The organism is Pantoea sp. UBA6567 (genome assembly GCF_002434165.1).
GTDB lineage: Bacteria > Pseudomonadota > Gammaproteobacteria > Enterobacterales > Enterobacteriaceae > Pantoea > Pantoea eucrina.
This window is the reverse complement of the sequence record NZ_DJJN01000008.1, coordinates 56,479-151,108: the sequence shown is the minus strand read 5'-3', so window position 1 is coordinate 151,108 and position 94,630 is coordinate 56,479. Positions and strand designations below refer to the sequence as shown.

Sequence of the window (94,630 nt, the reverse complement as noted above, 5' to 3'; positions counted from 1 at the left end):
CGCGGATTCGCTCCTGCTCAACCCGCGCTCTCGCCGGCGTCCTGCCGGCTCGTCCTGGCCGTCACTCTGCGCCCGGCGCTGCGGATAGCGCCCCTCCTCCCCGCCTGCAAATTCTTCGTTTCTTTTTTTAAATTTGGTTTGGTGTGCGCTGAAGTTTCTTCACAAAACCTTCAGCCATAAAAAACGTAAGAAAGAAAAAAGCGCAAACCAACAGAACTAACCGCCATAAAAAACCCCAGGAAAGAGAAAAAAACCAGCAGCGGCGGGAAGCGCCATCCGGGTCCGCCGAGAGAGGGCACGGTTCCGGGATGAGCCGACAGGACGTCGGCGAAAGGGCGCGGTGAGCAGGAGCGAATGGCGGCCGGTCCCGGGGAAGCGGGCGTGAGCGAGGGAACCGCGCAGCGGCGGACGGGGCTGGCGCAGGGCCGGGGAGTGCAGAGGGCGCGGCCAGGCGTCCTCTGCCCGGTCGCCGCGTCGGGGCGGAGGCTGCTGCCGCCGCTGACGGCGAACGGAACCGGCCCCGGGGCCCCGTAGCGAACAGAACCGGCGCTTAACCGGCAAAAAACACCACTTTGCCCCGCTGAAAGGTGGCCTGCACCGGCGCAATCCGCGCCACGGCTTCAGCGGAGCAGCTGGCTGACACCAGCATCATGCTGGCTTCATCCTGCAGCGCAGGCCACTGCCGCACGCCCTGATTAGAGAGCGGCAGAATACCTCCGGTTGCGATATGCAGCGCGCGGCTTAGCCCATACTCATCAGAGCCGCGGTAAAGCTGAGCATAGAGATTGGCTTTTTCCAGCATGCTGCCGGTGCCAAAAGGGGACCAGTGATCGATCACGCTGTCAGTGCCGGTCATCACGTTGACGCCTGCCGCCTGCAGCTGCGGCAGCGGCATGGTCAGTCTGCCGATCGGAATGGTGGACGCCAGGCTAATCTGCTGCTCCGCCATGCCGGCAATCATCCGATCCAGCGCACCTCCCTCCAGCGTGGCCAGTGCAAAGCCGTGGCTCAGCGTTACGCGCCCTTTAAGCTGCGGATGACGGGCAACGGTATCAATCATGTACTGAATAGCCGCTACGCCCGCCGCGCTGATTTCGTGCAGATGGATATCCACGCCGCGCTGATAGTCGAGCGCTATCTGAAACATCGCATCAAGCGACGCTTCCATTGCGCCATCAACGCTGGTCGGATCGAGGCCGCCCACATGCGTGACGCCCGGCTGCATCGCCTCGCGCATCAGCCGATCAACCTTTGAGTGCAGCAGGCCGTGTTGCGGAAAGGCAACAATTCCGCAGCGGAAATCGGGATGCTGTGCCAGCGCCTGCTGCAGGTGCGCCAGGCTCTGCAGGCCGCTGACCGGATCGATGTTGCAGTGGCTGCGCGCTTCGGTGGTGCCTTTGCTCTGCAGCAGGGCAATCAGCGCTTCGGCACGCGCCTGTGAAGTGGGGAGCAGCTGCGGGATCAGCACCTCTTCCCGGGCGATCATATCCATAATGGTTTTGCCCTGACGCGGGCGCGGAGCCTGCCACGGGCCGCCGTAAAACGTCTTATCAAGGTGGATATGCATATCACGGGTGCGGGGCAGCAGCAGCGCGCCCTGTGCATCCCACTGCGGCAGCGCAGCGTTGCGTGGCGTGCTGGCTGGCTCAATCGCGACAAACAGCCCCTCTTTAATCGTGAGGTTGTAGCACGCGGTGCGGGTGGCGATCACCTCGCCGCCTTCGCGTTCAAACGCCTCTTCAAGACGCACGTTGCAGAGCTGATAGTGAGCAGCGTCAGGCGGGGGTAGGGCAGTCTGACAGGCTGGAAGAGCGGGTAACGGCGCGGCGCGACTCATACCGGCAGCCAGCAGGCTTCCGGCGGCGGTCAGGCGAACGCCCTGGCTGAGAAAAGAACGACGGCTGGCAGAGGTAACGGACATAAAAGGCTCCGGATCGCAGGGAAAACTCTAATCTGACAAATCTGCCGCGCCGCCGCTGCGATATTTGTCACTGCCCGGCAGTGGAAAAATCACTGCCACTGCAGATGGCAGAACTCAGCCAGCGCCTGCGCCAGCGTCTGCTGCAGCGCATCCTGCGGCAGACGGCAGAACAGCGCCAGCTCAAAATGTGTGACCGGCGGCAGACCCTCGGCGAGGCCCAGCACGCGATGGCCGGGGAGACGGCAGCTGGCGGGCAGCAGCGTCAGGCCCAGTCCGGCTTCGCTGGCGCTGGCGAGCGCCGCCAGGCTGGCACTGCTGTAGCTGATGCGCCAGCTGCGCGCCAGCTGGTCCAGCGCCTGGCACATCTCCTCCCGGTAGAGTCCCTGCTGCGGGAATACCACCAGCGGGACCGGCGAGCGGGTAAAGCAGGGATGAGCCTGGCTATCGAGCCAGAGCAGCGGCTCAGGGCGCGAGGCGAGGGGACGCTCGCCGCCGGGCTGCTTGATGAGCATGATATCCAGCTCTTCACGCAGCCATGCACGGTGCAGATCAACATACATGCCGCTCATAACATCAAGACGCAGCTGCGGGTGTGCCCGGCTGAAATCCGCCAGCAGCCCGGCGGTCGGCGCTGCAAAATCTTCCGGTACGCCAAGCCGCAGAACGCCGTCTCGCCAGGTATCGCCCATGACATCCCACGCTTCACCGTTAAGCGTAATGATGCGGCGCGCGTAGGCCAGCATCTTTTCACCCTCTTCGGTCAGCGTAACCTGATGTGACGTGCGTACCAGCAGCGCTTTGCCGAGCATCTCCTCCAGCCGGCGCACCTGCTGGCTGACGGTGGACTGAGAAAGATGAACCCGCCCGGCGGCTCGGGTAAAGCTGGCGGTTTCGCAGACGGCAACAAAGCTCAGCAGCTGCTGAGGCGTGAACATAGGCTGACGATTCATTTTTCCACTGTTCGCTATGGCATTATTTTATTTCACAATAGTAAACGCTGCTGCGATGCTGGCAACCTTTTAACACTGAGAGTGTTTATGAACAGAAATTCGCTGACGCTGGCCGCCCTGATCCTGGCCGGACTGAATATGCGTCCGCTGCTGACGTCGGTCAGCCCGCTGCTCGGTCAGCTGCGCCAGGCGATCGGCCTGTCACCGCTGGCGGCGTCGCTGCTGCCGGCGGTGCCGATGATCATGATGGGCGCGGTGGCGCTGCTGAGCGCATCGCTTTTACAGCGTATTGCGCTGCAGCGCCTGCTGCAGGCGGGATTACTGCTGCTGCTGCTGGCGCTGCTGGCGCGTGCAGCTACCGGCAGCGGCAGCGGACTGGTCGCCAGCGCGCTGGTTGCGGGCCTCGGTGCTGGCGTGGTGCAGATGGCGATGCCGGGTGTGATCCGCCAGCGTTTTGCACAGCGCAGCGCTGCCGTAACCGGGCTGTGGGCGGGGGCGCTGATGGGCGGCGGCGGGGTGGCGGCGACGCTGACGCCCTGGATCAGCGCCAGAATGGGCTGGACGCTGGCGTTAAGCAGCTGGGCTTTACCGGCGCTGCTGGCCCTGCTGCTCTGGCTGGGGATAAGGCTGCCGGCGACGGCGACGCAGCCGGCACCGGCGCTGCCCCCGCTGTGGCGCACGCCGCGCGCCTGGTCGCTGGCGCTGAGCTTTGGCCTGGTAAACGGCGGCTACGCCACCTGCGTGGCGTGGCTCCCGGACGCGTATCAGCAGGCCGGCTGGAGTGAACAGGCGGGCGGTTCACTGCTTGGCGTAATGATTTTGTGTCAGGTTATCGGTGCGCTGCTGATGCCGCTGCTGGCCCGCCACACCGACCGGCGTCCGCCGCTGATTTTCAGCCTGCTCTGTCAGCTGACCGGTATGGCTGGCCTGCTGGTTGCGCCGCAGTTCGCCCCCTGGTGCTGGGCCGCAGTGGCCGGGTTTGGCCTGGGTGCCGCGTTTCCGCTGACGATGGTGCTGGCACTTGATCACCTGCCACACCCGCAGGCGGGCGCACGCCTGGTGGCATTTATGCAGGGCGCCGGGTTTATCATTGCCGGCTGCATGCCGTTTGTTGCCGGCCAGCTGCAGGCGTTCAGCGGCAGCTTCTCCAGCGTCTGGCTGATGCAGGGTATGATTACGCTGGGCCTGATTGCGCTGAACCTGCGCTTTCATCCGCACAGCTATACCGGCGCATTTACTCACGTGTCGCGCTGATTGGTCCTACCAAAAGCGTTAAAACCTTTTTGCCTGGTCACACTGCTGCAAAATTCTCCCGCAATGCGTTGCTTTCAGTTAACAACGCATTAACTATCTGACGCCATAAGCCCGGTTTCCTGAATGCGGTCCGACCACTTTCAGCGCATCACGGGCACTGTTGCACGGTGCATGTTTTGCTGCACCGTGCCGGTTTCACTCCTCCGGAGATAATGGCATGCAGGTATGGCAGCAAAATTATGATCCGCTTAATAATCTGTGGCTTTCCAGCCTGGTCGCAGTGATACCGATTGTTTTTTTCTTTTTTGCGCTGATTAAACTCAAGCTCAAAGGCTACCAGGCGGGCACGGCGACCGTTGTGCTGGCGCTGCTGGTGGCGCTGCTGCTGTATGGCATGCCAGTGGGGCAGGCGCTGGCGTCGGCGGTGTATGGTTTTTTCTATGGCCTGTGGCCGATCGCCTGGATCATCATTGCCGCCGTGTTTGTGTATAAGATCTCGGTTAAAACCGGGCAGTTCGACATTATTCGCGCGTCGATCCTGTCGATCACGCCGGATCAGCGCCTGCAGATGCTGATCGTCGGTTTTGCCTTTGGCGCCTTCCTGGAAGGGGCGGCAGGGTTTGGTGCGCCGGTGGCCATTACCGCTGCGCTGCTGGTCGGGCTGGGCTTCAAACCGCTCTATGCGGCGGGCCTCTGTTTAATTGTCAATACGGCGCCGGTAGCGTTCGGCGCGATGGGGATTCCGATTATTGTGGCCGGGCAGGTCACCGGGCTGGACAGCTTTCAGATTGGTCAGATGGCCGGGCGACAGCTGCCGTTTCTGACGCTGATTGTGCTGTTCTGGATTATGGCGATCATGGATGGCTGGCGCGGGGTGAAAGAGACCTGGCCGGCGGTGATCGTGGCGGGAGGATCGTTTGCCATTGCTCAGTTCCTGAGCTCCAACTTCCTCGGGCCGGAGCTGCCCGATATTATCTCCTCGCTCGCCTCATTGATCTGTCTGACGCTGTTTTTACGTCGCTGGCAGCCGGTACGCATTTTCCGTTTTGAAGAGCGCGATGCAGCTGACGCCATGCCCGGAGCGCAGCGCTATACGCTGGCGCAGATTGTGCGCGCATGGATGCCGTTTCTGTTCCTTACCGCGACGGTGACGCTGTGGAGTATTCCGCCGTTCAAGGCGCTGTTTGCCAAAGGCGGCGCACTCTATGACTGGGTCTTTACCGTGCCGGTACCGCTGCTGCATGAGCTGGTGGCGCGGATGCCGCCGGTGGTGAGTCAGGCCACGCCGTACGCTGCACTGTTTAAATTCGATGTGGTTTCAGCCACCGGCACGGCGATTCTGGTTGCGGCACTGCTGTCGATCCTCTGGCTGCGGATGAAACCGCGCGCGGCGCTGCAGACGTTCGCAGAGACGCTGAAAGAGCTGGCGCTGCCGATCTACTCTATCGGCATGGTGCTGGCGTTTGCCTTTATCTCTAACTACTCCGGGCTCTCTGCTACGCTGGCGCTGGCGCTGGCGCACACCGGGCAGGCGTTTACCTTTTTCTCACCGTTTCTCGGCTGGCTGGGCGTGTTTCTGACCGGATCGGACACCTCCTCCAACGCGCTGTTTGCCGCGCTGCAGGCGACCACGGCGCAGCAGATTGGCGTCTCTGATATCCTGCTGGTAGCCGCTAATACCACCGGCGGCGTGACCGGTAAGATGATATCGCCGCAGTCGATTGCGATCGCCTGCGCGGCGGTCGGGCTGGTGGGGAAAGAGTCCGATCTGTTCCGCTTTACCGTGAAACACAGCCTGATTTTTACCTGCATGGTCGGGGTGATCACCACGCTGCAGGCCTACGTGCTGACGTGGATGATCCCGTGAGCGCGCCGCTGCGCGAACGTCTCAGCGCCTGGATCAGCGCGCAGCAGCTGACGCCCGGCATGCGGCTGCCGGGCGAGCGCCAGCTGGCGGCGCTGCTGGGCGTCTCGCGCTCCTCCCTGCGCGAGGCGATTCAGCAGCTGATTAACAGCGGCGTGCTGATCAGCAAACGCGGCGGCGGCACCTGGCTGTGCCAGCCGCCGGAGCCCTGGTCAGAACAGCGTATCGTCGAGCCGATGCGTCAGCTGCTGGCGGCCGATCCCGACTACCGCTGGGATATTCTGGAGGCGCGCCACGCCATTGAGGCCAGTACCGCCTGGCACGCCGCGCTGCGCGCAACGGAAGCGGATAAAGAAAAACTGCGCTACGCCTTTGATGCGCTGCTGCGGCTGAACGACTGCGGCGATCCCGATCTCGCCGCGCAGGCCGATCTGCGTTTTCATCTCGCGATTGCAGAGGCTTCACACAATCTGGTCTTACTGCAGACCATGCGCGGCTTTTTCGATTTGCTGCAGTCATCGGTACTGCACAGCCGTCAGCGCATGTATACCCAGCCGGTGATTTTTAACCGCCTCAATGAGCAGCATCAGGCAATGTTTGATGCGGTGATGGCAGGAGACGCCGCTGCCGCGCGTCAGGCGGCGATGGATCACCTCGGCTTTGTCCATACCACGATGAAAACGCTGCATGAAGATGAAGCGCGTCAGGCGCGCATCACCCGCCTGCCGGGCGAAACGGCAGCGACCCGTAAGGAGAACACCTGATGATTATCTCTGCTGCCAGTGACTATCGCGCCGCAGCGCAGCGCATTTTGCCTCCGTTCCTGTTTCACTATCTGGATGGGGGTGCCTATGCTGAGCATACGCTGCGGCGCAACGTGGCTGACCTTTCAGACGTCGCGCTGCGTCAGCGGGTGCTGAAAAATATGTCCGCGCTGAGTCTGGAAACCCGGCTGTTTAATGAGACGCTGGCGATGCCGGTGGCGCTGGCGCCGGTGGGGCTGTGCGGCATGTATGCGCGCCGGGGAGAGGTACAGGCGGCGCGGGCGGCGGCACAGAAGGGGATCCCCTTTACGCTCTCTACCGTCTCGCTCTGTCCTATCGAAGAGGTGGCGCCAGCCATCAACCGGCCGATGTGGTTTCAGCTCTATGTGCTGCGCGATCGCGGATTTATGCGTAACGCGCTGGAGCGCGCCAAAGCAGCCGGCTGCACCACGCTGGTGTTTACGGTCGATATGCCCACGCCGGGGGCGCGCTATCGCGATGCGCACTCCGGCATGAGCGGGCCGCACGCCGCGCTGCGCCGCTACTGGCAGGCAGCCACCCACCCGCAGTGGGCGTGGGACGTCGGGCTGCACGGCCGGCCTCACGATCTGGGCAACATTTCAGCTTATCTCGGCAAGCCCACCGGCCTGGAGGATTACATTGGCTGGCTGGCTAACAACTTCGATCCCTCTATCTCCTGGCAGGATCTGGAGTGGATCCGCGATTTCTGGGAGGGGCCGATGGTGATTAAAGGCATTCTGGATGCGGAGGATGCGCGCGATGCGGTGCGCTTTGGCGCTGACGGCATCGTGGTCTCCAACCACGGCGGACGGCAGCTCGATGGCGTGCTCTCGTCAGCGCGTGCGCTGCCGGCCATCGCCGATGCGGTTAAAGGCGATATCACCATTCTGGCAGACAGCGGCATTCGCAGCGGTCTGGATGTGGTGCGCATGCTGGCGCTCGGTGCCGATAGCGTGCTGCTGGGACGCGCCTTTATCTATGCGCTGGCGACGCACGGGCAGCGCGGCGTGGAAAATCTGCTGACGCTGATTGAAAAAGAGATGCGGGTTGCGATGACGCTGACCGGCGCAAAATCGATCGCGGATATCACCCAGGATTCGCTGGTGCAGGCTAACGCTCTGCTGAGCGAGGCGGGTTTACAGCCCGCGCGTCCGCGCGCGGTGCGCTGAGCCAGGCAAAACAGAGCGGGTTGTCTATACTCAGTGCTGTCCACTAACAGGAGGAATGACATGACCATTCACAAGAAAGGATCGGCCCATTGGGAAGGTGACATCAAAGGTAAAGGTACCGTCAGCACAGAGAGTGGCGTACTGAATCAGCAGCCGTATGGTTTTAATACGCGCTTTGAAGGCGGGAAAGGGACCAACCCGGAAGAGCTGATTGGTGCCGCACACGCTGCCTGTTTCTCCATGGCGCTGTCGCTGATGCTGGGCAATGCCGGCCATAAGCCGGAGAGCATCGACACCACCGCCGATGTCTCGCTGGACAAAAAAGGCGAAGGCTTTGCCATCACTAAAGTGGCACTGACCAGCACGGTGTCGCTGCCGGGCGTGGATAAAGATGCCTTTGACGAGATTATTCAGAAAGCGAAAGCGGGCTGCCCGGTATCGCAGCTGCTGAATGCGGAAATCACGCTGGATTACACGCTGAATAACTGATTGCGTCACGCGCAACAGTCAATGTTTTAACGATGCGCCTGCGGGCGCATCGTTGTTTCTGCACTCAGGCATACTCTGCATCATGCAGCGCTTCGCGTACATTACGCAGGCTGCTGCGCGCAATACGATACGCCTTGCGCGGATCGCCCGCCACAAACTCAAACGTGGGTGAATAGTAGAAGGGAAGCCAGCCATCGAAGCCATTTTCCCACTCCCAGCGCACCGGGCAGGGCCAGAGGATACCGTCATACAAAATGTAATAAACCCAGCGTCCGGCAGGACGGCGGGGGCGCGATTTCTTCATGGGATTCACAACGATGATAGTGTAAAACAGCTTATATTTTGAACCTTATTGCCAGCGCTTGCAATGGCGACTGGCTAAAATGTGAGCAAAGCAGTAAATCCTGGCCTCAATTCAGCGATGAACCTCGCCGCACAGCAAGACCACGTTAGGACGGACTTTGTAGATGCGATTGGCCATGGTTTCACAGGCCGTTTTTGTCGGATAAATACGCTCTGATACCGGCAACGCGTCACAGGCATCGTGCCCGCAGGCACTCACTAATAAAACAAAACCAATCAGCATAACCGGGCTCCTTTAACACCTTCGCGCTGGTACGGAATGTGTGGCTGTGTGTTCCCTTTTTTGATCCAGTATAGACAATTGCCTCACAGGTCAATGAACACCCCGAGCGGCTTTTTTATCCGAACGGTCTGCCAGCAGCGCGCTGCGCATCCAAACCCGGCACAATCCAGGCTAAACTGTGCAGCTGACCCCTATTAAACGAGTGAGAAAAGCATGTCTGATATTGCCCATCCTGCCAGCAGTCCAAAACAGGCTGCACTGCAGCTGGTTATCGAGCTGGTCCGTGCCGGAAAATTAAGCCCTCTGCATGGCGATGCGTCAAATATGATCTCCATTTATGAGCAGTTCAAGAGTCACTTTGAAGCGGATAAACATAAAGATTCTGCTATCTCCTGACAGCCTCAGCCGTCCGGCACGTTCTACTGCAGCTAACCGATGCTGCGGCGACGGCCAGACGGCTGTTTCATGCAATTATGCCCCTGCCCCTGTATAATCACTCTCCTGCACTATTTTTCTGCCAGTTAATTTATCCGGATTGAGTTTTGATATTTCTCACACTTTCTGTATCCAGATCTGAAACCGGTTGCAGAAAATCTTCTGGCTGTGTATTCGTTAATTAAACATCATTCAAAGGAAACGATCATGCCAAAGATTTTACTGTGCTGTGCCGCCGGAATGTCCACCAGCATGGTGGTGCAGAAAATGGAAAAAGCGGCAAAGGAGCAGGGTGTTGATGTTGAGATAAAAGCAGTGGGCATAGAGGAGTTTAACGAACAAATTCAGGATGTTGACTGCTGCCTGCTTGGTCCGCAAATCAAATATAAACTGGCTGATTTCGCCCCGATAGCCCAGCAGCTTAATAAGCCTATCGCCGTCATAAATAGCATGGATTACGGCATGATGAACGGCGAAAAAATATTAGCAGATTCATTAAAACTGATTCACCCCTGAAAATAACGCCCGCACTCAAATAATTCTTCCGCCTGCGCAGCTGCTGCGCAGGTTAATTCTCTTGTTGCCTGTTGCAAGGAGCTTGCCCATGAGCAGCATCAGTGAATCTTTATTTGGCGTCATTGAAAACCGCATCAGCCCATTCGCCGGACGCCTCTCCAGCCAGCGTCACGTCATCGCAATTCGCGATGGTTTCATCGCTTCTATGCCGTTTCTGATTGTCGGCTCGTTTATGCTGCTGTTTGCCCATCCGCCATTCTCTGCCGACAGTTCATGGGCCTTCGCACAGTGGTGGCTGGGTATGGTGCAGGCGCATGAAGCGCAGATCATGATGCCCTACAACATGACGATGGGTATTATGGCGCTCTACATCGCCAGCGCTATCGCCTATAACCTTGCCACCAGCTACAAAATGAACGGTTTTATGGCGGCGAGCCTGTCGCTGATGGCTTTTCTGGTGGTGGCAGCTCCCCAGAGCGATAAGATGCTGCCGGTAGGCTCGCTGGGTGGTGAAGGGATCTTCACGGCGATTCTGGTGGCGCTGTTTGCCACAGAAATGATGCATTTCCTGCAGAAACACCATATCGGCTTTAAGCTGCCCGAGCAGGTTCCGCCAAAAATCCGCCAGTCGTTTGATCTGCTGATCCCGATTGTCGCCATTTTTCTCACGCTATTTCCGCTCAGCCTGTGGGTGCAGGCGCAGTTTGGCATGCTGCTGCCACAGGCGATTATGGCCATCTTCGCGCCGGTCATCTCCGCATCTGATTCACTGCCCGCGGTACTGATTGCGGTGCTTTTGTGCCATATGCTGTGGTTTGCCGGCATTCATGGTGCGGTGATCGTCGGGGGCATTCTGCAGGCGTTCTGGCTGACCAATCTCGGGCTGAATCAGCAGGCGCTGAACGCCGGTGAGCCGGTCATGCACGTGTTTATTGAACCTTTCTGGCAGTTTTTCATTGTGATAGGCGGATCGGGTTCCACTATGGGGCTGGTGCTGCTTTATCTGCGCAGCCGTTCAGCGCACCTGCGCTCAATTGGCAAACTGAGCATTGTGCCCAGCATGTTTAACATCAACGAGCCGGTAATATTTGGCTCACCGGTGGTGATGAATCCCATCCTGTTTATTCCGTTTCTGCTTGCGCCGCTGGTTAACGCCGTGATCGCCTGGACCGCCACCAAAACTAACCTGATTAATCACGTTGTCTCACTGGCGCCGTGGACCACGCCCGCCCCGATTGGTGCCGCCTGGTCAACCGGCTGGGACTGGCGCGTGATCGTGCTGATCGCCGTGCTGGTGGCGATTGCCACGCTTATTTACTACCCGTTTTTCAAGATGTTTGAGCGCCAGCTGCTGCAACAGGAGCAGGAGCAGGCCGCAGCGGCACAACTGGCTAAGGAGTCATGATGGAAATTGATGAAACCACGGTAATGGAGCTGATCATTCAGGCGGGAGAGGCGCGCTCCTGCGCCATGCAGGCGCTGCGTGCGGCGCGTAATCAGGCGTGGAGTGAAGCGGACGCACAGCTCACGGCCGCCACGCAGGCGGCAAAAGCGGCGCATCGTATCCAGACCGAACTGATTGGTGCTGATGAGGGCTGCGGCAAAATTCCGGTCAATTTAATTATGGTACATGCCCAGGATCATCTGATGAACGCCATGCTCTGTCGCGAACTGGCGGAAGAGATCATTCAGCTGCGTCGTGAACTGGCGGCGCAACAGTAAGGAGCAGCTATGCAGCATCATAATCCCGGTGCGTTTCCGGATGGATTTCTCTGGGGCGCATCAACGTCGGCGTATCAGGTTGAGGGCGCATGGAATACGGATGGCAAAGGACCGTCAGTCATCGACCACGCGCGCTTCAGCGATAACGTCACTGACTTTACCGTCTGCAGCGATCACTATCACCGCTTTAAAGAGGATATTGCGCTGCTGGCCGAAATGGGATTGAAAACCTACCGGTTTTCGATTGCCTGGAGCCGCCTTTATCCCGACGGCGACGGCGAGCTTAATCCGGCTGGCGTGGCGTTTTACCAGCAGCTGATTGATGAAATCTGCCGGCACGGCATTGAACCGCTGGTCACGCTCTACCATTTTGATCTGCCGTGGGCGCTGCAGCAGGCGGGCGGCTGGTCAAACCGGCGCACTGTCGCAGCGTTTGAGCGCTTTGCCGTCACCTGCTTTGAACACTATGGCAAGCAGGTAAAATACTGGCTGACCATCAATGAGCAGAACATGATGATCCTCAAGGGCGAGGTCATCGGCACGCTGGCAGAGGTCACAGAAGATGTGCAGCGCAGCCTCTATCAGCAGAATCACCATATGATGCTGGCGCAGGCGCAGGCGATGATCGCCTGTCATCAGCGTCTGCCGGGTGCAAAAATCGGCCCGGCACCGAATATCTCCTGCGTTTACGCCGCCAGCTCAAGGCCGGAAGATGTGCTGGCCGCCGATAATTTTTCAGCCATTCGTAACTGGCTCTATCTCGATCTTGCGGTACACGGACGTTACAACGCGGTGGTGTGGGCCTTTTTACAGCAGCGTGGCTGGCTGCCGGAGATTGCGGCGGATGATATGGCGATCATTGCAGCGGGCAAACCCGATTTTATCGCGTTTAACTACTACGCCTCCGCTACCGTCAGCGCTGACCTGCCGGATGCGGCACGCGGTGAACTCAACAGTAAGCAGAAAGCGGATCAGCAGATGGCGGGCATCGACAGCACGGTGTATGTCGGCTGCAATAATCCGCATCTGTCGCAGAATCAGTTTGGCTGGTATATCGATCCGGTCGGCTTTCGCATCACCGCCCGTGAGATCTACGCGCGCTATGCGCTGCCGCTGATTGTCACAGAAAATGGCCTGGGCGCCTTTGATACGCTGGAGGCGGGCAACAAAGTACACGACGATTATCGTATCGCCTATCTGCGCGATCATCTGCGGCAGCTGCGGCTGGCGATTGCGGATGGCGTGGTGCTGTTTGGCTACTGCCCGTGGTCAGCGATCGATCTGGTCAGTACCCATCAGGGGATCGGTAAACGCTACGGCTTTATCTATGTAAACCGCGATGAACATGACCTGAAAGATCTGGCGCGCTATCGTAAAAAGAGCTTTTTCTGGTATCAGCAGCTTATTGCCAGCAACGGCGCTACGCTCGACGACGCGGTCAGCTACTGATCGCGCCGCGCGGGTCCGTCAGCAACCGACGCGCGTTCAATCAGCCGCCCGCTAAAGGGCGGTAACACGCTAACCGGCTTGCCTTCCAGCATGGCGACCAGCTGCGCCAGCGTGTGCTGGATCATTTCAGCAACCGGCACATGTACCGTGGTCAGCGGCGGCAGAAAAAAGGCGGCCATATTAATGTCATCGAAACCCACCAGAGAGACATCCTGCGGCAGCCGTTTTCCAGCCTCGTGCAGCGCCAGTGCCGCGCCCATCGCCATATCGTCATTACTCGCCATCAGCGCGCTGAACGCGATCTGCGACGCCAGCAGCTGCTGTGTGGCCAGCTGACCGCTGAGCGAGGTCCATGCGCCCTGGATGACCCGGCCAGGCTCAAAGGGTAGCTGATGGGCAGCCAGCGCCTGCTGATAGCCCGCCAGCCGTGCGGCAGCGGTGGGCGAGCCCGGCAGGCCAGTAATAAAGGCGATATCCTGATGCCCGCGCTGGATCAGATACCGTACGGCATCAAAGGTATTCTGCTGATGTGTGGCCCAGACGCAGTGTTCTGCATGCTGCGTCAGCTGCCGGTTTACCACCATAATCGGAATGGCGTGCTGCTCAATCAGCGCTTCCAGCGCGGCCGTATCCAGAAAGCGCGGATAGATAATGATCGCGTCACAGCGCAGATCGAGCAGAAATTCAATGGCCGCCCGTTCATCGTCGGCGCTGGTTTTACCGTCCGCCAGAATCAGCTGGCGCCCGTAGTTATTGGTCAGGGTGGCGGTCTGATAAAGCAGCTCGCTGAAATAGGGGCCATTGAACAGGGAATGGGTGACAATCAGACCAATATTCTGTGACTTCTGCGTTGCCAGACTGCGTGCCAGCAGGTTAGGACGATAGCCGGTCTCTTCGATCGCCTGAAATACTTTCTGCTGTGTCGCTTTACTGACGTAGCGCGTACCCGCCAGTACGCGCGATACGGTGGCTTTAGAGACGCCAGCCTTCCGGGCCACATCCAGCATTGTAATCATTTTTCCGTCCCATCATCCCTTCACGTGTAAGTGTGATAGTAACTGAAAATGCGCGGCGGCAGAGGAGTGCCCAGGTAAACAGTGAAGCCGATCAGGCAAAGAACCAGGCGGGCAGGATCGCAATCAGATTATTCAGCGTATGCAGGAAAATGGGCAGGGCGAGGTTATTACTGCGCAGGCGCGCATAGCAGAGCAGCAGCGAAAAGAGCGTCAGCGCTACCAGCGTTTCCCAGTGCACATATTGCGTATGCAGCGCCGCAAACAGCAGCGACGTCAGCAGCATGCAGGCGAAGCGGCTGCGGGGCGCCCAGAGCAGAAACGCCTGCAGCAGGAAGCCGCGAAACAGCACTTCTTCAAATACCGGCGCCAGCAGTACTGCCGTCAGCAGCAAAATCAGCATTGAGTTGCGCCCCTGCTGGCTCTGCTCAATCAGCCAGCCCTCCGGCTGTAAAAACTGCGTCTGAGCCACCATCAGCAGAAACAGGGCACCAATAAACAGCAGCGTCTGCAGAGGCCGCAGGGCACCCAGCGGAATATCGCTGCGCCGCTGACAATAAAAGCGGTAGAGCGGATAGATCACGGCGAACTCAAACAGGCAGAGTACCGGCACCAGCAGGCCATCATTCCGCAACGCACTATAGTTGGGAAAGAGCGTGATCAGCATCGTTACGAGGTAATAGACAACAAAGCAGCCCGCATAAAACAGGGTTAAGGTGACTTTGTCGGATTGAGTATCCATAGGCGACTCAGCGGGCAGGGGGAATGGCATAGTAGCAATGGCGCTGAGTGCTGTCGAGGTGCGCGATCTCAGATTTCAGTACCACCTGAGCTTTACAATAAAAACCAGGCACGGCGGGCAGATACCCGACGGGCGTGCCTGGCGGTCACCGGCCAGCGCGTTAACGAACGCGAACAGCCACGAACGTCATCAGAATAGCGCAGCCGATAAAAATCATGAGTTCCATAGTAAGCCTCCTCAGATGATTCTTAGAAATGATAGTTTTTTTCTGGGCAAAAGTGAGTCATTTAGTGCGATTAATCCTAAACTGGTCGCAGAAAATAGCCGTTTCCGGCGTGTAAACGGGCATTTTTTCAGCCGTTAGCGTTCGTTTAGGCGCCGCGCTTTGCTACTCTCAGAGGCGACATTGTTATCTGTTCGAAGGAGAGAGTTGTGACGCATTGTGGAAAAGTCCTGTTGCTAACCGCTGCCATGGCCTTGAGCGCCTGTCAGTCTGCCGGCAAAACCAGTACCCAGGCTGAGGCCAGCGTGGATCCGGAAACCGATCAGTGCCGCGCATCGCAGTATCAGCATTTTGTCGGCCAGCCGCTGACTGCAATCGGCAGCCAGAAATTTGCGGGTCCGGTACGCGCGATCCCCTGGAACGGTGCCGTCACCATGGACTTTAATCTGCACCGGCTCAATTTCATGGGCGATAAAGAGGGCAATATCACCCGCGTCTACTGCGGCTGACATCAGACTGACACGCGACTGTCATCGGGTTGTCATGCCCGGCGGCGAGGATACTCTGACAAACAGAGATCGCCTCGTCATCTCAGACATGCACTGTTCGTCTTGTTTCTTCCCGCTGCGGCGGGAATTTTTTTAACCGGCGAACGCGCTACTGCAACAAGAGGTAATGATGAAAAGATTTTCAGGCTTTCTGCTGTTAACGCTGCTGGCCCCGCTGGCGCATGCATCCGGCGAAGCTGCCTGGCAGGAAAATGAGCAGCAGAGCCGTCAGGCGTGCCTGCTGGCCAGTACGCTGGCGCAGGCGAAAATTGTGGGTAAGCCGGTGCAGTTTGACGACCGCACCGGTTATGACGCGCTGCTGCTGCAGGGACGCTATCCGCAAAAGCACATGAAAAACCGCACCGGACGTGAACTCTGCCTCTACCATCGTCAGAGCGGTAAAGCCGTCGTCAGCGAAGCCGATCAGCTGCAGGTCGCAAAATAAATCATCCCTCAGGCTCCCGGCTCGCTGCCCAGTAATTGTGCCAGCAGCGTCCGGTAGCTCTGCAGACGCTGCTCATCGCCCTCAAACTCCAGCTTTTCAATGACCCGCGCAATAACCGCTTTACTGGTCGCAGGCTGCCCCTCGGCCATCAGTTCCCGCATAATAGCCGCCAGCAGATCGCTCTCATGCGGCACGTGCCAGGCAGGCGTGTTGAAGTAGTCGGTAATCGCCCGACTGGCGCTGTCAGGATAGGTTCTCATGGCTGACCTCCGCAGAGACAACACGGCGTGCCGCCAGCAGGCGGCAGCAACAGAACCTGAACGGCATGCCCGCAAATGTGGCCGCGCGTCTGGTTATTTTTTAAACATAGTTGCGCGCCGTAAGCTTGTCAGCAACGTTTCGTCATATTTTTTCACATTTGCCGATCGTCCTGATGCAGCGTCAGCGTCATCTGCCAGCGCTGCTGCGTCAGCAGGAATTCCGGGCTGACGCTCGGGCTCCAGGAGTCATCGCCGCCAACTCCCATATGAAAACCATCAAGATGCAGCCAGCAGCCTGTTTCCGGTTGCAGCAGATGACGATGTGACGTATCGCGCAGCTGCTCAAGACTGTAGCGACTGAGTGAAAAGGCGAAATCACCGCTGATTTGCCAGCTGCCGCTGTCGAGCTGCCGGGTACCGCAGCGCAAGCCGTTTTCACCGGGGAAAACATAGTCGGTGGTGAGATCGGCAAGCGGCAGCTGCCAGCGGGAGAACTGCGCTGCCAGCTGGCGATCCGGATAGTTTTCGTGAGGACCCAGACCCAGCCAGCTGACCTGCTCCGGCGAGCGCGCCAGCTGGCAGCGCCAGCCGATACGCGCCGGCGGCGGTAATCCGGCGGCCTGCTCCACCGTCAGGGAAAGCGTAACCTCACCGCGGGCGCTGATAAAGTAGCGCTGGTGCGTGGTAAAGCAGACCTGCTCCTGCACGCGCCACTGATGCCAGCTTTCAATCTGTACCCCGTGCGCCAGGCTGTCGGCCTGCATCGCCAGCAGCACCGGTTCAAGCTCTTCGTAGCCGGCGCGCCGCCAGCGCTCGACCCAGGCGTTGGGATCCACGCTGGCTGCTTCACTGGTGCCGATATCGTTGTCAATCGGCGCGCGGACAAAGCAGGGCTGCAGCGGCGTCAGCAGGGTCTGCTGCTCACCCACCAGCCACGCGGTCAGCTCACCGCTGAGGCGCGAGAAGCGCCAGCGCTGCTGCGCGATCGCCACTTCAATCTCCTCCGGCTGCATAAGCAGCTGCGGCGCACTGTCGCCAATCGCCGGCAGGCGCAGCGGCAGCGCGGCAGGCAGCTGCCACTGATCCCACGCCACGCGGGCGTCAGCGTCGGACCAGGCGGTAGCGTCCGGCTGATGCACCGCAACATTCAGCCACGCGGCATCCTGCAGGCCTGACGGCAGCGCAATCTCAATCTGCTGACTGCCCTGCGGCGCAATATCGAGCGGCACCGTGCCGGTCGCAACCGGCACGCCGTCCTGCTCAATGCACCAGCGCAGCTGCTCGTTATCGCTGTGCCGGAACAGATATTCACTGGTAACGGTGATGCGGCCCGGCTGCGTGGCGTCGTGGTCAAAGCGGAAAAACTGCTGCGCGCGCTGCGCCTCAAACAGGGCGGGGTGCGGCGATCGATCAGCATAGACCAGGCCATTCATGCAGAACTGACGATCGTTGGGGGTGTCGCCAAAATCGCCGCCGTACGCCTGCCAGGCATTACCGCTGCTGTCGTAGCGCGTCAGGCTCTGATCGGCCCAGTCCCAGACAAAGCCGCCCTGCAGACGCGGAAACTCACGGAACGCCTGCCAGTATCTGGCAAAGCCGCCAAAGCTGTTCCCCATTGCGTGCGCATATTCACACAGAATCAGCGGGCGCTGTTCACCCGGCAGGCCAATCCACTTTTTCAGCGACCACTTGGGCACGGCCGGGAAGGGCTGATCCTGATCGACCCGCGCATACATCGGGCAGATAATATCGGTTGCATTGCTGTCTGCGCCGCCTCCCTCATACTGCACCGGACGCGTTGTGTCGCTGCTTTTAACCCAGCGGTAGAGGGCGTCATGCGTGCTGCCATGTCCGGATTCATTGCCCAGCGACCAGATAATAATGCAAGCGTGGTTGCGGTCGCGCTGTACCATACGCGTAACCCGCTCGCTGAAGGCGGCAAACCAGCGCGGATCGTCAGAGAGCCGGTTCATCGGCTGCATACCGTGCGTTTCAATATTTGCCTCATCCACCACATAGAGACCGTAGCGATCGCACAGGCGATACCAGAGCGGATGGTTAGGATAGTGGGCGCAGCGCACCGCATTGAAGTTATGCCGCTTCATCAGCACGATATCGCGGCGCATGCTGGCCTCATCCACTACCTGACCGCGTTCCGGATGGTGTTCATGGCGGTTAACGCCGCGGATCAGCAGCGGCTGGCCATTCAGGCAGAGCTGGCCCTGCTCAATGCTGACGCGCCGGAACCCGACATCATACGCTTCCGCTTCCAGTACCTGCTGCTGCGCATCCAGCAGTGTGACCACCGCGCGGTAAAGGTGGGGCGTCTCCGCGCTCCAGAGCCGTGGCTGACTCACCGGCAGCCGCAGCGTGGCCCGCTCCGGATAGCGTCCGCGCTCATCAATAATGGCGCTGCCGGGCGCCTGCTCCTGCGTGCCGATGCAGGTATCGCCCAGCCACAAAGAGACGCGAATATGGCAGCCTGCCAGCGCGGTCTGGCTGGCATCAAGCTTGACGCTGACGCGCAAGTCACCCTGCGAATACTCCGGGCTGAGCACGGTTTCAAGCTGGATATCCGCGAAGCGGACGTCCGGTTTATGCAGCAGCGTCACATCGCGGAAAATGCCGCTCATGCGCCACATATCCTGATCTTCCAGATAGCTGCCGTCACACCAGCGCAGCACCATCACGGCCAGGCGATTTTCGCCTGCCTGCAGCGCGGCGCTAAGGTCAAACTCCGCCGGCAAACGGCTGTCCTGAGAGTAGCCAAGCCAGTGTCCGTTACACCACACAAAGCAGGCCGAATTAACACCGTCAAAAATAATGCGCGTCTGGCCCCGCTGTAGCCACCGATCATCAACGGTAAATGTGAGCGAATAGCATCCGGTAGGGTTGGCCTGCGGCACAAACGGCGGATTAACCGGAATAGGGTACTGCACATTGGTATAAACTGGCGCATCATAACCGTACAGCTGCCAGTTAGCCGGTACCGGAAGCGCCGTAGCATCCGGCAGATCCTGCTGCAGCCAGCTCTCCGGCACCGCTTCAGGCTGGGTAAAATAGCTGAACTGCCACTCACCGTTCAGCGACTGCAGGGAAGGCGACGGGCGATCCTCGCGGGCGGCCTGTTCATCGCGCCAGCTGGCAAAGGGCGGATGGGTATCGAGACGGTGCAGGCTGGTGATAACCGGATTTTCCCAGTCGCGACGCGCCAGAATAGCCGCTAAGGAGAGCGCAGAAGTCATGATGATATCTCTGAAATTGTAATGCGCTCACATTGATGGAAATAGCATCAGCTGTAAAGCGGTCTTTGCTGAAACCGTGACAAAAAAGCAGGATCTGCAGCAGGCTGCCTGCAGCAGCAAAACGTTTCGCCATTAGATGTTGAATTGTTACGCTTTTTTAAGGCTTATTTATTCACAAAAGTGAGGAAAAGCGCTTGTTGTTTTCTTCTGCTCAGTGCTAACGTCAGCACTCCTTTCCTTATCGAGTTCATTGCATGAAAAATCTGATTGCAGAACTCCTGCTCAGGCTGGCGGAGAAAGAAGAGGCGTCCAAAGAGCTGGTGGTACAGATCGAGGCGCTGGAGATAGTACTGACTGCCATGCTGCGCCAGCTGGATGCGGAACAGCACCATCAAATCGCCAGCGCGATTAAAAACGCGATGCCGCCCGCCGCGCCGGTTGCTGAGAGCGCTGATGCGGTGCTGCTGCGAAATTACATCGAAAAATTACTCAAATACCCTCGCCAGTAAGCGCGCGTAAGCGATTTGCCGCTGTTTTACTGATTTTCGTGCCAGACTGATAAAGCCCCCCTACACGGAGATCCCGGCAATGAAAAATTCGTTACTGATTCTGACTGGCGCTGCGCTGCTGTTTACCGTCGGCAGCGCCGGCGCTGCAGAAAAAACGCCGCAGCAGGAGAAGATGGCGCGCTGTAATCAGCTCGCCGCCACGCAAAATCTGAAAGGCGATGAGCGCAAAACGTTTATGAGCGACTGCCTGAAAAAAGAGAGCAAGCTCGGCAATATGACGCCGCAGCAGCTGAAAATGAAAAGCTGCAACAGTGCAGCCGGGGAAAAAGATCTCTCGGGCGATGCGCGCAAAACCTTTATGAGCACCTGCCTGAAAAAAAGCGCCTGATGATAAAAGCGGCATCTGATTAATGACTTAGCTGCCGCTTGCTTTATTTTTCCTGCCAGTTTCCCACGCTTTGCCACACTTACTCTTTGCAGGGGTTTGTCATCCCGCATCCGAAAATAATAAAGGAGCAAGGTGTGAGCTATCAATCTATCACAGAGCTTAACGCGCTGGCGCAGCAGCAGCCCGTGCCGTTCAGCGTGGGCGAGACCGACATTATTTTGATCCGCGATGGCGATCAGGTGCAGGCGTTTCAGGCCAAATGCCCGCACGCCGGCGCGCCGCTGGCGGAAGGGGCCGTCTGTGACGGCAAACTGATCTGCCCGTGGCACAAAGCGGTATTTCAGCTGCAGGATGGCAAAATGTGTGAACCGCTGGCGCTGGCCAACCTGACGCGTTATCCGGTGCGGATCGAGCAGGGCAAGGTGCTGGTCAGTGAACAGCCGCTTTCTGAGGCATCCGCACCCGCTGCGGCAGATAGCGCGCCAGTCTATGTCATTCTCGGCAGCGGAGCGGCGGGCGCCGCGGCAATCTGGACGCTGCGCGATGAGGGATTCAGCGGACAGATTATTCGTATCGAGCGGGAGGCCGCGGCCCCGTATGACCGTACCGCGCTCAGCAAGTTTGTGCCGTCGGGCAAAATGGCTATTGAGGATGTCCCTGCGCTGCTGGAGCAGGATGTGCTGGGGCCGGTCGAACTGCTGCAGGATGAGGTGGTGCAGCTGCAGGCGCGTGCAAAGACGCTAACGCTGAAAAGCGGAGAGCAGGTGAGGTTTGACCGGCTGCTGGTGGCGACCGGCGGCGTACCGCAGGCGCCGGATATTCCCGGCCGGGATCTGGCCGGCGTTCACCTGCTGCGTTCGCGCGATCAGGCTGAGGCGCTGCTGAACGATGTCGATGAAACGCAGGAGCTGGTGATTGTCGGCAACAGTTTTATCGGTATGGAAGTTGCCGGAGCGCTGCGCAGTCGTGACGTCAAGGTCACCGTGGTTGCCCGCCAGCGTCTGCCGTTTGTAAAACAGTTTGGCAAAGAGATAGCGGAGCATTTTTATGCGCTGCACCGCAGCAACGGCGTTATCTTTGAGCAGGGTGAGCCGGAGGCGCTGGAGGGAGAGCGTGAAGTCACTGCGGTACGCCTGAAAGGAGGCAAAACGCTGCCCGCGCGGCGGGTGCTGCTCGGCACCGGCGTCAGACCTGCAACCGGGTTTGTGCATGACTTAACGCTGCAGGAGGATGGCAGCCTCCTGACCGATCGCCAGCTGCGGGTTACGGATAGCGTCTGGGTCGCCGGCGATATCGCCACCTATCCCACCGCTGATGGCGAACAGCGCATTGAGCACTATCGCGTGGCTCACCAGCAGGGGCGCATTGCCGCGCTGAATATGCTGGATAAGCAGATTGAGTACGACCGCGTACCTTTTTTCTGGACGGCGCACTACGGCACCCGTTACGAATATCTCGGGCATGCCGAAGAGTGGGATGAATATCGTCTGCTGGGTTCGCTGGATGACCAGACGTTTATTGCGTTCTACTGCCAGCAGGGGAGAATTGCAGCGGTCTGCTCGGCCGGATTGTACACGCTTACCGCCGCGCTAATCGAACAGATGCAGCAGCCGCTGACGCTGGCGCAGGGCGTGGCGCTCTATGAGCAGTACACCGCGTAACTGCCCGGCTTAATTCCGGTCCTCAGTTCAGGAAAGAGGACCGGATCGCCGGCAGAAGAGGGCTGCGATTACGCTTTGCTCAGCGCCTCTGACTTCGCCATGCAGCGCTGCATGGCGTTCATCACCGCCGCGCGAAAACCATTCTCTTCCAGCGCTTTTACCGCCTCAATCGTCGTGCCGCCGGGCGAGCAGACCTGATCTTTTAGCTCAGCAGGATGTGTGCCCGTCTCGATGACCATCTGCGCAGCACCTTTCACCGCCTGCGCGGCAAACTCATACGCCTGCGCACGCGGCATGCCGCCCAGCACGGCAGCATCGGCCATCGCTTCAATAAACATAAATACATATGCCGGAGCAGAGCCGCTGACGCCCACAACCGCGTGGATCAGATACTCTTTGACCACGGCGGCTTTACCGAAACTTTCAAAAATAGCGACGATATCGTCCACTTCCTGCGGCTCCACCAGCACGTTAGGTGTCACCGAGGTCATGCCCTCATTGACCAGCGCTGGCGTATTGGGCATCACCCGCACAATTTTGCGATCGTGACCCAGCACGCCGGCCAGCGAATCCAGCGTCACGCCTGCGGCAATCGAGACCACCAGCGCATCCTTCTTCATCACGCCCGCCAGATCGCTGAGCACTTTCAGAATCACATCAGGTTTGACCGCGCCAAACAGGATATCCGCCTCGCGCGCCAGTGCTTCTGCGCTCTCCGCCGCGCTGATCCCGTACTGCTGCGCCATCTGCTGGTTGGTTTCCGCTTTGCGGTCCCATACCAGAATATTGGTCGGGGCGATAAGCCCGCTGTTGACCAGGCCGCTGATAATCGCCCGGGCCATATTGCCGCAGCCGATAAAGCCGATTTTTTTCTCCAGCATCGCTCTCTCCTTAATCGTATTGATTTCGCTGCGGGTTAGCTTACGTCAGCGCTCGTGAATAACAAGTGCCGGCAAAATATCGATTGCCTTTCCTGACCAGCGCGGCAAGATCGCGCCTGTTATTCATTACAGGGAAACCATTATGTCAATCTGGGTCGATGCTGACGCCTGTCCGGTGGTCATTAAAGAGGTACTTTACCGCGCTGCCGAACGGACAAAAGTGACGGTGACCTTTGTCGCTAACCAGCCGCTGCGCGTGCCGCCTTCACCCTTTCTGAAGACGCTGCAGGTCGCGGCCGGTTTTGACGTGGCGGACAATGAAATTGTGAAGCGCGTGCAGCCCGGCGAGCTGGTGATCACCGGCGACATTCCGCTGGCGGCGGAAGTGCTGGAAAAAGGGGCTGCCGCGCTGAATCCGCGCGGCGAGCGTTACTCGCCTGATACCATCCGGCAGCGCCTGACCATGCGCGATTTTATGGAAACGATGCGCGCCAGCGGCATTCAGAGCGGCGGCCCGGCGGCGCTGAGCCCGCGTGACCGCCAGCTGTTTGCCAACGAACTCGACAAGTGGCTGCGTCAGCGCTGATCAGACAAAGCTGTCATCATCATCAAAGCCGCCGTTGTCAAAATCATTCAGATCGCTGTTGTCGGCAAAGCTGTTGTCATTCCAGCTGCTGTTGTCACTGAGAAACGCATTGCTGCTGTCGTTGCCGTTGAACGTATCCAGGTTCTCATCCACCTGCGGCAGCGCCGGTTCGTTGATAATATTCACGATCTCTTCCGGCTGCGAGTGATGAAACAGGCTGGTGAGCATATCCGCCATCACCACGCCACCTGCCACGCCCACGGCCGTCTGCAGCGCGCCGCCGAGAAAGCCCGTGCCGCGGGCCGGTGCGGCTGGCTGCTGCGCATACTGCGGGGGCGGGCTGTTCCAGCCAGGCTGCTGCTGCTGCGGTTGCTGCTGACGCGAACCGCCGCCAAATAAACCGGAAAGAAAGCCGCCGCTCTGCTGCGGAGCCTGCTGCTGTGCCTGGTTATTTTCCAGCTCGGTGATGCGGGCATTCAGCTTTTTCAGCGCAGCTTCCTGAATCAGAATCGCCTGAGCCATGTAGTAGGGCGCGTCGGGCTGGTTCTGCAGATGCTGACGGATAAGCTGTTCCGCGCCCGCATCGCGCGGGCCACTCTGCTCACCGGCCTGTTTTAACCGGCTAAAGAGATTTTCAATGAGTTGCTGTTCCTGATTTTGCATGGTGAACCTCCGTTGGCGTTAAGGCTATCTATATGCGGGCAGGGGGCGCGAAAGTAAATCACTGACGTGGTAAGCAAATGTTGCCCGCTTACACCGCCCGGGTAATGCACAAAATGCGCATGGTTTTTCGCTGTAAATTCAGTGAGCTAATTATAGCAGCCGCCAGAGTGCGCGTATTTTGTGCTTCGAAACTGGCTGCTGAAATAAAATCCGGATATTATGCGACGCATTATTGACCTGATCGCCTGCCGGCGCGGCAGAGCACGGCGGAGAATAAGCCCGGATGTCATTACCCATCTATCTTATCGGCGCACGCGGATGCGGCAAAACCACTATCGGCCAGGTGCTGGCGCGCATGCTGAATTACACCTTCTGCGATACCGACCACTACCTGCAGCAGGCCGCGCAGCGCAGCGTGGCTGAAATTGTTGCCAGTGAAGGCTGGGAGAGCTTCCGCGCGCGCGAAACCGAGGCGCTGCGCGCCGTCACCACGCCAGCAGCGGTGATAGCCACCGGCGGCGGGATGGTGCTGGCTGAAGTGAACCGCCGCTTTATGCGCGAGCGGGGGCATGTGATCTGGCTCAGCGCACCGGCGGAAGCGCTGGCGAACCGGCTGCAGCAGCAGCCTGAAACCGCGCAGCGGCCCACGCTTACCGGCCAGCCAATTGCCGAGGAGATGGATGAGATCCTGCGCCTGCGCGCGCCGCTCTATCAGCAGGCGGCCCACTATCAGGTTGATGCCATGCAGCCGCCAGAGCAGGTTGCAGAACAGATAATACGTTCGCTCGCGCTGGCCCGCGCCAGCTGATTTTTATCAGAAAACTCCCGCTTTACTGGCATCAATGCATGCTGGTCTATACTCAGTAACAGGCAGCGGATCGCCACTGCCGTGTGGAACACTGATAAGAGAGGGAAAACGATGCCATCCAGACCACCCTATCCGCGTGAAGCCCGTGTTGTGGCCGTCGAAAAAGGGCCCGAAGGTAAAAAAGTTACCTGGTATGAACTGCGTGCCGATCATCCTAAAGAGAACTCCCTGATCAGCGAGCATGAATCTGAGCAGGAAGCGCAGGATGCGAAAGATCGCTACGAAGATGTGGAAAAAGAATAAGCCGCACTGGCAGGGACGCCAGTGAATTCTCCGCACTCTCCTGAATTTTCCTGCCGCTGCGCCAGCAGCGATTTATTTGCGTGACACCCTGAGGGCTTCCCTTGTAATCTGCTGATAACCTTCATGTGCTGCGAGGAAAAAGCATGCTCAATGTCAGTGATTATTTCGACGGAAAAGTGAAATCGATCGGGTTCGACAGCGTGACCATCGGCCGCGCCAGCGTAGGCGTTATGGCTGAAGGCGAGTACACCTTTGGCACCGGCCAGCCGGAAGAGATGACGGTGGTGAGCGGCGCACTGAAAGTGCTGCTGCCAGGTGAGGCGGAGTGGAAGTGGTATGAGGCGGGCAGCACATTTAATGTCCCTGGCCACAGTGAGTTTCATCTGCAGGTAGCTGAGCCTACCTCCTATCTCTGCCGCTACCTGTAAACGGCGCAAGAGAGACAGAGCTGCAACCTTCAGGCTGCAGCTTTTTTTATGCCTGATTAGCGTGGTGCTTCGCCGCCGAGTGCGTCGGTCAGGCTGGCGATCAGCGCAGCGAGTTCGCCGGTCATCAGCGTAAAGTCAGCGTCAAAGCGCAGAGCGAAATCCTCGCGATCGATATCATCATTCTGTTCACGCAGCGTATCGCTGAATTTCAGGCGCTTTACTGAACCATCATCAGCAATCACAAACTGAATTCGCTCCTGCCAGTCGAGCGCCAGTCTGGTCACCACTTTGCCCGCTTCAATGTGGTTGGCGATCTCATCGGAGATCAGATCCTGCTTCTTGCAGCGGATCACGCCGCCATCTTCCAGCAGCGCTTTCAGCTCCGCCTCATCCATCAGGGCGTAGCCTGCGGGCAGGTCGCCGCCGCGCACCCACTCCGTCAGCGTCAGCTCAATCGGCTTCTCCATGGTCAGCGGCACGACCGGCAGCGAGCCGAGACTTTTGCGCAGCAGCGCCAGCGTATCTTCCGCTTTTTTGGCGCTGGCGCAGTCAACAGCGATCAGGTTATTGACCGTATCGATCCACAGAAAGGTCTGACTGAAACGGCTGAAAGCACGTGGCAGCAGGCTGTGCAGCACTTCATCTTTCAGCGAATCTTTTTCGGTTTTCTTCAGCTTGCGGCTCTGTTCCGCCTCCAGCTTCTCAATTTTGGCATCCAGCGCCTGCTTCACGACCGGTGAAGGCAGAATTTTCTGCTCGGTACGGGCGCAGATCACTATCTGTCCGTTGACCTCATGGGCCAGCGCTTCCCCGCGGTTACCCATCGGCGATACCCAGCCGGTCTGGGCCATATCCTGACTTCCGCACGGTGAGAACGTAAATGCATCAAGCTGTTTTTCCAGATCGTCTGCGGACAGCGGAAGGTCACGATTCAGACGATAAACCATCATATTTTTAAACCACAACATCGGGATTCCTTACCGTGGGTGCGATCGGGCGCACAAGTCTCAAACAGGGAGCGCGCATGATAGCGAAACCTGCGCCGGGTTTCATTGCCTTTCCCGAATCGCCCCTCTACTGTATCTCCACCCCATGTGAATAATGAGGAATAACCCGTGCGTATCGGTATCGATTTAGGCGGCACCAAGACAGAGGTTATTGCTTTATCGGATGACGGCACGCAGCTGTTCCGTCATCGCGTGAATACCCCGCGCAACGACTACGCTGCTACGGTCGGTGTGATGGCGGATCTGGTTCGTCTGGCCGAAGCGCAGACCGGAGAGCGGGGCAGCGTCGGGGTCGGTATTCCCGGCTCGATTTCGCCCTATGCGCAGCGGGTTAAAAATGCCAACTCCACCTGGCTGAACGGACAGCCGCTGGATAAAGATCTGGCGCAGGCGCTGAGCCGGGAGGTGCGTATTGCCAATGATGCAAACTGTCTGGCGGTCTCTGAAGCCACCGACGGCGCCGGCGCCGGTCAGCCGCTGGTGTTTGCGGTGATCATCGGCACCGGATCCGGCGCGGGGATCGCCATGAACGGCGTGTCGCGTATCGGGCTCAATGGCAACGCCGGCGAGTGGGGGCACAATCCGCTGCCGTGGATGGATGCCGATGAGCAGCGCTTTCAGCAGGAGGTGCCGTGCTACTGCGGCTTACGGGGATGTATTGAAACCTTTGTCTCCGGAACCGGTTTTGCTACTGATTACCAGCGATTAAGCGGGCAGGCGCTCAGCGGTGCGGAGATTATGCAGCTGATTGCGCAGCAGGATCCGCTGGCGGAGCAGGCGATGAACCGCTACGAACAGCGGCTGGCGAAAGCGCTGGCGCAGGTGGTGAATCTGCTCGATCCCGACGTAATTGTGCTGGGCGGCGGAATGAGCAATGTGGACCGTCTGTACCAGACGCTGCCCGGCCTGATGCAACCCTGGGTGTTTGGCCGCGAGTGTGAAACGCCGGTGCGTAAAGCGCTGCACGGTGATTCCAGCGGCGTTCGCGGCGCAGCGTGGCTCTGGCCGCTGGAGGGACAGGCGACGTTATGACTTACGCGGTGCAAAGCCAAACCACGCTGGCTGGGTGCGATCGGGCGGCGGCGGTAGCGCGGCGGACTGGCCAACCAGCTGCCAGGCGCGCAGGCACAGCGCCTCATCTCCCTGCGTCTGGGTAACGGCAAAGCGCCCGCTGGCCTGCCACTCCAGCCGCAGCCAGCACTGCTGTCCGGCGTAGTGCGCCGCATCGCGAAACTGCTGGTTAAGCTGATGCTGAACGCTGCGCGTCCAGTGGCAGGAGGCGCTTTCCGGTGCCACGTCCGGCTCGCACAGGTTGCTTAAGGCGGCTGGCGGCGTGGCAGGCGGACGGGCGCAGCCAGTCAGCGTCAGCGCTGCCAGCAGCAGACCGGCTGCGGCGGCGATCAAATTTATTCTCATAACAGAACCTGAAAAACGGGAGCCAGCCGCTGAGTCTACCGCGCGCCGGGCGGAAAGCTATGGCATTCCTCTGACTCTCTGCAGAACCAGAATCAGTCGCAGGTTACTCCCCCGGCAGCTGCAGCTTGCTGTATCCCAGACCATTCATTTTCCGCACCCGGATCTGAACCGGGATACGCTCTTTCATCGCCTCAACGTGGCTGATCACGCCGATGGTTTTCCCGCTGGCGTTAAGCGCATCCAGCGCGTCGAGTGCGGTATCGAGCGTCTCAGCATCCAGCGTGCCAAACCCTTCATCAAGGAACAGAGATTCGATGCGGGTTTTGTGGCTGACCAGATCGGAGAGCGCCAGCGCCAGCGCCAGACTCACCAGAAAACTCTCACCGCCCGAAAGCGTCCGGGTATCGCGGGTTGCGTCCGCCTGCCAGGTATCCACCACCTCAAGCTCCAGCTCATCGCTGAGGCGTCGCTGCAGCAGATAGCGACCATGCAGGCGATCGAGCTGACGATTCGCCAGCCAGACCAGATGATCCAGCGTTAACCCCTGCGCAAACCGGCGGAACTTGTCACCTTTGGCTGAACCGATCAGATCGTTGAGGCGGCTCAGCTGCACCAGCTCAGCTTCATCGGCGGCGATCTCTGCCAGCAGCGCCTGCTGCTGCTGACGCAGGTGTGCATCACTCTGCAGCTGCTGCTGCGCTTCTCCCTGCTGGCGCGCGTTATCACGCAGCGCCAGGCGTAATGTCTCCAGCTGCTGGCTGAGAGCGGCAGCCTGTTCATCATTGAAGCCAGCGGGACGCTGCTGCTGATGCTGCGCCAGCCGCTGCTCCAGCTGTTCATAAAGAGCAATCTGCTGCAAACGCTGCTGCTCCAGCTGCTGCAGACGGGCGCGCAGCGGCAGCAGCACCTCTTCCGGCAGCAGCGCCGCGTGCAGTGCTGCTTCATCAGCAAATTCGCTCTGCCGCAGCGCCTGGCTGAACTGCTGTTGCGCCTGCTGCAGGCGCTCCGTCAGGGCGGCCTGCTGGCTGTACGTCTGCGCCAGCTGACCCTGCAGGCTGTGCAGTCCGCTTTGCGCCTGCTGCCACTGCTGCAGCGCCCCTGCCAGCGCCTGTTCCAGCTGCTGCAGTAGCGTGTGCTGCTGCCGGCGCGCCTCCGTTACGCTGCGCGTGCCAAACAGCTGGCTGCGCTGCTGCTGCAGATCCTGCTGCTGCTGCTGCATCAGCGTCAGAGCGTGCTGCAGGCTCTCCTGCTGCTGCTGTTCACGCTGCAGCGTCTGCTGCAGGCTATGCTGCTCGCTCCCCGCTCTGGCGATCTGCGGCTGCAGAGAAGTCAGTAACTGCTCACTCTCTTGCCAACGCTGCCAGCGCTGCTGCTGTGCGGCAAACCAGCTGGCGCGTCCGGCGGGTTCCGGCAGGCGAAGCTGATGGGCCGCGAGCTGCTCCGTCAGCCGCGCCGCAGCGTGCTGCAGCGCCTGCTGTTCATCTCTGAAACGCTGCTCCAGATCGGCCAGCTGCTGCTGTGCGCTCTCCCGCTGCTGCTGTGCAAGCTGCTGCTCCTGCAGATGCTGCTGCCAACGCTGCTGCTGCTGCTGATGGGCATCTTTAGCCTGCTGCAGCACTGCTGCCGCCTCTTCACGCGCCTGCAGCTGCTGTTGCTCCGTCAGCTCCTGCGCCTCCAGCTGCTGCTGCCAGGCAGTGAACTCTGCATGCTGCGCCGGCGTAAAGTGCAGCCCCAGTGGGGTGCACAGCGCCTGCCACCTGGTATCGATGGTGGCCAGCTGGCGATCCAGTTCAGCCAGCTCCTCTTCCAGCGCCTGCTGCTGCTGCAGAGAGAGTTTCTGCTGTTCGCCCTGTGCCGTGCCCGCCTCTTTCAGCTGCGCCACTGCCGTCTCCAGCGCGGTAAGCCGCTGCTGATTCTCATCCGGCCGGAGCTGCTGATAGTCCGCTACCGCCGGGTGCTGACAGGAACCACACAGCGGGCAGGGGGCGTCAGGCTGTAGTCTGGCGCGCTCATCAGAGAGCCGGGCAATGGTCCGTTCCAGTTCGCACAGGCGACGCAGATCGAGCAGCGCCTGATGCTCGCGCTTCCAGCTGTCGCGCAGTTTCTGCAGTGTCTCTTCACCCTGCAGGTAACTCTGCTGCAGCTGCGTCAGCCGGGCAGCCCGCTGTACGCGCTGCGGTTGCAGCGATTGCCACTGCGCGGCCAGCAGCGTCAGCTGCTGACGCGGGGCGCGCTGCTGCTGATAGCGCGCAAGAGCATTGCGCAGATCGGCGCTGCGCTGCTGATTTTCCAGAGAGGTCAGCGCCTGCTCAGCCTGTTCGCGCTGCTGGCGGCTCTCCGTCTCCGCCTGCGCTAATGGCTTAGCCGCCTGTTCACGCGCTGCCAGCGTCTGCTGTAGCTGCGCCAGCTGCTGCTGCTGCCGCTGCTGCTGTCCGGCAAGCTGCGTCGCCGCCTGTTCACGCTCCTCAAGGTGTCCGATATCAGCCTGCCAGCGCGCCAGCTCCGGCCCCCAGCCGGCGGTAGCCGCTTCGCGCGTGCGCCACGCCTGCTGTTCAGCCAGCTGTAGCTGTAAGCGTTCACTCACCTGTTGCTGCTGCTGCAGCGCCTGTTCGCTGCGGGCGACCGCCTGCTGCTGCTGCGTCAGCTGCTGCTGCTGTTCACTCAGCTGCTGCGCGGTGCGCGCTATCTGCTGATCGAGCGGCAGCACCTGCTCAGTCAGCAGCGTTTCGAGCTGCTGTCCGGCTTCCACCGCCTCATCGCGCTTCTGCAGCGCCTGCTGATAATCGCGTTCCGCCTGCTGCAGCGTGGTTTCAGCCTGCTGCTGCTGCGCCTGTAGCTGCCGGACCAGCTGCTGCTGTGCATCACTGTCCTGCTGCAGCTGTTCACGCAGCTGCAGTCCGGCGCGCAGCTTCTCTGCCGGCTCGGCGCGCGCCAGCTGCTGGCGCTCTGCGGACGCCTGCTGCCACGCCTGCTCCGCTGCCTGGCGCGCCGCGTCAGCGTCCTGCTGCTCCTGCGTCAGCTGCTGTGCCTGCGCCAGCCACTGCTGCTGCGTCTGCGCCTGCGTAAGCTGTGCATTCAGCGCGCGCTCCTCCGCGCTTAAGGTCTCCAGCTGCTGTGTGAGCGACGCCCGCTGCGCCTCATCCAGCAGCGCGATGCCGCCGGCACGGGCGCGCAGCGTCTCAAGCGCGCCGCGCGCCGCGCGCCAGCGTTCAAAGATATGGATGGAGATATCGCCATAAATTTCGGTACCGGTCAGCTCCTCCAGCAGTTCGGCACGCTCGCCGGGCCGGGCGTTGAGAAACGCGGCAAACTGACCCTGTGACAGCATCATTGAGCGGGTGAAGCGGGCAAAATCGAGCCCGGAGAGCGACTCTATGGCTTTCAGCTTATCGCCGACTTTATCCGCCACGATCTGATTATCAGCGACCCGCGCCAGCTCCACGCGCGGCGCCTGCAGCTTGCCGTCAGCCTGACCGCGCGCCCGGTTCTGGCTCCAGAAGGCGCGCCAGGCTTCACCTTTGATTTCAAACTCGACTTCAGCCAGACACTCGGCGGTGTCGCGCGTCATCAGCTGATTCTCACTCTGCGACAGCCCGCCAAGGCGCGGCGTCTGGTGATAGAGCGCCAGGCAGATCGCATCCAGCAGCGTGGTTTTGCCGGCGCCGGTAGCGCCCGTGATGGCAAACAGACCGTTGCTGGCGAACGGCTCCTGGCGGAAGTCGATCAGCCATTCACCGCGCAGCGCGTTGAGATTTTTAAAACGTAGCGTCAGAATTTTCATGCGGATGGATCCTCCAGGGCGGCCAGCGCGCTGCGAAACAGGCGGGTCAGTCCGTCACTCTGCTGCGCGTCCAGCTCTGACTCCTGTGCCAGGCGACGGGCAAAAACCTCTTCGACTTTCAGTTCGCTCAGCGTCTCATTTGTCAGCCGTTCCAGGCTGCGCTGACGCAGCGCGCGGCTGCGGCGCACCAGCAGCACCTCTACCGGCAGCGTGGCCGTGAGCTGTTCAATACGCCGCTGCAGATCGGTGAGGTACTCCTGCGTGGTGATCTCGATATCCAGCCATACCGGCAGCGATCCCTCATAGCGGGCAAACTGTGCCAGCTGCGCCTCAATCTCTGCCATCGAACCTTTTAGCATCTGCATCGGCTGAAAGGCGGGTATGGTCAGCGCGGTTACGCTCTCCAGCGTGCGGCCAAAATCGAGTAGCCAGACGCTTTTATCACGTCCGCTCTCATCAAAACTGAGCGGGATCGGTGAGCCGCTGTAGCGAATATGTTCCGTGCCGGCAATCCGCTGCGCACGGTGAATATGGCCGAGTGCAATGTAGTCTGCGGGCGGAAACGCCTGCGCCGGAAACGCATCCAGCGTGCCGATATAGATATCGCGTACCGCGTCGCTTTTGGTCACGCCCACGGTAGTGAGGTGGCCGGTGGCGACGATTGGCAGCGGCTCATCCAGCCGTTCTCTTTCTGCCACGGCGGCGCTATAGCAGTGCTGGTAATGCTGCTCGATCGCCTGCAGCAGCGATAACTGCTTGTCGCGACCGGACTGACCGGCCCGACTGCGCAGAATATCGCGCGGGCGCAGATAGGGGATGGCGCACAGCAGCGCGCCCGGCGATCCGTCGCGCTGCGTCAGCGTCAGCACCTGCTGTTCACCGCCGGGGGTAGCGCTGGTGATCACCCGGGTGTTAAGGCAGGCCAGCAGTTCGCGCGACTCATTCAGCGTGGCGACTGAATCGTGATTGCCCGCCAGCACAACCAGCTGACAGCCGCTGGGCTGCAGCGCGACCACAAACCGGTTAAACATTTCACGGGCGTAACTGGGGGGCGAACCGGTATCAAACAGATCGCCTGCCACGATCAGTGCATCAACCTGATGCTCAGCAATTTGCCGGAGCAGCCAGTCAAGAAAAGCCTGGTGTTCGGCGGCGCGACTCTTGCTGTAAAAAAACTGACCGAGGTGCCAGTCTGCGGTATGAATAATGCGCATGGGGTGTCCTGCCTGAAAGCTGGCGGCCAGTATAACGGCTTCGGGCACAAAGGAAAAAAGACGTTTTTGCCGGTGCGAGGGTGGTTTTTATCTCTTGCTTACCGGCCGGGTTTTTCATAAAAGTGTCATAAAACTGACGCATAATGACGCCGCATATCCTAGTGACATCCCGTCACACTCGCAGGAGCAATAATGGCCAAGCGCATTTTGGTTGTGGAAGATGAAGCGCCCATCCGGGAAATGTTATGTTTTGTACTGGAACAGAACGACTATCAGCCTATTGAAGCGGAAGATTATGACAGCGCGATTAGCCGGCTGATTGAACCCTGGCCCGATCTGATCCTGCTGGACTGGATGTTGCCCGGCGGCAGCGGCATCCAGTTTATTAAGCATCTGAAGCGCGAAGCCATGACGCGCGATATCCCGGTCATGATGCTGACCGCGCGCGGTGAGGAAGAGGATCGCGTGCGCGGACTGGAAGTGGGCGCAGATGATTACATCACCAAGCCGTTCTCACCGAAAGAGCTGATGGCGCGTATCAAAGCCGTCATGCGGCGCATCTCCCCGATGGCGGTCGAAGAGGTGATTGAGATGCAGGGGCTGAGTCTCGATCCCTCCTCACACCGCGTGATGTCGGAGACCACGCCGCTGGAGATGGGGCCAACCGAATATAAGCTGCTGCATTTCTTTATGACGCATCCGGAGCGGGTCTACAGCCGCGAACAGCTGCTGAACCACGTCTGGGGCACCAACGTCTATGTCGAAGATCGCACCGTAGATGTGCATATTCGTCGCCTGCGTAAAGCACTGGAAATCTCCGGCCACGATCGTATGGTGCAAACCGTACGCGGAACAGGGTATCGTTTCTCTGCCCGCTACTAAACGGAGCCTGCTACCGTGCTGGAACGCCTCTCCTGGAAGCGATTACTGACCGAGCTGGCGCTGGCCTGTCTGCCTGCGCTGCTGTTCGGCCTGCTGTTTGGTTATCTGCCGTGGTGGCTGCTGGCAGCCGTCTCAGGCGTTCTGGCCTGGCACTTTACTAATCTGATGCGGCTCTCCCACTGGCTGTGGGTCGACCGCTCAATGACGCCGCCCACCGGGCGCGGCAGCTGGGAACCGCTGTTTTATGGCCTCTACCAGATGCAGTTGCGTAACCGCCGTCGCCGCCGCGAGCTGGGAAACCTGATCAGGCGTTTTCGCAGCGGCGCGGAGTCGCTGCCGGATGCCGTGGTGCTCACCACCGAAGAGGGCACCATTTTCTGGTGCAACGGCCTCGCTCAGCAGCATCTGGGGCTGCGCTGGCCGGAGGATAACGGCCAGAATATTCTCAACCTGCTGCGCTATCCTGAATTCTCCCGCTATATCCGCCAGCGCGACTTTGCCCGGCCGCTGACGGTGGTGCTGAATAATCAGCGGCACATGGAGTTCCGCGTGATGCCTTACAGCGAGGGGCAGTGGCTGATGGTGGCGCGCGATGTGACCCAGATGCATCAGCTGGAGGGCGCCCGCCGCAACTTTTTTGCCAACGTCAGTCATGAACTGCGTACGCCGCTCACGGTGCTGCAGGGCTATCTGGAGATGATGGACGATGAGGCGATGAATGCGCGCACGCGCAGCAAAGCGCTGGGCACGATGCAGGAGCAGACCCGACGCATGGACAGCCTGGTCAGGCAGCTGCTGACGCTGTCGCGCATCGAGGCGGCCCCGGCGCTCGATCTCAAAGAGCGGGTCGATGTACCGGCCATGCTGCATCTGCTGCAGCGCGAAGCGGAAACGCTGAGCCAGGGGCGCCATGTTATTCACTTCCATACCGATCCTCATCTGCGCGTACTGGGTAACGACGAGCAGCTGCGCAGCGCTATCTCGAACCTGGTCTATAACGCGGTTAACCACACGCCGGAAGGCACGCATATTCATATCAGCTGGCTGCGCACGCGGCAGGGAGCGGAGTTTAAAGTCTGCGATAACGGTCCCGGCATCAGCGAAGAGCATCTGCCGCGCCTGACGGAGCGCTTTTACCGCGTTGATAAAGCGCGGTCGCGCGCCACCGGGGGCAGCGGACTGGGGCTGGCGATCGTCAAGCATGCGCTGAGCCATCACGGTGCGCGGCTGGAGATCAGCAGCTGGCCGCATCAGGAGACCTGCTTTCGCTTTCTGCTGCCGTCGCGTCTGATTGTGGAAGAGGCCGCGCAGGAGCGGGCGGGGTAATCTGCATTGCGCCGTTTTCGCAGGCTTGCCACAATAGCGCTCTTCTTCTCTCTGACGGCGGCTCCATGCTGAAATCTCTGCTGTTCACACTTCTGCTGCTCTTCTCTTTGCTGGCGCAGGCGCAAAAAGCGATGCTGACCGGCAACCTCAGCAGCGCCGGCTCAGATACGCTGGGCTATCTGATGACGCTGTGGGGGGAAGATTTCAGCCTGCAGGCGCCCGGCGTCAACGTTCAGGTACAGGCGGCGGGCTCTTCGACCGCGCCAACGGCGCTGGCAGCGGGAGCCGCACAGTTGGGCGCGATGAGCCGGCCGATGCAGAACGATGAGCGACAGCTGTTTATTGCCCGCTACGGCTATCCGCCGCTCGCCGTACCGGTCGCCATGGATGCGCTGGTCGTGGTGGTGAACCAGGCTAATCCGCTGCAGCGTATCAGCCAGCCGCAGCTTGATGCGCTCTATTCTGTTACCCGGCTGTGCGGCGGCACGCAGGTTCCGCAGCGCTGGGGCGATACGGGCGTAACAGATGATAAGTGGGCGCAGCGGCGCATCCAGCGCTTTGGCCGCAACTCTGCCTCCGGCACCTGGGGGTTCTTCAAGCAGCAGGCGCTTTGCCGCGGCGATTTTCGCGCTGACGTGGCGGAGTTTCCCGGTTCGGCTGCCGTGGTGCAGGCGGTTGCGACCACGCCAGAGAGTATCGGCTACGCCAGCTTTGGCTTTCATCTCAGCGGTGTGAAGATCGTGCCGATTGTCACCCGGACCGGCGAAAGCATCATGCCCGATGCCGATACCATCCGCAGCGGCCGCTATCCCTGGTTCCGGCCGCTCTATATTTACGTGAACAAACCACCGGGCAAGCCGCTGCCGCCGCTGGTGGCGGCATTTCTGCATCAGGTACTGTCGTCGCAGGGACAGCGGCGGGTGGCGGAAGCGGGCTATTTACCTCTCTCCGATGCGCAAATCTCCGCTGCGCGGGCGGCCATTGAATAAGCAGCAAGCGCGTGCTCAGGAAAATGAATTTTCTTCATGTCTGCTGAAAATTCTTCCGTTGCCCCGCGCGCGGAAGCGTGGCACTCTTTGGACATATAGCCATCCAGATGGCTGAAATAACCAGAAGAAATTATACCTGACCGCAACTACCGGTCTGCAAGGAGAATCTATGCCCGCTCAGCACGCCCCGTTCCGCGCCGATACCGTCGGCAGTTTTCTGCGTCCCGCTGCGATCAAACAGGCGCGCGAACAGCACGCCCGTGGTGAGATTAGCGCTGAGCAGCTGCGCGAAGTGGAAGACCAGGCTATTCGCGATGTTGTCGCGCAGCAGCGTGCCAATGGCCTGCAGGTTGTCACTGACGGCGAGTTCCGTCGCGCGTGGTGGCACTTCGATTTCTTTGGCGATCTGAATGGCGTAGAGCTGTTCGAAGCGGAGCAGGGGATCCAGTTCAACGGCGTACAGACCAAAGCGCACGGTGTAAAAGTCACCGGTAAAGTCTCGTTTAATCCGGCGCATCCGATGCTGGAACACTTCCGCTTTCTGCAGAGTATCGCCGGCGACGCGGTCGCTAAAATGACGATTCCCAGCCCGAGCGTGCTGCATTTCCGCGGCGGCCGCAAGGTTATCGACGCCACGGTTTACCCCGATCTGGATGCCTACTTTGCCGATCTGGCGCAGACCTATAAAGACGCCATTGCCGCGTTTTATGCTGCCGGCTGCCGCTATCTGCAGCTGGACGATACCGTCTGGGCCTATCTCTGCTCCGGGGAGCAGCAGGAGCAGATCCGCGCACGCGGCGACGATCCGCAGGCGCTGGCCCGCACTTATGCCCAGGTGCTGAACGCGGCGCTGGCAGATAAACCGGCCGATCTCACCGTCGGGCTGCACGTGTGCCGCGGTAACTTTCGCTCGACCTGGATATCAGAAGGCGGCTATGAGCCGGTAGCGGAGATCCTGTTTGGCGGCGTGAATATCGACGCCTTTTTCCTGGAGTATGACAACGAACGCTCCGGCGGATTTGAGCCGCTGCGCTTTATTAAGCCAGGTCATCAGAAAGCGGTACTCGGCCTTATCACGACCAAAACCGGCGCGCTGGAAGATCCTGAACAGGTTAAAGCGCGGCTGCAGGAAGCGGCGCAGTACGTCAGCCTCGATCAGATCTGCCTCAGCCCGCAGTGCGGCTTTGCTTCCACCGAAGAGGGTAATAGCCTGAGCGAAGCGGAGCAGTGGCAGAAGATCCGTCTGGTGGTGGATATCGCTAAACAGGTGTGGTGAGAGTGTAAAGTTGTGCAGACAGGCGCGTAAATCGCGCCTTTTGTGCATCCTGAACCGCACTTATGCAAGAACAACTTTCGCTTTGTCTGAATTTTAAACAAATCATCTGGGGTGTTTAGCGGCTATTTCGCCCATATTCACTGCCTGCGTACGCTTATGCGCGATATCCTTCTGGTTTTCCGATCCTGTATTGTCTTTCTCCGCTATAAACGTTTTAATTTGCGCCGTTGTCGATTCATCCCTCTGTGAACAGAAGAAAAGCAGATTAAATCACCTGCGCTGTCTCGATTCGGCCCGCATTTCGCACTGGGTAATCCAGCTAAGCCATTGTTATCGCGCAATCAGGGGACAACACAAACTCAACTTCCACCGCAACATCAGCTACAGGCACGACAGAAGTTATGACATACCGTTTAACCTCGAGGGACATCCTTGCGCTGGGCTTTATGACCTTTGCCCTGTTCGTTGGCGCAGGCAACATTATCTTTCCACCGATGGTGGGAATTCAGTCTGGTGAACACGTCTGGGTCGCCGCACTCGGCTTCCTCGCGACCGCGGTCGGCCTGCCGGTCATGACCGTGATCGCGCTGGCGCGCGTTGGCGGCGGCATCGATGCGCTCAGTTCGCCAATCGGTAAAGCAGCGGGTCTGCTGCTGGCGACGGTCTGCTATCTGGCCGTGGGACCGCTGTTTGCGACGCCGCGTACCGCGACCGTTTCGTTTGAAGTCGGTATCGCTCCGCTGACCGGTGACGGCCCGCTGCCGCTGTTTATCTATAGCCTTATTTACTTTGCGCTGGTTATCGGGATCTCCCTCTATCCGGGCAAGCTGCTGGATACCGTCGGGCACGTGCTGGCGCCGCTGAAAATTGTCGCGCTGACCATACTCGGCGTTGCCGCGCTGGTCTGGCCGGCGGGCGGTATTGCGCCTGCGACGGCAGACTATCAGCGCGCGGCGTTCTCTACCGGTTTTGTAAATGGCTATCTCACCATGGATACGCTGGGCGCCCTGGTGTTTGGTATCGTGATTGTGAACGCGGCACGTTCGCGCGGCGTTGAAGATGCGAAACTGCTGACGCGCTACACTATGCTGGCTGGCCTGATCGCCGGTGTCGGACTGACGCTGGTCTACCTGAGCCTGTTCAAGCTTGGCTCCGGCAGCGCTGGCCTGGTTGACCAGAATGCCAACGGCGCCGCTATTCTGCACGCTTATGTACAGCAGACGTTTGGCAGCATGGGCAGCTTCTTCCTCGCGGCGCTGATCTTTATCGCCTGCATGGTAACGGCCGTTGGCCTGACCTGCGCCTGCGCTGAGTTCTTTGCACAGTATCTGCCGCTCTCGTACAAAGCGCTGGTGTTTATCCTGGGCCTGTTCTCGATGGTGGTATCAAATCTGGGGCTGAGCCATCTGATTCAGATCTCCATCCCGGTGCTGACAGCAATTTATCCGCCCTGTATCGTGCTGATAGTGCTAAGCTTCACCCTCAACTGGTGGAACCGCAGCGCGCGTATTATTGCGCCAACCATGCTGGTCAGCCTGCTGTTTGGCATTGTGGATGCAATCAAAACCACCAGCTTTAAAGAGATACTGCCGCTGTTCAGCCAGCATCTGCCGCTGGCCGACCAGGGACTCGCCTGGCTGCCGCCTTCGCTGGCAATGATGGTGATTGCTGCCGTCGTGGATCGCGTTAAAGGACCACAGCAGGTAGTCGTCCGGCAGTAAACGACACGGCTGTTCATTCCGACCACGGGCTTGCCCGTGGTTTTTTCATTTTCACAGGACCTGTTTGTTATGCAAGAAACCAACACGCTCAAACGCGGACTGAGCACGCGCCATATTCGCTTTATGGCGCTGGGATCGGCAATCGGTACCGGGCTGTTTTACGGCTCGGCGGATGCTATCAGGATGGCGGGGCCCAGCGTTTTACTGGCCTATATTATTGGTGGCGCGGTGGCCTATATCATCATGCGTGCGCTGGGGGAGATGTCGGTTAACAATCCGCAATCAAGCTCCTTTTCGCGCTATGCGCAGGATTATCTCGGTCCGCTGGCGGGCTATATCACCGGCTGGACCTACTGCTTTGAGATCCTGATTGTGGCGATCGCGGATGTCACCGCATTTGGCATCTATATGGGCGTCTGGTTTCCGGATGTACCGCACTGGATCTGGGTGCTGTCGGTAGTGCTGATTATCGGCGCCATCAACCTGATGAGCGTGAAGGTGTTTGGCGAAGTAGAGTTCTGGTTCTCTTTCTTTAAGGTCGCCACCATTATCATCATGATTGTGGCGGGCTTTGGCATGATTTTCTGGGGCATCGGCAACGGCGGAACGCCGACCGGGATCCATAATCTCTGGAGCAACGGCGGCTTCTTCGCCCACGGTATTGTGGGTATGCTGCTCTCGCTGCAGATGGTGATGTTTGCCTATGGCGGGATCGAAATCATCGGTATTACCGCCGGTGAAGCGGATGAGCCCGCCAAATCGATTCCGCGCGCGATCAATTCGGTGCCGCTGCGTATCCTGGTGTTTTATGTGGGTACGCTGTTTGTCATCATGTCGATCTACCCGTGGAATCAGGTCGGTACCGAGGGCAGCCCCTTTGTGCTGACGTTCCAGCATCTGGGTATCGCTGCGGCGGCGTCAATTCTTAACTTTGTCGTGCTGACCGCTTCGCTATCTGCCATCAACAGCGATGTGTTTGGCGTGGGGCGTATGCTGCACGGTATGGCGCAGCAGGGCCATGCGCCTAAAGTGTTCCAGAAAGTCTCTTCGCGCGGCATCCCGTGGGTGACGGTGGTGGTGATGATGTTTGCGATGCTTATCGCCGTTTATCTGAACTACCTGATGCCGGAAAAAGTCTTCCTGGTGATCGCCTCGCTGGCGACCTTTGCCACGGTCTGGGTATGGATCATGATCCTGCTGTCGCAGATCGCATTCCGGCGCAAAATTGGCAAGGCGCAGGCGGCGCAGCTGCAGTTTGCCGTACCGGGCGGCAGTGCCACCACCTGGGCAGGCGTGCTGTTTCTCGCCTTTATCATTGCGCTGATTGGCTATTTCCCTGATACGCGAATTTCACTCTACGTGGGCTTTGCCTGGATTGTGCTGCTGCTGCTGGCGTGGCCGCTGGTGAAAAAGCAGAAACGCTGAGCGTCAGGCTAAAAAGAAAAGAGTCGCCCTGTGTGGCGACTTTTTTTATGGGAAAAAAAGTATTCGGCGCATCCTGTCGCCGAAAAATAGAACCAAAACGGAAAAATAGGTCAAAACTAAGGGATGATTGACGCACTCAGAATACGCTAAATTTCATAGCGTTATGTCACAGCGGACAAATATAGAATTATCGCAATTCAGCCATAAAAACGCTTCAGCAGAACGAAGAGGCGGCCGGGAAACTGATAAGCCCGCATGGCGGGCTGAACAAAGGTGCAACTGACTCAGGGAGCCCATGTGACGGGGGCGAGGGCGCTGCTGTCGACTCCCTGCCTGAGCTGAGCCAGCGTCGATTGATAAGGACAGAGCGTGCCGATGGCGCTGTCGTGACAGTCTGGCTGATGCCACTCTGCCTGCAGTAAAGGGTGCTGCCGATCCACCGGCGCGAGCTGGCGCAGCGCATCCAGACTCTGCGCCTGAAAGTAAATGCGCAGCCGGCGGCTGTTGTCACGCGTATCGCGCCAGCGCTCAAACACCAGGCTGCTGCCCGGCGGGATATTACCGCGCGCGTAGCCCGGCAGCTGCCAGCTGAAATTCATCAGGGTGCGCACCATTGCGATATTGGTATCGTGGGCTACCAGCAGCAGCCAGCGGGTATCGGGCGAGCCGGGACGATCTTCGAGCGCCGCGATCGCCGCATCGAGCAATATTGAGCCGCGCTTTTGTGCCAGATAAGGGACATCGTTACTCAGATCGTAATTTGCGGTGAGCAGTGGCAGCAGCGCCGTAATCTGCTGCGCGCTGTTCAGGCGCCCCTGCGCCAGCGCCTCTGGTGGCAGATTTTCACTCCAGCCGAGACGCAGCGTTTCCACCATGCTCGCCATGACGCTTAATCCCTGGATATAGCTGTGGCCGCTCCGGGTCTGCTTCAGCTGCCACGGGCGTGAAAAAAAGCGGCAATCGCCGTCACAGACCGCCGCATTTAGCTGCCGGATCGCCGGCTGCAGCCGCTGCTGCAGCGCAGCAAGGTCGCCAGCGCGTGCGGCAATCGCTGCCTGCTCGCGGGCAGGATCGGTCCGGGCAAATGGAAATTTATCGCTCTGAAACAGGGGATCCGCCCCATCGGCGACAACGTGCATCGGCACACCGCAGCCGGGAAACGCGCCGTCAGTCAGCGCCTGTGCCGTGGCCCGCGTGCGCTGCAGCGGGCTGGCGCGCACATAAATTTGCCGGCTGTCAGGGCAGCCCGCGTGGAGCAGGCCCGCCTGACGGTAGTAGTTACCCTGCCAGCGTCCTTTATTGACCACCGCGCTGTAGCCGTGACCGGTAAGCTCGCCATCCGCCGTGCTCCAGCGCGGCCAGGGGTGCTGCGTGGCCGCTTCAATCTCTGCCCGGTTAGCCGCCGTCGGAGGACGTACGCCGTGCCGGCCGATCTCTACCACCTTTTCCAGCTGCCAGCGATCGGCTGCGGTGGCGAGCAGCGGCAGCAGCAGCAATATCAGCAGCGATTTCACGTCAGCGGCTCCGCCAGCAGCGCATTGATCTGCGGCCAGAGCGTGGCGTTAGCCAGCAGCACCGGATTGCCCTGCGTCAGGCCATTATTCTGCTCATAACGGTTGGTCTCTCCACCCGCTTCCCGCATCAGTACGATGCCTGGCAGGCCGTCCCACGGCTGCATGCGCGCTTCGTAATAGCCGGTCAGCCGCCCGGCCGCCGCCCACGCGCTCATCAGCGCCCCGGAACCGTTGCGGATAAACATGCCGCCCTGCTGCAGCAGCGCGCTGATAAAGTCGAGCAGTGGAGCCGCAGGCTGACTGGTGGAGCAGCCCAGACCAAACAGCCCCTGGCTCAGCTGGCCGGCGCTGTGTGCCCGGATACGCTGCTCGTTCATCCATGCGCCTTTGCCCCGGCAGGCGTGAAAGATCTCCTGATGATTGGGATCGCATACCACGCCAATAACCGGTTCGCCTTCACACACAATCGCCAGCGCCACGCACCAGTTGTGCAGCCCGCTGAGAAAGTTGCTGGTGCCATCAATCGGGTCAACTACCCAGATAAAGCGTGCCTGTCCGGCGTCTCCGCCGCTCTCCTCACCGATAACCGCGTCTTCAGGAAAGCGTTCAAGGATAAGGTGCCGGATTAACTCCTCAACGTTGCGGTCAGCCTCACTGACCAGATCCTGTAAATCCTTCTTATATTCTGCAACCAGCTGGTTACGCTGCTGATACCACGACATGGCGCGACTGCCAGCGGCTCTGGCGACCTCGCAGGCAAACTGATAGCGCGCCTCTAATTCAGTTAACGTAGCTGATGACATGTTTCCCTCTTATCATTTTCTGGCTGGTGTAGTAACCAGACGTGCCTGAACAGGCGGAATGGTGGTGTGGTCGGGTCTGGTAAAGTTAAGAAAGGCTTCATTAAGCCGCAGATATATGCGGCTGGCAAGAGGGGAGAAGAGGTATTGGCGCGGATTACGGATTCAGAGGCGCTGTGCGCGAGCATCCGCCATCAGACGCGGATAGAAAGCAAAAAACAGCGCTTCCAGCGCGTCATAGTGATCAACAAAATCCTGATAGGAGTCGCGCAGCGCCGCAAGACGGGGACGGCGATACGCCATGCCGCGCAGCACCCGCTCCAGCCGCGCCGGTTCGGCGTAGTGTTCAAACCAGCGTTCGCGCCACATCACCGCGTTGAGCTCAATAAAGCTTTCTGGCGTTCCCGCCAGCTGCGGCACAATATGCTGCTGCGCAGCCTCACTAAAGGCGGCGAGTGAGATATCGGGCTGGAACTGCTGCCAGTGGCGCGCAAGAAAATGATCCCAGATCACATCAAGCGTAATCGGGGCTACGCGCCGCGTTTCCGGCCGAAACCACTGCCGGGCGGTACGCACTTCAGGCAGGTTGTCCGTCAGCACATCGATACGGCGGTGCAGGGCGATCCCCGCTGCAACCGGTGCCGGCCACTGCGCCTGAACGTTGCCGCGCACAAAGTCGGCCAGCAGGTTGCCCAGCAGCGAGCTTTCTGCCAGCGTGGCAAGATGAAGGTGAGCAAGAAAATTCATGCGCTATTATAGGCAGAATCGCGTCTCTGCAGCCAGTTGTTCAGAATTTCCCACTTTTCCGCTAAACTATGCCGCCTGTTTTTGAGTCCGGAAAAGTTATACATGCGTGTCGCCGATTTTAGCTTTGAGTTGCCCGAATCCCTGATTGCCCACTATCCCCAGGCGCAGCGCAGCGGATGCCGTCTGCTGTCCCTTGATGGCCCGAGCGGCGCCCTGACGCACGGTGTCTTTACCGATGTGCTGGAGAAGCTTAATCCCGGCGATCTGCTGGTGTTCAATAATACGCGGGTGATCCCGGCGCGCGTCTATGGACGTAAAGCCAGCGGCGGCCGGATTGAAATGCTGGTAGAGCGTATGCTGGATGATAAGCGGGTGCTGGCGCACGTGCGTGCCTCAAAGGCGCCAAAGCCGGGCACTGAGCTGCTGCTGGGCGACGATGAGAGCGTAAAAGCGACCATGGTGGCGCGGCACGATGCGCTGTTTGAGATCGCCTTTACCGATGAACGCGCGGTGCTCGATATTCTCAATAGCGTAGGCCATATGCCGCTGCCGCCCTATATCGATCGCCCGGATGAAGAGGCCGATCGCGAGCTTTACCAGACGGTATACAGCGCCCGTCCTGGCGCGGTGGCAGCACCAACCGCCGGGCTGCACTTTGATGAACCGCTGCTGGAGGCGCTGAAAGCCAAAGGGGTAGAGATGGCGTTTGTGACGCTGCACGTCGGGGCCGGTACCTTCCAGCCGGTGCGCGTTGAAAATATCAATGACCATATCATGCACTCGGAATATGCAGAGGTGCCGCAGGATGTGGTTGACGCGGTGCTGGCCTGTAAAGCACGCGGCAATAAAGTTGTCGCGGTAGGGACCACGTCGGTGCGCTCGCTGGAGAGCGCCGCTCAGGCGAGTCAGGATGTGCCGCTGGCGCCTTTCTTTGATGACACGCAGATCTTTATCTATCCTGGCTATCGCTACCAGATTATCGATGCGCTCATTACCAACTTCCATCTGCCGGAATCGACGCTGATTATGCTGGTTTCTGCGTTTGCTGGCTATAAAAACACCATGGCGGCGTACCAGAGCGCGGTGGCCGAACAGTACCGTTTCTTTAGCTACGGGGATGCGATGTACATCACCCGTAATCCGCACGCTCCTGACGAACCTGTCGGAAGCACACACCCTTAATGTTCCGGTGCTGCCTGCGGGTGGCACGGCTACAGTCGGGTAAATCAGACTGTTTCTCTGATGAGGTTAATGTGAAATTTGAATTAGATACAACAGACGGACGCGCGCGTCGCGGACGTCTGGTTTTCGATCGCGGCGTGGTTGAAACCCCGGCATTTATGCCGGTGGGCACGTATGGCACCGTTAAAGGCATGACGCCGGAAGAAGTGAAAGAGACCGGTGCGCAGATCCTGCTGGGCAACACTTTCCATCTCTGGCTACGTCCGGGGCAGGAGATCATGAAGCTGCACGGCGATCTGCATGACTTTATGAACTGGCAGGGACCGATTCTGACCGATTCGGGCGGCTTCCAGGTATTCAGCCTGGGTGATATCCGTAAGATCACCGAAGCGGGCGTGCATTTCCGCAACCCCATCAACGGCGATCCGATCTTCCTCGATCCGGAAAAATCGATGGAGATCCAGTACGATCTCGGCTCCGATATCGTGATGATTTTCGATGAGTGCACGCCATATCCGGCTGACTGGGATTATGCAAAACGTTCGATGGAGATGTCGCTGCGCTGGGCGCAACGCAGCCGCGATCGCTTCGATTCACTCGGTAATAAAAATGCGCTGTTCGGGATTATCCAGGGCGGTGTTTACGAAGATTTACGAGATGTCTCCGTCAAAGGTCTGGTAGAGATTGGCTTTGATGGGTACGCTGTGGGCGGCCTCGCGGTGGGTGAGCCGAAAGAGGATATGCACCGTATTCTGGAACATGTCTGTCCGCAAATTCCGCAAGATAAACCGCGCTATCTGATGGGCGTCGGAAAGCCAGAAGATCTGGTGGAAGGCGTACGCCGCGGTATCGATATGTTTGACTGCGTCATGCCTACCCGCAACGCGCGCAACGGTCATCTGTTTGTTACCGACGGCGTGGTGAAAATCCGCAACGCGAAGTATAAAGATGACACCGCGCCGCTGGATGCGGAGTGTGATTGTTACACCTGTCGCAATTACAGTCGCGCCTACTTGCACCATCTTGATCGCTGTAACGAAATACTGGGCGCACGCCTGAATACGATTCACAATCTGCGCTATTACCAGCGTCTGATGGCGGGTTTACGCCAGGCTATCGAAGAGGGTAAATTAGAGCACTTTGTTAGCGAGTTCTACCTACGGACGGGCAAAGCGGTTCCACCGTTAAACGTCTGATTATTCTATCAATGAGGGAAATTAAATGAGCTTTTTCATTTCTGACGCCGTCGCAGCAGCGGGCGCTCCGTCACAGGGAAGTCCGTATTCTCTGGTGATCATGCTGGTGGTTTTTGGTCTGATTTTCTACTTCATGATCCTGCGTCCGCAGCAGAAGCGCGCCAAAGATCATAAAAAGCTGATGGACTCCATCTCGAAAGGGGATGAAGTGCTGACCAACGGCGGCCTGGTGGGTCGTGTCACTAAAGTTGCTGATACCGGTTATATCGCTATCGCCCTGAACGACACCACTGAAGTAGTGATTAAACGTGATTTCGTGGCCGCCGTCCTGCCGAAAGGGTCGATGAAGGCGCTGTAATTTTATCTTCCCGAAGGGAACTGCCGTGTTAAACCGTTATCCTTTGTGGAAGTACATCATGCTGGTCGCCGTTATTCTTATCGGCCTGCTGTATGCGCTTCCTAACCTTTATGGTGAGGATCCGGCCGTTCAGATCACTGGTGCGCGCGGAAGCGCCGCCAGTGAGCAGACGTTGGATCAGATCCAGAACGTACTCAAACAAGACAACATTCAGAGCAAATCCCTCGCACTGGAAAATGGCGCTATTCTGGCGCGTTTCGATAACACCGATGTGCAGCTGCGCGCGCGCGAAGCGCTTACGACCGCGCTGGGTGACGATTTCGTGGTAGCCCTCAACCTCGCACCGGCCACACCGCGCTGGCTCACCCTGCTGGCAGCGGAACCGATGAAACTCGGTCTGGACCTGCGGGGCGGGGTGCACTTCCTGATGGAAGTGGATATGGATACCGCGCTGGGCAAGCTGCAGGAGCAGAATGCAGACGGCCTGCGCAGCGATCTGCGTGAAAAAAATATTCCTTACACCAACGTTAATAAACTTGCTAACTACGGTGTGGAAGTGCGTTTCCGCGACGCCAAAAGCCGCGATGACGCGATCGGCTACCTGACGCCACGCCACCGCGATATGGTATTCACCAGTGCGGGCAGCGATGCCATGCGCGCGGTGATGACCGATGCGCGCCTGAGTGAAGCGCGGGAATATGCGGTACAGCAGAATATTAATATCCTGCGTAACCGTGTTAACCAGCTGGGCGTTGCTGAGCCGCTGGTGCAGCGTCAGGGCGCCGACCGCATCGTGGTTGAGCTGCCGGGTATCCAGGATACCGCGCGTGCAAAAGAGATCCTTGGTGCCACCGCGACGCTGGAGTTCCGTCTGGTTAACACCAGCGTGGATCCGGGTGCTGCGGCAAATGGACGCGTGCCGGGTGACTCAGAAGTGAAGAAAACGCGGGAAGGGCAGCCGGTTGTGCTCTATAAGCGTGTCATTCTTACCGGCGATCACATTACCGATTCCACGTCCAGCATGGATGAGTACAACCAGCCGCAGGTGAATATTTCACTGGATGGCGCGGGCGGTAACATCATGTCGAACTTCACCAAGGACAACATCGGCAAGCCGATGGCGACCCTGTTTGTGGAGTACAAGGACAGCGGCAAGAAAGATGCCAACGGCAGAGCGATTCTGGCGAAGCAGGAAGAAGTGATCAACGTAGCGAATATTCAGTCACGGCTGGGTAACAGCTTCCGCATCACCGGTATCAGCAACCCGAACGAAGCGCGTCAGCTGTCGCTGCTGCTGCGTGCCGGTGCGCTGATTGCGCCGATTCAGATTGTCGAAGAGCGTACCATTGGCCCGACTATGGGTCAGCAGAACATCACCCAGGGTCTGGAAGCCTGCCTGTGGGGTCTGATCGCTTCGATCATCTTTATGGTGGTGTTCTACAAAAAGTTTGGTCTGATTGCGACCAGCGCGCTGCTGTGTAACCTGGTGCTGATTGTCGGCATCATGTCGCTGCTGCCAGGCGCCACGCTCACCATGCCGGGCATTGCCGGTATCGTGCTGACGCTGGCGGTTGCCGTAGATGCCAACGTGTTGATTAACGAACGTATTAAAGAAGAGCTGCGTAACGGACGCTCGGTACAGCAGGCGATTCATGAAGGCTACAAAGGCGCCTTCTCCAGTATCGTCGACGCCAACGTCACCACGCTGATTAAAGTCATCATTCTTTATGCGGTGGGTACCGGCTCCATCAAAGGCTTTGCAATCACCACCGCTATCGGTATTGCAACCTCGATGTTTACCGCTATCGTCGGCACCCGTGCCATCGTTAACCTGGTGTACGGCGGCAAACGCATCAACAAGCTGTCTATCTGAGGAGTGCGTTGTGGCACAGGAATATAGTATTGAACAGCTGAACCACGGGCGTAAGGTCGTAGACTTTATGCGCTGGGATACGCTGGCGTTTATCATCTCGGGTCTGCTGATCGTGGCGTCAATCGCCATTATCGGCGTGCGCGGGTTTAACTGGGGACTCGATTTCACCGGCGGTACGGTGATTGAGATTAACCTGGAGAAACCTGCAGATCTCGATGCGCTGCGCGAAGGTCTGGTAAAAGCGGGCTTTGACGAGCCGCTGGTGCAGAACTTCGGCAGCAGCCGCGACGTGATGGTGCGGATGCCACCTGCGACCGGCAATGCGGGTCAGGAGCTGGGCAACAAGGTGTTGTCCTCTATCAACCAGACCACGCAGCAGAACGCGACGGTAAAACGCATTGAGTTTGTCGGACCAAGCGTAGGTAGCGACCTGGCGCAGGCGGGGGCGATGGCGCTGCTCTCTGCGCTGATCGCTATTCTTATCTACATCGGGTTTCGCTTTGAATGGCGTCTGGCGCTGGGCACCGTGCTGGCGCTGGCGCATGACGTTATCATCACCTGCGGCCTGCTGGCGCTATTCAGCATTGAAATCGATCTGACCATCGTTGCCTCGCTGATGTCGGTGATTGGTTACTCGCTTAACGATAAGATTGTGGTTTCTGACCGTATTCGTGAGAACTTCCGTAAGATCCGTCGCGGTTCTTCTTACGATATCACCAACGTGTCGCTGACCCAGACGCTGAGCCGTACCCTGATCACTTCTATCACCACGCTGGCGATGATCCTGATCCTGTTCATCTTTGGCGGCGCGCTGCTGAAAGGCTTCTCGCTCACGATGCTGATTGGTGTGACGATCGGTACGATCTCATCCATCTACGTCTCTTCAGCGCTGGCGCTGAAGCTGGGGATGAAGCGTGAGCATATGCTGGTGCAGAAAGTGGAAAAAGAGGGCGCCGATCAGCCTTCTATTCTGCCGTAAGCCCGGCGCTGACCGATGCAAAAAGGCCCTTCTCCGGAAGGGCCTTTTTTTATGGCGCGGCGTCTGCCGTTACCTCATGTACGCGCACATAGCCGAGCCGATCCGGTGTCAGGCCACTCAGGTGCAGCGGCACTGTTACCGTGCTGCGCGGCATCAGGCTGGCGGGCACGCTGATGCGCTGACTCAGGCTGTCGGCGGCCAGCGGCTGACCACTGGCGGGATCGCTTTCACCCCACACCACGGTCGCGCTCAGCGCGGGTACCGGCTTGTCATCAGCAGAGCGGATAACCAGGCTGGCCTGGCTGCCGTTTGCTTCTGCACTCACGTTCAGCAGTGCGAGACGCAGCGTACCCAGCTGCGTCTCCAGATCAACCGGCGTCGCGGAACCGGGTACCAGCCATGCGCCCTGAGTGGAGCGGCTGTTAAGCTGGCCCTGCTGCTCCAGCGCGCCGGCGCGGCGGGTGAGATGACGCATCTGCTGATTGAGCTGGCTCACCTCCTGATGCAGCTCTCTGACCTGCGGGGCAGGAGGCGGAGTGCTGCAGCTGCTCAGCAGCAGCAGCGACAGCACCGCCGGAACCGGTAAGCTCCTGAGTCTCATGCTCTCTCCCGCACCTTATTCCGGAATACGCAGTACCTGGCCCGGATAGATTTTGTCCGGATGGCTCAGCATCGGCTTGTTAGCTTCGAAGATTTTGTTGTACTGATTCGGATCGCCGTAGACCTGTTTGGAAATAGCGCTCAGGGTGTCGCCTTTTTTCACTGTGTAGAGGTTGGCTTCGCGTGCGGTGTCGCTGACGGTGACTTTATCATCCACTTTAGTGATGCCGGCAACGTTACCGGCTGCCACCAGAATCTTCTCTTTGAGCTCCTGTGAGATGCCGTCGCCGCTGACGGTTACGGTATCACCCTGCACATTGACGTTGACTTTATCGCTGTCTGGCAGGCCGAGCTTGTTGATGTGATCCTGCAGCTTTTTGCTGGAGTCATCACCGCCTGTCACGCTGTCCCACAGTTTCTCTCCTGCTTCTTTGACGAAGTTAAACAGACCCATAGTTCCTCCTGTGATTGTGCCGGATTGGCTCTTTAAGCGTAGTGCGTTTTTGACATTTGCTGGCAGAAGCGGTTATGAGCGCTGAAAAAACCGCCACGCAGGCGGCCTCTGTTTTGTTAAATGTGAGTTCGCGTTACACTATGTGGCCCAAAATCTCGCGACAGGAAACGTCATGCATTGCCCATTCTGTTCCGCTGTGGATACCAAAGTGATCGACTCACGCCTGGTCAGTGAAGGTTCCTCGGTGCGCCGCCGCCGTCAGTGTCTGGTCTGCCATGAGCGCTTTACCACGTTTGAGATGGCGGAGCTGGTGATGCCGCGCGTGGTAAAAAGCAACGACGTGCGTGAGCCTTTTAATGAAGATAAGCTGACCAGCGGCATGATGAAGGCGCTGGAGAAGCGTCCCGTCAGTGCTGATGCGGTCGATAGCGCAGTCAATCACATTAAAACCCAGCTGCGTGCGACCGGCGAACGTGAGATTGCCAGCAAGCTGATTGGCAATCTGGTGATGGAAGAGCTAAAAAAACTGGATAAGGTCGCCTATATCCGCTTCGCCTCGGTCTACCGCAGCTTTGAAGATATCCGCGACTTTGGCGAAGAGATCGCCCGCTTACAGGACTGAATCATGACCGATGCTCGCTATATGGCGCGCGCGCTGGAACTGGCGCGACGCGGTCGTTTCACCACCACGCCAAACCCCAACGTCGGCTGCGTGATCGTGCGTGACGGCACAATTGTCGGCGAAGGCTGGCATCAGCGCGCGGGTGAACCGCATGCTGAAGTGCATGCGCTGCGCATGGCCGGAGAGCAAGCGCGCGGTGCAACCGCCTACGTTACGCTGGAGCCGTGCAGCCATCATGGCCGGACGCCACCCTGCTGCGATGCGCTGATTGCTGCTGGCGTCAGCCGCGTGGTGGTCGCCATGCAGGATCCTAACCCGCAGGTCGCAGGGCGCGGTCTCTGGCGCCTGCAGCAGGCGGGAATTGAAGTCAGTCACGGGCTGATGATGGCGGAAGCGGAAGCGCTCAATCGCGGGTTTCTCAAGCGTATGCGCACCGGGTTTCCCTGGATACAGCTCAAGCTTGGCGCTTCACTGGATGGCCGCACAGCGATGGCGAGCGGTGAGAGCAAGTGGATCACCTCGGCGGCCGCCCGCCGGGATGTGCAGCAGTTCCGCGCGCAGAGTTCCGCCATTCTTACCAGCAGTGCCACCGTGCTGGCCGACGATCCGTCACTCACGGTACGCGCAGATGAACTCAGCGACAGCGTTCTCCAGCAGCTGGATACGCAGACTCTGCGGCAGCCGGTGCGGGTGGTGGTTGACAGCCAGCAGCGCGTGACGCCGCAGCACCGGCTGATTCATCAGCCGGGTGAGAGCTGGCTGATGCGTACCGCTCCCGATGACGCCGCGTGGCCGGAGAGCGTAACGCAGATTGCGGTGCCGCCGCGCGGCGAACAGCTTGATCTGGTCGCGATGATGATGCTGCTCGGTCAGCGTCAGATTAACAGCGTCTGGGTCGAGGCGGGAGCGGGCCTGGCGGGCGCGCTGATTCAGGCCGGACTGGTGGATGAGCTGATTGTTTATATCGCACCGATACTGCTTGGCGACGCCGGACGCGGGCTCTGTACGCTCCCCGGGCTGGAGGCGTTGAGCGCCGCGCCGCGCCTCGATTTTCGTGATGTGCGCAAAGTGGGTGACGATCTGCGTCTTACCCTGACCCTGCGTTAAGCATGCACGGAAAAGCCTGAGCGCCCGGCTAAAGAGTATGATAGAATCCGCCCCCTTCTGCGGGGGCTATAAAACACACACCCAAAGGATATGTATGAACGTTATCGAAGCTGCTGTTGCCACGCCTGATGCTAAAATTGCCATTGTGATTGCGCGTTTTAACAACTTTATCAATGACAGTCTGCTGGATGGCGCGGTCGATGCGCTGAAGCGTATCGGTCAGGTTAAAGCTGAAAACATTACCGTGGTCTGGGTGCCGGGCGCCTATGAGCTGCCGCTGGCCGCGCGCGCGCTGGCGAATACCGGTAAGCACGACGCGATTGTTGCGCTGGGCACGGTGATCCGTGGCGGCACTGCCCACTTCGAATATGTGGCAGGTGAAGCGAGCTCCGGTATCGCTAACGTGGCAATGAGCTGCGAAATCCCGGTCACCTTCGGCGTTCTGACCACCGAAAATATCGAGCAGGCGATTGAACGCGCCGGCACGAAAGCGGGTAACAAAGGCGCAGAAGCCGCGCTGACCGCACTTGAAATGATCAACGTATTGAAAGCCATTAAAGCCTGATTTTTGTAAGGGGAATTTTGTGAAACCTGCTGCTCGTCGTCGCGCCCGTGAGTGCGCTGTCCAGGCGCTCTACTCCTGGCAGTTGTCCAACAACGACATTGCCGATGTGGAATACCAGTTTCTGGCGGAACAAGACGTCAAAGACGTCGATATTAGCTATTTCCGCGAACTGCTGGCCGGTGTGGCGACCAACAGCGCGTACCTGGATGGCCTGATGAAACCCTGGCTGTCGCGCCAGCTTGAAGAGCTGGGTCAGGTAGAAAAAGCGATCCTGCGCCTCTCGCTCTATGAGCTGAGCAAGCGTGCGGATGTGCCTTATAAAGTCGCCATCAACGAAGGTATTGAGCTGGCAAAAGTGTTTGGCGCTGAAGACAGCCATAAGTTTGTCAACGGCGTGCTGGATAAAGCCGCTCCGCAAATACGACCAAACAGAAAGTAGTGCAGAAGGCCGGGTGACCGGCCTTTTTTCATTGAGACCTGATTTATGTCCTGTGGTGAATTTGAACTGATCGCACGCTATTTCAACCGTGTAACCAGCTCCCGTCGCGACGTGGAGAAGGGCATTGGTGATGACTGTGCGTTACTGAACGTTCCTGACAAACAGACCCTCGCTATCAGTACCGATACGCTGGTAGCGGGCGTCCATTTCTTACGCGATATCCATCCGGCCGATCTCGGCTACAAAGCGCTGGCGGTAAACCTCAGCGATTTAGCTGCGATGGGCGCCGATCCGGCATGGCTGACGCTGGCACTGACGCTGCCTGAGGTCGATGAGACCTGGCTGGCGGGCTTCAGCGACAGCCTGTTTGAGCTGCTCGACTACTACGATATGCAGCTGATTGGCGGCGACACCACGCGCGGTCCGCTCAGCCTGACGCTGGGTATTCATGGGCTGGTGCCTGTCGGGCGCGCGCTGAAGCGCTCCGGTGCAAAGCCAGGTGACTGGATCTACGTTACCGGCACGCTGGGTGACAGCGCGGCGGGACTGTCGCTGCTGCAGCATCATCATCGTCTTGACGATCCGGCGGTGCACGAGGTGCTGATCAAGCGTCATCTGCGTCCGATGCCGCGCGTGCTGCAGGGCCAGGCGCTGCGCAGCCTTGCTACCTCGGCGATCGATATCTCTGATGGCCTGATTTCCGATCTTGGCCATATTCTGACGGCCAGCCGGGTTGGCGCACGCCTGAATCTCGACGCGCTGCCGCTCTCTGCTACGCTGCGCGATCATTTTGCGCCGGAGCAGGTGCTGCGCTGGGCGCTGAGCGGCGGTGAAGATTATGAACTCTGCTTCACGGTGCCTGAAGTTAACCGCGGCGCGCTGGATGTGGCGCTGGGCCGGCTTGGCGCACCTTATACCTGTATCGGACAGATCGCCCCGGAAGCGGAAGGGCTGACGCTGCTGGAGCACGGCAAGCCGCGCCGCTTTAACCATAAAGGATTTGACCATTTTGACGCGCGATAAAGATGTAGCGAAAAGTCGCCTGCGGATGCGCAATCCCTGGCATCTGCTGGCAACCGGTTTTGGCAGCGGATTAAGCCCTTTTATGCCGGGTACCGTAGGCTCGGTGGCCGCGATCCCGTTCTGGTGGCTGATGACGTTTCTGCCGCTGCAGCTCTATTCGCTGGTGGTGCTGGTGGGTATCAGCGTGGGCGTCTATCTCTGTCATCGCACCGCGCGTGACATGGGCGTACACGATCACGGCAGCATCGTCTGGGATGAGTTTGTCGGCATGTGGATCACGCTAATGGCGATCCCGGTGCTTAACGGCTGGTGGGTACTGGCTGGTTTTGTCATCTTCCGGATTTTTGATATCTGGAAACCGTGGCCTATTCGCTGGTTCGATAAGAACGTTCATGGCGGAATGGGCATTATGGTCGACGATATCATCGCCGGCGTAGTCTCCGCAGCCGTATTATACGGCGCCGGCCTGCTGCTGTAAGGGCGGCCAGGGACGCATTAATGCGTATAACCCGCGGTATATGATTCGGCCAGGGGCGCATGAATGCGCCCCCTGCGTATATTTTGTAGGGGCGGCATTTATGCCGCCCTGGTTTCAGGCGCATCGATACGTATAACCGCGGTACATGGCTCGGCCAGGGGCGCATAAATGCGCCCCCTACGTCATGTTTTGTAGGGACGGCATTTATGCCGCCCTGGTTTATGCGGATATCAATTGCTTACTCATACCCTACAGCCGGATGCGGCTGATAGACCATCTCCAGCTCGGCGATATCTTCCGCACTCAATTCAACGTCAACCGCTTTAACCAATTCGGCAAACTGCTGCTCACGTGAAGCGCCGATAATAGGGGCGGTCACGGCGGGTTTATGCAGCAGCCATGCCAGTGCGACCTGCGCGCGCGTCACCTTTTTCTCCGCGGCAATGGTGGCCAGTCGCTCCGCAATCGCGGCGTCGTTCTCTTCTGTACCGGTATACAACTTCTCCATCACATTATCAGAGACCGAGCGTGCGGTAGTTTCCCCCCAGGGGCGCGTCAGTTTGCCGCGCGCCAGCGGGCTCCACGGCAGCACGGCGATGCCCTCACGCTGACAGAGCGGGTGCATCTCCTTTTCCTCTTCGCGCTGGATCAGATTGTATTGATCCTGCATGCTGACAAAGCGCGCCCAGCCATGATCTTGCTGCAGCTGCAGTGCCTGAGCAAACTGAGAGGCGTGCATGGAAGAGGCGCCGATATAACGCGCCTTACCCGCTTTCACGACCTCATCCAGCGCCTGCAGCGTCTCTTCAACGGGCGTTGCATAGTCCCAGCGGTGGATCTGCAGCAGATCCACATGATCCATGCCGAGTCGCATCAGGCTGTCATCGATCGACTGCAGAATATTCTGCCGCGACAGGCCCTGCGACAGGTTGCTGAGCGGGAAGTAAACTTTGGTCGCGACCACCACGTCATCGCGCCGCGCGAAATCTTTCAGCGCGCGTCCGAGGATCTCTTCGCTGCTGCCGTCAGAATAGCTGTTGGCGGTATCAAAAAAGTTGATCCCCGCGTCCAGCGCCTGTTTGATCAGCGGCCGGCTGCTCTTTTCCGGCAGCGTCCAGGCGTGGTTGCCGCGCATCGGATCGCCATAGGTCATGCAGCCTAAGCAGAGTCGGGATACCTGGAGATCGGTCTGGCCTAAACGAACGGTTTTCATTGAGAGCTCCTGCTCTTATGCGTGGGAAAAGGATTCCGTAAGCATAGCAGCAGGAGCGAAGAGGGGAGTTATTGCGCGAGCCAGGCAGCGATCTGCTGCTGAATGCCGGCGGCATCCAGTTGATAGTCGTGACGCACCTCTTCCTGAGTACCCTGTGGAATAAACTCATCTGGCAGGCCAAGGTTGAGCACCGGCACGGCCAGGCGTTTCGCCATCACAAACTCATTTACGCCGCTGCCGGCGCCACCCATGATGGCACCTTCTTCCAGCGTCACCAGCGCATCATGGCTCTGCGCCAGCTCGCGAATCAGGGTTTCATCCAGCGGTTTCACAAAGCGCATATCTACCAGCGTGGCGTTCAGTGCTTCAGCCGCGGCCTGCGCATCCGGCAGCAGCGTGCCGAAATTGAGGATCGCCAGCTTTTCACCCTGACGCTTCACCACCCCTTTGCCCAGCGGCAGACTGGTAAGCGGCTCAAGCGTGGCACCGGTACCGGTACCGCGCGGATAGCGCACCGCGCTCGGACCCGCCTGATAGTGATAGCCGGTGTAGAGCATCAGGCGACACTCATTCTCGTCGCTTGGCGTCATAATCACCATGCCGGGCACGCAGCGCAGATAGGCGATATCAAATGCGCCCTGATGCGTCTGACCATCCGCGCCGACAATACCGCCGCGGTCGATAGCAAACAGCACCGGCAGCTGCTGAATCGCCACATCGTGGATCACCTGATCGTAAGCGCGCTGCAGGAAGGTGGAGTAAATCGCCACGACCGGCTTGTAACCGCCAATCGCCATGCCGGCAGCAAAGGTCACGGCGTGCTGTTCAGCAATCGCCACGTCAAAATATTGCTGCGGATAGGCGCGCGAATAACTCACCATGCCAGAGCCTTCACGCATCGCCGGCGTGACCGCCATCATGCGCGGATCGTCAGCGGCGATCTCGCTCAGCCAGTCGCCAAAAATCTTCGAGTAGCTCGGCAGACCAGGCACGCTTTTTGGCAGCGCACCGCTGGCCGGGTCAAACTTCGGTACGGCATGCCAGGCGATAGGATCCTGCTCGGCAGGGGCATAGCCTTTGCCTTTTTTGGTCATGATATGCAGGAACTGCGGACCTTTAAGATCGCGCATATTCTTCAGCGTGCTGACCAGCGTCAGTACATCGTGCCCGTCAACCGGACCGATGTAGTTAAAGCCCAGCTCCTCGAACAGCGTGCCGGGCACCACCATGCCTTTCAGATGCTCTTCGGTGCGCTTCACCAGCTCTTTAATCGGCGGCAGACCGTCCAGCACGCGCTTGCTGCCTTCGCGCAGGCGCGAATAGGTTTTACCGGAGAGGATCTGCGCCAGGCGATTATTCAGCGCGCCAACGTTCTCCGAGATCGACATCTCATTGTCGTTGAGGATCACCAGCATATCGGGCTTGATATCGCCGGCATGGTTCATCGCCTCAAACGCCATTCCGGCGGTAATTGCGCCGTCGCCAATGATACAGGCGGTGCGGCGACCTTTACCTTCCCGCTCGGCGGCGACCGCCATGCCGAGACCGGCGCTGATGGAGGTGGAGGAGTGTCCGACGCTCAGGACGTCATATTCGCTCTCACCGCGCCACGGAAACGGGTGCAGGCCGTTTTTCTGCCGGATGGTGCCGATGCGATCGCGGCGTCCGGTCAGAATTTTATGCGGATAAGCCTGATGACCTACGTCCCAGACCAGATGGTCAAACGGGGTGTTGTAGACGTAATGCAATGCGACGGTCAGCTCGACAACGCCCAGACCCGACGCAAAGTGGCCGGATGAGCGGCTGACGCTATCCAGCAGATACTGACGCAGCTCGTCGCACAGGGCCGGAAGTTTCTCTTTCGGCAGTAAACGTAATTCCTGCACCGTGCCTGCTAACGCCAGTGTCGGGTATTTTGCAATATCAAAACTCATCAGAGACTCATTATGAAAGTTATTTATCGCGTTCAATTATGAAGCTTGCCAGCGCTTGTAATACGCTTGTGTCATAGCCCTGGCCGGCGAGGATCTCCAGCGCCCCCAAAGCTTCCTGATAGAGCGCCTGCGCTTTTGTACGCGCGCCCTCAAGCCCTAACAGGGCAGGGTAGGTACTTTTGCCCAGCGCCTGATCGGCGCCCTGGGTTTTGCCCAGCACGGCGGTATCGCCGGTGACATCCAGAATGTCATCCTGCACCTGAAACGCCAGGCCGATAGCATCAGCATAGGTGTCCAGCAGCGGCAGCGCCAGGCGAGCCGGCTCGCCTGCAGCCAGCGCACCCAGACGCACGGCAAGACGGATCAGTGCGCCGGTTTTATGGCGATGAATCTGCTCAAGCTGCGCCAGATCGATCTGTCTGCCTTCGGCCGCTAAATCCAGCGCCTGGCCGCCGCACATACCGGCAACGCCGCTGGCCTGCGCCAGTTCAGAGATCATTTTCACGCGCGTTGCCGCGCTGACGCCCGGCATCGGTTCATCAGCCAGAATAGAGAAGGCCAGCGTTTGCAGCGCATCGCCCGCCAGAATGGCCGTATCTTCACCATAACGAATATGACAGGTAGGCTGTCCGCGGCGCAGTGCGTCATCATCCATCGCCGGCAGATCGTCATGGATCAGCGAATAGGCGTGGATACACTCTGTGGCGGCGGCAGGCGCATCAAGGCTGGCTGCGTCGGCGTTAAGCATTTCACCGGTGGCATAGACCAGAAAAGGACGCAGACGCTTACCTCCTAATAGTGCCCCATAATGCATGGCATTCACCAGCGGGGAACTCTGAAAAGGCAGTGGATCTATTAAACGTGTCAGCGCCTGATTTACGCGCTCATGATAGGTTTGCTGTAGCTGGACAAAATCCATTAGTCGTTATCCGGCGTAAAAGGGGTAAGGTCGGCCGTTTTATCATCGCTCAGCAGGATCTGTACGCGCTGTTCAGCCTGCTGCAGCGTCTGCTGACCGCTGCGCGCCAGCTGCACACCGCGCTCAAACTCATTCAGCGCCTCTTCCAGCGGCAGCTCGCCGCTTTCCAGCCGGCTCACAATCTGCTCCAGCTGCTGCAGGGCGGTTTCAAAACTCACGGGCGCTTCGGCTTTTTTCGGCATAATCAGTGTCGACTCACAGTTTGGGACATCTTCATGCAATCGGTCATGGTAGCCGACGGGGAATAATAAGCAAAATGTTGAATGTGATTGCGGTAGCAGAAGCAGTCACGCAGTAAAGGTGGTATACTTTTGCGCCTCGGATGCGGACGCTCTCGCGATCCCCGCAATATTATGATCTTACCAGCTAAGTGCTGATGATTTTAGCACTTATTTGCCCAACGAAGCTGTGTCGCCATGAAGTTTATCATCAAGCTCTTCCCTGAAATCACCATCAAAAGTCAGTCGGTGCGGCTGCGCTTTATCAAAATTCTTACCGGCAATATCCGCAATACCCTGCGTTCTCTGAATGAGGATATCAAGGTGGTGCGTCACTGGGATCACATTGAAGTGCGCGCCAAAAACGAAGCGCTGCGTGAAACCATAGTGGATGAGCTGACGCGTATTCCTGGTATCCACCACGTGCTCGCCGTTGAAGATCGTGCTTACACCGATATGCACGATATCTTTGAGCAGACGCTGGCGCTGAACCGTGAGCGCCTGGAAAATAAAAGCTTCAGCGTGCGCGTGAAACGTCGCGGCACCCACAGCTTCAGTTCACAGGATGTGGAGCGCTATGTAGGCGGCGGCCTGAATCAGCATATCGCCAGCGCGCGCGTGCAGCTGAAGCAGCCGGATGAGACGGTTAATCTGGAGATTGAAGACGATCGTCTGCTGCTGATCACCGGTCGCTTTGAAGGGCTGGGCGGCTTTCCAATCGGCACGCAGGAAGATGTGATGTCGCTGATCTCCGGTGGTTTTGATTCCGGTGTGTCGAGCTATATGCTGATGCGACGCGGCTGCCGCGTACATTACTGCTTCTTTAATCTTGGCGGCGCGGCGCATGAGATTGGCGTGCGTCAGGTAGCACACTATCTGTGGAACCGTTTTGGCCGCTCACACCGCGTGCGCTTTGTCGCTATTAATTTTGAGCCGGTCGTCGGTGAAATTCTGGAAAACGTCGATGACGGGCAGATGGGCGTGGTGCTGAAGCGCATGATGGTGCGCGCCGCGTCGATGATTGCCGAGCGCTACGGCGTACAGGCGCTGGTGACTGGCGAAGCGCTGGGCCAGGTATCGAGCCAGACGCTGACCAACCTGCGCCTGATCGATAACGCATCCGATACGCTGATCCTGCGTCCGCTGATTTCACACGATAAAGAGCACATTATTAATGTGGCGCGGCAGATCGGTACGGAAGATTTCGCCCGCACCATGCCGGAATACTGCGGCGTTATCTCAAAGAGCCCGACGGTTAAAGCGGTGAAAGGCAAAATTGAAGCGGAAGAGCAGAATTTCAACTTCGATATTCTTCAGCGCGTGGTGCAGGAAGCGACTAATCTCGATATCCGCGAGATTGCTGAACAGACCGAAGAAGAAGTGGTGGAAGTAGAGACCGTGGACTCTTTTGGCACTAACGATGTGGTGCTCGATATCCGTGCCGCTGACGAGCAGGACGCTTCCCCGCTGGATCTCAGCGGCGTGGAAGTGAAGTCGCTGCCGTTCTATAAGCTCAGCACGCAGTTTGGCGATTTGGATCAGAACCGGACCTGGCTGCTCTATTGCGATCGTGGCGTGATGAGCAAACTGCAGGCGCTTTATCTGCACGAGCAGGGTTTTACAAACGTTAAAGTTTATCGCCCATAGCACGTCAGGGGCGCCACCGGGATTATCCGCCGGGATATCACCGGAATTTGTTGGGGCGCATTAATACGCCCCCTACGTCTGGCTTCGTAGGGGCGCCATTAATGGCGCCCTGGTTTATGTGCGGCATCCGATTCGGCCCAGGGGCGCATTAATGCACCCCCTACGGTGATACCGGAATTAATTTCGCGCAACGGAATTCGCAGAGGCGCACTTTATTCGCGCTCGTCGAACTCCTGATAATTATAAATGCCTGCCGCCAGCACCAGCTGTGAGGCGACTTCGCGTGCGGTCTCTTTATCCTGCAGCAGATCCACCAGCTTTAATGCAAAATCAAACGCTGTACCCGGTCCCTGGCTGGTGAGCAGATTGACGCGCGGATCCCATACCACGCGGCGCTCCATCCATTTCGCATCCGGAATTGTCTCTTTCAGGCCCGGAAAGCCGGTCATATTCCCGACCGGAAAAAGATCGTGCGGCACCAGTACCGTGCCTGGCGCTGCGCAAATAGCCGCCACAATTTTGCCTGTCAGATGAAACTGGCGCACCGTTTCCACCAGCAGCGGGCTGTCGCGGAACGTCTCCGCACCTTTCAGACCACCGGGCAGAACAACGGCGTCAAAATCGTTATCTGCCACTTCTGCCAGAGGGGCATCAGCCAGCAGGCGCACGCCGCGCGAGCATATAATTTCCCGTGTGCCGTCACTCTCTGCGCTGGCGGTGGTGACAGTGATGCCGCCGCGCACCAGCACGTCGATGGTGGTGACCGCTTCGGTCTCTTCACTGCCATGAGCGAGGCATACCAGTACGGATGGGCTGGCGTTCATATTGTGACTCCTTACGTTTTACCAGATCATAAAGGCGGCTATTCTCCGGCAGCGTAATGCCCTGACTGCGCGCGCGGCGCAGCAGATAGCCGGTAATATAATCAATTTCAGTTTGTCGCTGCGTACGGATATCCTGCAGCATAGAAGAGACATTGGCGGCAGTCGTGTCGATAACGTCATAAATAATGGCGCCTAGCGTCTCTGCATCCATATGCTGTCCTTCACGCGTCAGCAGCAGCGCCAGCTCGTCGCACAGCGTATCGATCTGCTCCGGCCAGGCGCGCAGCGCGCCGTTCAGGCACTCATGCTCTACCGTTAGCGGATTGATAACGCAGTTCACCGCCAGCTTGCGCCAGCAGGCGGAGGCAATATCATCATGCCAGGCAACGTCAGGTAATGCCTGATGCAGCAGATCCGCGAGATGGCTCAACGGCGCGGCGTCACGGCTGACCGGTCCGATATGCGTGATGCCAGCCGCCACGTGGCGGATCACTGTCCCGTCATGCATCGCCGCATGGGTGGTGATGCCGCGCAGCAGCGGCTGCGTCAAATCGCGCAGCTCCTCCAGCGTTCCCATACCGTTATGCAGCAGCAAAACCGGCATGTCCGCGCGCAGCACGCTCTGAAGATTTTTAATCGCTGGCGAAACCTGTGGCGCTTTCAGGGTAACCAGCAACAGGTCGCTGCGCGCCAGAAACAGCGGATCGTTGGCGATAAAGGTGTGATTGCTCACTTCGCCCTGCAGATCGGTGACGTTAACGGAACAGTAGGGCTGCGGCACGCGCAGCCAGCCCTGTACGTCGTGACCCTGACGGGCCAGCGCAGTCAGCCAGACCTGCCCCAGCGCGCCGCAACCCAGCACGGTAATTTTCATTCTGCCTCCTGCTGGCGGGGTATTTTCACATCACATACTCAGTATAGCTTTGAGCTGCCGCGTGTTTTATTAGCGCAGCAAGACGCGTATTATGCATGTCACTTTAGTATCAGGAGAAGAAAAGATGCCATCTTTCGATATCGTTTCCGAAGTCGAGCTGCAGGAAGTCCGCAACGCGGTAGAAAATACCAACCGTGAACTCTCAACCCGCTTCGACTTTCGTAACGTCACCGCCAGCGTTGAGCTGAATGAGAAGAACGAGACGATTAAAATCACCACCGAGTCCGATTTTCAGGTGAAGCAGATTGTCGATATTCTGCGTGAAAAGCTACTGAAGCGCGGTATTGAAAACGCTGCGATTGAGGTGCCGGAAGAGATTGAACACAGCGGTAAAAGCTGGAGCGTAGAAGCCAAACTGAAAAAAGGCATTGAAAGCGACGTTGCCAAAAAGCTGGTGAAGCTGATCAAAGACAGCAAGCTTAAGGTGCAGACGCAGATTCAGGGCGACGAACTGCGCGTGACCGGCAAATCGCGCGACGATCTGCAGGGCGCCATGGCGCTGGTGCGCGGTGGCAACCTTGGCCAGCCGTTCCAGTTCAAAAACTTCCGCGATTAATCCTCTCTGGCGCACGCCGTACCGCGATAGATCGACAGCGCACCATGCCGGATAGATCGCTGTAAAAAAAAGCCCGACGCAATGGTCGGGCTTCAGATTCAGCAGCTGGCGAGCAGCGCCTCTATCTCAACGCGGCTCGTGACTTTGCTGTCGATTTTGATATACGCGCTTTTCTCTTCCGGCACGATAAATACGGATGCCACGCCAGGCTGAGCTTTCAGACGTTTTTCCAGATTCGGCACGGCCAGCACGGCGTCGCTCAGTACCAGCCGCAGGCTGCTGACGTAAGGCGGCTCCTGCATCGACATCGCAACAAACAGCCAGGCCGCAGCGATAATCGCTCCGATGAGAAATACCGTCTGCGCATCAATATGACCAAAAATCCAGCCGCCGAGGCTGCCGCCAATCGCCACTCCAAGAAACTGGCTGGTGGAGTAGATACCCATGGCGGTGCCCTTATAACCAGCCGGTGACTCTTTGCTGATCAGCGAGGGCAGAATGGCCTCCATTACGTTAAACGCGAGGAAAAAGAGCTGCACGCCAGCCACCAGCGTCCAGAAGTGGCCTTCTGCTCCCCAGAGAACGATTTCCGCAATGATAATCAGCGCCACGCAGCTGACAAAAACCCGCTTCATACGGCGCTTTACTTCGGCGTAGATAATGACCGGCACTACGGCGACAAAGGCAACCAGCATGGTCACCAGATAGATTTTCCAGTGCTCAGCTGCCGGGAGGCCTGCCAGTTCAAACTGGCCGGGCAGGGCGACAAAGCTCGACATCAGCAGCACGTGCAGACAGAGAATGCCGATATTAAGCTTCAGCAGTCCGGGATTGGCCAGCACGGCGCGAATGCTGCCTTTTACCATCCCGGACTCGCGGTTAAGCACGTGACCGCGCGCATTCGGCACGACCAGCAGCGTGATAACGATACCCAGCGTTGCCAGCAGCGCAATCATCCAGAACAGCGCATGCAGCCCCAGCGCGTGCGTGACAATGGGTCCGGCCACCATGGCAATCGCAAAGGTCACGCCAAAACTGATACCGATAAACGCCATCGCTTTAGTGCGGTTCTGCTCACGGGTGAGATCGGACAGCAGCGCCATTACGGCGGCGGCAATAGCGCCGGAGCCTTGTAAGGCGCGACCAAGAATAATGCCCCAGATTGAGGTTGTCGTGGCGGCGATCACGCTGCCAAGGACAAACAGCAGCAGGCCGCCGACAATCAGCGGCTTGCGTCCGATACGATCGGAAAGCAGCCCGAAGGGGATCTGAAAAATGGCCTGTGCCAGACCATAAATACCAATTGCCAGACCAATCAGGGTTTCGCTGGCACCCTGCAACGCCATGCCGTAAGTAGTAAGTACCGGCAGAACCATAAACATTCCGAGCATACGCAGGGAAAAAACGGTACCTAAACCCCATGTAGCGCGCAGCTCTACCGGCGTCATTTTATTGTCGTTCATTCCAACCTCTGTAAGTGTCTGCCTGTCATGCACCATGCTGCAGCAGCCAGTAACACCCTGTTGCTGCAAATCGATTTATTTCGGGCATTTAGCACCCATTTTAGGGAGCAGGGGAGGGCGGGTAAAACATTTGTTTTTAAGCAGTGGTAACAAAAAGAAAGGGCGCGAAAATCGCGCCCTTTCTCAGAGTGACGGTGCCCGCTTACCAGACGTAAGTGAGCAGGTCTTTGGATGCGGGAGCCATGAAGTCAACTGACATCATGACGCTCAGCGCGGTGATGGCGATGATAGAGAACACAAACAGTTTACGCGCCCAGACTTTATCGTTTGAGGTTTTGTAACCTGAGAGTGCCATACCCAGCCACCAGACGCTGACCGCCGCAGCCACGATCAGATATTTGTAGCCCGCATAACCACCCAGTGAGAGCATCAGCGTGGCAATCATAAACGCCAGAATGTAGAGCGTAATATGATTTTTCGCCACAGAGATGCCTTTCACCACCGGCAGAACCGGAATGTTGGCGGCCTGGTAATCTTTAAAGCGGAAGATGGCAATCGCGTAGGAGTGCGGCATCTGCCACAGGCTAAAGATAGCCAGTAAAATTAATGCGCCAGCATCAAACTCATTGGTGACTGCGCAGTAGCCAATTACCGGTGGCGCAGCACCGGAGAGGCTGCCGATCAGCGTTCCGTAGACCGAATGACGCTTCATATAGAGGCTGTAAACGCCAACATAGACCACGAAGCCCATGACCGCCAGCCACATGGCCAGCGGGTTGGCGCCGAAATACAGCAACGCAAAGCCAGCAATACCCAACGCAGTGGCATAAACCAGGCTTACTTTCGCCGAGATCAGGCCTTTGACCAGAACCCGGTTCCGCGTTCTCTCCATTTTGATGTCGATATCGCGGTCAATCACATTGTTGAATACACAACCCGATGCGACCACCAGCGATACGCCAGCCAGCGCGGTGAGAAACAGGGGATAATCGATGCTGCCTTTAGAGGCCAGCAGAAATCCACCGATGACAGAAATTAAATTTCCGAAAATAATTCCTGGTTTTGTTACTTGCAGGTATTGCTTAATCATTACGCGTGACTCTTTAGTGGGCCATCATGTTGTAGTTGAGGTTCCACATAATCCACAGTGAACCGATCACAACAATCAGAATGATGATTGCTGAGAAGACAATGGCCACCATGTTCCAGCCACCCTCTGATTTGCTGTCCAGATGCAGGAAGTAGACCAGGTGCACCAGCACCTGAACCACTGCACACACCAGAACCACACCCAGGATGGTGCCGTGTGAGGCACTGCCATCCATTACCATCCAGAACGGGATCGCCGTCAGGATGATAGAGAGGATGAAGCCGATCATGTAAGACTTCACGCTACCGTGTGATGCACCATGTTCGTTTACAGAATGACTCATTACATGGCCCCCATCAGATAGACAACGGTGAATACGCAGATCCACACCACATCCAGGAAGTGCCAGAACAGGCTCAGGCACATGATACGGGTACGGTTGCTCTCAGTCAGACCACGTTTAGCGATCTGGAACATCAGAACCGCCATCCAGATCAGACCAGAGGTAACGTGCAGACCGTGCGTACCAACCAGAGTAAAGAAGCCAGAAAGGAAGCCACTACGGTTTGGACCGAAGCCTTCCGCAATCAGGTGATGGAATTCATAGATTTCCATCCCGATAAATCCGGCACCGAACAGGAAGGTCAGGGCCAGCCAGCCAATGACCGAACCTTTGTTCTGGTTGTTCATCGCAATCACTGCCATTCCATAAGTAATGGAGCTCAGCAGCAGCAGCGCGGTTTCAACCAGCACAAACGGCAGTTCGAAAATATCTTTACCTGCCGGGCCACCGGCAGTGTTGTTGACCATTACTGCATAGGTCGCAAACAGCGTTGCGAAGATAATGCAGTCACTCATCAGGTAGATCCAGAAGCCAAAGACTTTATTGGCTCCTGCATCGTGATGCCCATGCTCCGCATGGGCGTCGTGGTGGTGTTTTACGGTTTGAGTCGACATTATTTCAGACCTGCTTTGCTGATGTCATCAAAGTGCTTCTTCTCGATCTGCTCGATTTCAGCAACCGGAACGTAGTAATCCACGTCCTCATCGAAGCTCTTCACAATCCAGGTCACGATAGTGCCCAGGAAAGTGAGACCCGCCAGCCACCAGATATGCCAGATCATGGCGAAACCGAAGACTGTTACGAATGCAGCGATAACAATGGCCGCGCCGCTGTTTTTCGGCATATGAATTTCTTCATATTTTTCTGGCTGCTTGTACGCTTCGCCTTTCTCTTTCATTTCCCAGAACGCATCACGCTCGTGGATATGAGGGATAACAGCAAAGTTGTAGAACGGTGGTGGTGAAGAGGTTGCCCACTCCAGCGTACGACCGCCCCACGGGTCACCAGTCAGATCGCGGTTCTGATCGCGGTCACGTACCGATACCCAGAACTGAACCAGCTGGCACAGAATACCGCAGGCAATCAGCGCCGCACCGCCAGCTGCAACAACCAGCAGCGAGTGGAACTGTGGATCGATATCCTGGCTCAGACGACGGGTCATACCCATGAAGCCCAGTGCGTACAGCGGCATAAAGGCAACAAAGAAGCCGATGATCCAGAACCAGAAGGCGCGTTTACCCCAGGTTTCGTTCAGCGTGAAGCCAAATGCTTTCGGGAACCAGTAAGTCACACCGGCCATGCAACCGAAGACAACACCACCGATAATAACGTTATGGAAGTGTGCAATCAGGAACAGGCTGTTGTGCAGGACAAAGTCTGCGCCCGGTACGGCCAGCAGTACGCCGGTCATACCACCGACTGAGAAGGTCACCAGGAAGCCGATGGTCCACAGCATCGCTGAGTTAAACTCAATACGACCCTGATACATGGTGAACAGCCAGTTAAAGATTTTCACCCCGGTCGGAATCGCGATGATCATCGTCATGATACCGAAGAAGGCGTTAACGTTAGCGCCCGCACCCATGGTGAAGAAGTGGTGCAGCCAGACGATGAACGACAGTACGGTAATGGCGATGGTTGCCCACACCAGTGAGGTGTAACCAAACAGACGCTTTTTCGAGAACGTCGCGGTAACTTCAGAGAAGACACCAAAGACCGGCAGAACGAGGATGTACACTTCCGGGTGACCCCAGACCCAGATCAGGTTGACGTACATCATCATGTTACCGCCCATATCATTAGTAAAGAAATGGAAGCCGAGGTAACGATCAAGCGTCAACAGTGCCAGCGTCACGGTCAGAACCGGGAACGCAGCGATGATCAGGACGTTGGTGCAGAGTGATGCCCAGGTAAAGACCGGCATTTTGAACAGGTCCATGCCCGGCGCACGCATCTTCAGAATGGTCACGAAGAAGTTGATACCGGTCAGCGTGGTCCCGATCCCTGAGAGCTGGAGACTCCAGATCCAGTAGTCGACCCCGACGCCAGGACTATACTCCGCGCCAGAAAGCGGCGGATAAGCCAGCCAGCCAGTCTGTGCGAACTCGCCCACACCCAGAGAGATGTTCACCAGGATCACACCGACCGCGGTAAACCAGAAGCTCAGGTTGTTCAGGAACGGGAACGCAACGTCACGGGCACCGATTTGCAGCGGAACCGCGATGTTCATCAGACCTACAACGAATGGCATTGCCACGAAGAAGATCATAATCACGCCGTGAGCAGTGAAGATCTGATCGTAGTGGTGCGGAGGCAGAATGCCCGCCTCACCGGCAGAAGCCATAACCTGTTGGGTACGCATCATTACTGCATCGGCAAAGCCGCGCAGCAGCATGACGAATGCCATGATGATATACATGATACCCAGTTTTTTGTGGTCAACGGAGGTAAGCCATTCTGACCACAGATACTTCCACTTACCAAAATAGGTGAGGGCGGCAACCAGCGCCAGACCACCAATGATGATAGCGGCGACCGTAACCATGATAATAGGCTCATGGTACGGCACTGCATCCAGTGTTAATTTTCCGAACATCGTATTATTCCCCGGTTCCCGCAGCAGCGGCGTGATTCATGTCCATGCCTTCGTGTGACATGTCCATTTTCCCGTGGCTCATCTTGAACTTATCAATAATCTGCTTGAAGAGTTCAGGATTCGCAGTTGAGAAATATTCCACCGGATGATTCTCACTTGGCGAAGCCAGTTTCTCAAACTCATCCATGGTGGTCAGCGTGTTAGGTGCCGCTTTAACTTTGGCAACCCACTGCTGGAATTCCGCATCATCTTTAGTTGCAATGGCCTTGAACTTCATGCCAGAGAAACCGCGACCACTGAAGTTTGATGAGATACCGTCAAACGTTCCTGGCTCATTGGCGATCAGGTGCAGTTTGGTCTGCATGCCCGCCATGGCGTAGATCTGGCTGCCGAGCGTAGGAATGAAGAACGAGTTCATCACGGAGTTAGAGGTGATTTTGAAGTTAACTGGCGTATTTGCCGGGAAGGCAATCTGGTTAACGGTGGCAATACCCTGTTCCGGGTAAATGAACAGCCATTTCCAGTCCAGTGCAACCACATCGATCTCAACAGGCTTAACGTCAGAGACCAGCGGTTTAGCCGGCTCCAGCGCATGCGTTGATTTCCAGGTCAGCACGCCGAGGAAGATGATGATCAGGATCGGAATGGTCCAGACCACGGCTTCCACTTTGTTAGAGTGTGACCAGTTAGGGCTGTACTTCGCTTCGGTATTGGTCGCCCGATATTTCCAGGCAAACACAACAGCCATTAAGACTGCCGGAATAACGACAATCATCATCAAGCCAAAGGCTGTCAGAATCAGTGAACGTTGCTCCATTGCAATCTGTCCCTTGGGATTTAACAACGCACTATCGCAGCCGCTGAGTAATACAGCGCCTGCGATTAATGACAAAATCCCCAAACATTTATTGTATTTCATGAGTCTCATTTAACGACCTCAATGACAAGGGCTCTATTGTCGTTTAAGTGTGCGCGCATTTTACGGTAAGGTTTATGCAGTGTAAACCAGCTTAAGGATGTGTCAGAAGGGTGTTGACACCTTTTGCTAAGGGAGTCACAGATGTTACGCAGAGTGACAAATTATTAACCGCGACAAGCAGTTGGCGGCAATATAACAAAAAGCAATGACAGAAACCGCAGAAAAAACAGGGAAAGCATAAACCGTACTTTTAATGCTCACTTATTTAACAATTATGCATCATTTGAGCGATAATTTTTCCACAAACTGATTGCTCACCGGATTTAAATATCGCCCGATGTTGTTAAATTAATGTTTTTATTTCGCGATGAAAAAAATGCTATTTGCGCTAATTCGCAGGTGCTATTTTTAAACAAAATAAATAGCGCCTGCAAATAGTGTCTGGCTATCGCTCAGCGAGCCGGTGGGTTTTCCTCAGAGCCAGACAGTCGAGTACCACGCCCAGCATAACGGCCAGAACGGCAATGCCGATGCCCGCCTCAAACAGTGGCGTCAGCAGCGCAGTCAGCGATTCTGCGCCTGCAGCTGTTAGCGCCAGCGTCAGCAGCCAGCAGCCCAGTAACGCGCAGCCTGCGGTGAACAGGCGGACAATCCAGCGATAGCCCACAGGCCAGCTGGTACGCGGAATAAACGTGCCGCTCTGCTGCATCTGAAGAAGCGTGGTGCGGCTAAGCCACAGCAGCAGCAGTCCCGGTAGCGCAGCCACAACGGTAAACGCATAGAAAGCTGACCAGCCCCATAGCTCAACCAGCCAGCCGGCGGCCGGACCCACATAAACGCGGCCAACAGCAGCCAGCGCTGAGAGCAGAGCGAACTGGGTGGCAGAGAACGCTTTATTACACATGGTCATCAGCAGCGCCACAAAGGCTGCTGTTCCCATGCCACCACACAGATTTTCAATAAACACCGCGCTGGCCATGCTCCAGAGGTGGGGCGGGGTAACCGCCAGCAGCCAGTAAGCGGCGTTCGATACGGCCTGCAGAATGCCAAACAGCATCAGAGCGCGAAACAGGCTCAGACGCTGCATCAGCACGCCGCCATAGAGTGCGCCGATAATCGTCGCCAGCAGCCCCAGCGTTTTATTCACCAGGCCAACATCGCCCGCGCTGAAGCCGACGCCGCGGATAAGAAAGGTTGTTGTCAGCGACGCCGCGAAGGCATCTCCCAGCTTATAAAGGATGATCAGGGTGATAAGCAGCCAGGCATTGTTACGCTGAAAAAAATCCGCCAGAGGAAACGTAACGGCCTGGCGCAGCGTATGCGGCTCGCGTTTAGCCGCAGCGGGCTCGCGAGCCAGCAGCGTGGCAATCAGCCCCGGGATCATTAGCAGCGCCATCAGCCAGTAGGTTGCGCGCCAGCCCAGATAGCGATCGGCAAGCCAGAGTGCCAGCCCGCCGGAGATAAGCATCGCCAGGCGATAGCCCAGCACCGTAATCGCTGCGCCGCTGCCGCGCTCTTCCGGCGGCAGGATATCCGTTTTCCACGCATCAAAAACGATATCCTGAGAGGCGGAACAGAATGCGACCAGCACGGCGATGGCCGCCAGCAGCGTTAAATCCTGAGCCGGATGCATAAAACCGAGCGCGACAATGCCGGCAATCAGCGCCAGCTGAGTCAGCAGTAGCCAGCCCCGGCGACGTCCCAGAAACGGCGGCGTATAGCGGTCCATCACCGGCGACCAGAGAAACTTGAAAACGTAAGCCTGTCCTACCAGCGAAAAGAAGCCAATGGTTTTGAGGTCGACATTCTCTACGGTCATCCATGCCTGCAGCGTGCCTGCGGTCAGCGCCAGCGGCAAGCCGGAAGCAAAACCAAGCAGCAGCAGTACCGCCGCGTTACGTTGGGTAAATATTCGCAGATAGTGAGAGGTCATAGCCAGCCTGAGGTAGTGCCCGGCACAGACGGCCGGGCAGATGACAGCGGAGCGGTTAGCGTGCGTTCTGTTTAATGAAGTTGTTTACGCTGGTGTCCTGCGCCATATCGGCGATCACATCGCTCAGCGTCGCATTCACAGCGTTGGTGATCTTGTCGTTGGTGGCATTGAAAGCGCCTTCAATGCTGTAGGTCTGACGGTAGTTTTTCACCTGCTTGTTGCCATTTTTCGCCGTGGCAATAATAGAGATATCCGCTTTCGTGGTGATGCTGTAGCGCACGTTACCCTGCGTGACGTCAGCGTAGAGGCCATTCACCACAATCTGCAGATCCACTGCGCCGTTCGGGCCAATCATATATCCGCGGGAGGTCATCTGCTTCTCCAGCACTTCCTGCAACAGAAAACGCAGGTCGCGTGATGGCGTCAGCGTAACCAGCTGTCCATCGCGGTTAACCTTTGCCAGCGCCTGATCGCTGCGCTGATCGGCACCGTTTACGCTGACGGTAACGCCCATCAGGCTCGGATCCTGTTGTGGCAGCTGGATCTTTGGCTGAATGTTCAGGGTTGTACTGTTGCTGGCACAGCCGGCTAAAACAAAAGCAGCCAGCAGAGGGAATAACAGTTTTTTCAACATACTCATTCTCATTAGCGTTAGGTTGGGAGATAAATCCGGCGTCATCATAGCATTGCAGCGAGGTGAAAAAAGCCCCAGCCACCGGGAAATTGATTGTAAAGGCTTTTTTCAGCCCGGAGGAAAACCCGCAGGTTGACCCGCCCGGATTGCCGGTTATGATGCGCTGCAGAGCGGGAATATTTTCTGATTTTTACCGGGCAGTAATGCAAAACCTACTAATATTTAAACAGATGGGGCACAGCGCTCGCCGGAGAGGGTGTAAACAATGATTCGCGAACAAATAGAAGAAAAGCTGCGCAACGCTTTCACACCTGCACACCTCGAAGTGCATGATGAAAGCTATCGTCATAACGTGCCTGCCGGTTCTGAAAGTCACTTTAAAGTGGTGATTGTCAGCGATCACTTTACCGGCCAGCGCTTTTTACAGCGGCATCGCGCCATCTATGGCGAACTGTCTGCGGAACTGGCAGGCAGCGTACACGCGCTGGCGCTGCATACCTACACGCAAAAAGAGTGGCACGGGCTGCAGGATACTGTCCTGGCTTCGCCTAACTGCCGGGGTGCCGGTACGCTTGCCTGATGCTGGCATCTTCAACCTTTCCTGAAACGGCCTGCGGGCCGTTTTTTCGTTTCTCAGACGCTAAACGCGATCTGCGGCGCAAAAAAGCAGCAAAGTCGTTAAAAAGTGGTGAGTTTGCAGCCTCGACTCATTCCGGCGATGCCGCTATAATGCGGCGTCTATTTTTCCGGAATGTCTTCGGGACGCTTCTGGTGACAGGGATGTGGTTCTGCCCGCAGAGGCCGTCCCGGTTATTGGATACGGCGCATTAATTGTGTGGTGTCTGAAGTTGACCGAGCACGTGATTTTTTGAGGTAACAAAATGACAGTTTCAGTAGAAACCACCCAGGGTCTGGGCCGCCGCATTTCGATTACTATTCCAGCTGACAGCATTGACGCTGCAGTTAAGAAAGAACTGATTGAAGTGGCTAAGAAAGTCCGTATCGATGGTTTCCGTAAAGGTAAAGTGCCATCGCATATCATCAATCAGCGCTACGGCGCCTCTGTTCGCCAGGATGTGCTGGGCGAGCTGATGACGCGTAACTTTGTTGACGCCATCATCAAAGAGAAAATTAATCCAGCAGGCGCGCCTGACTACGTGCCGGGTGAGTATAAAGAAGGCGAAGACTTTACCTATGCGGTTGAGTTTGAAGTCTACCCGGAAGTGGAATTACAGGGTCTGGACGCAATCGAAGTTGAAAAACCGGTTGTTGAAGTGACCGATGCAGACGTTGACGCGATGCTGGATACCCTGCAGAAGCAGCAGGCTACCTGGAAAGAGACTGACGCAGCGGCTACCGCTGAAGATCGCGCTACCATCGATTTCAACGGTTCTGTTGATGGCGAAGAGTTTGAAGGCGGTAAAGCGTCTGACTTCGTACTGGCGATGGGTCAGGGTCGTATGATCCCTGGTTTTGAAGAAGGCATCACCGGTAAGAAAGCGGGTGACACCTTTACTATCGACGTTAAATTCCCGGACGATTACCACGCAGAAAACCTGAAAGGGAAAGATGCGAAGTTTGATATCGTTCTGAAGAAAGTTGAAACCCGTGAACTGCCAGAACTGACCGCTGATTTCATCAAACGTTTCGGCGTAGAAGATGGTTCAGTTGATGGCCTGCGTGCAGAAGTGCGTAAAAACATGGAGCGCGAGCTCAAAGGCGCTATCCGTAACCGCGTGAAGTCTCAGGTTCTGGATGGTCTGGTTGAAGCGAACAACATCGACGTGCCAGCCGCTCTGATTGATGGCGAAATCGACGTGCTGCGTCGTCAGGCTGCTCAGCGCTTTGGTGGCAATGAGAAGCAGGCGCTGGAACTGCCACGTGAGCTGTTCGAAGAGCAGGCAAAACGTCGCGTTGTTGTAGGTCTGCTGCTGGGCGAAGTGATCCGCATCAACGAGCTGAAAGCGGATGAAGATCGCGTTAAGACGCTGATTGAAGAGATGGCTTCTGCGTATGAAGATCCGCAGGAAGTTATCGAGTTCTACAGCAAGAACAGCGAGCTGATGAACAACATGCGCAACGTTGCGCTGGAAGAGCAGGCGGTCGAGGCTCTGCTGGCGAAAGCCAAGGTTACCGACAAAGCGACCTCTTTCCAGGAGCTGATGAACCAGACCTCTGCGGCCTGATTAATCACTTAACGGAATGTGCTCAGCCCGCGACCTCCTGTCGCGGGCTTTTTTATATTTATGATAAAAACCCCCTTCCTGCACCGCTATTTGACTAATTAAGCGGCAAATTATCCGTTATGCTCTTTTTCCAGGTTAGCGAATAGAGAAAAGGTTGTTATGCTTGAAACAACCGGGCAGCATCCCCAGATAGAGGAAGAATGCGAGAGAACCGTGAGGCTGGCTGATTAACCGTCCTGAAATGTCGGAACGAGGCGGCTGTGCATAGTTTTCGCAGCGCGTCTCACGTAGAATCGGTACAGAATGTTGCCAATGAAATTTATCAGGAGACGGTAATGTCATACAGTGGCGATCGTGAATTTACTGCACCAACTAATGCGCTGGTGCCAATGGTGGTCGAACAAACCTCGCGCGGCGAGCGTTCTTACGACATCTATTCCCGCCTGCTTAAAGAGCGCGTTATCTTTCTGACCGGTCAGGTTGAAGATCACATGGCGAACCTGATTGTGGCGCAGATGCTGTTTCTGGAAGCAGAGAATCCGGAAAAAGATATCTATCTCTACATCAATTCACCGGGTGGCGTGATTACGGCTGGCATGTCGATCTACGACACCATGAAATTCATTAAGCCGGACGTCAGCACCATCTGTATGGGCCAGGCGTGCTCAATGGGCGCGTTTTTGCTGACGGCAGGAACCAAAGGTAAACGTTTCTGCCTGCCTAACTCCCGCGTGATGATTCACCAGCCGCTGGGCGGCTATCAGGGACAGGCAACGGATATTGAAATTCACGCGCGTGAAATTCTGAAAGTAAAACAGCGCATGAATGAGCTGATGGCTGAGCATACCGGCAAATCGCTGGAGCAGATTGAGCGCGATACCGAACGCGATCGTTTCCTCTCTGCCAGCGAAGCGGTAGAGTATGGCCTGGTTGACTCTATACTGACACACCGTCAATAAGACGCACCTGCCTGGCCCTTACGCTATAGTTAACGGGGGGCAGGCAGATGAGTTGCATGCATACCGGCCGTTGTTGTACGGCCAGTGCCGTACACCAGAGTAGGTCTGAGAACGAAAAGAGGTTAGCTGATGACAGATAAGCGCAAAGACGGTTCAGGTAAGTTGCTGTACTGCTCTTTCTGCGGCAAAAGCCAGCATGAAGTCCGTAAGCTGATTGCCGGGCCGTCAGTCTATATTTGCGACGAATGTGTCGATTTATGTAATGACATCATTCGTGAAGAGATCAAAGAGGTTGCGCCGCATCGCGAGCGTAGCGCTCTGCCAACGCCACATGAAATTCGTCACCATCTCGATGACTATGTTATTGGTCAGGAAAAGGCGAAAAAAGTGCTGGCGGTTGCCGTTTACAACCACTACAAACGTCTGCGCAATGGCGATACCAGCAACGGTATTGAGCTGGGCAAAAGTAACATCCTGCTGATCGGCCCAACCGGTAGCGGTAAGACACTGCTGGCAGAGACGCTGGCGCGCCTGCTGGATGTGCCTTTTACCATGGCGGACGCCACTACGCTGACCGAAGCGGGCTACGTGGGCGAAGATGTAGAAAACATCATCCAGAAGCTGCTGCAGAAGTGCGACTATGATGTGCAGAAGGCGCAGCGCGGTATCGTCTACATCGATGAGATCGATAAAATCTCCCGTAAGTCTGATAACCCTTCTATTACGCGTGATGTGTCAGGCGAAGGCGTACAGCAGGCCCTGCTGAAGCTGATCGAAGGCACCGTTGCCGCTGTCCCGCCTCAGGGTGGCCGCAAACATCCGCAGCAGGAGTTCCTGCAGGTTGATACATCGAAAATCCTGTTTATCTGCGGCGGCGCATTTGCCGGCCTTGATAAGGTGATTTCGCAGCGTGTAGAAACCGGATCGGGTATCGGCTTTGGCGCGACAGTAAAAGGCAAATCGCAAAAAGCCAGCGAAGGCGAACTGCTGTCACAGGTAGAACCGGAAGATTTGATCAAATTTGGTCTGATTCCGGAATTTATCGGTCGTCTGCCAGTGGTTGCTACGCTGAACGAGCTGAGCGAAGAAGCCCTGATTCAGATCCTGCGCGAGCCGAAAAATGCGCTCACCAAGCAGTATCAGGCGCTGTTTAACCTGGAAGGCGTTGAGCTGGAGTTCCGCGACGAAGCGCTGACGGCTATCGCTAAAAAGGCGATGTCGCGTAAAACCGGTGCGCGCGGTCTGCGTTCTATCGTTGAGGCGGCGCTGCTGGAAACCATGTATGACCTGCCTTCAATGGAAGATGTCGAGAAAGTGGTTATCGATGATTCGGTGATTGATGGCGAGTCCGATCCAATGCTGATTTATGGTAAGCATGAAGCACAAGCTTCTGGCGAATAAATAAGCAGCCAAATCACGTTGTTATCTTAAAAAAGGGGAATTTTATTCCCCTTTTACTTTTCTCACCGCTGTGACATTGAATGTCGGATAAGCATCCCCATATACTCATAATCCTGTGGGTTTAACTGCATACAGCCTGTATTACGCGGTACCCATCACCTGGCGGACATTAAACTAAGAGAGAGCTCTATGAATCCTGAGCGTTCTGAACGCATTGAAATCCCTGTGTTGCCGCTGCGCGACGTGGTGGTTTATCCGCACATGGTAATTCCGTTGTTTGTTGGTCGGGAAAAATCGATTCGTTGCCTGGAAGCAGCAATGGATCATGACAAGAAGATCATGCTGGTTGCCCAGAAAGAGGCTTCAACGGATGAACCTGGAATTAACGATCTCTTTGCCGTAGGGACAGTGGCGTCCGTACTGCAGATGCTGAAGCTGCCTGATGGCACAGTTAAGGTGCTGGTGGAGGGCCTGCAGCGTGCCCGCATTACCACGCTATCTGACAATGGCGATCACTTTGTCGCTCAGGCTGAATATCTGACTTCGCCAGAAATTGAAGAGCGCGAGCAGGAAGTGCTGGTGCGCACCGCGATTAATCAGTTTGAAGGCTATATCAAGCTGAACAAAAAGATCCCGCCTGAAGTGCTGACGTCGCTGAACAGCATTGATGATGCGGCGCGCCTGGCCGATACCGTGGCGGCGCATATGCCCCTTAAGCTGGCGGATAAACAGTCCGTGCTGGAGATGTCCGACGTTAACGAGCGTCTGGAATATCTGATGGCGATGATGGAATCGGAAATCGACCTGCTGCAGGTTGAAAAACGTATTCGCAATCGCGTCAAAAAGCAGATGGAAAAAAGCCAGCGCGAATATTATCTGAACGAACAGATGAAGGCGATTCAGAAAGAGCTGGGCGAGATGGATGATGCGCCAGACGAGTATGAAGCGCTGAAGCGTAAAATCGACGCGGCTAAAATGCCGGCTGAAGCGCGTGAAAAAGCGGAAGCTGAGCTGCAGAAGCTGAAGATGATGTCGCCGATGTCGGCGGAAGCGACGGTGGTACGCGGCTATATCGACTGGATGGTGCAGGTTCCATGGAACGCGCGCAGTAAGGTGAAGAAAGATCTGCGCAAAGCGCAGGAGACGCTTGATACCGATCACTTTGGTCTTGAGCGCGTCAAAGATCGCATCCTTGAGTATCTTGCGGTGCAGAGTCGCGTCAGCAAAATCAAAGGCCCAATCCTCTGTCTGGTTGGCCCGCCGGGTGTGGGTAAAACCTCTCTGGGACAGTCGATTGCGAAAGCGACCGGACGTAAATATGTGCGTATGGCGCTGGGCGGCGTGCGCGATGAAGCAGAAATTCGCGGACATCGTCGCACCTATATCGGTTCAATGCCGGGCAAACTGATCCAGAAAATGGCGAAAGTGGGTGTGAAAAACCCGCTGTTCCTGCTGGATGAGATTGATAAAATGTCGTCTGATATGCGCGGCGATCCCGCTTCGGCACTGCTGGAAGTGCTGGATCCGGAACAGAACATCGCGTTTAACGATCACTACCTGGAAGTCGACTACGATCTGTCTGACGTGATGTTTGTCGCGACCTCCAACTCTATGAATATTCCGGCACCGCTGCTGGATCGTATGGAAGTGATCCGCCTGTCGGGCTATACCGAAGATGAAAAACTCAATATTGCGAAGCAGCATCTGCTGCCAAAACAGATTGAGCGCAATGCGCTGAAAGAGAAAGAGATCAGCGTTGACGATAGCGCAATCATCGGCATCATCCGCTATTACACGCGTGAAGCAGGCGTGCGTAGCCTGGAACGTGAGCTCTCTAAGTTATGCCGTAAAGCGGTCAAAGCGCTGCTGATGGATAAAACTCAGAAGAGCATCACAATTAATGGCGACAACCTGAAAGATTTCCTTGGCGTACAGCGTTTTGATTACGGTCGCGCTGACAGCGAAAACCGCGTAGGACAGGTGACCGGCCTGGCGTGGACAGAAGTGGGCGGCGATCTGCTGACCATCGAAACCGCATGTGTGCCAGGTAAAGGCAAGCTGACCTATACCGGTTCTCTCGGCGAGGTTATGCAGGAGTCGATTCAGGCTGCATTAACCGTGGTTCGCGCCCGGGCAGAAAAACTGGGTATTAACGGCGACTTCTACGAGAAGCGCGATATCCACGTGCACGTGCCGGAAGGGGCTACGCCGAAGGATGGTCCGAGTGCCGGTATTGCGATGTGTACGGCGCTGGTCTCCTGTCTGACCGGTAACCCGGTCCGTTCCGATGTGGCGATGACCGGTGAGATCACGCTGCGCGGTCAGGTACTGCCTATCGGTGGTCTGAAAGAGAAACTGCTGGCAGCACACCGTGGCGGGATTAAAACTGTACTGATCCCGGATGAAAACAAGCGCGATCTGGAAGAGATCCCGGCAAACGTGATTGCCGATCTCAGTATTCACCCGGTTAAACGCATTGAAGAGGTGCTGAATCTGGCCCTGGAAAATGCGCCATCCGGTATGCAGGTTGTGACGGCAAAATAGCGCTGAGCAGCAAACGCGGCTAAAAAACGAAGCTGGCAGGTCAAATCAGGCTTGCCAGCTTTTTTTTGCCTGCTAAGTTAGAGGGCTGCTGGATCGGCGATTAAGATGAATACCGTTGTTTCAGCACCACAGGCTTGTTATAACTGGCTGCGCGTTTGCTCCGGCGTAAAGAGACGGGGCAAAGTGAATAATAAAAGAGGGGATGAAGAGAGTGAATAAGTCACAGTTGATCGACAAAATCGCTGCAGAAGCGGACATTTCAAAAGCAGCAGCCGGACGTGTACTGGAGGCCTTTACCGAATCTGTTTCTGGTGCGCTGAAAGAGGGCGACGAAGTAGCCCTGGTAGGTTTCGGTACTTTCTCTGTGCGCGAGCGCGCTGAGCGTGCCGGCCGTAATCCGCAGACCGGTAAAGAGATCACCATCCCGGCTGGCAAAGTACCGGGATTCCGCGCGGGTAAAGCGCTGAAAGACGCCGTTAATTAAGCCAGTCAGGATTAACCAGTGAAGCATTTTCTTCTCTGGATTGAGGACGAAAAAGCCGTTCTCATGTAACATACGGGCACATCATTACTGATGTGCCTTTTTTATTTGATGCGCAGCTTAAGCCAGTGGCTTCAGTCTCCGCATGGTTGCCAGCTGCCAGCCTGAACTGCAGCTGCACGATGATGGCATCGTGTCTGAGCTTTACATTCACACTACAGCGGAGTGTTGTCATACCATGATGGACAATTTACGCGCGGCGTCGAATCATGTCGTGCTCAAGGTTATTCTGGGATTGATTATCCTGTCCTTTGTGCTTACCGGGGTGGGCAACTACCTGATAGGTGGCAATGGCGATTACGCTGCGAAAGTTAACGGCCACGAAATCAGCCGGGCTGAGCTGGAGCAGGCGTTTAACAGCGAGCGCAATCGTCAGCAGCAGATGCTGGGCGATCAGTTCTCGCAGCTGGCGAGCAATGATGGTTATATCCAGCAGATGCGCCAGCAGGCGCTGTCACAGCTGGTGGATCAGGCGCTGCTGGATCAGTACATCAGCGAGCTGCATCTCGGCATCAGTGATGAGCAGGTAAAGCAGGCCATTTTCAACCAGAAAGCGTTTCAGACCAACGGCAAATTTGATAATGCCAAATATAATGGTCTGATCACCAGCATGGGCTTCTCAGCCGATCAATATGCAGAAGCGCTGCGCAAGCAGTTGCTTAATCAGCAGCTGATCAACGCCATCGCTAACACTGATTTTATGCTGAAAGATGAAACCACAAAGCTGACCGATTTAGTCTCGCAGCAGCGGGAAATTCGCCAGGCGGTGATTAACGTGGATGCGCTGGCAGCGAAGCAGACGGTTAATGACGATGAGATCGCGCAGTATTATCAGCAGCATCAGAACAGCTTTATGGCTCCGGAGCAGTTCCGCGTCAGCTACATCAAAATGGATGCAGCAGCGATGCAGCAGCCGGTCAGCGAAGCGGACATTCAGAGCTGGTACGATCAACATAAAGCGGACTATTCACAGCCCCAGCGCAGCCGTTACAGCATCATACAGACCAAAACTGAGGCGGAAGCCCGATCGGTACTGGATGCGCTGAAGCAGGGCGGGGACTTTGCCAGCCTGGCGAAAAGCAAATCTGCCGATCCTATCTCCGCGCGTAAAGGCGGTGATATGGGCTGGCTGGAGCCTGCAACCACGCCGGACGAGCTGAAAAACGCCGGCCTGACGCAGAAAGGCCAGCTTTCAGACGTGATCAAGTCCTCAGTCGGTTTCCTGGTGGTACGTCTGGATGATATCCAGCCGGAGCAGGTGAAGCCGCTGGCGCAGGTGCATGACGTTATTGCAGATAAAGTTAAGCAGGAGAAAGCGCTTGACGCCTTCTATAAGCTGCAGCAGAAAGTCAGTGAAGCCGCCAGCAATGACAATGAATCGCTGGCGGGTGCAGCCCAGGCATCGGGTCTTAAAGTCAGTGAAACAGGCTGGTTTACCCGTGATGATATGCCTGCCGACCTCGACTTTGACGCGGTTAAACAGGCGGTCTTCAGCGGCGGCTTAATTGGGCAGAACGGCGCGCCGGGCAACAATTCCGATATTATCAGCGTGGATGGCGATCGCGCGTTTGTGCTGCGCATCAGCGAACACAAACCGGAAGCGGTAAAACCGCTTGACCAGGTGAAGGTACAGGTGACCGACCGCATCAAACACGATAAGGCGACGCAGCAGGCTAAAGCGCAGGCAGATAAACTGCTGGCCGATCTGAAAGCGGGCAAGAGTGAGGCGCTGAGCGCGGCAGGACTGACGCTGAGCAGCAGCAAAGTGGTTGATCGTAACGCACAGGATCCGGTCGCCCAGACCGCATTTTCACTTCCGCAGCCGGCAGCGAATAAACCTTCCTGGGGCGTAAGCGAAGATATGCAGGGCAACGTCGTACTGGTCGCGCTGGATAAAGTCTCTGCCGGCAGCCTGCCGCAGAACCAGGTCGATGAGATGATCAAAGGCGTGACCCAGAACAATGCGCAGATCGCATTTGAAGCGCTGCTTGAAAACCTGCGCAAAGAGGCGAAGATCAAATATGGGGCAGCGGCACAAGCCCAGTAAGCCTCACAAAAAAAGGTAATTTTCTGCAACAATCAAAGGCCGCTTCTGCGGCCTTTTCCATCTCTGCGCTTCGCCTTTTGCCGGACATCCTCTGCTGTGACACGCTGCTGATGCTGTCAAACACAAGGAGAAAAACAGCATGAACAAATCTACTTTTCACGCATTTTGTCTGACACTGGCGCTGGGCGGCGCACTCTGCAGCAGCACTCTTGCGCATGCGGCGGGAGAGCCCGCGGAAGCACAGGCGAAGCCGCCCGCATCGCTGACGGCCGGAGCGGTCAGCATCAACGACGCTACCGCGGAGCAGCTGGCGAGCGCCATGAATGGCATCGGATTGAAAAAAGCGCAGGCGATCGTCAGCTATCGCGAAGAGTATGGGCGCTTCACCGCGCTGGATCAGCTCAAAGAGGTGCCGGGTATCGGCAGCGCGCTGGTCGAACGCAACAGCGAACGGCTCAAACTGTGAAGCACTTCGCGACGCTGAAGAATCTGTGAAGACCGGCAATAGGCTGTGCTATGCTCAACAGGTCCAACCAGTTAGTAATTTCAGCCTGTTCAGGAGCGTTGATGCAAACCACAATCAAAGTGCGCGGCTATCATCTGGATGTCTATCAGCACGTTAATAACGCGCGCTATCTCGAATTTCTGGAGGAGGCGCGCTGGCAGTGGCTGGAAGAAGCGGACGCCTTTAACTGGCTGATGGCGCAAAAACTGGCGTTCGTGGTGGTAAACATCAACATCAACTATCGCCGGCCTGCGGTTCTGGGCGACCGTCTGGTCATTGAAAGTGACGTGTCACAGCTCAGCGGTCGCAGCGGGATCATCGCACAGCGTGTGCTGCTTGCAGAAGATCGCACTCTGGTGGCTGACGCTCTGCTGACGTTTGTCTGTATCGATTTACGGACGCAAAAAGCGGTGCCGCTGGAGGGAGAACTGCGCGAACGCCTGGCCACTCTCATGGCCGGACGTTAAACCGTGGCGTCACTGCTGACGCCACGCCAGCGACATGCTGACTCAGCGCAGGCCGCTTTTTTGCTTCATTGCCGTCATTATCGCGGCGGCATTGTCCTGATACTCCGCCAGCCCGCGGGCACGTAAATGACAGGCGGCGCAGGTTCCGCAGCCATCTCCTTTAATGCCGTTATAGCAGGTCAGCGTCTCTGTCCGCACCAGCGGCAGCTGCTGCCAGTAATCAGCAAGCGCCCAGGTCTCTGCTTTATTCAGCCACATCAGCGGCGTCTCAAAACGTATCTCGCGAGCCATGCCAAGGCTGACCGCGTGATTTAACGCTTTAACAAACTCATCGCGGCAGTCGGGATAGCCGGAGAAGTCGGTCTCGCAGACGCCGGTAATAACAGCTTCAGCTTCTACCTGATACGCGTAGACAGAAGCGAGCGTCAGAAACAGAATATTACGGCCCGGGACAAAGGTGCTGGGTAATCCGCTGGCATCAGCCTCATAGGCCGGTACCGGAATGTTATCGCGCGTCAGGCTGCTTATCGCCAGTTCGTTAAGCAGGGTGACATCCAGTACTTTATGCGCGCGCGCGCCCAGTTTATGTGCCAGCTCCGCCGCCACTTCGATCTCTTCGCGGTGGCGCTGGCCATAATCGAAGGTGACGCAGTGAACTTCATCATAGTGCTGCAGAGCCTGAATCAGGCAGGTGGTGGAGTCTTGTCCACCACTAAAAACGACAACGGCGCGTTTCATTAACTTATCTCTCCTGGTGTGGTCTCTTATGGTACTGCGTCAGCGCCGGAGTGAACAGGACTGACGGCTGGCGGCGGGATCCACGCCCGGGTAAAGTCAAACCAGCCCAGTGAAGTCAGCCGCACACCTTCAACGCCCGCTGGCGCCAGTACCTGATAACGGTAGTTGAACAGCGGCAGCAGATAACCTTCGCTCATCAGCGTATGGAAAAGTTGCTGAACGGCGGACGAGCGTACGCTGTCGTCTGGCTCACGGGCGATCTGCTGAAGCGACTGACGAAAGCTGTCGCGCAGCGGCTGCCACAATCTGTCCTGCTCCAGCCAGTTCAGCAGGGTAAACTGCGGCGCGTCACCGATCAGCCGGTCGCCCATAATAATATCCGCTGCGGTGAGATCCTGCGCGTGGCCCCAGCTTTTTACCTCATGAAAGACGCAGCTCAGCTCACAGCCGTGTGAAGCCAGCAGCGTGACCAGCGCCTCCGCCATCACGTGCAGTTCAACCGGCAGATGGTAATGCAGGGTCAGTCGGGCGGGCAGGGCAACGGGGTCCGCCCCGGTCTGCGGAACCGGCCAGCCGGGCAGCAGCGAGTGACTCGGCGTAATCAATCCTTCTGCCAGCGGCAGCTGGCGGATCACATCGCTGCGCTGGATCAGCGCAATCAGCGTCCGGGCCTGAGCCGTACTGAAACGCAGCGAGGGGCGGGTCGCCAGATAGCAGAAGCCGCGGCTGATACTGCGGTCTACCGGCCGCAGCTGCTGCAGTTCGTCAGCATTGCCAATCGCAATCTGTACCGGATGCCGGCAGCTGTTGCCCTGTTCCGGCATAAACAGGGCAGGCGTGATCCAGTATTCAATACGCTGGATCAGCGCGCGCTGCAGATGCCAGCGCGCATAGCTCTCCAGCCGCAGCAGCGTCGGGGTAAACTGCACCAGCTGCCAGGGGCCGCTGCCGGTTTGCGGGCTGTAGGGGTGCGGCAGCAGACAGAATTGATGGGCCAGCCGCTGCGGCAGCCAGTAGTCGGGCCGATGCAGCCGGATACGCAGCGTGAGCGGATGTGGCGCGTCAATCTGCGCCACGCTGGCAAGCAGCGCGCGGCCGTCGGGGCTGCGGATAATCTGCTGCAGGACCGCTGCCAGCTGCGCGGCATACAGCGGCTCGCCGTTATGCCAGCTGAGCTGCGGACGCAGCCAGAAGCTCCAGTTCAGTCCGCTGCTGTCGTGCTGCCAGTGGTGCGCCAGATCGCCGCTGACGCGGTTGTTTTCTACGCGCGTCAGGCCGGAGAATATCTGCCGGGCCAGATGCTGCTCAGCGCGGCCGAGAGGCTGCAGGGGGGCCGGGAACGCCAGGGTACGATAATAAGGAATGCGCAGCACCGGCATGCGATCCTGCCAGTGTCCGCCCATCAGTGGCTGCAGCAGCTGCAGCAGGCGTTCCGGCGGCAGATCAAGCGTCTGCAGCATCTGGATCGGTTCGCCTGCCAGCAGCTGGCGGTTAAGCAGCTGCTGGCGCAGCGTCTCCGGTGCGATCAGAAACTGCAGTTCACCCTGCTTACCGCGCCCCGGCTGGCTGCTCCAGCGGATCCAGCCCGCCTGCTGCCATTTTTTCAGCAGAGTACGCGCATGACGTTCGCTGCAGAAACAGCGCTGAGCCAGCATGGCAACGCTTAGTCGCTGCGTCTCTCCCTGGCTGGCGTGCCACAGCCGCTGAAACTGGCTGACACGATGAAGTTCACGCATAGTTAAACCCGGAACAGTTTTCAAAAAGTATTCACTATTCGTTCCGTAATTACCAGGCGATAGTAAAAGCATCCCCCGACAGGAGAACAGGCATGGCTCGTCTTGCAGCATTTGATATGGACGGCACGCTGCTGCTGCCCACGCATCAGTTAGGTAAAGAGACGCTGGAAACCCTGCATGCGCTGCAGCAGCGCAATGTGATTCTGGCTTTTGCCACCGGCCGCCATCTGCTGGATATGCAGGTGATCCGTACACAGATCACGCTGCCTGCCTGGCTGATAACCGGTAACGGCACGCGTATTCACGACCCGCAGGGCAACCAGCTGTATGGCTGCGATCTGCCGGCGGACGTCGCAGAGCAGGTCATGCGAACCCGCTGGGAAACGCCAGCCGCCATTCACCTGTTTACCGACGAGGGCTGGTTTACTGATAAGCCACTGCCTGGCGCGCTGGAGGCGCACTCGCTGAGCGGGTTTAGCTATCAGCTGTGCGATCTGCAGCAGATGTCAGGAAATAACATCACCAAAATCTGTTTTATCGCACCCCACGAGATGCTGCTGGCGCTGCAGGAAGAGCTGCAGCAGGCGCTGGGCGCGCGTGCCACTATCTGTTTTTCCGCCTGGGACTGTCTTGAGGTTCTGCCGACAGGTTGCCATAAAGGCGCGGCGCTGGCGCGACTGTGCGAACATCTCGATCTGCCGCTGGCGGAGTGTATGGCCTTTGGCGATGCGATGAACGATCGCGAGATGCTGGAGCAGGTAGGTAAAGGCTTTGTTATGGGCAATGCGATGCATCAGCTTAAAGCCGCGCTGCCGCATTTGCCGGTTATCGGCCATTGCGAGACACAGGCGGTGTCTCACTATTTAAATCACTGGCTGACCACGCCTCACCTTGATTACTCCCCCAGGGGCTGAGTCTTGCCGTGAGCCGGACCGGATGTCCGGTTTTTTTATTGCAGCGCCTGCAGCCAGGGCTGAATATCGCCAATCTGCGCCGCAACCCACGCCGGGTTGTAATAGGTGTCAGGATAGCGTTCGCCGCTGTCGCAGAGCAGCGTAACCAGCGCGCCCCGTTCACCGCTGGCGCGCATGCGTTTCGCCACCTGCATCATGCCCCAGAAGTTGGTGCCGGTTGAAGCGCCGGGGCGCCGCCCGAGGATCTGTTCCAGCCGCAGCATAGCCGCCAGCGTGGCGCCATCGGGGACTTTGATCATCTCATCAATCACGTCGGGCAGAAAAGAGGGTTCGACGCGCGGGCGGCCGATTCCTTCAATCAGGCTGCCGCGTGCATTGCGCAAACTGCTGTCCCGGCTGTGCCAGTAGTCAAAAAATACCGAATGCTGCGGGTCAGTAACCAGCAGGCGGGTGGAGTAGCCCTGATAGCGAATATAGCGGCCCAGCGTGGCGGAAGTGCCGCCGGTGCCGGCGCTCATGATCAGCGTATGCGGCACCGGAAACGGCTCATGCGCCATCTGCCGGAAAATACTTTCAGCAATATTATTATTGCCGCGCCAGTCCGTCGCGCGCTCGGCATAGGTAAACTGATCCATAAAGTGGCCGTTGAGTTCACGCGCCAGCCGCTCAGACTCCGCGTAGAGCTGGCACGGATCAGCCACAAAATGGCACTCTCCGCCATAAAAACGGATCATCTCAATTTTGCGCTTTGCGGTACTGACCGGCATAACCGCGATAAACGGCAGGCCGAGCATCCGGGCAAAGTAGGCTTCCGATACGGCAGTACTGCCGGATGACGCTTCAATAATCGGGGTTTTTTCACCGATCCAGCCATTAGCCAGTCCATACAGAAACAGCGAACGCGCAAGGCGATGTTTCAGGCTGCCGCTGGGGTGCGTGCTCTCATCTTTGAGATAGAAAAAGATGCCCGGGAAATCGTCCAGCGTAAAGCGGATCAGGTGTGTGTCAGCCGAGCGCTGGATATCAGCGTTGATCTCATTAATGGCGTGGCGGATCCAGGGGGTTTGCATGGCGATTCTCTCCGGTTTTCATTGCCGCCAGTGTACGGCACGGGCAGGAAAAAGAGGTTGCTAAAACCAGGGTATAATCGGCGGTTCAGAGAAAAATATTCTCCGGTGAGGCGTGATGATAGATAAAGTTGACCGTAAGCTGCTCGCCCTTTTGCAGAAGGATTGCACGCTATCGCTGCAGGCGCTGGCAGAGGCGGTCAATCTGACCACCACGCCCTGCTGGAAGCGCCTGAAAAAACTTGAAGATGACGGTATCATCCGGGCGCGCGTAGCGCTGCTGGATGGTGAAAAACTCGGTCTGTCACTGACCGCGTTTATGCTGATCAAAACGCAGCAGCACAGCAGCGAATGGTTCAGGCAGTTTGTCGCCGTGGTTGAGCCAATGCCGGAAGTCATGGCGTTCTACCGTATGGCCGGTGAGTATGACTATCTGCTGCGAATACAGGTTGCGGATATGAAGAGCTACGACGCGTTTTATAAGCGGCTGGTGAATGGCGTGCCGGGCCTGATAGATGTCACCTCCAGCTTTGCGATGGAAGAGATTAAATATTCAACCGCGCTGCCCGTTGTGCCCTGAAGCGTAAATAAAGAGAGAGATTGTGCGATTATTCAGCCAGCTTAGTTGGTATTTCCTGCGTGAGTGGCGCCGCTATGCCGGTGCTGTCTGCCTGCTTATTATCATCGCTTTACTGCAGCTGATCCCGCCGCATCTGGTCGGCGTAATTGTCGATGGCGTCACGCAGCAGCGGCTCTCTGCCGGGCAGATTATGATGTGGATCGGCGTTATGTTGCTGACCGCCGTTATCGTTTATCTGCTGCGCTATGTCTGGCGCGTGCTGCTGTTTGGCGCCTCGTATCAGCTGGCGGTAGAGCTGCGCGAGGACTTTTATCGTCAGCTGAGCCGGCAGCATCCTGCGTTCTATCTGCGCCATCGCACCGGCGATCTCATCGCGCGCGCAACGAATGATGTCGACCGCGTTGTGTTTGCAGCGGGAGAGGGAGTGCTGACGCTGGTGGACTCCCTGGTCATGGGGCTGGTAGTGCTGGCGGTCATGAGTACGCAGATAAGCTGGCAGCTGACGCTGCTGGCGCTGATCCCGATGCCCTTTATGGCGCTGGCGATCCAGCGGGATGGTTCCCGGCTGCATCAGCGTTTTAAAGTTGCGCAGGCGGCGTTCTCCAGCCTTAACGATCAGACGCAGGAGAGCCTGACCAGCATCCGTATGATCAAAGCATTTGGACTGGAAGATCACCAGTCGCAGCAGTTTGCTGACATCGCCAGCGATACCGGGCGTAAAAATCTGCATGTTGCGCGGGTGGATGCGCGATTTGATCCCATTATTTACGTCGCCGTTGGCTTCTCCAACCTGCTGGCGATCGCAGGCGGCGGCTGGATGGTATGGCACGGTATCCTGACGCTGGGTCAGCTCACCAGCTTTGTGATGTATCTGGGGCTGATGATCTGGCCGATGCTGGCGCTGGCGTGGATGATCAACATCGTGGAGCGCGGCAGTGCGGCCTGGAGCCGTATTCGCGCGCTGCTGGCTGAAGCGCCGGCAGTGGCTGACGGCACCCTGACGTTACCGCCTGAGCCGGCTGTGCTGCAGCTCGCCATTGACGCCTTTCACTACCCGGGGACAGAAAATGCCGTACTGCAGGATATCCATGCGAAGCTGCAGCCAGGGCAGATGCTGGGATTATGTGGCCCGACCGGCTGCGGTAAAAGCACGCTGCTCAGCCTCATCCAGCGCCACTTCGATATCGATCGGGGAGAGATCCGCTACGGCGAGCTGCCGCTGGCGCAGCTGCAGCTGGACAGCTGGCGCAGCCGCCTGGCGGTAGTGAGCCAGACGCCGTTTCTGTTTTCTGACAGCGTGGCAAACAATCTGGCGCTGGGTCGTCCCGACGCCACGCAGCAGCAGATTGAGCAGGCGGCAAGAATGGCCTGCGTGCATGAGGATATTCTGCGCCTGCCGCAGGGCTATGAGACAGAGGTCGGAGAGCGTGGGGTCATGCTTTCGGGCGGACAGAAGCAGCGTATCGCGATTGCCCGTGCGCTGCTGCTGGAGGCGGAGATCCTGATTCTGGATGATGCGCTCTCTGCGGTAGATGGACGTACTGAACATGACATCCTGCATAACCTGCGCATCTGGGGAGAGAACCGTACGCTGATTATCAGCGCGCACCGTCTCTCGGCGTTAACGGAAGCGAGTGAAATTCTGGTGCTGCAGCAGGGGCGCGTTGCGCAGCGAGGCGATCATGACCAGCTGGCGGCGCAGCCGGGCTGGTACCGCGATATGTACCGCTATCAGCAGCTGGAAGCGGCGCTGGATGATGAGAGTGAAAACAAAGATGAAACCGCAACAGGAGCGCAGCATGGCTAAGTCGCAGCGGCTGTGGCCGACGCTGAAACGGCTGCTGGCATACGGAAAACCCTGGCGCCGCTCGCTGTGGCTGGCAACCGGTATGCTCTGGCTGGCGGCGGCGGCCGAGGTGACCGGCCCGGTGCTGGTCAGCTATTTTATCGATCGCCTGATCGCCAGACATCAGATGCCGTGGGGCATCGTGGCGGGATTACTGGTGAGTTTTATTCTGCTGCAGCTCATGGCGGCGGCGCTGCACTATTTTCAGGCGCTGCTGTTTAACCGTGCGGCAATCGGAGTGGTGCAGCAGCTGCGCGTTGATGTCATGAACGCGGCGCTGCGCCAGCCGCTGAGCGCGTTCGACACCCAGCCGGTGGGGCAGATTATTTCGCGCGTCACCAATGACACCGAGGTTATTAAAGATCTCTATGTCACCGTAGTCGCCACCGTGCTGCGCAGCGCCGCGCTGATTGGCGCGATGCTGGTCGCCATGTTTTCGCTCGACTGGCGTATGGCGCTGGTGGCGCTGGTTATTTTCCCGCTGGTGCTGACCGTGATGCTGATTTATCAGCGTTACAGTACCCCGATTGCCCGCCGGGTTCGCAGTTATCTGGCGGATATCAACAACGGCTTTAACGAAGTGATCAACGGCATGAGCGTGATCCAGCAGTTCCGGCAGCAGGCGCGTTTTGGGGCCCGCATGAGCGAAGCGAGTCGCGCCCATTATATGGCGCGCATGCAGACGCTGCGGCTGGACGGATTTCTGCTGCGTCCGCTGCTTAGCCTCTTTTCTGCACTGATTTTGTGCGGCCTGTTACTGCTATTCAGTTTTGCTTCACCCGGCGCATTTGAAGTCGGCGTGCTTTATGCCTTTATCACCTACCTGGGCCGGCTGAATGAGCCGCTGATCGAACTGACGACGCAGCAGTCGATGCTGCAGCAGGCGGTGGTATCGGGTGAGCGCATCTTTGAACTGGTTGATGCGCATCAGCAGGGGTATGGCAGCGAAAGTGCTCCGCTGCGTTCCGGAGAAATTGCGCTGCACGACGTCAGTTTCGCCTATCGCGACGATCGCGACGTGCTGAGCAATATCTCCTTTACCGTGCCGTCACGGGGCTTCGTTGCGCTGGTCGGGCATACCGGCAGCGGCAAGAGCACGCTGGCAAACCTGCTGATGGGTTACTATCCGGTAAAGCACGGATCGATTGTGCTGGACGGGCGTCCGGTCTCTTCGCTCTCGCACGATGCGCTGCGCACCGGCATTGCCATGGTGCAGCAGGATCCGGTGGTGCTGGCCGATACGCTGCTGGCTAACGTACAGCTGGGGCGGGCGATCCCTGAAGAGCGGGTGTGGCAGGCGCTGGAGAGCGTGCAGCTCGCTACGCTGGCCCGCGCGCTACCGGACGGTATCCATACGCGACTGGGAGAGCAGGGCAATACGCTTTCGGTCGGGCAGAAACAGCTGCTGGCGCTGGCTCGCGTGCTGGTCGCGCCGCCGCAGATCCTGATCCTCGATGAAGCTACCGCGAACATCGATTCCGGCACCGAGCAGGCGATTCAGCAGGCGCTGCGCACTTTGCGCCAGCACAGCACGCTGGTGGTCATTGCGCACCGGCTCTCGACAATTATGGAGGCGGAACAAATCCTGGTGTTACATCGCGGCCATATTGCCGAGCGCGGTACGCATACAGAGCTACTGGCGCAGCAGGGGCGCTACTGGCAGATGTATCAGCTGCAGCAGGCTGGCGAGCAGCTGGCGGCCGGCGCATCCGCCTGAGTTGCACCTTTTTTGTTCATGCTGACCCGTTCTTTTTTCGCTTCTGCACCTCTTTGACGCCCTGAGCACCAAAGAGGTGCAGACCCCCGTACCGTTCTTTCTCTCCGGCAATGCCGCCCCGCGCTGAGCCTGTACCGCCGCCGCGTTAAACCGCGTTTTGCACTTCTGGCACACCCTTTGCTTTAACCACTGCGTATACATCGCGCAGTTGTGTTTAATCCGGAGGGGACGTATGAAGCTGGTTACCGTGGTAATCAAACCATTCAAGCTGGAGGATGTCCGTGAGGCACTATCCTCCATTGGCATTCAGGGGCTGACGGTATCTGAAGTTAAAGGGTTCGGCCGTCAGAAAGGACATGCCGAACTCTATCGCGGGGCCGAGTACAGCGTTAACTTCCTGCCAAAAGTAAAAATCGATATCGCGATTGCAGATGACCAGCTGGATGAAGTGGTTGATGTCATCAGTAAAGCGGCCTACACCGGCAAAATTGGCGACGGCAAAATCTTCGTTGCTGAGCTGCAGCGGGTGATCCGTATCCGTACCGGTGAAACTGACGAAGCGGCGCTCTGATCCGGGTTCTGACTTGAGATGGGATGAAAAAAATGAAAAAAATGATGATGAAACTGGGCCTTGCCAGCCTGGCGCTGTTACCCACTCTGACGCTGGCTGCTGCCCCTGCGGTCGCAGATAAAGCGGACAACGCCTTTATGATGATTTGTACCGCGCTGGTACTTTTTATGACAATTCCCGGCATCGCGCTGTTTTATGGCGGCCTGATCCGCGGTAAAAATGTCTTGTCCATGCTCACACAGGTTGCCGTAACCTTTGCCCTGGTCTGCGTATTGTGGGTTGTGTATGGCTACTCGTTAGCCTTTAGCGAAGGCAACGCCTTTTTCGGCAACTTCCAGTGGGTGATGCTGAAAAACATCGAGCTGAAAGCCGTCATGGGCAGCTTTTATCAATATATTCACGTCGCGTTCCAGGCGTCGTTTGCCTGTATTACCGTCGGATTGATCGTGGGCGCGCTGGCTGAGCGTATTCGCTTCTCAGCGGTGCTGATTTTCGTCGGCGTCTGGCTGACGCTCTCCTATCTGCCGATTGCGCATATGGTGTGGGGCGGCGGTTATCTGGCACAGGATGGCGCGCTGGACTTTGCCGGCGGTACCGTGGTGCATATCAACGCCGCTGTCGCGGGGCTGGTGGGCGCGTATCTGGTCGGAAAGCGTGCCGGTTTTGGTAAAGAGGCGTTTAAACCGCATAACCTGCCGATGGTGTTTCTCGGTACGGCCATTCTCTACGTCGGCTGGTTTGGCTTTAACGCCGGTTCAGCGTCATCGGCGAACGAAATTGCTGCGCTGGCGTTTGTGAACACCGTTGTCGCTACCGCCGGTGCGGTGCTCTCCTGGGTCTTTGGTGAGTGGGCGCTGCGCGGTAAGCCTTCGCTGCTGGGTGCCTGCTCCGGCTTTATCGCCGGCCTGGTCGCCATTACGCCAGCCTGTGGCTACGTGGGCGTTGGCGGCGCACTGATCATCGGTCTGGCGGGCGGACTCGCGGGCATCTGGGGCGTTACGACGCTGAAAAGATGGCTGCGCGTCGATGATCCCTGCGATGTGTTTGGCGTGCACGGCGTGTGCGGCATCCTCGGCTGCATCCTGACCGGCGTCTTCGCCTCCAGCTCACTGGGTGGCGTTGGCTATGCGGAAGGCGTCACTATGGGGCATCAGGTCTGGGTCCAGATATTCAGCTGTATCGTTACCGTAGTCTGGTCCGGCGTGGTGGCCTTTATCGGCTTCAAGCTGGCGGATGTGATTGTCGGCCTGCGCGTACCGGAAGAGCAGGAGCGTGAAGGTCTGGATGTAAACAGCCACGGCGAAAACGCATATAACCAGTAAGCTAAAAATGAAGAAAAGGGGCGACCAGGTCGCCCCTTTTTTTATGCGTCGCGCTGACGCATAACACCTTCCTGTACCGTGGTCGCCACCAGCGTACCCTCCTGCGTATAGAACTCGCCGCGTACAAAGCCGCGCGCGCCAGAGGCAGACGTGCTCACCACGCTGTAAAGCAGCCATTCTGAGAGATCGAACGGGCGGTGAAACCACATCGAGTGATCGATCGTGGCCACCTGCATATCCGCTTCCAGGAACCCTTTGCCGTGCGGCTGCAGCGCCACCGGCAAAAAGTTAAGGTCGGAGGCGTAGCCCAGCACATATTGATGGATGCGACGATCGGCAGGCATCTGGCCATTGGCGCGCACCCAGACCTGGCGCACCGGCTCAGCCACGTGGCCCTTAAGCGGGTTGTGGATCTGAACCGGGCGGATATCCAGCGGTCGCTCAGCGAGAAACTTCTCTTTGAGCTTCAGCGGCAGATGCGCGGCGAGTTTTTGCGCCAGATCGCGTTCAGAGGGCAGTTCATCCGGACCCGGTACCGGGGGCATGCTATTCTGATGCTCAAACCCGGTTTCAGGCGCCTGAAATGAGGCGGTCATATAGAAAATAGGCTGACCATTCTGGACTGCGCTGACGCGGCGCGCGCTGAAGCTTTTACCGTCGCGCAGCGTTTCAACATCGTAAATAATCGCTTTATGGCTGTCGCCGGGACGCAGAAAATAGCTATGAAATGAATGAATAATGCGATCTTCCGGCACCGTCTGTTTAGCAGCATAGAGCGCCTGGCCCACCACCTGACCGCCAAACACCTGACGCAGACCGAGATCTTCACTCTGCCCGCGGAACAGGCCTTCTTCCAGTTTTTCCAGATTTAATAGCGTAAGCAGGTTAGTCAGCGCCTGGCTCATAATCATGTCCTCATCAGCAGATATGGCGCAAGTGTGAAAGATCCGACCAGTTTGCGCAACGGATTTGCGCTGATTTCTGATGACGGGCGACGCGCCAGGCGCAATGCGGATTTCTGTGCCAGAATTAAGAGCAATCGGCGGTTGAAATGCCAGCTAAAAAATTAACCGCCGACAATCATAGTGTTCATAAGGAGACGACATCGATGAAACTTTGGCAGGTTATTAGCGGTATGACACTGGCGGCGGCGATTACAGGGTGTGCTGACCACAGCAAACCGGTTCCGACGCCTACGCTTGGCTCGGCGGTTGCCAGCCAGCAGTCGGCCATCAAGCAGCCTAACGTAAGCGGTTCTGTTTATATCCGTCAGCGCATCGCGCTGCCGCCGGATGCAGTACTGACCGTTACGCTGGCAGATGCGTCGCTGGCGGACGCGCCTTCTAAAGTGCTGGCACAGCGTGCCGTGCGTACCGAAGGCAAACAGTC

93 protein-coding genes (1 of these 93 cut by a window edge) are annotated in these 94,630 nt (G+C 57.7%); 56 read left to right on the top strand and 37 right to left on the bottom strand.

Annotation, left to right across the window (positions count from 1 at the left end):
• Positions 1-180 (top strand): hypothetical protein (locus tag B4M48_RS15435; protein ID WP_288657151.1); only part of this gene is annotated, 180 nt, incomplete at its 5' end.
• Positions 181-550: 370 nt separating this feature from the next.
• On the opposite strand, the gene B4M48_RS15430 is transcribed toward B4M48_RS15435, so the two are convergent.
• Both B4M48_RS15430 and B4M48_RS15425 read right to left on the bottom strand, forming a co-directional pair.
• Positions 551-1,921, bottom strand: a complete 1,371-nt coding sequence (locus B4M48_RS15430; RefSeq protein ID WP_071668599.1) for an amidohydrolase — start codon at positions 1,919-1,921, stop codon at positions 551-553.
• An 89-nt stretch (positions 1,922-2,010) separates the two neighbouring features.
• Complete coding sequence (locus tag B4M48_RS15425) at positions 2,011-2,871, bottom strand: LysR family transcriptional regulator (protein ID WP_071668600.1); 861 nt, start codon at positions 2,869-2,871, stop codon at positions 2,011-2,013.
• Between the two features lie 87 nt (positions 2,872-2,958).
• On the opposite strand from B4M48_RS15425, the gene B4M48_RS15420 reads away from it, so the two are divergent.
• The 5 genes from B4M48_RS15420 (at position 2,959) to B4M48_RS15400 (ending at position 8,432) form a co-directional block, all read left to right on the top strand.
• Positions 2,959-4,125: a cyanate transporter gene (locus B4M48_RS15420; RefSeq protein ID WP_039382919.1), complete on the top strand. Its 1,167-nt coding sequence runs from the start codon at positions 2,959-2,961 to the stop codon at positions 4,123-4,125.
• A gap of 217 nt (positions 4,126-4,342) precedes the next feature.
• A complete protein-coding gene (gene lldP / locus B4M48_RS15415; protein WP_039382920.1) occupies positions 4,343-5,992 on the top strand; it encodes an L-lactate permease in 1,650 nt (549 codons plus the stop codon).
• The gene (lldR, locus tag B4M48_RS15410; protein ID WP_223810701.1) at positions 5,989-6,753 is read left to right on the top strand and encodes a transcriptional regulator LldR; all 765 of its coding nucleotides are present in this window, start codon (positions 5,989-5,991) and stop codon (positions 6,751-6,753) included. Before lldP ends, lldR begins: the two co-directional genes overlap by 4 nt.
• Positions 6,753-7,943 carry an FMN-dependent L-lactate dehydrogenase LldD gene (lldD, locus tag B4M48_RS15405; protein ID WP_071668602.1) on the top strand — a complete coding sequence of 397 codons (1,191 nt, stop codon included), beginning with the start codon at positions 6,753-6,755 and terminating at the stop codon, positions 7,941-7,943. The genes lldR and lldD overlap by 1 nt, the downstream gene beginning before the upstream one ends.
• 60 nt (positions 7,944-8,003) lie before the next feature.
• Positions 8,004-8,432, top strand: coding sequence for an OsmC family protein (locus B4M48_RS15400; protein ID WP_071668603.1), 429 nt, complete (start codon positions 8,004-8,006; stop codon positions 8,430-8,432).
• 64 nt (positions 8,433-8,496) lie between these two features.
• Here the strand turns inward: B4M48_RS15400 and B4M48_RS15395 are convergent, their stop codons facing one another.
• Both B4M48_RS15395 and B4M48_RS15390 read right to left on the bottom strand, forming a co-directional pair.
• Positions 8,497-8,736: a hypothetical protein gene (locus B4M48_RS15395; protein WP_039382924.1), complete on the bottom strand. Its 240-nt coding sequence runs from the start codon at positions 8,734-8,736 to the stop codon at positions 8,497-8,499.
• Between the two features lie 111 nt (positions 8,737-8,847).
• Complete coding sequence (locus tag B4M48_RS15390; protein ID WP_166713742.1) at positions 8,848-9,018, bottom strand: hypothetical protein; 171 nt, start codon at positions 9,016-9,018, stop codon at positions 8,848-8,850.
• A 213-nt stretch (positions 9,019-9,231) separates the two neighbouring features.
• Here B4M48_RS15390 and B4M48_RS15385 point away from each other — a divergent pair, with 213 nt between their 5' ends.
• From B4M48_RS15385 to B4M48_RS15365, 5 genes are all read left to right on the top strand, one after another.
• The gene (locus B4M48_RS15385) at positions 9,232-9,414 is read left to right on the top strand and encodes a hypothetical protein (protein WP_039382925.1); all 183 of its coding nucleotides are present in this window, start codon (positions 9,232-9,234) and stop codon (positions 9,412-9,414) included.
• A gap of 246 nt (positions 9,415-9,660) precedes the next feature.
• Positions 9,661-9,969, top strand: a complete 309-nt coding sequence (locus B4M48_RS15380) for a PTS sugar transporter subunit IIB (RefSeq protein WP_071668604.1) — start codon at positions 9,661-9,663, stop codon at positions 9,967-9,969.
• 88 nt (positions 9,970-10,057) lie between these two features.
• On the top strand, positions 10,058-11,374 hold the full coding sequence (locus B4M48_RS15375; RefSeq protein ID WP_288657145.1) for a PTS sugar transporter subunit IIC: 1,317 nt from the start codon (positions 10,058-10,060) through the stop codon (positions 11,372-11,374).
• Positions 11,374-11,691, top strand: coding sequence for a PTS lactose/cellobiose transporter subunit IIA (locus B4M48_RS15370; protein ID WP_039382928.1), 318 nt, complete (start codon positions 11,374-11,376; stop codon positions 11,689-11,691). The genes B4M48_RS15375 and B4M48_RS15370 overlap by 1 nt, the downstream gene beginning before the upstream one ends.
• 9 nt (positions 11,692-11,700) lie before the next feature.
• Positions 11,701-13,140 carry a glycoside hydrolase family 1 protein gene (locus B4M48_RS15365; protein ID WP_071668606.1) on the top strand — a complete coding sequence of 480 codons (1,440 nt, stop codon included), beginning with the start codon at positions 11,701-11,703 and terminating at the stop codon, positions 13,138-13,140.
• Here the strand turns inward: B4M48_RS15365 and B4M48_RS15360 are convergent.
• Complete coding sequence (locus B4M48_RS15360; protein ID WP_039382930.1) at positions 13,134-14,156, bottom strand: LacI family DNA-binding transcriptional regulator; 1,023 nt, start codon at positions 14,154-14,156, stop codon at positions 13,134-13,136. The genes B4M48_RS15365 and B4M48_RS15360 overlap by 7 nt on opposite strands.
• 91 nt (positions 14,157-14,247) lie before the next feature.
• The gene (locus B4M48_RS15355) at positions 14,248-14,895 is read right to left on the bottom strand and encodes a CPBP family intramembrane glutamic endopeptidase (RefSeq protein WP_039382931.1); all 648 of its coding nucleotides are present in this window, start codon (positions 14,893-14,895) and stop codon (positions 14,248-14,250) included.
• A gap of 432 nt (positions 14,896-15,327) precedes the next feature.
• On the opposite strand from B4M48_RS15355, the gene B4M48_RS15350 reads away from it, so the two are divergent.
• Both B4M48_RS15350 and B4M48_RS15345 read left to right on the top strand, forming a co-directional pair.
• A complete protein-coding gene (locus tag B4M48_RS15350; RefSeq protein ID WP_039382933.1) occupies positions 15,328-15,627 on the top strand; it encodes an I78 family peptidase inhibitor in 300 nt (99 codons plus the stop codon).
• Between the two features lie 169 nt (positions 15,628-15,796).
• Complete coding sequence (locus B4M48_RS15345; RefSeq protein WP_288657142.1) at positions 15,797-16,111, top strand: hypothetical protein; 315 nt, start codon at positions 15,797-15,799, stop codon at positions 16,109-16,111.
• Positions 16,112-16,119: 8 nt separating this feature from the next.
• On the opposite strand, the gene B4M48_RS15340 is transcribed toward B4M48_RS15345, so the two are convergent.
• Both B4M48_RS15340 and B4M48_RS15335 read right to left on the bottom strand, forming a co-directional pair.
• On the bottom strand, positions 16,120-16,371 hold the full coding sequence (locus tag B4M48_RS15340) for a biofilm development regulator YmgB/AriR family protein (protein WP_039382934.1): 252 nt from the start codon (positions 16,369-16,371) through the stop codon (positions 16,120-16,122).
• A gap of 152 nt (positions 16,372-16,523) precedes the next feature.
• On the bottom strand, positions 16,524-19,616 hold the full coding sequence (locus B4M48_RS15335; RefSeq protein WP_288657140.1) for a beta-galactosidase: 3,093 nt from the start codon (positions 19,614-19,616) through the stop codon (positions 16,524-16,526).
• Between the two features lie 254 nt (positions 19,617-19,870).
• On the opposite strand from B4M48_RS15335, the gene iraP reads away from it, so the two are divergent.
• The 3 genes from iraP (at position 19,871) to B4M48_RS15320 (ending at position 22,174) form a co-directional block, all read left to right on the top strand.
• Positions 19,871-20,125, top strand: coding sequence for an anti-adapter protein IraP (iraP, locus tag B4M48_RS15330; RefSeq protein WP_071668610.1), 255 nt, complete (start codon positions 19,871-19,873; stop codon positions 20,123-20,125).
• A 79-nt stretch (positions 20,126-20,204) separates the two neighbouring features.
• Complete coding sequence (locus B4M48_RS15325) at positions 20,205-20,513, top strand: PsiF family protein (protein WP_039382937.1); 309 nt, start codon at positions 20,205-20,207, stop codon at positions 20,511-20,513.
• Between the two features lie 134 nt (positions 20,514-20,647).
• Entirely contained in the window at positions 20,648-22,174 is a 1,527-nt protein-coding gene (locus tag B4M48_RS15320; protein WP_071668611.1) for an FAD-dependent oxidoreductase, read from the top strand.
• 68 nt (positions 22,175-22,242) lie between these two features.
• On the opposite strand, the gene proC is transcribed toward B4M48_RS15320, so the two are convergent.
• A complete protein-coding gene (gene proC / locus B4M48_RS15315; protein ID WP_071668612.1) occupies positions 22,243-23,055 on the bottom strand; it encodes a pyrroline-5-carboxylate reductase in 813 nt (270 codons plus the stop codon).
• Between the two features lie 142 nt (positions 23,056-23,197).
• On the opposite strand from proC, the gene B4M48_RS15310 reads away from it, so the two are divergent.
• Positions 23,198-23,641, top strand: coding sequence for a YaiI/YqxD family protein (locus B4M48_RS15310; RefSeq protein WP_039382940.1), 444 nt, complete (start codon positions 23,198-23,200; stop codon positions 23,639-23,641).
• Here the strand turns inward: B4M48_RS15310 and B4M48_RS15305 are convergent, their stop codons facing one another.
• Positions 23,642-24,304 (bottom strand): DUF2076 domain-containing protein, encoded by a 663-nt coding sequence (locus B4M48_RS15305; RefSeq protein ID WP_039382941.1) that lies wholly within the window; start codon positions 24,302-24,304, stop codon positions 23,642-23,644.
• A gap of 283 nt (positions 24,305-24,587) precedes the next feature.
• On the opposite strand from B4M48_RS15305, the gene aroL reads away from it, so the two are divergent.
• From aroL to ppnP, 3 genes are all read left to right on the top strand, one after another.
• A complete protein-coding gene (aroL, locus tag B4M48_RS15300) occupies positions 24,588-25,112 on the top strand; it encodes a shikimate kinase AroL (protein WP_039382942.1) in 525 nt (174 codons plus the stop codon).
• A gap of 111 nt (positions 25,113-25,223) precedes the next feature.
• Positions 25,224-25,415, top strand: coding sequence for a YaiA family protein (locus B4M48_RS15295; protein ID WP_039382943.1), 192 nt, complete (start codon positions 25,224-25,226; stop codon positions 25,413-25,415).
• A 143-nt stretch (positions 25,416-25,558) separates the two neighbouring features.
• Positions 25,559-25,843 carry a pyrimidine/purine nucleoside phosphorylase gene (ppnP, locus tag B4M48_RS15290; RefSeq protein ID WP_039382944.1) on the top strand — a complete coding sequence of 95 codons (285 nt, stop codon included), beginning with the start codon at positions 25,559-25,561 and terminating at the stop codon, positions 25,841-25,843.
• 56 nt (positions 25,844-25,899) lie between these two features.
• On the opposite strand, the gene rdgC is transcribed toward ppnP, so the two are convergent.
• On the bottom strand, positions 25,900-26,811 hold the full coding sequence (rdgC, locus tag B4M48_RS15285) for a recombination-associated protein RdgC (protein WP_039382945.1): 912 nt from the start codon (positions 26,809-26,811) through the stop codon (positions 25,900-25,902).
• Between the two features lie 147 nt (positions 26,812-26,958).
• Between rdgC and mak the strand changes: the two genes are divergently transcribed.
• Positions 26,959-27,882, top strand: a complete 924-nt coding sequence (gene mak / locus B4M48_RS15280; protein ID WP_039382946.1) for a fructokinase — start codon at positions 26,959-26,961, stop codon at positions 27,880-27,882.
• Here mak and B4M48_RS15275 read toward each other — a convergent pair.
• The 3 genes from B4M48_RS15275 to sbcD form a co-directional block, all read right to left on the bottom strand.
• Positions 27,877-28,266 carry a cell envelope integrity TolA C-terminal domain-containing protein gene (locus B4M48_RS15275; RefSeq protein WP_082032647.1) on the bottom strand — a complete coding sequence of 130 codons (390 nt, stop codon included), beginning with the start codon at positions 28,264-28,266 and terminating at the stop codon, positions 27,877-27,879. The genes mak and B4M48_RS15275 overlap by 6 nt on opposite strands.
• A 103-nt stretch (positions 28,267-28,369) precedes the next feature.
• Positions 28,370-32,047 carry an AAA family ATPase gene (locus B4M48_RS15270; protein ID WP_288657135.1) on the bottom strand — a complete coding sequence of 1,226 codons (3,678 nt, stop codon included), beginning with the start codon at positions 32,045-32,047 and terminating at the stop codon, positions 28,370-28,372.
• On the bottom strand, positions 32,044-33,261 hold the full coding sequence (sbcD, locus tag B4M48_RS15265) for an exonuclease subunit SbcD (protein ID WP_071668614.1): 1,218 nt from the start codon (positions 33,259-33,261) through the stop codon (positions 32,044-32,046). Before sbcD ends, B4M48_RS15270 begins: the two co-directional genes overlap by 4 nt.
• 192 nt (positions 33,262-33,453) lie before the next feature.
• Here sbcD and phoB point away from each other — a divergent pair, with 192 nt between their 5' ends.
• From phoB to proY, 6 genes are all read left to right on the top strand, one after another.
• Positions 33,454-34,143: a phosphate response regulator transcription factor PhoB gene (gene phoB / locus B4M48_RS15260; protein WP_039382949.1), complete on the top strand. Its 690-nt coding sequence runs from the start codon at positions 33,454-33,456 to the stop codon at positions 34,141-34,143.
• 15 nt (positions 34,144-34,158) lie between these two features.
• Complete coding sequence (phoR, locus tag B4M48_RS15255) at positions 34,159-35,469, top strand: phosphate regulon sensor histidine kinase PhoR (RefSeq protein ID WP_071668615.1); 1,311 nt, start codon at positions 34,159-34,161, stop codon at positions 35,467-35,469.
• A 68-nt stretch (positions 35,470-35,537) separates the two neighbouring features.
• Complete coding sequence (locus tag B4M48_RS15250) at positions 35,538-36,458, top strand: PstS family phosphate ABC transporter substrate-binding protein (RefSeq protein WP_071668620.1); 921 nt, start codon at positions 35,538-35,540, stop codon at positions 36,456-36,458.
• A gap of 169 nt (positions 36,459-36,627) precedes the next feature.
• Positions 36,628-37,734 (top strand): cobalamin-independent methionine synthase II family protein, encoded by a 1,107-nt coding sequence (locus tag B4M48_RS15245; protein WP_039382951.1) that lies wholly within the window; start codon positions 36,628-36,630, stop codon positions 37,732-37,734.
• 401 nt (positions 37,735-38,135) lie between these two features.
• A complete protein-coding gene (gene brnQ, locus B4M48_RS15240) occupies positions 38,136-39,455 on the top strand; it encodes a branched-chain amino acid transport system II carrier protein (RefSeq protein ID WP_039382952.1) in 1,320 nt (439 codons plus the stop codon).
• 69 nt (positions 39,456-39,524) lie between these two features.
• Positions 39,525-40,880 (top strand): proline-specific permease ProY, encoded by a 1,356-nt coding sequence (proY, locus tag B4M48_RS15235; protein WP_039382953.1) that lies wholly within the window; start codon positions 39,525-39,527, stop codon positions 40,878-40,880.
• A 284-nt stretch (positions 40,881-41,164) separates the two neighbouring features.
• On the opposite strand, the gene B4M48_RS15230 is transcribed toward proY, so the two are convergent.
• The 3 genes from B4M48_RS15230 to B4M48_RS15220 form a co-directional block, all read right to left on the bottom strand.
• Positions 41,165-42,394 carry a histidine-type phosphatase gene (locus tag B4M48_RS15230; protein WP_039382954.1) on the bottom strand — a complete coding sequence of 410 codons (1,230 nt, stop codon included), beginning with the start codon at positions 42,392-42,394 and terminating at the stop codon, positions 41,165-41,167.
• Entirely contained in the window at positions 42,391-43,197 is an 807-nt protein-coding gene (locus B4M48_RS15225) for an inositol monophosphatase family protein (protein ID WP_039382955.1), read from the bottom strand. The genes B4M48_RS15230 and B4M48_RS15225 overlap by 4 nt, the downstream gene beginning before the upstream one ends.
• Before the next feature lie 162 nt (positions 43,198-43,359).
• Positions 43,360-43,941, bottom strand: coding sequence for an ACP phosphodiesterase (locus tag B4M48_RS15220; protein ID WP_039382956.1), 582 nt, complete (start codon positions 43,939-43,941; stop codon positions 43,360-43,362).
• A 102-nt stretch (positions 43,942-44,043) separates the two neighbouring features.
• Here B4M48_RS15220 and queA point away from each other — a divergent pair, with 102 nt between their 5' ends.
• From queA to secF, 5 genes are all read left to right on the top strand, one after another.
• On the top strand, positions 44,044-45,123 hold the full coding sequence (gene queA, locus B4M48_RS15215) for a tRNA preQ1(34) S-adenosylmethionine ribosyltransferase-isomerase QueA (protein ID WP_039382957.1): 1,080 nt from the start codon (positions 44,044-44,046) through the stop codon (positions 45,121-45,123).
• Positions 45,124-45,194: 71 nt separating this feature from the next.
• On the top strand, positions 45,195-46,319 hold the full coding sequence (gene tgt / locus B4M48_RS15210; protein WP_039385736.1) for a tRNA guanosine(34) transglycosylase Tgt: 1,125 nt from the start codon (positions 45,195-45,197) through the stop codon (positions 46,317-46,319).
• Positions 46,320-46,344: 25 nt separating this feature from the next.
• On the top strand, positions 46,345-46,677 hold the full coding sequence (gene yajC / locus B4M48_RS15205; protein ID WP_039382958.1) for a preprotein translocase subunit YajC: 333 nt from the start codon (positions 46,345-46,347) through the stop codon (positions 46,675-46,677).
• Between the two features lie 25 nt (positions 46,678-46,702).
• Positions 46,703-48,550 (top strand): protein translocase subunit SecD, encoded by a 1,848-nt coding sequence (gene secD, locus B4M48_RS15200; protein ID WP_288657130.1) that lies wholly within the window; start codon positions 46,703-46,705, stop codon positions 48,548-48,550.
• A gap of 10 nt (positions 48,551-48,560) precedes the next feature.
• A complete protein-coding gene (gene secF, locus B4M48_RS15195; protein ID WP_065649969.1) occupies positions 48,561-49,529 on the top strand; it encodes a protein translocase subunit SecF in 969 nt (322 codons plus the stop codon).
• Between the two features lie 49 nt (positions 49,530-49,578).
• Here the strand turns inward: secF and B4M48_RS15190 are convergent, their stop codons facing one another.
• Positions 49,579-50,130 carry a DUF3251 domain-containing protein gene (locus B4M48_RS15190; RefSeq protein ID WP_150034488.1) on the bottom strand — a complete coding sequence of 184 codons (552 nt, stop codon included), beginning with the start codon at positions 50,128-50,130 and terminating at the stop codon, positions 49,579-49,581.
• A gap of 15 nt (positions 50,131-50,145) precedes the next feature.
• A complete protein-coding gene (gene lysM, locus B4M48_RS15185; RefSeq protein WP_039382962.1) occupies positions 50,146-50,583 on the bottom strand; it encodes a peptidoglycan-binding protein LysM in 438 nt (145 codons plus the stop codon).
• 172 nt (positions 50,584-50,755) lie between these two features.
• Here lysM and nrdR point away from each other — a divergent pair, with 172 nt between their 5' ends.
• From nrdR to pgpA, 6 genes are all read left to right on the top strand, one after another.
• Positions 50,756-51,205, top strand: a complete 450-nt coding sequence (gene nrdR / locus B4M48_RS15180) for a transcriptional regulator NrdR (protein WP_039382963.1) — start codon at positions 50,756-50,758, stop codon at positions 51,203-51,205.
• 3 nt (positions 51,206-51,208) lie between these two features.
• Positions 51,209-52,312 carry a bifunctional diaminohydroxyphosphoribosylaminopyrimidine deaminase/5-amino-6-(5-phosphoribosylamino)uracil reductase RibD gene (ribD, locus tag B4M48_RS15175; RefSeq protein ID WP_039382964.1) on the top strand — a complete coding sequence of 368 codons (1,104 nt, stop codon included), beginning with the start codon at positions 51,209-51,211 and terminating at the stop codon, positions 52,310-52,312.
• Between the two features lie 94 nt (positions 52,313-52,406).
• Positions 52,407-52,877: a 6,7-dimethyl-8-ribityllumazine synthase gene (gene ribE / locus B4M48_RS15170; protein ID WP_039382965.1), complete on the top strand. Its 471-nt coding sequence runs from the start codon at positions 52,407-52,409 to the stop codon at positions 52,875-52,877.
• A gap of 19 nt (positions 52,878-52,896) precedes the next feature.
• A complete protein-coding gene (gene nusB, locus B4M48_RS15165) occupies positions 52,897-53,316 on the top strand; it encodes a transcription antitermination factor NusB (RefSeq protein ID WP_039382966.1) in 420 nt (139 codons plus the stop codon).
• Positions 53,317-53,361: 45 nt separating this feature from the next.
• Entirely contained in the window at positions 53,362-54,339 is a 978-nt protein-coding gene (gene thiL, locus B4M48_RS15160) for a thiamine-phosphate kinase (RefSeq protein WP_039382967.1), read from the top strand.
• Positions 54,326-54,817, top strand: a complete 492-nt coding sequence (gene pgpA, locus B4M48_RS15155; RefSeq protein WP_039382968.1) for a phosphatidylglycerophosphatase A — start codon at positions 54,326-54,328, stop codon at positions 54,815-54,817. The genes thiL and pgpA overlap by 14 nt, the downstream gene beginning before the upstream one ends.
• Before the next feature lie 238 nt (positions 54,818-55,055).
• Here the strand turns inward: pgpA and B4M48_RS15150 are convergent, their stop codons facing one another.
• The 4 genes from B4M48_RS15150 to xseB form a co-directional block, all read right to left on the bottom strand.
• Positions 55,056-56,030, bottom strand: coding sequence for an aldo/keto reductase (locus B4M48_RS15150; protein WP_288657127.1), 975 nt, complete (start codon positions 56,028-56,030; stop codon positions 55,056-55,058).
• A gap of 68 nt (positions 56,031-56,098) precedes the next feature.
• Positions 56,099-57,964, bottom strand: a complete 1,866-nt coding sequence (gene dxs, locus B4M48_RS15145) for a 1-deoxy-D-xylulose-5-phosphate synthase (RefSeq protein WP_071668929.1) — start codon at positions 57,962-57,964, stop codon at positions 56,099-56,101.
• 19 nt (positions 57,965-57,983) lie between these two features.
• Positions 57,984-58,883 carry a (2E,6E)-farnesyl diphosphate synthase gene (ispA, locus tag B4M48_RS15140; RefSeq protein ID WP_071668930.1) on the bottom strand — a complete coding sequence of 300 codons (900 nt, stop codon included), beginning with the start codon at positions 58,881-58,883 and terminating at the stop codon, positions 57,984-57,986.
• The gene (xseB, locus tag B4M48_RS15135) at positions 58,883-59,125 is read right to left on the bottom strand and encodes an exodeoxyribonuclease VII small subunit (protein WP_039382972.1); all 243 of its coding nucleotides are present in this window, start codon (positions 59,123-59,125) and stop codon (positions 58,883-58,885) included. The genes ispA and xseB overlap by 1 nt, the downstream gene beginning before the upstream one ends.
• Positions 59,126-59,359: 234 nt before the next feature.
• Here xseB and thiI point away from each other — a divergent pair, with 234 nt between their 5' ends.
• A complete protein-coding gene (gene thiI / locus B4M48_RS15130; RefSeq protein ID WP_039382973.1) occupies positions 59,360-60,808 on the top strand; it encodes a tRNA uracil 4-sulfurtransferase ThiI in 1,449 nt (482 codons plus the stop codon).
• A 212-nt stretch (positions 60,809-61,020) separates the two neighbouring features.
• Here the strand turns inward: thiI and yajL are convergent, their stop codons facing one another.
• Together yajL and panE are read right to left on the bottom strand one after the other, a co-directional pair.
• On the bottom strand, positions 61,021-61,632 hold the full coding sequence (gene yajL, locus B4M48_RS15125) for a protein deglycase YajL (protein ID WP_039382974.1): 612 nt from the start codon (positions 61,630-61,632) through the stop codon (positions 61,021-61,023).
• A complete protein-coding gene (gene panE, locus B4M48_RS15120) occupies positions 61,586-62,506 on the bottom strand; it encodes a 2-dehydropantoate 2-reductase (protein ID WP_288657124.1) in 921 nt (306 codons plus the stop codon). Before panE ends, yajL begins: the two co-directional genes overlap by 47 nt.
• A gap of 124 nt (positions 62,507-62,630) precedes the next feature.
• Between panE and B4M48_RS15115 the strand changes: the two genes are divergently transcribed.
• Positions 62,631-63,122 carry a YajQ family cyclic di-GMP-binding protein gene (locus B4M48_RS15115; protein ID WP_039382976.1) on the top strand — a complete coding sequence of 164 codons (492 nt, stop codon included), beginning with the start codon at positions 62,631-62,633 and terminating at the stop codon, positions 63,120-63,122.
• A gap of 98 nt (positions 63,123-63,220) precedes the next feature.
• On the opposite strand, the gene B4M48_RS15110 is transcribed toward B4M48_RS15115, so the two are convergent.
• The 8 genes from B4M48_RS15110 to B4M48_RS15075 form a co-directional block, all read right to left on the bottom strand.
• Positions 63,221-64,585 carry an MFS transporter gene (locus B4M48_RS15110; RefSeq protein ID WP_039382977.1) on the bottom strand — a complete coding sequence of 455 codons (1,365 nt, stop codon included), beginning with the start codon at positions 64,583-64,585 and terminating at the stop codon, positions 63,221-63,223.
• Between the two features lie 202 nt (positions 64,586-64,787).
• Positions 64,788-65,675 carry a heme o synthase gene (gene cyoE / locus B4M48_RS15105; RefSeq protein ID WP_039382978.1) on the bottom strand — a complete coding sequence of 296 codons (888 nt, stop codon included), beginning with the start codon at positions 65,673-65,675 and terminating at the stop codon, positions 64,788-64,790.
• Positions 65,676-65,688: 13 nt separating this feature from the next.
• Positions 65,689-66,018, bottom strand: a complete 330-nt coding sequence (locus B4M48_RS15100) for a cytochrome o ubiquinol oxidase subunit IV (protein ID WP_039382979.1) — start codon at positions 66,016-66,018, stop codon at positions 65,689-65,691.
• Positions 66,018-66,632: a cytochrome o ubiquinol oxidase subunit III gene (locus tag B4M48_RS15095; protein WP_039382980.1), complete on the bottom strand. Its 615-nt coding sequence runs from the start codon at positions 66,630-66,632 to the stop codon at positions 66,018-66,020. The genes B4M48_RS15100 and B4M48_RS15095 overlap by 1 nt, the downstream gene beginning before the upstream one ends.
• Positions 66,632-68,614, bottom strand: a complete 1,983-nt coding sequence (gene cyoB, locus B4M48_RS15090) for a cytochrome o ubiquinol oxidase subunit I (protein WP_039382981.1) — start codon at positions 68,612-68,614, stop codon at positions 66,632-66,634. Before cyoB ends, B4M48_RS15095 begins: the two co-directional genes overlap by 1 nt.
• Before the next feature lie 4 nt (positions 68,615-68,618).
• Complete coding sequence (gene cyoA / locus B4M48_RS15085) at positions 68,619-69,542, bottom strand: cytochrome o ubiquinol oxidase subunit II (protein ID WP_039382982.1); 924 nt, start codon at positions 69,540-69,542, stop codon at positions 68,619-68,621.
• 436 nt (positions 69,543-69,978) lie between these two features.
• Positions 69,979-71,466: a muropeptide MFS transporter AmpG gene (gene ampG, locus B4M48_RS15080; protein WP_071668931.1), complete on the bottom strand. Its 1,488-nt coding sequence runs from the start codon at positions 71,464-71,466 to the stop codon at positions 69,979-69,981.
• Positions 71,467-71,521: 55 nt separating this feature from the next.
• A complete protein-coding gene (locus tag B4M48_RS15075; protein WP_039382984.1) occupies positions 71,522-72,100 on the bottom strand; it encodes a lipoprotein in 579 nt (192 codons plus the stop codon).
• A gap of 265 nt (positions 72,101-72,365) precedes the next feature.
• Here B4M48_RS15075 and bolA point away from each other — a divergent pair, with 265 nt between their 5' ends.
• The 9 genes from bolA (at position 72,366) to B4M48_RS15030 (ending at position 82,750) form a co-directional block, all read left to right on the top strand.
• Positions 72,366-72,680: a transcriptional regulator BolA gene (gene bolA, locus B4M48_RS15070; RefSeq protein ID WP_039382985.1), complete on the top strand. Its 315-nt coding sequence runs from the start codon at positions 72,366-72,368 to the stop codon at positions 72,678-72,680.
• A gap of 301 nt (positions 72,681-72,981) precedes the next feature.
• The gene (gene tig / locus B4M48_RS15065) at positions 72,982-74,286 is read left to right on the top strand and encodes a trigger factor (RefSeq protein ID WP_039382986.1); all 1,305 of its coding nucleotides are present in this window, start codon (positions 72,982-72,984) and stop codon (positions 74,284-74,286) included.
• Between the two features lie 335 nt (positions 74,287-74,621).
• Positions 74,622-75,245 (top strand): ATP-dependent Clp endopeptidase proteolytic subunit ClpP, encoded by a 624-nt coding sequence (gene clpP, locus B4M48_RS15060; RefSeq protein WP_010616837.1) that lies wholly within the window; start codon positions 74,622-74,624, stop codon positions 75,243-75,245.
• 129 nt (positions 75,246-75,374) lie between these two features.
• Positions 75,375-76,646, top strand: a complete 1,272-nt coding sequence (gene clpX, locus B4M48_RS15055) for an ATP-dependent protease ATP-binding subunit ClpX (protein WP_039382987.1) — start codon at positions 75,375-75,377, stop codon at positions 76,644-76,646.
• Between the two features lie 189 nt (positions 76,647-76,835).
• Positions 76,836-79,190, top strand: coding sequence for an endopeptidase La (gene lon / locus B4M48_RS15050; RefSeq protein ID WP_039382988.1), 2,355 nt, complete (start codon positions 76,836-76,838; stop codon positions 79,188-79,190).
• Positions 79,191-79,401: 211 nt separating this feature from the next.
• Positions 79,402-79,674: a nucleoid-associated protein HU-beta gene (hupB, locus tag B4M48_RS15045; protein ID WP_039382989.1), complete on the top strand. Its 273-nt coding sequence runs from the start codon at positions 79,402-79,404 to the stop codon at positions 79,672-79,674.
• Positions 79,675-79,909: 235 nt separating this feature from the next.
• Entirely contained in the window at positions 79,910-81,778 is a 1,869-nt protein-coding gene (gene ppiD, locus B4M48_RS15040) for a peptidylprolyl isomerase (RefSeq protein ID WP_039385739.1), read from the top strand.
• A 139-nt stretch (positions 81,779-81,917) separates the two neighbouring features.
• A complete protein-coding gene (locus B4M48_RS15035; protein WP_250341035.1) occupies positions 81,918-82,244 on the top strand; it encodes a ComEA family DNA-binding protein in 327 nt (108 codons plus the stop codon).
• Between the two features lie 101 nt (positions 82,245-82,345).
• Complete coding sequence (locus B4M48_RS15030) at positions 82,346-82,750, top strand: acyl-CoA thioesterase (protein WP_039382991.1); 405 nt, start codon at positions 82,346-82,348, stop codon at positions 82,748-82,750.
• A gap of 42 nt (positions 82,751-82,792) precedes the next feature.
• On the opposite strand, the gene queC is transcribed toward B4M48_RS15030, so the two are convergent.
• Both queC and B4M48_RS15020 read right to left on the bottom strand, forming a co-directional pair.
• Entirely contained in the window at positions 82,793-83,488 is a 696-nt protein-coding gene (queC, locus tag B4M48_RS15025; RefSeq protein ID WP_039382992.1) for a 7-cyano-7-deazaguanine synthase QueC, read from the bottom strand.
• Between the two features lie 26 nt (positions 83,489-83,514).
• Complete coding sequence (locus B4M48_RS15020; protein ID WP_288657118.1) at positions 83,515-85,224, bottom strand: SgrR family transcriptional regulator; 1,710 nt, start codon at positions 85,222-85,224, stop codon at positions 83,515-83,517.
• A gap of 92 nt (positions 85,225-85,316) precedes the next feature.
• Between B4M48_RS15020 and cof the strand changes: the two genes are divergently transcribed.
• On the top strand, positions 85,317-86,138 hold the full coding sequence (gene cof, locus B4M48_RS15015) for an HMP-PP phosphatase (RefSeq protein ID WP_071668936.1): 822 nt from the start codon (positions 85,317-85,319) through the stop codon (positions 86,136-86,138).
• Positions 86,139-86,173: 35 nt separating this feature from the next.
• Here the strand turns inward: cof and B4M48_RS15010 are convergent, their stop codons facing one another.
• The gene (locus B4M48_RS15010) at positions 86,174-87,208 is read right to left on the bottom strand and encodes a PLP-dependent cysteine synthase family protein (RefSeq protein WP_071668937.1); all 1,035 of its coding nucleotides are present in this window, start codon (positions 87,206-87,208) and stop codon (positions 86,174-86,176) included.
• A gap of 115 nt (positions 87,209-87,323) precedes the next feature.
• Between B4M48_RS15010 and B4M48_RS15005 the strand changes: the two genes are divergently transcribed.
• From B4M48_RS15005 to amtB, 5 genes are all read left to right on the top strand, one after another.
• The gene (locus B4M48_RS15005) at positions 87,324-87,785 is read left to right on the top strand and encodes an Lrp/AsnC family transcriptional regulator (RefSeq protein WP_039382996.1); all 462 of its coding nucleotides are present in this window, start codon (positions 87,324-87,326) and stop codon (positions 87,783-87,785) included.
• 22 nt (positions 87,786-87,807) lie between these two features.
• Complete coding sequence (locus B4M48_RS15000) at positions 87,808-89,592, top strand: SmdA family multidrug ABC transporter permease/ATP-binding protein (RefSeq protein WP_071668938.1); 1,785 nt, start codon at positions 87,808-87,810, stop codon at positions 89,590-89,592.
• On the top strand, positions 89,585-91,348 hold the full coding sequence (locus tag B4M48_RS14995) for a SmdB family multidrug efflux ABC transporter permease/ATP-binding protein (protein ID WP_039382998.1): 1,764 nt from the start codon (positions 89,585-89,587) through the stop codon (positions 91,346-91,348). The genes B4M48_RS15000 and B4M48_RS14995 overlap by 8 nt, the downstream gene beginning before the upstream one ends.
• 232 nt (positions 91,349-91,580) lie before the next feature.
• On the top strand, positions 91,581-91,919 hold the full coding sequence (gene glnK, locus B4M48_RS14990; RefSeq protein WP_003850469.1) for a P-II family nitrogen regulator: 339 nt from the start codon (positions 91,581-91,583) through the stop codon (positions 91,917-91,919).
• Positions 91,920-91,951: 32 nt separating this feature from the next.
• Positions 91,952-93,241 (top strand): ammonium transporter AmtB, encoded by a 1,290-nt coding sequence (gene amtB, locus B4M48_RS14985; protein WP_071669033.1) that lies wholly within the window; start codon positions 91,952-91,954, stop codon positions 93,239-93,241.
• A 41-nt stretch (positions 93,242-93,282) separates the two neighbouring features.
• Here amtB and tesB read toward each other — a convergent pair whose 3' ends face one another.
• The gene (gene tesB / locus B4M48_RS14980) at positions 93,283-94,146 is read right to left on the bottom strand and encodes an acyl-CoA thioesterase II (RefSeq protein WP_039382999.1); all 864 of its coding nucleotides are present in this window, start codon (positions 94,144-94,146) and stop codon (positions 93,283-93,285) included.
• A gap of 203 nt (positions 94,147-94,349) precedes the next feature.
• Here tesB and B4M48_RS14975 point away from each other — a divergent pair, with 203 nt between their 5' ends.
• A protein-coding gene (locus tag B4M48_RS14975) for a YbaY family lipoprotein (RefSeq protein WP_039383000.1) crosses the window boundary here: on the top strand, positions 94,350-94,630 show its 5' portion. It continues 277 nt past the right edge of the window; only the first 281 of its 558 coding nucleotides appear in the window; the start codon lies at positions 94,350-94,352; the stop codon falls past the right edge of the window.

Bases quoted from the DNA above. Each gene is read 5' to 3' on its own strand.
- B4M48_RS15430 (WP_071668599.1), bottom strand. From the start codon at position 1,921: ATGTCCGTTACCTCTGCCAGCCGTCGTTCTTTTCTCAGCCAGGGCGTT.
- B4M48_RS15425 (WP_071668600.1), bottom strand. From the start codon at position 2,871: ATGAATCGTCAGCCTATGTTCACGCCTCAGCAGCTGCTGAGCTTTGTT.
- B4M48_RS15420 (WP_039382919.1), top strand. From the start codon at position 2,959: ATGAACAGAAATTCGCTGACGCTGGCCGCCCTGATCCTGGCCGGACTG.
- lldP (WP_039382920.1), top strand. From the start codon at position 4,343: ATGCAGGTATGGCAGCAAAATTATGATCCGCTTAATAATCTGTGGCTT.
- lldD (WP_071668602.1), top strand. From the start codon at position 6,753: ATGATTATCTCTGCTGCCAGTGACTATCGCGCCGCAGCGCAGCGCATT.
- B4M48_RS15400 (WP_071668603.1), top strand. From the start codon at position 8,004: ATGACCATTCACAAGAAAGGATCGGCCCATTGGGAAGGTGACATCAAA.
- B4M48_RS15395 (WP_039382924.1), bottom strand. From the start codon at position 8,736: ATGAAGAAATCGCGCCCCCGCCGTCCTGCCGGACGCTGGGTTTATTAC.
- B4M48_RS15390 (WP_166713742.1), bottom strand. From the start codon at position 9,018: ATGCTGATTGGTTTTGTTTTATTAGTGAGTGCCTGCGGGCACGATGCC.
- B4M48_RS15385 (WP_039382925.1), top strand. From the start codon at position 9,232: ATGTCTGATATTGCCCATCCTGCCAGCAGTCCAAAACAGGCTGCACTG.
- B4M48_RS15380 (WP_071668604.1), top strand. From the start codon at position 9,661: ATGCCAAAGATTTTACTGTGCTGTGCCGCCGGAATGTCCACCAGCATG.
- B4M48_RS15375 (WP_288657145.1), top strand. From the start codon at position 10,058: ATGAGCAGCATCAGTGAATCTTTATTTGGCGTCATTGAAAACCGCATC.
- B4M48_RS15370 (WP_039382928.1), top strand. From the start codon at position 11,374: ATGGAAATTGATGAAACCACGGTAATGGAGCTGATCATTCAGGCGGGA.
- B4M48_RS15365 (WP_071668606.1), top strand. From the start codon at position 11,701: ATGCAGCATCATAATCCCGGTGCGTTTCCGGATGGATTTCTCTGGGGC.
- B4M48_RS15360 (WP_039382930.1), bottom strand. From the start codon at position 14,156: ATGATTACAATGCTGGATGTGGCCCGGAAGGCTGGCGTCTCTAAAGCC.
- B4M48_RS15355 (WP_039382931.1), bottom strand. From the start codon at position 14,895: ATGGATACTCAATCCGACAAAGTCACCTTAACCCTGTTTTATGCGGGC.
- B4M48_RS15345 (WP_288657142.1), top strand. From the start codon at position 15,797: ATGAAAAGATTTTCAGGCTTTCTGCTGTTAACGCTGCTGGCCCCGCTG.
- B4M48_RS15340 (WP_039382934.1), bottom strand. From the start codon at position 16,371: ATGAGAACCTATCCTGACAGCGCCAGTCGGGCGATTACCGACTACTTC.
- B4M48_RS15335 (WP_288657140.1), bottom strand. From the start codon at position 19,616: ATGACTTCTGCGCTCTCCTTAGCGGCTATTCTGGCGCGTCGCGACTGG.
- iraP (WP_071668610.1), top strand. From the start codon at position 19,871: ATGAAAAATCTGATTGCAGAACTCCTGCTCAGGCTGGCGGAGAAAGAA.
- B4M48_RS15325 (WP_039382937.1), top strand. From the start codon at position 20,205: ATGAAAAATTCGTTACTGATTCTGACTGGCGCTGCGCTGCTGTTTACC.
- proC (WP_071668612.1), bottom strand. From the start codon at position 23,055: ATGCTGGAGAAAAAAATCGGCTTTATCGGCTGCGGCAATATGGCCCGG.
- B4M48_RS15310 (WP_039382940.1), top strand. From the start codon at position 23,198: ATGTCAATCTGGGTCGATGCTGACGCCTGTCCGGTGGTCATTAAAGAG.
- B4M48_RS15305 (WP_039382941.1), bottom strand. From the start codon at position 24,304: ATGCAAAATCAGGAACAGCAACTCATTGAAAATCTCTTTAGCCGGTTA.
- aroL (WP_039382942.1), top strand. From the start codon at position 24,588: ATGTCATTACCCATCTATCTTATCGGCGCACGCGGATGCGGCAAAACC.
- B4M48_RS15295 (WP_039382943.1), top strand. From the start codon at position 25,224: ATGCCATCCAGACCACCCTATCCGCGTGAAGCCCGTGTTGTGGCCGTC.
- ppnP (WP_039382944.1), top strand. From the start codon at position 25,559: ATGCTCAATGTCAGTGATTATTTCGACGGAAAAGTGAAATCGATCGGG.
- rdgC (WP_039382945.1), bottom strand. From the start codon at position 26,811: ATGTTGTGGTTTAAAAATATGATGGTTTATCGTCTGAATCGTGACCTT.
- B4M48_RS15275 (WP_082032647.1), bottom strand. From the start codon at position 28,266: ATGAGAATAAATTTGATCGCCGCCGCAGCCGGTCTGCTGCTGGCAGCG.
- B4M48_RS15270 (WP_288657135.1), bottom strand. From the start codon at position 32,047: ATGAAAATTCTGACGCTACGTTTTAAAAATCTCAACGCGCTGCGCGGT.
- sbcD (WP_071668614.1), bottom strand. From the start codon at position 33,261: ATGCGCATTATTCATACCGCAGACTGGCACCTCGGTCAGTTTTTTTAC.
- phoB (WP_039382949.1), top strand. From the start codon at position 33,454: ATGGCCAAGCGCATTTTGGTTGTGGAAGATGAAGCGCCCATCCGGGAA.
- B4M48_RS15245 (WP_039382951.1), top strand. From the start codon at position 36,628: ATGCCCGCTCAGCACGCCCCGTTCCGCGCCGATACCGTCGGCAGTTTT.
- brnQ (WP_039382952.1), top strand. From the start codon at position 38,136: ATGACATACCGTTTAACCTCGAGGGACATCCTTGCGCTGGGCTTTATG.
- proY (WP_039382953.1), top strand. From the start codon at position 39,525: ATGCAAGAAACCAACACGCTCAAACGCGGACTGAGCACGCGCCATATT.
- B4M48_RS15225 (WP_039382955.1), bottom strand. From the start codon at position 43,197: ATGTCATCAGCTACGTTAACTGAATTAGAGGCGCGCTATCAGTTTGCC.
- B4M48_RS15220 (WP_039382956.1), bottom strand. From the start codon at position 43,941: ATGAATTTTCTTGCTCACCTTCATCTTGCCACGCTGGCAGAAAGCTCG.
- queA (WP_039382957.1), top strand. From the start codon at position 44,044: ATGCGTGTCGCCGATTTTAGCTTTGAGTTGCCCGAATCCCTGATTGCC.
- yajC (WP_039382958.1), top strand. From the start codon at position 46,345: ATGAGCTTTTTCATTTCTGACGCCGTCGCAGCAGCGGGCGCTCCGTCA.
- B4M48_RS15190 (WP_150034488.1), bottom strand. From the start codon at position 50,130: ATGAGACTCAGGAGCTTACCGGTTCCGGCGGTGCTGTCGCTGCTGCTG.
- lysM (WP_039382962.1), bottom strand. From the start codon at position 50,583: ATGGGTCTGTTTAACTTCGTCAAAGAAGCAGGAGAGAAACTGTGGGAC.
- nrdR (WP_039382963.1), top strand. From the start codon at position 50,756: ATGCATTGCCCATTCTGTTCCGCTGTGGATACCAAAGTGATCGACTCA.
- ribD (WP_039382964.1), top strand. From the start codon at position 51,209: ATGACCGATGCTCGCTATATGGCGCGCGCGCTGGAACTGGCGCGACGC.
- ribE (WP_039382965.1), top strand. From the start codon at position 52,407: ATGAACGTTATCGAAGCTGCTGTTGCCACGCCTGATGCTAAAATTGCC.
- thiL (WP_039382967.1), top strand. From the start codon at position 53,362: ATGTCCTGTGGTGAATTTGAACTGATCGCACGCTATTTCAACCGTGTA.
- B4M48_RS15150 (WP_288657127.1), bottom strand. From the start codon at position 56,030: ATGAAAACCGTTCGTTTAGGCCAGACCGATCTCCAGGTATCCCGACTC.
- dxs (WP_071668929.1), bottom strand. From the start codon at position 57,964: ATGAGTTTTGATATTGCAAAATACCCGACACTGGCGTTAGCAGGCACG.
- ispA (WP_071668930.1), bottom strand. From the start codon at position 58,883: ATGGATTTTGTCCAGCTACAGCAAACCTATCATGAGCGCGTAAATCAG.
- xseB (WP_039382972.1), bottom strand. From the start codon at position 59,125: ATGCCGAAAAAAGCCGAAGCGCCCGTGAGTTTTGAAACCGCCCTGCAG.
- thiI (WP_039382973.1), top strand. From the start codon at position 59,360: ATGAAGTTTATCATCAAGCTCTTCCCTGAAATCACCATCAAAAGTCAG.
- yajL (WP_039382974.1), bottom strand. From the start codon at position 61,632: ATGAACGCCAGCCCATCCGTACTGGTATGCCTCGCTCATGGCAGTGAA.
- panE (WP_288657124.1), bottom strand. From the start codon at position 62,506: ATGAAAATTACCGTGCTGGGTTGCGGCGCGCTGGGGCAGGTCTGGCTG.
- B4M48_RS15115 (WP_039382976.1), top strand. From the start codon at position 62,631: ATGCCATCTTTCGATATCGTTTCCGAAGTCGAGCTGCAGGAAGTCCGC.
- B4M48_RS15110 (WP_039382977.1), bottom strand. From the start codon at position 64,585: ATGAACGACAATAAAATGACGCCGGTAGAGCTGCGCGCTACATGGGGT.
- cyoE (WP_039382978.1), bottom strand. From the start codon at position 65,675: ATGATTAAGCAATACCTGCAAGTAACAAAACCAGGAATTATTTTCGGA.
- B4M48_RS15100 (WP_039382979.1), bottom strand. From the start codon at position 66,018: ATGAGTCATTCTGTAAACGAACATGGTGCATCACACGGTAGCGTGAAG.
- B4M48_RS15095 (WP_039382980.1), bottom strand. From the start codon at position 66,632: ATGTCGACTCAAACCGTAAAACACCACCACGACGCCCATGCGGAGCAT.
- cyoB (WP_039382981.1), bottom strand. From the start codon at position 68,614: ATGTTCGGAAAATTAACACTGGATGCAGTGCCGTACCATGAGCCTATT.
- cyoA (WP_039382982.1), bottom strand. From the start codon at position 69,542: ATGAGACTCATGAAATACAATAAATGTTTGGGGATTTTGTCATTAATC.
- ampG (WP_071668931.1), bottom strand. From the start codon at position 71,466: ATGACCTCTCACTATCTGCGAATATTTACCCAACGTAACGCGGCGGTA.
- B4M48_RS15075 (WP_039382984.1), bottom strand. From the start codon at position 72,100: ATGTTGAAAAAACTGTTATTCCCTCTGCTGGCTGCTTTTGTTTTAGCC.
- bolA (WP_039382985.1), top strand. From the start codon at position 72,366: ATGATTCGCGAACAAATAGAAGAAAAGCTGCGCAACGCTTTCACACCT.
- tig (WP_039382986.1), top strand. From the start codon at position 72,982: ATGACAGTTTCAGTAGAAACCACCCAGGGTCTGGGCCGCCGCATTTCG.
- clpP (WP_010616837.1), top strand. From the start codon at position 74,622: ATGTCATACAGTGGCGATCGTGAATTTACTGCACCAACTAATGCGCTG.
- clpX (WP_039382987.1), top strand. From the start codon at position 75,375: ATGACAGATAAGCGCAAAGACGGTTCAGGTAAGTTGCTGTACTGCTCT.
- lon (WP_039382988.1), top strand. From the start codon at position 76,836: ATGAATCCTGAGCGTTCTGAACGCATTGAAATCCCTGTGTTGCCGCTG.
- ppiD (WP_039385739.1), top strand. From the start codon at position 79,910: ATGATGGACAATTTACGCGCGGCGTCGAATCATGTCGTGCTCAAGGTT.
- B4M48_RS15035 (WP_250341035.1), top strand. From the start codon at position 81,918: ATGAACAAATCTACTTTTCACGCATTTTGTCTGACACTGGCGCTGGGC.
- B4M48_RS15030 (WP_039382991.1), top strand. From the start codon at position 82,346: ATGCAAACCACAATCAAAGTGCGCGGCTATCATCTGGATGTCTATCAG.
- queC (WP_039382992.1), bottom strand. From the start codon at position 83,488: ATGAAACGCGCCGTTGTCGTTTTTAGTGGTGGACAAGACTCCACCACC.
- B4M48_RS15020 (WP_288657118.1), bottom strand. From the start codon at position 85,224: ATGCGTGAACTTCATCGTGTCAGCCAGTTTCAGCGGCTGTGGCACGCC.
- cof (WP_071668936.1), top strand. From the start codon at position 85,317: ATGGCTCGTCTTGCAGCATTTGATATGGACGGCACGCTGCTGCTGCCC.
- B4M48_RS15010 (WP_071668937.1), bottom strand. From the start codon at position 87,208: ATGCAAACCCCCTGGATCCGCCACGCCATTAATGAGATCAACGCTGAT.
- B4M48_RS15005 (WP_039382996.1), top strand. From the start codon at position 87,324: ATGATAGATAAAGTTGACCGTAAGCTGCTCGCCCTTTTGCAGAAGGAT.
- B4M48_RS14995 (WP_039382998.1), top strand. From the start codon at position 89,585: ATGGCTAAGTCGCAGCGGCTGTGGCCGACGCTGAAACGGCTGCTGGCA.
- glnK (WP_003850469.1), top strand. From the start codon at position 91,581: ATGAAGCTGGTTACCGTGGTAATCAAACCATTCAAGCTGGAGGATGTC.
- amtB (WP_071669033.1), top strand. From the start codon at position 91,952: ATGAAAAAAATGATGATGAAACTGGGCCTTGCCAGCCTGGCGCTGTTA.
- tesB (WP_039382999.1), bottom strand. From the start codon at position 94,146: ATGAGCCAGGCGCTGACTAACCTGCTTACGCTATTAAATCTGGAAAAA.